General features: G+C 62.7%; 117 protein-coding genes, 2 tRNA genes and 1 pseudogene (1 of these 120 only partly in view). 23 read left to right on the plus strand and 97 right to left on the minus strand.

What is annotated here, in order from left to right; all coding sequences use genetic code 11:
- Positions 1-104 precede the first annotated feature (104 nt).
- Positions 105-223 (minus strand) — tRNA-Arg (locus tag ABIB90_RS13450).
- 113 nt (positions 224-336) lie between these two features.
- Between ABIB90_RS13450 and ABIB90_RS13455 the strand changes: the two genes are divergently transcribed.
- The gene (locus ABIB90_RS13455) at positions 337-1578 is read left to right on the plus strand and encodes a tyrosine-type recombinase/integrase (protein ID WP_354200849.1); all 1242 of its coding nucleotides are present in this window, start codon (positions 337-339) and stop codon (positions 1576-1578) included.
- 115 nt (positions 1579-1693) lie between these two features.
- Positions 1694-2245, plus strand: coding sequence for a YfbU family protein (locus tag ABIB90_RS13460; RefSeq protein ID WP_354200850.1), 552 nt, complete (start codon positions 1694-1696; stop codon positions 2243-2245).
- Between the two features lie 225 nt (positions 2246-2470).
- Here the strand turns inward: ABIB90_RS13460 and ABIB90_RS13465 are convergent, their stop codons facing one another.
- The 3 genes from ABIB90_RS13465 to ABIB90_RS13475 form a co-directional block, all read right to left on the minus strand.
- Positions 2471-3439 carry a hypothetical protein gene (locus ABIB90_RS13465; RefSeq protein ID WP_354200851.1) on the minus strand — a complete coding sequence of 323 codons (969 nt, stop codon included), beginning with the start codon at positions 3437-3439 and terminating at the stop codon, positions 2471-2473.
- 68 nt (positions 3440-3507) lie between these two features.
- Positions 3508-4041 (minus strand): thermonuclease family protein, encoded by a 534-nt coding sequence (locus ABIB90_RS13470; protein WP_502918234.1) that lies wholly within the window; start codon positions 4039-4041, stop codon positions 3508-3510.
- A gap of 7 nt (positions 4042-4048) precedes the next feature.
- Complete coding sequence (locus ABIB90_RS13475) at positions 4049-4687, minus strand: hypothetical protein (RefSeq protein WP_354200852.1); 639 nt, start codon at positions 4685-4687, stop codon at positions 4049-4051.
- Positions 4688-5040: 353 nt separating this feature from the next.
- Between ABIB90_RS13475 and ABIB90_RS13480 the strand changes: the two genes are divergently transcribed.
- The 3 genes from ABIB90_RS13480 to ABIB90_RS13490 all read left to right on the plus strand — a co-directional run bounded on the left by ABIB90_RS13480 (position 5041) and on the right by ABIB90_RS13490 (position 6992).
- Positions 5041-5256 carry a hypothetical protein gene (locus ABIB90_RS13480; RefSeq protein WP_354200853.1) on the plus strand — a complete coding sequence of 72 codons (216 nt, stop codon included), beginning with the start codon at positions 5041-5043 and terminating at the stop codon, positions 5254-5256.
- Complete coding sequence (locus ABIB90_RS13485; RefSeq protein ID WP_354200854.1) at positions 5253-6167, plus strand: DUF2971 domain-containing protein; 915 nt, start codon at positions 5253-5255, stop codon at positions 6165-6167. The genes ABIB90_RS13480 and ABIB90_RS13485 overlap by 4 nt, the downstream gene beginning before the upstream one ends.
- A 522-nt stretch (positions 6168-6689) precedes the next feature.
- Positions 6690-6992 carry a hypothetical protein gene (locus ABIB90_RS13490; RefSeq protein WP_354200855.1) on the plus strand — a complete coding sequence of 101 codons (303 nt, stop codon included), beginning with the start codon at positions 6690-6692 and terminating at the stop codon, positions 6990-6992.
- A gap of 395 nt (positions 6993-7387) precedes the next feature.
- Here the strand turns inward: ABIB90_RS13490 and ABIB90_RS13495 are convergent, their stop codons facing one another.
- The 8 genes from ABIB90_RS13495 to ABIB90_RS13535 form a co-directional block, all read right to left on the minus strand.
- A complete protein-coding gene (locus ABIB90_RS13495; RefSeq protein WP_354200856.1) occupies positions 7388-7810 on the minus strand; it encodes a hypothetical protein in 423 nt (140 codons plus the stop codon).
- Positions 7807-10080, minus strand: a complete 2274-nt coding sequence (locus tag ABIB90_RS13500) for a phage tail tape measure protein (protein ID WP_354200857.1) — start codon at positions 10078-10080, stop codon at positions 7807-7809. Before ABIB90_RS13500 ends, ABIB90_RS13495 begins: the two co-directional genes overlap by 4 nt.
- Before the next feature lie 133 nt (positions 10081-10213).
- Complete coding sequence (locus ABIB90_RS13505; RefSeq protein WP_354200858.1) at positions 10214-10564, minus strand: hypothetical protein; 351 nt, start codon at positions 10562-10564, stop codon at positions 10214-10216.
- 12 nt (positions 10565-10576) lie between these two features.
- A complete protein-coding gene (locus tag ABIB90_RS13510; RefSeq protein WP_354200859.1) occupies positions 10577-11326 on the minus strand; it encodes a hypothetical protein in 750 nt (249 codons plus the stop codon).
- Positions 11327-11637: 311 nt separating this feature from the next.
- A complete protein-coding gene (locus ABIB90_RS13520) occupies positions 11638-13371 on the minus strand; it encodes a phage portal protein (RefSeq protein WP_354200861.1) in 1734 nt (577 codons plus the stop codon).
- A 5-nt stretch (positions 13372-13376) separates the two neighbouring features.
- Complete coding sequence (locus ABIB90_RS13525; protein WP_354200862.1) at positions 13377-13739, minus strand: hypothetical protein; 363 nt, start codon at positions 13737-13739, stop codon at positions 13377-13379.
- 5 nt (positions 13740-13744) lie between these two features.
- Entirely contained in the window at positions 13745-15553 is a 1809-nt protein-coding gene (locus ABIB90_RS13530; RefSeq protein ID WP_354200863.1) for a phage terminase large subunit family protein, read from the minus strand.
- Positions 15550-16056 (minus strand): hypothetical protein, encoded by a 507-nt coding sequence (locus ABIB90_RS13535; RefSeq protein ID WP_354200864.1) that lies wholly within the window; start codon positions 16054-16056, stop codon positions 15550-15552. The genes ABIB90_RS13530 and ABIB90_RS13535 overlap by 4 nt, the downstream gene beginning before the upstream one ends.
- Positions 16057-16195: 139 nt before the next feature.
- Here ABIB90_RS13535 and ABIB90_RS13540 point away from each other — a divergent pair, with 139 nt between their 5' ends.
- Positions 16196-16702 carry a hypothetical protein gene (locus ABIB90_RS13540; RefSeq protein WP_354200865.1) on the plus strand — a complete coding sequence of 169 codons (507 nt, stop codon included), beginning with the start codon at positions 16196-16198 and terminating at the stop codon, positions 16700-16702.
- A gap of 401 nt (positions 16703-17103) precedes the next feature.
- Here ABIB90_RS13540 and ABIB90_RS13545 read toward each other — a convergent pair whose 3' ends face one another.
- From ABIB90_RS13545 to ABIB90_RS13555, 3 genes are all read right to left on the minus strand, one after another.
- A complete protein-coding gene (locus ABIB90_RS13545; RefSeq protein ID WP_354200866.1) occupies positions 17104-17706 on the minus strand; it encodes a phage tail protein in 603 nt (200 codons plus the stop codon).
- Positions 17707-17965: 259 nt separating this feature from the next.
- The gene (locus ABIB90_RS13550) at positions 17966-18148 is read right to left on the minus strand and encodes a hypothetical protein (protein WP_354200867.1); all 183 of its coding nucleotides are present in this window, start codon (positions 18146-18148) and stop codon (positions 17966-17968) included.
- Entirely contained in the window at positions 18141-18533 is a 393-nt protein-coding gene (locus ABIB90_RS13555) for a hypothetical protein (RefSeq protein WP_354200868.1), read from the minus strand. The genes ABIB90_RS13550 and ABIB90_RS13555 overlap by 8 nt, the downstream gene beginning before the upstream one ends.
- An 893-nt stretch (positions 18534-19426) precedes the next feature.
- On the opposite strand from ABIB90_RS13555, the gene ABIB90_RS13560 reads away from it, so the two are divergent.
- The gene (locus ABIB90_RS13560) at positions 19427-20302 is read left to right on the plus strand and encodes a hypothetical protein (protein ID WP_354200869.1); all 876 of its coding nucleotides are present in this window, start codon (positions 19427-19429) and stop codon (positions 20300-20302) included.
- Here ABIB90_RS13560 and ABIB90_RS13565 read toward each other — a convergent pair.
- The 8 genes from ABIB90_RS13565 to ABIB90_RS13600 form a co-directional block, all read right to left on the minus strand.
- Positions 20294-22555: an AAA family ATPase gene (locus ABIB90_RS13565; RefSeq protein ID WP_354200870.1), complete on the minus strand. Its 2262-nt coding sequence runs from the start codon at positions 22553-22555 to the stop codon at positions 20294-20296. The genes ABIB90_RS13560 and ABIB90_RS13565 overlap by 9 nt on opposite strands.
- Positions 22556-22756: a hypothetical protein gene (locus tag ABIB90_RS13570; RefSeq protein WP_354200871.1), complete on the minus strand. Its 201-nt coding sequence runs from the start codon at positions 22754-22756 to the stop codon at positions 22556-22558.
- A gap of 10 nt (positions 22757-22766) precedes the next feature.
- Positions 22767-23318, minus strand: a complete 552-nt coding sequence (locus tag ABIB90_RS13575) for an RNA polymerase sigma factor (RefSeq protein ID WP_354200872.1) — start codon at positions 23316-23318, stop codon at positions 22767-22769.
- Positions 23319-23399: 81 nt separating this feature from the next.
- Entirely contained in the window at positions 23400-23636 is a 237-nt protein-coding gene (locus ABIB90_RS13580; protein ID WP_354200873.1) for a hypothetical protein, read from the minus strand.
- Entirely contained in the window at positions 23633-23887 is a 255-nt protein-coding gene (locus ABIB90_RS13585; RefSeq protein ID WP_354200874.1) for a helix-turn-helix domain-containing protein, read from the minus strand. The genes ABIB90_RS13580 and ABIB90_RS13585 overlap by 4 nt, the downstream gene beginning before the upstream one ends.
- Before the next feature lie 308 nt (positions 23888-24195).
- Positions 24196-24272: transfer RNA gene (locus ABIB90_RS13590), tRNA-Arg, on the minus strand.
- Positions 24273-24423: 151 nt separating this feature from the next.
- Entirely contained in the window at positions 24424-24969 is a 546-nt protein-coding gene (locus ABIB90_RS13595; protein WP_354200875.1) for a hypothetical protein, read from the minus strand.
- 161 nt (positions 24970-25130) lie between these two features.
- Positions 25131-25700 (minus strand): hypothetical protein, encoded by a 570-nt coding sequence (locus ABIB90_RS13600; RefSeq protein ID WP_354129514.1) that lies wholly within the window; start codon positions 25698-25700, stop codon positions 25131-25133.
- 178 nt (positions 25701-25878) lie between these two features.
- Here ABIB90_RS13600 and ABIB90_RS13605 point away from each other — a divergent pair, with 178 nt between their 5' ends.
- Positions 25879-26262: a VOC family protein gene (locus ABIB90_RS13605; RefSeq protein ID WP_354200877.1), complete on the plus strand. Its 384-nt coding sequence runs from the start codon at positions 25879-25881 to the stop codon at positions 26260-26262.
- A 49-nt stretch (positions 26263-26311) separates the two neighbouring features.
- Here ABIB90_RS13605 and ABIB90_RS13610 read toward each other — a convergent pair whose 3' ends face one another.
- Positions 26312-26809, minus strand: coding sequence for a hypothetical protein (locus tag ABIB90_RS13610; RefSeq protein WP_354200878.1), 498 nt, complete (start codon positions 26807-26809; stop codon positions 26312-26314).
- 256 nt (positions 26810-27065) lie between these two features.
- Between ABIB90_RS13610 and ABIB90_RS13615 the strand changes: the two genes are divergently transcribed.
- Positions 27066-27416: a GrlR family regulatory protein gene (locus ABIB90_RS13615; RefSeq protein WP_354200879.1), complete on the plus strand. Its 351-nt coding sequence runs from the start codon at positions 27066-27068 to the stop codon at positions 27414-27416.
- 97 nt (positions 27417-27513) lie between these two features.
- Here the strand turns inward: ABIB90_RS13615 and ABIB90_RS13620 are convergent, their stop codons facing one another.
- The 9 genes from ABIB90_RS13620 to ABIB90_RS13660 all read right to left on the minus strand — a co-directional run bounded on the left by ABIB90_RS13620 (position 27514) and on the right by ABIB90_RS13660 (position 40690).
- A complete protein-coding gene (locus ABIB90_RS13620; protein WP_219684073.1) occupies positions 27514-30201 on the minus strand; it encodes a PAS domain S-box protein in 2688 nt (895 codons plus the stop codon).
- Between the two features lie 125 nt (positions 30202-30326).
- The gene (locus ABIB90_RS13625; protein ID WP_354200880.1) at positions 30327-31241 is read right to left on the minus strand and encodes a DMT family transporter; all 915 of its coding nucleotides are present in this window, start codon (positions 31239-31241) and stop codon (positions 30327-30329) included.
- An 80-nt stretch (positions 31242-31321) separates the two neighbouring features.
- Entirely contained in the window at positions 31322-32137 is an 816-nt protein-coding gene (locus tag ABIB90_RS13630) for an NUDIX hydrolase (protein ID WP_354200881.1), read from the minus strand.
- 4 nt (positions 32138-32141) lie between these two features.
- Positions 32142-33095 carry a dihydrodipicolinate synthase family protein gene (locus tag ABIB90_RS13635; protein WP_007603087.1) on the minus strand — a complete coding sequence of 318 codons (954 nt, stop codon included), beginning with the start codon at positions 33093-33095 and terminating at the stop codon, positions 32142-32144.
- Between the two features lie 28 nt (positions 33096-33123).
- Positions 33124-34002, minus strand: a complete 879-nt coding sequence (locus ABIB90_RS13640) for an SDR family oxidoreductase (RefSeq protein WP_007603086.1) — start codon at positions 34000-34002, stop codon at positions 33124-33126.
- A gap of 182 nt (positions 34003-34184) precedes the next feature.
- Positions 34185-35045 carry a MaoC family dehydratase gene (locus tag ABIB90_RS13645; RefSeq protein WP_007603085.1) on the minus strand — a complete coding sequence of 287 codons (861 nt, stop codon included), beginning with the start codon at positions 35043-35045 and terminating at the stop codon, positions 34185-34187.
- Between the two features lie 214 nt (positions 35046-35259).
- On the minus strand, positions 35260-35649 hold the full coding sequence (locus tag ABIB90_RS13650) for a Zn-ribbon domain-containing OB-fold protein (RefSeq protein ID WP_007603084.1): 390 nt from the start codon (positions 35647-35649) through the stop codon (positions 35260-35262).
- Positions 35649-36806 (minus strand): thiolase family protein, encoded by a 1158-nt coding sequence (locus ABIB90_RS13655; RefSeq protein ID WP_007603083.1) that lies wholly within the window; start codon positions 36804-36806, stop codon positions 35649-35651. The genes ABIB90_RS13650 and ABIB90_RS13655 overlap by 1 nt, the downstream gene beginning before the upstream one ends.
- Before the next feature lie 392 nt (positions 36807-37198).
- Positions 37199-40690 carry an indolepyruvate ferredoxin oxidoreductase family protein gene (locus tag ABIB90_RS13660; RefSeq protein ID WP_354200882.1) on the minus strand — a complete coding sequence of 1164 codons (3492 nt, stop codon included), beginning with the start codon at positions 40688-40690 and terminating at the stop codon, positions 37199-37201.
- 280 nt (positions 40691-40970) lie between these two features.
- Here ABIB90_RS13660 and ABIB90_RS13665 point away from each other — a divergent pair, with 280 nt between their 5' ends.
- Positions 40971-42197 carry a c-type cytochrome gene (locus ABIB90_RS13665; RefSeq protein ID WP_354200883.1) on the plus strand — a complete coding sequence of 409 codons (1227 nt, stop codon included), beginning with the start codon at positions 40971-40973 and terminating at the stop codon, positions 42195-42197.
- A gap of 182 nt (positions 42198-42379) precedes the next feature.
- On the opposite strand, the gene ABIB90_RS13670 is transcribed toward ABIB90_RS13665, so the two are convergent.
- Positions 42380-43024 carry a trimeric intracellular cation channel family protein gene (locus ABIB90_RS13670; RefSeq protein WP_354200885.1) on the minus strand — a complete coding sequence of 215 codons (645 nt, stop codon included), beginning with the start codon at positions 43022-43024 and terminating at the stop codon, positions 42380-42382.
- Between the two features lie 164 nt (positions 43025-43188).
- Between ABIB90_RS13670 and ABIB90_RS13675 the strand changes: the two genes are divergently transcribed.
- Complete coding sequence (locus ABIB90_RS13675) at positions 43189-43581, plus strand: hypothetical protein (protein ID WP_354200886.1); 393 nt, start codon at positions 43189-43191, stop codon at positions 43579-43581.
- A 59-nt stretch (positions 43582-43640) separates the two neighbouring features.
- Here the strand turns inward: ABIB90_RS13675 and ABIB90_RS13680 are convergent, their stop codons facing one another.
- From ABIB90_RS13680 to ABIB90_RS13690, 3 genes are read right to left on the minus strand one after another with little or no spacing between them, the layout of a single operon-like run.
- A complete protein-coding gene (locus ABIB90_RS13680) occupies positions 43641-44450 on the minus strand; it encodes an isocitrate lyase/PEP mutase family protein (RefSeq protein ID WP_354200887.1) in 810 nt (269 codons plus the stop codon).
- Positions 44451-44501: 51 nt separating this feature from the next.
- Positions 44502-44852 carry an antibiotic biosynthesis monooxygenase family protein gene (locus ABIB90_RS13685; protein ID WP_354200888.1) on the minus strand — a complete coding sequence of 117 codons (351 nt, stop codon included), beginning with the start codon at positions 44850-44852 and terminating at the stop codon, positions 44502-44504.
- Between the two features lie 37 nt (positions 44853-44889).
- A complete protein-coding gene (locus tag ABIB90_RS13690; protein ID WP_007603076.1) occupies positions 44890-45198 on the minus strand; it encodes an NIPSNAP family protein in 309 nt (102 codons plus the stop codon).
- Positions 45199-45392: 194 nt separating this feature from the next.
- Here ABIB90_RS13690 and ABIB90_RS13695 point away from each other — a divergent pair, with 194 nt between their 5' ends.
- The 3 genes from ABIB90_RS13695 to ABIB90_RS13705 all read left to right on the plus strand — a co-directional run bounded on the left by ABIB90_RS13695 (position 45393) and on the right by ABIB90_RS13705 (position 47657).
- A complete protein-coding gene (locus ABIB90_RS13695; protein ID WP_035994716.1) occupies positions 45393-46091 on the plus strand; it encodes a winged helix-turn-helix domain-containing protein in 699 nt (232 codons plus the stop codon).
- Positions 46092-46192: 101 nt separating this feature from the next.
- Positions 46193-47203, plus strand: a complete 1011-nt coding sequence (locus tag ABIB90_RS13700; protein WP_354200889.1) for an alpha/beta fold hydrolase — start codon at positions 46193-46195, stop codon at positions 47201-47203.
- 202 nt (positions 47204-47405) lie between these two features.
- The gene (locus ABIB90_RS13705) at positions 47406-47657 is read left to right on the plus strand and encodes a GCG_CRPN prefix-to-repeats domain-containing protein (RefSeq protein WP_007603074.1); all 252 of its coding nucleotides are present in this window, start codon (positions 47406-47408) and stop codon (positions 47655-47657) included.
- A gap of 147 nt (positions 47658-47804) precedes the next feature.
- On the opposite strand, the gene ABIB90_RS13710 is transcribed toward ABIB90_RS13705, so the two are convergent.
- Together ABIB90_RS13710 and ABIB90_RS13715 are read right to left on the minus strand one after the other, a co-directional pair.
- A complete protein-coding gene (locus ABIB90_RS13710; protein WP_354200890.1) occupies positions 47805-48083 on the minus strand; it encodes a twin-arginine translocation signal domain-containing protein in 279 nt (92 codons plus the stop codon).
- A gap of 136 nt (positions 48084-48219) precedes the next feature.
- Complete coding sequence (locus tag ABIB90_RS13715; protein WP_354200891.1) at positions 48220-48534, minus strand: hypothetical protein; 315 nt, start codon at positions 48532-48534, stop codon at positions 48220-48222.
- Between the two features lie 130 nt (positions 48535-48664).
- Between ABIB90_RS13715 and ABIB90_RS13720 the strand changes: the two genes are divergently transcribed.
- Complete coding sequence (locus ABIB90_RS13720) at positions 48665-49312, plus strand: glutathione S-transferase family protein (RefSeq protein ID WP_354200892.1); 648 nt, start codon at positions 48665-48667, stop codon at positions 49310-49312.
- A gap of 90 nt (positions 49313-49402) precedes the next feature.
- Entirely contained in the window at positions 49403-49555 is a 153-nt protein-coding gene (locus ABIB90_RS13725; RefSeq protein ID WP_018456483.1) for a hypothetical protein, read from the plus strand.
- Positions 49556-49579: 24 nt separating this feature from the next.
- Here the strand turns inward: ABIB90_RS13725 and ABIB90_RS13730 are convergent, their stop codons facing one another.
- Both ABIB90_RS13730 and ABIB90_RS13735 read right to left on the minus strand, forming a co-directional pair.
- Positions 49580-49927 carry a hypothetical protein gene (locus ABIB90_RS13730; protein ID WP_354200893.1) on the minus strand — a complete coding sequence of 116 codons (348 nt, stop codon included), beginning with the start codon at positions 49925-49927 and terminating at the stop codon, positions 49580-49582.
- A 122-nt stretch (positions 49928-50049) separates the two neighbouring features.
- Entirely contained in the window at positions 50050-51582 is a 1533-nt protein-coding gene (locus ABIB90_RS13735; protein ID WP_007603066.1) for an acyl-CoA carboxylase subunit beta, read from the minus strand.
- Between the two features lie 148 nt (positions 51583-51730).
- On the opposite strand from ABIB90_RS13735, the pseudogene ABIB90_RS13740 reads away from it, so the two are divergent.
- From ABIB90_RS13740 to ABIB90_RS13750, 3 genes and pseudogenes are all read left to right on the plus strand, one after another.
- Positions 51731-52134: pseudogene (locus tag ABIB90_RS13740) on the plus strand (DUF4260 domain-containing protein).
- Between the two features lie 150 nt (positions 52135-52284).
- The gene (locus ABIB90_RS13745; protein ID WP_354201006.1) at positions 52285-52878 is read left to right on the plus strand and encodes a hypothetical protein; all 594 of its coding nucleotides are present in this window, start codon (positions 52285-52287) and stop codon (positions 52876-52878) included.
- A gap of 79 nt (positions 52879-52957) precedes the next feature.
- On the plus strand, positions 52958-53953 hold the full coding sequence (locus ABIB90_RS13750) for a dienelactone hydrolase family protein (RefSeq protein WP_354200894.1): 996 nt from the start codon (positions 52958-52960) through the stop codon (positions 53951-53953).
- A gap of 108 nt (positions 53954-54061) precedes the next feature.
- On the opposite strand, the gene ABIB90_RS13755 is transcribed toward ABIB90_RS13750, so the two are convergent.
- From ABIB90_RS13755 to ABIB90_RS13795, 9 genes are all read right to left on the minus strand, one after another.
- Entirely contained in the window at positions 54062-54718 is a 657-nt protein-coding gene (locus ABIB90_RS13755) for a carboxymuconolactone decarboxylase family protein (RefSeq protein WP_354200895.1), read from the minus strand.
- A gap of 65 nt (positions 54719-54783) precedes the next feature.
- Positions 54784-55602: a class D beta-lactamase gene (gene blaOXA / locus ABIB90_RS13760; RefSeq protein ID WP_354200896.1), complete on the minus strand. Its 819-nt coding sequence runs from the start codon at positions 55600-55602 to the stop codon at positions 54784-54786.
- A 68-nt stretch (positions 55603-55670) separates the two neighbouring features.
- A complete protein-coding gene (locus tag ABIB90_RS13765) occupies positions 55671-55931 on the minus strand; it encodes an EscU/YscU/HrcU family type III secretion system export apparatus switch protein (protein ID WP_354200897.1) in 261 nt (86 codons plus the stop codon).
- A complete protein-coding gene (gene fliK, locus ABIB90_RS13770; protein ID WP_354200898.1) occupies positions 55928-57532 on the minus strand; it encodes a flagellar hook-length control protein FliK in 1605 nt (534 codons plus the stop codon). The genes ABIB90_RS13765 and fliK overlap by 4 nt, the downstream gene beginning before the upstream one ends.
- Positions 57533-57586: 54 nt before the next feature.
- Positions 57587-58381: an ATP12 family chaperone protein gene (locus tag ABIB90_RS13775; protein ID WP_007603057.1), complete on the minus strand. Its 795-nt coding sequence runs from the start codon at positions 58379-58381 to the stop codon at positions 57587-57589.
- Positions 58382-58431: 50 nt separating this feature from the next.
- A complete protein-coding gene (locus ABIB90_RS13780) occupies positions 58432-59649 on the minus strand; it encodes an RluA family pseudouridine synthase (protein WP_007603056.1) in 1218 nt (405 codons plus the stop codon).
- Complete coding sequence (locus ABIB90_RS13785) at positions 59646-59963, minus strand: HigA family addiction module antitoxin (RefSeq protein WP_007603055.1); 318 nt, start codon at positions 59961-59963, stop codon at positions 59646-59648. The genes ABIB90_RS13780 and ABIB90_RS13785 overlap by 4 nt, the downstream gene beginning before the upstream one ends.
- Positions 59964-60041: 78 nt before the next feature.
- A complete protein-coding gene (locus ABIB90_RS13790) occupies positions 60042-61376 on the minus strand; it encodes a replication-associated recombination protein A (RefSeq protein ID WP_007603054.1) in 1335 nt (444 codons plus the stop codon).
- The gene (locus ABIB90_RS13795) at positions 61373-62779 is read right to left on the minus strand and encodes a DegQ family serine endoprotease (RefSeq protein WP_354200899.1); all 1407 of its coding nucleotides are present in this window, start codon (positions 62777-62779) and stop codon (positions 61373-61375) included. The genes ABIB90_RS13790 and ABIB90_RS13795 overlap by 4 nt, the downstream gene beginning before the upstream one ends.
- A 311-nt stretch (positions 62780-63090) precedes the next feature.
- Here ABIB90_RS13795 and ABIB90_RS13800 point away from each other — a divergent pair, with 311 nt between their 5' ends.
- Together ABIB90_RS13800 and ABIB90_RS13805 are read left to right on the plus strand one after the other, a co-directional pair.
- Entirely contained in the window at positions 63091-64704 is a 1614-nt protein-coding gene (locus ABIB90_RS13800; protein WP_354200900.1) for an OprO/OprP family phosphate-selective porin, read from the plus strand.
- A 78-nt stretch (positions 64705-64782) separates the two neighbouring features.
- Positions 64783-65796, plus strand: a complete 1014-nt coding sequence (locus ABIB90_RS13805) for a zinc-binding alcohol dehydrogenase family protein (protein WP_354200901.1) — start codon at positions 64783-64785, stop codon at positions 65794-65796.
- A 3-nt stretch (positions 65797-65799) separates the two neighbouring features.
- On the opposite strand, the gene ABIB90_RS13810 is transcribed toward ABIB90_RS13805, so the two are convergent.
- From ABIB90_RS13810 to rpsL, 34 genes are all read right to left on the minus strand, one after another.
- Complete coding sequence (locus ABIB90_RS13810; RefSeq protein WP_007603050.1) at positions 65800-67128, minus strand: chloride channel protein; 1329 nt, start codon at positions 67126-67128, stop codon at positions 65800-65802.
- Positions 67129-67181: 53 nt separating this feature from the next.
- Complete coding sequence (locus tag ABIB90_RS13815) at positions 67182-67478, minus strand: DUF1330 domain-containing protein (RefSeq protein ID WP_007603049.1); 297 nt, start codon at positions 67476-67478, stop codon at positions 67182-67184.
- A gap of 9 nt (positions 67479-67487) precedes the next feature.
- On the minus strand, positions 67488-68276 hold the full coding sequence (locus ABIB90_RS13820; protein WP_007603048.1) for an SDR family NAD(P)-dependent oxidoreductase: 789 nt from the start codon (positions 68274-68276) through the stop codon (positions 67488-67490).
- Positions 68277-68436: 160 nt separating this feature from the next.
- Positions 68437-68853, minus strand: coding sequence for a 50S ribosomal protein L17 (gene rplQ, locus ABIB90_RS13825; RefSeq protein WP_007603047.1), 417 nt, complete (start codon positions 68851-68853; stop codon positions 68437-68439).
- A 120-nt stretch (positions 68854-68973) separates the two neighbouring features.
- Complete coding sequence (locus tag ABIB90_RS13830; protein WP_007603046.1) at positions 68974-70005, minus strand: DNA-directed RNA polymerase subunit alpha; 1032 nt, start codon at positions 70003-70005, stop codon at positions 68974-68976.
- A 111-nt stretch (positions 70006-70116) separates the two neighbouring features.
- Entirely contained in the window at positions 70117-70506 is a 390-nt protein-coding gene (gene rpsK, locus ABIB90_RS13835; protein ID WP_007603045.1) for a 30S ribosomal protein S11, read from the minus strand.
- Between the two features lie 123 nt (positions 70507-70629).
- Positions 70630-70998: a 30S ribosomal protein S13 gene (gene rpsM, locus ABIB90_RS13840; RefSeq protein WP_007611599.1), complete on the minus strand. Its 369-nt coding sequence runs from the start codon at positions 70996-70998 to the stop codon at positions 70630-70632.
- A 187-nt stretch (positions 70999-71185) separates the two neighbouring features.
- Positions 71186-72067, minus strand: a complete 882-nt coding sequence (locus tag ABIB90_RS13845) for an adenylate kinase (protein ID WP_354158579.1) — start codon at positions 72065-72067, stop codon at positions 71186-71188.
- 280 nt (positions 72068-72347) lie between these two features.
- Entirely contained in the window at positions 72348-73679 is a 1332-nt protein-coding gene (secY, locus tag ABIB90_RS13850; RefSeq protein ID WP_007603040.1) for a preprotein translocase subunit SecY, read from the minus strand.
- Positions 73680-73831: 152 nt separating this feature from the next.
- The gene (gene rplO / locus ABIB90_RS13855; RefSeq protein WP_007603039.1) at positions 73832-74317 is read right to left on the minus strand and encodes a 50S ribosomal protein L15; all 486 of its coding nucleotides are present in this window, start codon (positions 74315-74317) and stop codon (positions 73832-73834) included.
- Positions 74318-74390: 73 nt separating this feature from the next.
- Positions 74391-74597 (minus strand): 50S ribosomal protein L30, encoded by a 207-nt coding sequence (rpmD, locus tag ABIB90_RS13860; protein WP_007603038.1) that lies wholly within the window; start codon positions 74595-74597, stop codon positions 74391-74393.
- 25 nt (positions 74598-74622) lie between these two features.
- Positions 74623-75210 (minus strand): 30S ribosomal protein S5, encoded by a 588-nt coding sequence (gene rpsE / locus ABIB90_RS13865; RefSeq protein ID WP_007603037.1) that lies wholly within the window; start codon positions 75208-75210, stop codon positions 74623-74625.
- A gap of 47 nt (positions 75211-75257) precedes the next feature.
- The gene (gene rplR / locus ABIB90_RS13870; RefSeq protein ID WP_007603036.1) at positions 75258-75620 is read right to left on the minus strand and encodes a 50S ribosomal protein L18; all 363 of its coding nucleotides are present in this window, start codon (positions 75618-75620) and stop codon (positions 75258-75260) included.
- Between the two features lie 11 nt (positions 75621-75631).
- A complete protein-coding gene (rplF, locus tag ABIB90_RS13875; protein WP_007603035.1) occupies positions 75632-76165 on the minus strand; it encodes a 50S ribosomal protein L6 in 534 nt (177 codons plus the stop codon).
- Between the two features lie 16 nt (positions 76166-76181).
- Positions 76182-76580, minus strand: a complete 399-nt coding sequence (rpsH, locus tag ABIB90_RS13880; RefSeq protein WP_007603034.1) for a 30S ribosomal protein S8 — start codon at positions 76578-76580, stop codon at positions 76182-76184.
- A gap of 14 nt (positions 76581-76594) precedes the next feature.
- A complete protein-coding gene (rpsN, locus tag ABIB90_RS13885) occupies positions 76595-76900 on the minus strand; it encodes a 30S ribosomal protein S14 (protein ID WP_007603033.1) in 306 nt (101 codons plus the stop codon).
- A gap of 46 nt (positions 76901-76946) precedes the next feature.
- Entirely contained in the window at positions 76947-77504 is a 558-nt protein-coding gene (gene rplE / locus ABIB90_RS13890; RefSeq protein WP_007603032.1) for a 50S ribosomal protein L5, read from the minus strand.
- Positions 77497-77811, minus strand: coding sequence for a 50S ribosomal protein L24 (rplX, locus tag ABIB90_RS13895; protein WP_007603031.1), 315 nt, complete (start codon positions 77809-77811; stop codon positions 77497-77499). Before rplX ends, rplE begins: the two co-directional genes overlap by 8 nt.
- Complete coding sequence (rplN, locus tag ABIB90_RS13900; protein ID WP_007603030.1) at positions 77811-78179, minus strand: 50S ribosomal protein L14; 369 nt, start codon at positions 78177-78179, stop codon at positions 77811-77813. Before rplN ends, rplX begins: the two co-directional genes overlap by 1 nt.
- An 83-nt stretch (positions 78180-78262) precedes the next feature.
- Positions 78263-78511, minus strand: coding sequence for a 30S ribosomal protein S17 (rpsQ, locus tag ABIB90_RS13905; RefSeq protein ID WP_007603028.1), 249 nt, complete (start codon positions 78509-78511; stop codon positions 78263-78265).
- A gap of 13 nt (positions 78512-78524) precedes the next feature.
- A complete protein-coding gene (gene rpmC, locus ABIB90_RS13910) occupies positions 78525-78731 on the minus strand; it encodes a 50S ribosomal protein L29 (RefSeq protein WP_007603026.1) in 207 nt (68 codons plus the stop codon).
- Positions 78732-78736: 5 nt separating this feature from the next.
- Positions 78737-79150 carry a 50S ribosomal protein L16 gene (rplP, locus tag ABIB90_RS13915; protein ID WP_007603024.1) on the minus strand — a complete coding sequence of 138 codons (414 nt, stop codon included), beginning with the start codon at positions 79148-79150 and terminating at the stop codon, positions 78737-78739.
- Positions 79151-79182: 32 nt separating this feature from the next.
- Positions 79183-79908, minus strand: coding sequence for a 30S ribosomal protein S3 (gene rpsC, locus ABIB90_RS13920; RefSeq protein ID WP_007603023.1), 726 nt, complete (start codon positions 79906-79908; stop codon positions 79183-79185).
- A gap of 18 nt (positions 79909-79926) precedes the next feature.
- Positions 79927-80313, minus strand: a complete 387-nt coding sequence (gene rplV / locus ABIB90_RS13925; protein ID WP_007603022.1) for a 50S ribosomal protein L22 — start codon at positions 80311-80313, stop codon at positions 79927-79929.
- A 10-nt stretch (positions 80314-80323) separates the two neighbouring features.
- On the minus strand, positions 80324-80602 hold the full coding sequence (gene rpsS / locus ABIB90_RS13930) for a 30S ribosomal protein S19 (protein WP_007603021.1): 279 nt from the start codon (positions 80600-80602) through the stop codon (positions 80324-80326).
- Positions 80603-80614: 12 nt separating this feature from the next.
- The gene (gene rplB, locus ABIB90_RS13935; protein WP_007603020.1) at positions 80615-81448 is read right to left on the minus strand and encodes a 50S ribosomal protein L2; all 834 of its coding nucleotides are present in this window, start codon (positions 81446-81448) and stop codon (positions 80615-80617) included.
- A 12-nt stretch (positions 81449-81460) separates the two neighbouring features.
- Positions 81461-81763 (minus strand): 50S ribosomal protein L23, encoded by a 303-nt coding sequence (locus tag ABIB90_RS13940; protein ID WP_007603019.1) that lies wholly within the window; start codon positions 81761-81763, stop codon positions 81461-81463.
- On the minus strand, positions 81760-82380 hold the full coding sequence (gene rplD / locus ABIB90_RS13945) for a 50S ribosomal protein L4 (protein WP_007603018.1): 621 nt from the start codon (positions 82378-82380) through the stop codon (positions 81760-81762). The genes ABIB90_RS13940 and rplD overlap by 4 nt, the downstream gene beginning before the upstream one ends.
- 1 nt (position 82381) lies before the next feature.
- Positions 82382-83095: a 50S ribosomal protein L3 gene (rplC, locus tag ABIB90_RS13950; protein WP_007603016.1), complete on the minus strand. Its 714-nt coding sequence runs from the start codon at positions 83093-83095 to the stop codon at positions 82382-82384.
- Between the two features lie 53 nt (positions 83096-83148).
- Positions 83149-83457, minus strand: coding sequence for a 30S ribosomal protein S10 (gene rpsJ / locus ABIB90_RS13955; protein ID WP_002712302.1), 309 nt, complete (start codon positions 83455-83457; stop codon positions 83149-83151).
- 82 nt (positions 83458-83539) lie between these two features.
- Positions 83540-84730, minus strand: a complete 1191-nt coding sequence (gene tuf / locus ABIB90_RS13960) for an elongation factor Tu (protein WP_007603012.1) — start codon at positions 84728-84730, stop codon at positions 83540-83542.
- Between the two features lie 40 nt (positions 84731-84770).
- On the minus strand, positions 84771-86843 hold the full coding sequence (fusA, locus tag ABIB90_RS13965; RefSeq protein WP_007603010.1) for an elongation factor G: 2073 nt from the start codon (positions 86841-86843) through the stop codon (positions 84771-84773).
- A gap of 30 nt (positions 86844-86873) precedes the next feature.
- The gene (gene rpsG / locus ABIB90_RS13970) at positions 86874-87344 is read right to left on the minus strand and encodes a 30S ribosomal protein S7 (protein ID WP_007603009.1); all 471 of its coding nucleotides are present in this window, start codon (positions 87342-87344) and stop codon (positions 86874-86876) included.
- A gap of 15 nt (positions 87345-87359) precedes the next feature.
- On the minus strand, positions 87360-87731 hold the full coding sequence (gene rpsL / locus ABIB90_RS13975; protein ID WP_007603006.1) for a 30S ribosomal protein S12: 372 nt from the start codon (positions 87729-87731) through the stop codon (positions 87360-87362).
- Positions 87732-88371: 640 nt separating this feature from the next.
- Here rpsL and ABIB90_RS13980 point away from each other — a divergent pair.
- Positions 88372-89610 carry an FAD-dependent oxidoreductase gene (locus ABIB90_RS13980; RefSeq protein ID WP_354200902.1) on the plus strand — a complete coding sequence of 413 codons (1239 nt, stop codon included), beginning with the start codon at positions 88372-88374 and terminating at the stop codon, positions 89608-89610.
- On the opposite strand, the gene ABIB90_RS13985 is transcribed toward ABIB90_RS13980, so the two are convergent.
- The 13 genes from ABIB90_RS13985 to ABIB90_RS14045 form a co-directional block, all read right to left on the minus strand.
- Entirely contained in the window at positions 89538-91559 is a 2022-nt protein-coding gene (locus ABIB90_RS13985; RefSeq protein ID WP_354200903.1) for an ABC transporter ATP-binding protein, read from the minus strand. The two genes, ABIB90_RS13980 and ABIB90_RS13985, sit on opposite strands and share 73 nt — an antisense overlap.
- Positions 91560-91691: 132 nt before the next feature.
- Complete coding sequence (locus tag ABIB90_RS13990; RefSeq protein WP_354200904.1) at positions 91692-93752, minus strand: FAD-dependent oxidoreductase; 2061 nt, start codon at positions 93750-93752, stop codon at positions 91692-91694.
- A 191-nt stretch (positions 93753-93943) separates the two neighbouring features.
- On the minus strand, positions 93944-98140 hold the full coding sequence (rpoC, locus tag ABIB90_RS13995) for a DNA-directed RNA polymerase subunit beta' (RefSeq protein ID WP_007602997.1): 4197 nt from the start codon (positions 98138-98140) through the stop codon (positions 93944-93946).
- Positions 98141-98268: 128 nt separating this feature from the next.
- Positions 98269-102384, minus strand: a complete 4116-nt coding sequence (rpoB, locus tag ABIB90_RS14000; protein ID WP_007602996.1) for a DNA-directed RNA polymerase subunit beta — start codon at positions 102382-102384, stop codon at positions 98269-98271.
- A 482-nt stretch (positions 102385-102866) separates the two neighbouring features.
- Positions 102867-103244, minus strand: a complete 378-nt coding sequence (gene rplL, locus ABIB90_RS14005) for a 50S ribosomal protein L7/L12 (protein WP_007602994.1) — start codon at positions 103242-103244, stop codon at positions 102867-102869.
- 54 nt (positions 103245-103298) lie between these two features.
- Positions 103299-103817, minus strand: coding sequence for a 50S ribosomal protein L10 (gene rplJ, locus ABIB90_RS14010; RefSeq protein ID WP_035995742.1), 519 nt, complete (start codon positions 103815-103817; stop codon positions 103299-103301).
- A gap of 577 nt (positions 103818-104394) precedes the next feature.
- Complete coding sequence (locus ABIB90_RS14015) at positions 104395-105342, minus strand: 2-hydroxyacid dehydrogenase (protein ID WP_354200905.1); 948 nt, start codon at positions 105340-105342, stop codon at positions 104395-104397.
- A gap of 90 nt (positions 105343-105432) precedes the next feature.
- Positions 105433-106125, minus strand: coding sequence for a 50S ribosomal protein L1 (rplA, locus tag ABIB90_RS14020; protein WP_007602988.1), 693 nt, complete (start codon positions 106123-106125; stop codon positions 105433-105435).
- Between the two features lie 6 nt (positions 106126-106131).
- Entirely contained in the window at positions 106132-106560 is a 429-nt protein-coding gene (gene rplK / locus ABIB90_RS14025; protein WP_007602986.1) for a 50S ribosomal protein L11, read from the minus strand.
- A 130-nt stretch (positions 106561-106690) separates the two neighbouring features.
- Complete coding sequence (nusG, locus tag ABIB90_RS14030; RefSeq protein ID WP_007602985.1) at positions 106691-107245, minus strand: transcription termination/antitermination protein NusG; 555 nt, start codon at positions 107243-107245, stop codon at positions 106691-106693.
- Positions 107245-107436 carry a preprotein translocase subunit SecE gene (gene secE, locus ABIB90_RS14035; protein WP_007602984.1) on the minus strand — a complete coding sequence of 64 codons (192 nt, stop codon included), beginning with the start codon at positions 107434-107436 and terminating at the stop codon, positions 107245-107247. The genes nusG and secE overlap by 1 nt, the downstream gene beginning before the upstream one ends.
- Before the next feature lie 376 nt (positions 107437-107812).
- On the minus strand, positions 107813-109105 hold the full coding sequence (locus ABIB90_RS14040; protein ID WP_311985920.1) for a methyltransferase domain-containing protein: 1293 nt from the start codon (positions 109103-109105) through the stop codon (positions 107813-107815).
- A 52-nt stretch (positions 109106-109157) separates the two neighbouring features.
- Positions 109158-109745: an SIS domain-containing protein gene (locus ABIB90_RS14045; protein ID WP_354200906.1), complete on the minus strand. Its 588-nt coding sequence runs from the start codon at positions 109743-109745 to the stop codon at positions 109158-109160.
- A gap of 162 nt (positions 109746-109907) precedes the next feature.
- On the opposite strand from ABIB90_RS14045, the gene ABIB90_RS14050 reads away from it, so the two are divergent.
- Positions 109908-110430, plus strand: partial view of an SDR family oxidoreductase gene (locus ABIB90_RS14050; RefSeq protein WP_354200907.1) — the 5' portion only. 506 nt of this gene lie beyond the right edge of the window; 523 of the gene's 1029 nt are visible here — the first part of the coding sequence; its start codon is at positions 109908-109910; its stop codon lies beyond the right edge, outside the window.

The raw sequence follows: 110430 nt of genomic DNA on the forward strand, positions 1-110430 counted from the left end.
GTAAACGACTTTGATACCCCTCGACAACCCGTTCGGCACGAGGTTGTCACCCATGTCTTAGGTACGACCTGTTACCTATGTCTCCGGTCTGGACAATCCGGAATTGGCGCGCTCGGAGAGATTCGAACTCCCGACCCTCGGAATCGAAATCCAAAAAATTTAGAATCTAAGGATGTCTTGGCCTGTCCAAAGCAGTCCACTTAACACCTTGAGATTACAGCGCTTTAATTGACGCCGCCTCCAGGCTTGTCTTAAACAGAACAGGAACGAACACACCGATCTTGGTGCAAAAGTTTCCCGGGGAAACCGCGCGCCGAACCCCGGAGCCCGAATCCGATGCCCCGTTTTACCGACCGATTTGTCGCCTCACTCAAGGCTCAAGGAGCTGAGCGTTTCGAGGTCAAGGATGACGCCTGTAAGGGACTGGCGATTCGGGTAACCGCCGCCCGGAAGACCTTCTGCTTCCGCTTCAAGCGCCAAGGGCGAATGCAGCGAATCACCCTCGGGGAATACCCCCTTATGACGCTGGCGCAGGCGGTGATCGCAGCTAACCGCCGTTACGCGGACCTTCATGAAGGCCGCAACCCTATCGCGGAAGCCCAGCGCGAGGCGGCAGAAGCCTCAGTGGGAGCCGACGAACTGACCTTCAATCGGCTGGCTGACCGCTACGTCAACGAATACGCGAAGCCCCGCAAGAAGTCGTGGAAGGATGATGAGTGGGTCCTGAAGCGGGCCAAGGCTGAGTTCGGCCCCCGAATCGTTTCGACGATCACCAGAAAGGAGCTGGTCGTCTTCCTTCGCGGGCTCGCCGCGACCTCCGTGCGCAACGCCAACAAAACACAGGCGTCCATCTGCACAATGTACAATTGGGCCAACCTCGAAGACGAGACCATCATCAACCCCCTCGCCCGCATCCCCAAGGTTGGCGGAAAGGAGCGCGAGGAAGACCGAGTTCTGAGCGACGATGAACTGAGAGCCGTTTGGCCTGCGTTCGTGACGCCGCCCGACGCCGTGTTCTCCGTCGCAGTGGGTATCGCCGTTCGCCTGATCTTCCTGACTGCACAACGGCCGTTGCAGGTATCGGGCATGCGCCTTGACGAGCTGATCGACCTTGACGGCCCCGCGCCGCGTTGGGACCTGCCCGCGTCCCGAATGAAGCGCCCTAAGCCCCACTCAGTCCCGCTGAGCGCTGAGGCCGTGCAGCTCATCAAGCAGGCGCTGGCTGAGAGACTGTATGAACATAGCCCGTACGTCTTCCCGTCTACTCGCGGCAAAGGGGACAAGCCGATTGATCGGCATGCACTTTCGCAAGCTGTCCGCCGGCTTCGGCTGAAACTGAAAATGGCCGAGTGGTCTCCCCACGATGCGCGCCGATCAGCCACGACTTGGGCGCGGGCCATGGGTATTCACCGTGATACTACGGAGGCGCTCACGCACCATGCGATTGTCGGCAGCGGCAAGACTTACGACCGCTACGACATGCAGGTCGAGAAGCGGCAGGCTGTGGATGCCATTGCGGAGTACGTTGCCCGTGCCTTGAGCCAGCGCAGCGCGGGTACAGCACAAGAGGCAGCTTAGAGGCGTTAAGCCGACCCAACCGGACTGTTGCTAACTCGCGCCTCTTCATACGTATCCGCTGTACTGCACGTCTCACTTGTGCAAAATCGGCGGCTCCATAACCCGGGAGTGGCCGATGAAGTTGTCAGATGGTGAGAAGCTAATCCTTCTCATGCTTGCCGACATTTACAAGGCGATGAAGATCAAGGGCGAATTCGACCCTGAGTTCATCTCCAATACAATCTTCAAGGATAAGCTCTGGGGGTTCAATTGGGAGCTTCACGGTATTCCGTTCGAGCCTTCTGATGATCCGCCAGAGGTGCGAGAAACGACAGATTTTCTCGACATGTGGCGATTCGTGGAGGAAGGCTATGAGGCTTTGACCCCGGCCGAAAAAGCACAGCTAGAGAAAGATGCGGAGCCTTTCGGAACCGACGTCAAATTCCCGGGCTTTGATGGAAATAACGAGCCGCATTACCACATCGCAAATTACATGCTGGAGGACATGCGGCATCGCTTCGTCTCCTTCAAGGGACGCGATCTGAATTCGCACAGTCATTCGGTCGACTCCTACAGGCGCATGTACCGCGTCTTCGAGCCGATCCGTCCGAACCTGCACAATCGGCGGCTGAATCTGGCTGAATTGACCGAGATACTAAAGGCCCAGATGCATCCAAGCCATCGCTAGGCGTTGACGCAATCCGCTCGCGGGGTACTCGTATTTAATGGGCGAAAGCGTCCGTTGCGATCACTGCGAAGAAGAGTTCGAGCCGGGGGAGCTGATTGTTCTTGCGCCTTCGGCCGGGCACGACGAGCTTATCTGCGGGCGGTGCGTAGAGATCATGCTGCGTCGAGAGACGGCGAAGCTACCGGACGACAACTGACGCCTGTGCGCAATATGCTGCGCGGCGCCTCACTTTTTAGATGTTCGCGCCGCATTTTCCTTTTTAATCGTTTCGATCTGCGGGGCTATGGCTTGCCGCTGCTTAAACCAATCGCTGGGATACTTCTCTGCGATTTTCTCAAGCATACCGAAGCCCATTTTCGCGCGCGCATCGAGATTGAGCGCGGCCACAGATTGACCCACCGAATCGATGTCTCCGCCCGAGTCCGTCGCATCCTTCTTACCCAGCTCGAACTTCATCGCGGATGTGCGGGCTAGTAGCTTCAGCGATTCAAGGTTGGTGATGAACAGCTTCTCCCGTTGGGCTGGGACGTATGCCGTGCGCTGCAATCGGTCAAAGATCGCGCGGTCGCTCGCGTTGAGCTTGTCCCGGTCGATCTTGCCTCCACCCATGCGCCCTTGCATTGCCTCAAGCTCCCTGCTCGCCTGCGCGAGCGGTAGACGTCCCAACCTTCCTAGGCTCTCAAGCTCAATCTCATGCAGCGCGTTTTCAAGATTGCAGCTCTTTGTTGCAGGCTCTGTGACGAGTTTATCTTGAATAGTCTTGTCTTCTGAAGCGACCATCATGACCGCCAGAAAGGCGTAAGGTAGATAGTTCTTGTCACCTTCTTTGGGTGTTGGCGCGCCGAGATAGTCTGCCTGAGCCACTTGGTAAAAGTCGCGGATTACGCGCGCGTCTCGCGCATAGTTGGATTCAAGAAGTTGCTGCACCTCAATCGCCTGATGGCGCTGTTGGACCTGTGCGAATTCTGCGAGGTCTTGTTGTGAGAGCTGCTGATTTAGAGGTTTGTTCGGGTCCTTCGCCCGATTGCCGATGGCTCTGAACCGTTCCAAGAGCCCAAGCTCCTGTTTTGAAAGCTCGCCTGCTCGGGTAATCGCGTTGAAGTAAATATCGCTTGCTACCTGCTCTATGTCGCAGGCCTTCCCAGGCGCGACGGTAGCCAATGCCAGCGCGATACCGGTCACATAACGTTTCATAAAATGCCCCTTCGTCCTATGACCCTAACGCACCCACCCCGCGTTGCAAAGATCGATTACGGTAGTTATCACGGGTGTGCATTTGCATCGTCCGAACAGCCACCCGGCATGCCGCCCTGTCTAGTGCAAGCGCGATACAGCCAAGGCACAACGTAGCTGCCTGCCCATACTCCCCGCCCCGCGCGATCAGCTTCGCGCTGCACCCTATCGTACTTGCCTTTTGAGTACTGGGGCCAATCGAACGCGAGCCCTTCACGCACGAGCCATTCCGCAAGATCAACGCCACTCACTGAGCACGCTGCGACTCTCCGCCCATACCTGTCAGTACTGACAGGCTCACAGTCAACGGGCCTTCCGGCTATGAACCTGTCCAGCTCATTCGCGGCCTTTGCTCCGCAACGATAAGGCAAGCTGTCCCCGCCCCGGCAGAGCTGCGAGCTTTCTGGCGCATCGATGCCCCATAGCCGAATGCGCGTGCCGTGAATTTCGAGGGTGTCGCCGTCAATGACGCTGGCCTGTCCGATTAGATCACTCGGCATTGCCGCGACGCTGAATGCCACAAGCAGCAACCCAGCGAAGGCAGGACGAACAAACTCAAACATCAGTCTCTTAGCCATCGTCTCTCTGTGCGGACGCACTATCCGTATAGTCACTGAACGCGTCCCGACCGAACATCTCGACATCTCGTTGCATCGCGCGAAATAAGCCCGACTGAAAATAGCGTTCAGGGTCGGCTCGAAACGTCGCGGCGATCTTTTGTTGTTGAGCAGGAGATATCGTTTCCATCACGCGTTTGACGTGCAAAGCTCTGTCGTTCAAATAGTCCCATAGCTGCTTCGGTAAAGTGACATTGTGGGGCTGAAACCAGCCTGCGCCATTAGGGATTTTCGTCCCCCTCCACTGCCCGGGATGCGATTGCACAAAGCCAAAGATCGCGAAGGGGCCGAGTTTAGAGTAGCTAAAACATGTCGAACTGTTTGCCGCTAGGTCCATATCAATTGCGCGCGTAAGATACCGATTGATGTTTGGCGTGGTCATTGAGAAAGACGCGCTTTCGATTTCACCGAACGTCAGTACGTGCAATTCGAATTCGCCTGTGTGCTTATAGCGTCCCAATAAAAAGCGCGACCAAGTCTCAAGCGCTCTCTCACCCAAAGCGGCTTGTTTTTCGGTCAGATGCTGGAATTTGCCATCTTCTCGCAAAGCAGAAAGAGACCGCCACGCAACGGAAGCGCAAAATTTCGCCATCCACTCGCCGTGACGGGCCTTAACTGATCGATCAAGATCATACGGGTGAAATATCTTCGTTGCGAAGGGCGTTTCGAACGAATTGAAAAGCTGCTCGCAGTCCCAACAGAGCCATACCCTCTTTTCCCCGTCCTGTGATCGCCGATTCGGCAAGCCGGACTTTCGGATATGTCCCGCTTGCTTCATCCATTTGAAGGCGAACGAGGGCAACACGTGACTCAGTTGTAAGTCCCGCGTCTCGCCGCAAAGCTTGCACTTTCCTTCCACCCACCAGCCCCTAAGCTGCTTTGGCAACCTTGACTTGTCTAGAACGAAATGCGAACATTGCCTAGCCCAACCGTTCGGTTTTCCCCATGCCTGAAGCTGCCGCTCCCAAGCTGCAATCAGACGCGCGTGCCCTGGAAGCGGCTGCCGATCAGGCCATAACCGCTTGCGGCGGTGACGCACGCGAAGCCGTGAAGGCCCTGTTGATAGCGAACGAGTTCTTAGAGCGCGAGATGGCAGAGCGCGTGTCGCGCGGGTACATTCGTGGCCTGAAGCACGGCAGGTTCAATACGTATTCAGGATGATGATGATTACGGACGATGAATTTGAGGCGGTCAAGACCGCAGCTGTGTACGCTGCGACGAACACTGGACTAGTTCCACAAGCGAGGACTTCTCTCTTCAGGTATGTCAGCATGCGTGGAAGCGCATGGGATATGCTGGAAAAGACACTGCTAACGAACACCTTGCCGCTCTCTCGCAGCGTAACGCTCAATGATCCTTTCGACAGCAACCCGGTTATCGTCAATGACACGATACCGTCAGACATATCCAAGTTTGCGAACGACCTGCTTAGCATTGGTGGCAAACCAATGAATTTTGACGTGCTTAAAGTCGTTCACCCAAACGGACAACAAATGTCACCGGCGCAATTGCAGGAAGCTACTAAAGCTCTCTTGCAATCGATGATGAGGACGCAGAGCCAACAATGCCACATCGCGTCGTTTTCGAGGCGCATCTCATCCGAATTGCAATGGAGTCACTATGCCGAAGGGTACAAAGGTCTCGCCTACCATTTCGTTACCCAACCCGAAGACGATAGCGGCTTTAGGTTCCTTCGGCCCGTTCGGTACTCCAGCCAACGCCCGATAATTTTATTAAGCGAGTTTATGGATCATTTAAAGAGAGTGGACACGGGTCGCTTTCCACAAGAATGGTTCTCGTTCGAACAGCGCTCTTTTCTAACTAAATCTCTGGCTTGGGCCTATGAAGAGGAAGAGCGGCTCGTAAAGCAAAACGTATCTGAAGTTCAGTTTCTAGAAAACGAGCTGGTTTCGATAATCCTCGGGCCACGCTTTCCTGACGCGGACATCGACAGACTGAGAGCGATCACTAAAAATCGCAAGCGTCCATTGAAGATCTTCCGAGCTCAATCGTCGCCGACTAGCTACGCCATCGAAGTCGAATGGGAACACGATCTTTATTCCGGCGCGTGAGTCGCGATGCAAGCACGCTAGGAGGGCCGTAACTTTGCTCGGGAAGCCTGCCAGGCTGCCAGCGGATCGCTCGATACGGTCTCCCCGGTAGGCAGGCCCGAAGCACGGTCCAGATACCAGTCAATCGCCTTGCGATCCCAACGCTGAGTGCCGGGGATCGCCCCCGGGACCAGGCCCTTCTTGACCCAAGTGTCGAAGGCGTCCTCGGAGCAGCCGCAATAGGCGGCTGCGTCGGCCTTTGTTAGGCCCCGAGGTGCGATCTGCCCCGGCGGGTGCATCAGCTTGGTCGGTTTGTGGGGGCGCCCCTAGAGGCCTCTACGAACGCCCTTCCCACATCCCCCAGCTCGGGACTGAACTCAATCTCCAACCGTCCACCCTGTCCTTCGCGAACATTGACCAAGTGACGGCGGCCCTTATCAAGAGCAGATGCAAGCTTCTCCCTCATCTGCTCCGCGTCCAAGCCCCTGCCCCACACATGCCGCGTGACTACCAGCTCCATCAAGCGCTCTAGATCGGCGCGCAATGGCCCGCTCCGCTCGCGATAACAGCCCGTTCGATTTGCCACGGGCATTCTTGAAGCCAAGAGAACCCATTCTCAAGACTGTACGACTTTTCGACTTCAGGCTCTCCCGGTCGCTCAGGCCCTTCGATCAATACGAAGGACCCGCACGGCTTGCGGACCATACGGTCAACAAGTTGCTGTTCGATGCCGATGCAAAAGTAGCGGCGGATAGCGATGGTGATATCTTGCATTGCCCCTGCCTTTGGGTGGAGAGCCTGTTTGGCGCAAGCTCTCCCGGTGATGACGATCCCTTCGGCAAGTGAGACGGTGACAGAATGCTTGTAAGGCCGCAATAGGATATGCGTCAGGCGAAATGGCTGACAGTCCTGACAGTCTTACAGCGATGCGAACGGCTCGCTGATCGGATAACGTGCTTTCAGCATTCGCAAGCGATGACGCCCTAGCGTTCGCTCCAAGAGCAGCTCTCCGCAGCACTTCATCAAGATACGAACAGAGCGAGCCGGAACGTCTCGCCTGCGTGACGCCGTCCAGGCCAGATAGGGCAACACGACCTCAGGAAGCTCGTCAGTTAGCCGGAGCACATTGATTGCGTCGTCCCCGCACCTCCTGAGCTTCGCGAGCGCATGGGCGAGAACGTCGGGAGTGTCAGTCTCGACGGTCGCAGTGCGCGGCGAGAACTGAAGTTTGACAACTCCCATCACTCTAAGCCTCTACCGAGTCGCACGACTTTAACCTCGATACGCGCGACACTGTCGTCTTTGATGTCGGTCACCTCATAGATGGCGCCCGTGCGGCAAAGCTTGATGCGGTATCCCTGTTTCAGCGGCCACGGCAGCGACTTGTGGTCGAAGCTGAACACGGGAACGCTAGTCGAGATGAGCGGGCTCATGGAATGGCCGCGCGCATGTACTTTGTTGTCACCCATCACGACCGTTTCAGGCTTAGCCGTGAAAACCGCCGTGACGCTGATTGACCGCTCGGGCTCGGGGATGGTCGGGAAGTTCACACCCCCCGACCGCGCCGGAGTTACAATCACGGCTTCGCCCATCGTGTCGTCGATTGCGGCGGACACGTCCTGCATACCCGCACGCCAAACGTTTGCCCCCGGAAACAATGTCATTCTTGCGCTCCTGTCGGCGGCCCCTGCACGGGCTTAACCGAATTGTCACCCGGCCCCTGCAAGCCTGTCCCGAGCTGACCGTTCAAGTGCATGTTTGCTACCGCCTCCATCCGCTTGACCAGCGACTCGAAGTAGGTGGACGGCTTGACCTCGATTTGAATATTGTTGTGCAGCTCGGCTTCGCCGGTCACGGTGCCAGTGACGGCAACGTCCTTGAAGCCAGACGACTGACCGACTGAACGAATTGAGTCCTGCCAACCGAACCGGCTGCCATCCCCATCGTCCGATGCGCCAAGCTGCCGAAGGTACTCGCTAGTCGCACCGCGCCGACGCTTCCACGGGTTGGCGGGCTGATAGCGATCAAACGGGCTGGATTCGTCACCAACCAAGTCCTCAAACTCGCTGCCACGCATCGCGCGAAGTCGAGCCAGGTTTCGCCGGTAGTTGGCAGCCCCGCCTCCTTTTGCGTCATCGGTCCCCGCCGCCTCTTTGCCTATCTCATCCCAAAGCGTAGGGCCGAACAACGCACCGAGGGACAGCCATCCGAGCCCCTTGGAAGCGCCGCCCAGGATAGACGCCGCTCGCGAGCCCGCCGCCCCCGCAGCGACGCCTCCGGCCGCGCTAGCGGCCGTTCCGAGCGCGCTGCCGCCTGCCATCCGGGTCAGGGCCGCAGACGCTACGTTGGCGCTCGCCGCCAAGCCCGTGAAGCTAGATATGACCGAGGCGATGGTAGCACCGGCAGCCGCTAAGCCGGACAGCGAGGCGAGCCCCGCTGAGACGCTGAGCGCCTGTTTCTGAGCGTCCGACAGACCAGCGGCAAACCCTGCTAGCTTTGCACCGGCATCGGCGAGCGGCGTCAGCCATCCTTCGTTCGCCTTCACGATCTGCTTTTCAGCGCTGTCGATTGATGCTGAGAGCCTGTCGACGGCCGCCGCCAAGCCCTGCATGCGCTCTTCGGCGATCTTCTGCGCAAACCCTTCCCCGTGGTTCAGCTTCTCAAGGTACTCGCCGTACTGGTCGCGAGCACCAAGAAGAAGGGCCGCCCGTCCGCCCTGCTTGTCGCCAAGGATGGCTTGAATATCCCGAGCGGTCGCCCTTTTGAGGATAGCTTCGAACAGTGCACCGCCGTTCAGAGAGCCCTTGGCAAGATCGTACTGGCGAAGCGTCGTATCGACCAAATGCTTTTGGTCCATCTTGGACAGCTTTTCGCCGCTTGCCTCGACTGCCTCGCGCACGGCGGCCGTGAAGTCCTCCCGGTTACCGAGCACGTTCCGACTCTCATCGCCAAACGCAGCGGCTAGACTGGCCTTACCTGCGTCAGAGAGACCTTTGCCGTATCTGCGGCGCAAGCTGGCGTCAATTGCGTCGGGGCTGACATTGCCCTGGGGGGCATAGTCGGAATAATTGATGCCCATATGGGCGAAGGCTTCGAACGCCTGTTTCGTCGGTGCGAGCAGGCGGGCGGAGAACTGGCGCATGAATACGCCCGACTCGTCACCACCCACATTCGCCCGCTTCAGCGTCATTGCCGCCGCAAAGGCCTGCTCTGCGCTGATGCCTGCGGCGGTCGACATGCCAATGCCAAATTTGCCGAACGCCTGAATGTCTTCCGGGGACATGGCACCGGCCTTAGCCGCGATGGCGGCAAGGTCTGATGATCTTGCAATCTCACGCGCTGCCTGTGCTGGATTGTGCAGGTGGATACCCTGCCCGAACGTGAGGCCCTCGACGATCTTAGCGGCTTCAGCCGTTTGGACGTTCAGCGCCTTGGCGAGCACGATGGCCTGATTGGTTGCGGCCTCAGTAATCGGCGCCGAGAAGTTTCGGGTCACGAAGGCTTGCTGGGCGTGCAGGGTATCTTGCGGCTTCAGCCCGTAGACTGTCGCGGCACTAATGCGTTGTCGCTCCAATAGCTCCATGTCAGCATTGCTGTAATGCTGAATGGCCCGCTGATAGCGAACGTCACGCTCATACGGGATGTAATTGCTGACGGCTGACCGGGCCATCTGGAACGCCTTCGCGCCCGCTACACCCGCCACGGTCGCACCAATGGCTATTTGGACCTTGTGAATTCGTTCAAGCACTGAGAGGTGCTGAACGGCCGCCGACGTCGCCTGCCGGAAGCTATTCGCGTATTTGCCGCCAGTGCTTTCGCTGAAAGCAGCTTTAGCGGTTTGCGATAATCGTTGCGTCAACTCGACAAGCTCCCGAAGTTTCGGGCTGGCCTTGTCGTCCGCTGTGATCGTCGCCGTAACTGAAGGATTAGACATTCGTCCTACCTTGCGCCCTTCTCGCGCACCTTCCTAAGGTCCGCGAACATATCGACGTATTGCATGAACCGTCCGAGACGCATGGACTCAACGTCAGAAACGCTGAGCCCATGGTCACCGATCATGACCGCGATCAGTCGGCGGACGGAGCGGTAAAATTTTTGTCCGACACTCCCAGTAAAATGATGTTTGTCGCGATGCCACGAAGCCGCTGAAAGTCGCTCGCGCTGAGGCTTTTCAAAACGAGGTCGTCGACGCCCTTCTCGGCGATCATGTCGACCAAGAAGCGCATGAATGCCTTGTTGTTGTCGTACACGAACGTCACGCCGTCCGGCTCGCCGTTCTCGCCCTTGCGGGGCTTCAGAGTGAACGGCTCGCCGTAATCGACGAACGCCCCAGCCGTGGGCTCTTGCAGCGTGAGCGTGAGCACTTCGCCATTATGGGTCTTGAGGGGGCGTGACAGGGTGAAAGTCTCGGTGATCATGAATGCAATCCTTTACGTGCTAGGAATCATCTTGGAGGTGTCGACGCCAAGCTGGGCGAGCGCGTGAGCGAGCGGCGTTCCGATTTTGTCGTGCGTGTCGAGCGCGAGCCTGATGAGCTTCGCCTCCTGGGTCATGCCCTTCCCGCTCGCGTGCAACGCGCTGTACTTGATCTCGGCAAGCCGTTTGAGCTTTGCGGGCTCGATGTCCTTCGCGTCGGTGCGGATCGCCTTGACCGCGTGCCCATTGGATTTGTTGAAGGCGTTCATGGATTGCCGAATCTCGGCGAGCCGCGCGGCGCGCGGATCGTCATTGGTCGTCATGGTGGTTTCTTCCGTGGTGTCAATGTGTTCTGTCGGGAGGCCGCGTAAGAAGGCGCGTGCCTGTTCAACTGTCAGGGTTTCGGGCGTGCGCGACGTTATCAGCTCAACCGTCGCTGAAGGGCGATCCATCGCTTCCGCTAGCGCCATAATGGCGCTGCGCCAGCCTCTCGGGCTGACTGGATCACGGGCAGCAATGTGCTCGCCGATAGCGAAGCCAGCCTCTCGCGCTGTCTCACGCCCTACAACAGTTCCGCGCGCCAGGATCACTGCGTCTTTGTCATACGGATGCGGCGAGGCCAGCCTTTCATCTTGCGGCCATGGCAGCACCGCAAAGCCTAGTGCTTCAGCTTCACAGCGCTCCGTCTGGAAGCCATCAGGCAAAACGACGAAGCCCTTTAAGAGTGGATTCGGGTGTACCCAAGCCACCTTGTTCGAAGTCATGGTCGTGTCCTCAGTATCGATAGCGATGAGGCCGATGCGAGAGAACGTATGGCCCGACGCGAACGGCACGCCCCACGTTGACCCCCGCCTCGCAGATGCTCTCTAAGCGGCGGATTTCATGCTGCAACGTCTTCACGTCTGACCTGTGCCAAGTCAGCCATTGATCGCCGTTGCGCACCTGCGCCCTCGCCTGCCCGGTAAGTAGTTGGTAGTAAGCCGCGCGCAACGCGGAGAGCAGCGCGCACGGGTTATCGACAACGGGAGCGGAGCCCCCGTCGGGGGTGAAACCTGTCATGATCGTTTAGTCCCTATTAGGTCGTTGACGGCGTATCGTCTTCGGGCTTCCAATCGTCCCGGTTCTTCGGGACGGGGTAGCGGAGTCCCGCTGCTTCCAGTTGCTCGCGCTCGCTCTTGCGCTGCGCTAGAACTTCCTCGAAGTCCAAACCACGCTCACCAAGCTTTGCTTCGATGGTCGACAGGCCGTTTTCGATTTCGAGGATATCGGCCTGCGCGGCTTTCAGCGGGTCGGCAATCGGCTTACCTTCGCCGCGCCAAACTGAATTGCTGTAAGCCTCCGGCGCCTGCCAGAACGCGGGCGCGCCGTCCGGAAGACGAATGCGTCCTGTCTCACAAGCCTCTTCAAGCCAAGCCGCGAAAACTGCCTGATAGAACGGCTCGACAATGGCAGAGCGCCTGCGCTTATTGATCCGCCAAGGCAGCTCTTGCGCGAGTCGCGAAGCGCTGAACGATGTCTGCGAGTAGTCGCCTGATACGTCCTCCGCTGATGAGCCTGCGGCCTTCGCGGCCTCCCGCGACAGGCTCTTGTCGAGCGCATCATGGACGGTGTTTGGACTCTGCGGCCGATGAAGGACGAGGCGGTCTCCCTTCATCATGTGCGTGACTACGCCCGGCTGAAGGTTGACCTTCACAGTTTCATAGTATGCCGCGCCCGCTTCAGCCCACGCTTCGGGCGATATCCCCGGAGGAGCGGGCATGTCCATAACGTCGGCCGTCGCAAGCGACCTCAGTGCGGAATCGCGGGGCAAGTCGGATTCCACCGTCGCGGCAACCATGGACTGCACAAGGGCGGCGGCTAGACCGAACTCACGCAAGGTCGACTTTGAATGAGCCGGTGTGAGGGCGGCAGCCAGCGGTGAGATGCCACGAATTTGACCCGGCTGGATTAAGTCGAACAGATGCCCGACGCGCGTCCGGCCCCACAATGTGCGAGCCCGAACGAATACCGGTTGCGGTGCTGAGTTGACGTTGCCGAGCACAAAGGGCCTGATCCAATAGCCCTCAACTCTGCCGTTCTTATCGAACTGAACGCCCTGTAAGATGCTGCCCCCGTTGTTGCCTTCGGCAACGCGGGTAATACTCTGGTCAAGCTGTCGGACATCAAGCATGTTCACTTTCGTCCGCGTAGCCGCACCGGCCGCCCGCTGCCAGTCAATAACGAACAGTGTCTCGCCAGTGAGTAGAAAGCTCTTGTATGCCGCGACCGCTAGCTGAGGCAGCGAGTGACGGCCGGAAGCATCGCACTCGGCACCGTTCTTGGCCCACGCTTGCCAGGCCGTTTCGATCTGGTGCGACAGCTCGCGCGCGGCTTCCTTGGAGATACCAAGGGCGCCGTAGTTGAGCTGCGACGATAGGGTCAGCCCATTTCCCACCGCGTAAGTGGCAAAACCCTCGACTAACGCGGCAATGACCGGATTGGACATTAACAGGTCGAGAGTGACTGAGGATATTAGGGAACGCTCGCGACTGATCTCCGAGCCCGGGGTCCCCCAATAGGGCTGCCAGCCGCCAAGGTGACCGGCTGTGAACGGTGCGCCGTTGTACCGCGCCCAAACGAGCGATGGCCTACCGTCCGTTCCGTCCATAATTCCGGCTCGACCCGGTGTTCCCGCTTGAATGGGAGCGAGCGTCGGTTTCAGCGCGCCTTTTGCCAAAGCGACAAGCCCCTTAGCTCCGGCACTCGACCGGGGCGACCGCCTGCCCCCCACAGAGCGCGAAGCCGCCGCGTGTCTTTTCATCTTGGACATACTGCTCAGCTCTTGTCCGGAAGTCCGTGCGCCCGCCGGTTCCTGTTGTTGTACGCCTTCATGCTGCCTTCGATCTCTTTCAGCCGGGCAGTTTTCGGGTCGTTCGTGATGTCGACCGTGACGGCGGTCAAGCCAATCGGTCCCTGACTGTCCATCGCAGCAATGTAAGGATTGGCCGCAGGCGCTTCGGCGAGAATGCTGCGCGCGGTCTCTGCGTCGAGAGCTGAGCCGAGCGCAAGCTTTTGCGCCATGCCTGGATTGCGCTTGCCTTCCGGGCTTTCCAAAATCGCTGCAATACGCAATCGCTCGCTGGCAATTGCAGCGTTCGCCTCGCCAGTGACTGCGGGCGGCTTCCTAGGTTCACGCATGGTAGTTACCTCATCGGTTGCGAGAGTGCAGCCAACCTTTTGGCCGACTCTACGAAAGATGGTTTGGGTTGGATGGATGTTGGCGGCTTGCTAATCGCCGCCTGCACGTATGGGTGCCTAGCAATGGCTGTTGCATAAACGAGGCAGTCGAGCGGCTCATTCCGCCGCACAGTTCGGTGAAACTCATAGCGCGGTGCGCCCTTGACCACGCGAGCGCGCAACTGTTCGGAAGCGAGGCCCGCGAAGTAGTCGTCGTCGAGATGGTCCGGCAACCGAATAAATCCGGGCGAAAGGTCGTCTATGTTGAGCGCCTTTTGTACCGCCAGCTTGACAGCGTCGACGCCAACGAGAAGCAACTTAAGTTGACCTTTTAGGCGTCCGCCTTGTGCCAGCGGCATCCTATCGAAACCCTCCTTGCCCTTTACGGCATGCGCGGCGCGTGATCGCTTGCGCTGCCCCACTACAAACTTCACGACCTGATCGGCATTGAAGCCTGAGTCGATGGCTTGGATTAAGACCGGAAGCATCCGCCCGTCAGTTGTCGAGAACGTCGAGCCCATCGCTTCGTCGAGCCGTTGCCATACAGCATCGCCGCTTGTATCCCCCATCAGTTTGAGATGGTTCAAGACGCTGAACGTCTGATCGGCGTGGTGGCCTAAAAACGTGCACTCAAGCCGATTACTCTGAACATCTACGCCTGCCGAGACAAAGACGATATTAGCCGCATAGGGTGCCGCGATCTTCTCGGCACGTTGTTGCAGCTCGGACGAAGACAGCTCGACCTCGGTGCCCGCGTCGTACACTTGCGCAAGGGTCGTATTGTAGAAGGCTTGCTTTTGCTCCGGTGTTGTAGCCGCCTCGTACTGTTGTGCGACCGACGCCATAGTACTGAAGAGCGAGGACAGCTCCGTTAGATGGTAAGAGCGGATGCCCTTCTCGCCGACTGCGGTCGCTTGCCATCCGCCGCCTTCGATCATTGACCGGCGCGCGCGTTCGTCGTGCACGACGCCGCACGCCTCGCAAACGAGGTGCGCCGTCTCAGGTTTTCCCGGCTCCCACTTCAGATTTTCGAAGGCGAGCGGTGCGGAATGCTCACAGTCAGAACATTTGACAAAGAACTTCCGACAATCGCCCCTGTTGTGCCACTCATTGATCCGCGAGCCGACGCGAGTCGTTGGCGTGCTAACGATGACAATCTTACGTCCCTTGCCTTCAAACGTCTTCGTTCGCTTGACTGCCAAGCCGATGGGATCACCCTCCACGCCTGCCGATGCAGCGAACCTGTCGATCTCGTCGAGGAACAGGAACTTGATTGCGCGGGCGGCTAGCTCGTCCGCTTTGAATGATGATGCGAAGCTGAGCTGGCCTCCGGGAAATGATTTTGCCGCAAGCGAGTTTGTGCCCCCGCTGCTTCCCTTCCGAGTATCTTGGCCCTTGCCGATTAGCTCTCTAAGGGCAGGCGAGGAAGAAACAAGCGGATCGAACCGCTCCCGCACAAACTCTTCTGAACGCGCTCCGGTTGGCGAGACATGAAGCATCGGTCCCGGATCGCCGGCAATGCAGTGCCCCATAATAGCGTTGATGGTGGTCGACTTGCCGGTCTGAGACGCCAGCATAAGGACGATTACTTCGACGTCGTCGTCTGCAACAGCGTCGATTGGCTCGCGCTGATAGGATGTCAGTCTTAGCGGTCCCGGCATTGCGTTGGCCGAGCCCGGCAGGATGATTTGCGTTTCCGCGAATGTAGTAGGCGCGACGATAGGCGGCGGAGCAAGCGCGCGCAGCCAGCCGCGCGCAAGCTGCTCATCAATCATGAAAGGGCTTCGGCCTCCAACTCTGCAAAGAATCTGTCGTCGTTCGCAAGCGCGCCGAGCACGTCACGAACTTCGCTTTCGACAATGCGGGCGATCTCACGCGTATCCGTCTTGCCCGCCACTCTTGGAGCGATGCGATGGCCTAGCGACAGAAGCGCGGTACGCGCCTCCGACAAGATGCGAGCGCCTGTAGTCGTCACGGCTTCCCGGGGTATGAGCGAGCCTTCGAGCTTAGCGTTCAGAAGCTCAATCTTTCGGGCTCTCAGTCGCTCAGCGTGCGCGCGAGCGTCCGCGAGGGTTTCTGTTGCCGTGTGCGCGCCCTCGCCTCTCCCGTTCGTGGCATGCCCAAGAACTCGGGCTGGATCGGCTATTGACTTCGCGAGTTGCGACGCCTCCGCGAACGTGATCGTTTTTGGATTAAATCCGGCTGCCGCAACGGCACGCCGTACCGTCGCCTGATCCAGCCCTGCGACGTCGGCAACAGTGCGAATTGTGCCTTTCAAATTTCCTCCCTCCCAGGGCGATGTGATTGCATTTTTCGTTGATCTAGTCCGCTTTCGGTGCCATGCGGATGCGAGGTAGCAAAAGGGAAGACTCCCTTCCTAGATCGCCTACCTGACCCACTCAAAATGGGAATAAGGAATGAATGCGCCGCATCGAACGATTTTGGGTTCCGCCGTTGCCTTAACTTTCGTGATGTTTGCTGCTCACGCCTCCGCTCAATCACCCCCAACGGCGACCGAGGCATTCAATCTGAGAATTCAGTGCAAGAAGCTTTCAGATGAGAAAGCGCAACAACTTTCAGAACTAAACAGCATGCTTAAATGGGAAATCGTGGGCGCCTGGAATACGGGGAAATATGATCCAGTGAGCAATCGTTGTTACGGCCGTATCTATGTGCACATTGTTAAGCCGAGCCATCGTCTTGACCATGAATCGGACCAAGTCTTTGATTTACAAACAGACGATCTCTTGGCGACGGCTTCGGTCGAAGAAGGGAAAAAGCATGGAAATATCTTCGATCCCGACTACAAGAAGCCGTGGGTTCCAACGTGTAGTGCAACGGGTTGCGGGCCGGATTTCGGCGAGAAAACTTGGCAGGCTACCGAGGACTACATGAATGAGTTTATGGCTGACCCGCGCAGATGACGCTGCGGTGTTCTGCTATCGAATTCTGATGCGTTTTGAGCAAAAATACTGCGGCGGCGCACCGCTCGGCCCAGTAGAGGGGTACCCGGAGGGGACCCAAGAGAGCCGGAATGGCGCATGGCGTGCCGCTTGGGCACTACCTTTGATCGCCCGCGTGCATGCGCGGCTGCGTCTTCCGAGCACAGCACGCGGGACGATGCGAAGAGGCTTGCATCGCGAGCGTCGTGCGCTCGGCTGCCGCCTTGGTATTGGTGCACGCCAACGCTCAGCACGGGCCATGTCCTGCAAACCCGTGAGAGGCGTTGGCGTGCGGGCCGCCCGCGCAGCGACGACATGGCGATGTCAACGGCAAGCCCGTCATGTCGCTCCCGCGCGCTGGGGCGGTATCGGTATTGTGTGGGTTAGTCGCCCGTATCGGCTGGTGGTGAATACGGCAGGCCCTCTGCCAGTAGCTGCTTCTGAATCTCCTGCGGCAGACGCTGAGCTAGTTGCGCGTTGGCTTCCTTCTGCCACGCGACCCGAGCTGCGGCATTGTCTTGGCCCATCGCGGTTGACGGCATTTCGGCATAGATGCCCTTGATGGGCAGCCGATCTTTGCCACGCCGGAAGGCCACGAACGTGCCTCCGTTGGCGTGGACAAGGAAAGCATTCTTGATTTGCAGCGACGCTGAGCCGCCGCCCGTCAGCCGGAAAGTGCTCGCCCGCAAGCCGCCAGCGCCCACATTCGCGCCCTTGGTATTCAGAATGCCGACTCGCAGCTTGTTCGCAGTGAAAGACGCGCTCAGGTCTGTTTGCGTGGTGCGCCGCAGCTTCGTGACGCCGGGCTTGATGCGCGCGACAGAAACGCCCGCGTCCTTCGCGATGATATCGAGCGCTACTTTGCGGGCGGCCGACGCGGATTTGTCGACAGCGCGTCGAATGGCGTTTCGGAACCCGCGTGCGCTCAGCACTTCGGCCCACGCTTCCATTTTGCTAGTATCTAAATTGACGTTTAGGAGCGACATTTAGCGTTATCCCCGATGTCCAAATTGTTAGTTGCGGGCGCTGCTCACCATTGCTAACAGCGGCGGTTCAAACAACTACGGAGCTTACAAGTTGAAATCAGCGAAGAAGGCGAAACCTCAACGCCGTGAATGGACTGCGGCCGATGTTCGAACACTAAAGAAGCACTCGAAAGGCCGCACGCCAATTGTGAAGGTTTCCAAAGAACTGAAGCGGACTATTCCCGCACTGCGGATGAAAGCGTCTCAGCTCGGGATTGGCTTAGGTCATCAGCGCTGATCGTCGGCGTGCAGCGCGCTCAATTTCTAGATCGCTCAGCACCAGATTTTCGCGTGCGTTCCACATGACCTCAAAGCCGGTGGTCGCGAGCTGCATCATGGTCAAAGCGACGGCGGGTGTGTTGGCAGCAAGCACGGCTTGCGCCCATGCTGCCGTGTCAATCATCGTCCGACTCGCTCGACCTTTCGCAGCCAAAGCTCTTAGTCCCGTCGCCAGCGCGCAGGTAGTTCACGTCTGAAACGACCCAGGAGCCCGGAACGCTTTCGGGTGCGCAGCTTGAACGGCCCCACCCGATGCAGCTGGCGAACAGGGCTACAAGCGTCTCTAGCGCATCGGCTTGACGCTCTGCGGCGCTCGCGACGCGTTGCTTCACGGCCAAGCTCAGTTCGGCTTGCTCGGCTTGTCGCTCGACAGCTCGCACTATTCGAATGCGCTCTTCGGCCGCGAGCATCTCGGTGTCGATTGTGACCGTGTCGCTCGGTTCGGAGTCGACGCCGCGCGGACGCAAGCCTTCTGCCAGTCCGGCAAAGGCCGGGTTGGGTCGGTTCATTGGACAGTCCTTCAGGAGATGGTTTGACGGATAGGGGCGGATCGCCGCGCGGCCCCGAAAGGACTAAAATCGGACCGCGCGGCTTCCGAAAGGTGCACGCGCCCGCCCGCGCTTGCCCCTCAAGGGTGCGCCCCTCACTCTGCGGGGCGTGAGGCGGACAGCGCCTAGCGCCAGTTCCGCCTATTGAATGATGACCTCAATCCTTACCGCTTCACTGCCCCTAACGTACCCTGGGGTTCGGGTTCGGCAGCCCTCACGGACTTTTCTCGCTCTGCCGTTCCGGCAAGCTGCGTGGAATCAGCGTGCTCGGGCCACGGTGCGGCGGCCTGCCCTGGGGAGCTATCAAACTGTAGCTCGGGTTCAGAGGCGGGCTCCCCATGCGATGGGAAGCATTGCGGGTGCTCTTTAACGCCGTTGCCCGCGCGGCTTGGAAGCGGTGAGGATTGCGGTCCCCATACTGTATAAACGCCGCAGCGAGGCGCTTTGTGACAGACGGGACCGAAAAAGTTTGACTACCGACTGCCCGACCGACTGACAGTCTGAAAGATTGTTCGCCGAGCGGAACACCCGGCTCGCAGTCCGTTCGCCGAAAAGCCCCAGGGGAGAACAGGGAGCCGCGCTTCCCATCGCATCAGCCTTGAGACTCTTAACGGCCCTTCGTGCCGTCTCCCTTCTAGGGAAGGGAGAGACGTGCACGGTCGATGGGAAATTCAGTGCACGGTTGATGCACGGTCCTTGCACGGTCTGGCTAAGTGTCTGATAGTCTTATAGAACAACCGTGCATCCGACCGTGCACGAACCGTGCAGCATGACCGTGCGCCGAACCGTGCATCAACCGTGCACGGTGCAGGGCTGCACGGTGGGCTGCACGGTTACTAAGCGAGAAGCTCAAAATGACTGACGAACAGACAGCGCCGCCTTCCGATCCGGACACGATGCCGTTTGCCGAGTTCCTCCAAACCGTTCCGCCCGGACAAACGCGACTTGTTACGGGCGTCGGAGCGCCGGGGTTCAGCAAGGCGTCAAAGGGCTTGGAGTTCTATGTCCAGCTCAAGGCGCCCCCGCTGCTGATCCATTGCGAGCAGTGCGGCGGCGAACGAACGTTTCGAGGGGAAGAAGAAGAAATACAGCTACGAGACGTGGCTAGCGTTTTTCTCGGCTACGAATGTTCGAATTGCCGGTGGTTCCGAAAAACCTTTTCTCTGCATCTTCGGATGCTTCCGGCGCCCGCTAAAGCGGCGGAGGTGTACAAATATGGCGAGATGCCTCCCTTCGGAGTCCCGGTCCCAAATCGCCTCTTGAAGATGCTCGGAAAGCAGCGAGCTAATTTCCTGAAGGGGCGACGCTGTGAGAACCAAGGACTTGGCATTGGTGCGTTCGCGTACTATCGCCGAGTCGTGGAGAGCCAGAAGAATGAAATTCTTGATGAAATGATTGCGGTCTCGCGAAAGCAGGGAGCATTGGCTGAAACGATTGCTGCCCTGGAGGAAGCGAAGAGCGAGATTCAATTCAGCAAGGCAGTATCGTCCGTGAAACTCGGCCTACCTGACTCAATCTTGATCAATACCCATAATCCACTCACTCTGCTCCACTCAGCTCTAAGTGCTGGCGTGCACGAACATACGGACGAACGATGCCTCGAACTCGCGCAAGCCGTTCGGCTCGTTCTTGTCGAACTCGCCGAACGTCTTAGCCAAGCGCTAAAGAATGAAGCGGAACTGAACTCCGCCGTTTCACGATTACTCAAAGCAAGGGAGGCGTCAGACTAAGCGGTACTCTGTCCGCCTGTTGTCTCCCGACTTAACGACCTCACCGCTATCAACCAGTTTGCTCAACAACCGCGTAACTACCGTAGGGTCTTTAATCTCGCCTAGCCCCCGACGTTTGCGGTCTACGTTGAGCGCACAAAGAACCGCCTTCTTTGACAGGCCGATCTCCCCGGCCCGCTCGCCCGTGTCGGCCGCAATGGCTTCAACATGCTCGGTGAAAACACGCAGCGTCGCCGCGAGCTTATCGGCCGGGGTGTCAGTCGACGGCGGCACCTGAGCTTCCTCGGTGTCGTCGACAGCCAGGTCTAGGACCGGTAAATCGTCGGCCAGGACCACGCTGATCTCGTCCCCATCCTCATCAACTCCGACCGTATGCGACTGAAGCCGGTATCTGAAGTTCACCTTGGCCGGATTGCCGATACGATATTTCGACCCGGCTTTGATCGTACCGAGCCCCCTGCTGTCCTTCGCAATCTCAATCACCGTGTCGACGTTTGCTTGAAGTGCACCGCTCCCCCGTACGCCCTCTCCCGATTTGGTGGGATGCGCGAGCGCAGTCACGTTAGCGCCAGTCGCAGCGACAATCCGCTGCATGGCAGCCGTGTAGATGCCGGCGTCTTTCGCATCGTTATCGTTACCGGGCATAATGCTTTGCGCCAGGGTGTCGATAACGATCATGGCAACGGGCAATCCGTAGTGAGCTGCGGCCATGTTGGCGACCTTAATTAGGTCTCGCTCGTCTTGCGTAGGCTTGCCAGAAGGATCATAAAGACGGCACGGCCCCCGGTAGACAACGAATGCGCCGTCAGACAGATCGCGCCCGGCCTTTTCCATCCTGTCGCACCAAGTAGCAACACGTCGTTCAACGTCCTGCGAATTTTCGAGCGCGACATAGATCACAACACCTTTCGCGACCTTTCGACCACGCCAATCAAAACCGTGCCCGACGTGCAAGCCGATGTCCGAAAAGACAGCCGTCTTTCCGGTGCCCCACAAGCCCGTAGCTACAGAGGTCGTTCCGCGCGCCACGAAGTATTTGACGCACCAATCGAGTGCATCAAGGACAATGCCTCTCAGGCTCTCAATATAGGTGAAGCGCGATCCAAGTCGGCTTACCTTGCTGTCAGACTGAACGTCTTCATGGCTATCGTCTTCGTCGACGACAGCGCCGAACGCCTCGCCGGTTGACGACTTGCTGAGGCCCTGATTCTTCAGCCACTCGCGCGCGGTCTGCCGGTTGTCGTACTCGCCTGATCGCGGTTTGCCGTCGACGAGAGCGCCAGCGCCGTCCCACCCCGAAAAGAAGGACGCGAGATGCTCCACCGGCATTTCAGGCCATTCGCGCATAACGTGACGGGCAGCTTTGAAGCGGTTGTCCGAACAGTCGGCGCTCGGATCGGCGTAGAGCGACTTGAACTCGCTATTCTCGGCTTGCAGCTTGTCAAAGTCGTACTCCCCGAGCGGCGTGCACAGTTCTTCCCAATCAGGGACGTTCGCCTGGTCAAGCTGTTTGACGACCTCGCGCTCTTTGGAGGGCGCGATATCGTCGCTAAGCTCGGAGGACGGAGAGCCGATCAACTCAACGATGTAATCAGGCAACGGCGGTATGCTGCCGTTTGTGTACGCGTCGACGAACGCCCGGAGCGCGGCCTGATCGCCATAGCGCTTGCCATCCTCACGGACGGACCCAGGCGCAATGAACTGGCCGCCGCGCCCGCGCACGTCGCAGCCGTACTGCTTCTTGAGCGCGCCAGCGCTGTTCGTGAAGGCGTTGTCGGGATCGCTGAAGATGTAGTGCTTGCCACCTGACTGCGTCGTGATGACTTGCACACCTTCAGGCACACCGCCGTGTCCCTCGAATAGCTTTGCGATCAGCTCGGGGCCATTGAACTTGATATCGGCGTCAATCACGACCAGGCGTGCAGGCCCGCATGCGATTGACGGGACCGCGTCCCAATTGGGGGCACGCCACATACGCTTGACGATGTCGGGATCGGTCGTCGCACCGACGAACACAGTGAGCGACTTGTTTCCCTCTTCGCGCGCTTGTTCGATGGCGGCTTCGCGATCCTCGGGGCTGATCTCGGTATCGCGGCGATTGTACAGCTTTACGAGCGGAACCTTGCCGCTCGAAGGGAATACGGGGATGCCGTTGCGCGCGAGAAATATCGCGTTGTGCTTGTTCTGCACGCGTCTAGCGTCATCCCGGTTGGCCGGGAAGGCAACGATTTTTGATGCGGACGAGTCGGTCACCTAAACCTCTTCCAACTCAGAAAATTCCAGTTCTGCGTCTTCGACACCAGCGGCATGCATCGTGACGCGTAGCGTCGACATGTTGTCGGCGCTGATAAATAGCTGATCGCCGTGAAGAACTGCGGGGACAATCACTGTCAGCTCTTCGCCGTCGCGCCCGGTGAACCTCGCCGTCGCAACACCTCTTTTCGGTGATGACATGATTAAACCCTTATCTGACTAGCGGACATCCGAGCGTGAGCCTTAGTGTAAGTCGACCGCGCTCCAACAGTTTGCGCGCGTGGGCCTCAGTCAACCCTAGCGATGCCGCGATCTCCGAGCTTGTCGCCCCTTTGCCCGCCTCAAATAGTGCGCTCTTCGTTCGATCAGGCATGCGGTCTATTGTTCTGACGATCTGGCTCATTTCCAACGTTGCGTGAGGGTCCTGCGTGTCAGGGAATGCGTCGTATTCGGCAACGTCGTCGCGATCTTGGACGCGCGGCAGGTCGGCCTGAAGCACCTCCCGCTTACGGGCGCGCCCGAGCTTGCGGGTGGAGTCGTGAAACAGGTTGCGCATTAGCGCGTAAAGCCAACCGACGACGGAGCCACCGCAAAATTGCTCGTGCCGTTCAATCGCGTGCACACATGTGGCCTGTAGAAGGTCCTGCGCGGTGTCGTCAGCGTTCGGCTGTCGGGCGCACAGCCCGCGAGCTGCGGTGCGGAGTATCGGTTGACAGCGGACTAGCTCGGAGTCGAAATGCTGTCGGGTCATGGGTGATGACATGGAATCTGTCCCGTGATTGCATATGGTCGGACCGCTCCGCGTGCCCGCAACGTAGCTGCGAGCGACGCGGTCGACGGGCTGCTAGGCTTGGGGCACGGTCAGGCGACCGAGAAGCGTCACGGCGACTTGGTGAAGGCTCGCCCCCTCAGACGGACGGTCAAGCAGGGCCGCAATGGTCGCGGGCGCTTGGCGCCGATCATTCCGGAAGGTCTCCAACCAATCACGCAGCGGGACAGCCCCGATCTTGGCGGGCATCGGCAGAAAGCCTGCATCCAGGCGAAGCAGCTCTTCGAGCTTGGCGATACGTGCGGCACTCATTGGGCGCACCCTTCACTGGCGAGGACGGCGGCAATCGTGCTGGAACGGTAGCGGCGCGAACCACCCAGCTTGAAGCCACTTCCGACGACGGCGCGCCCGGCCGGCGAATAGAGCCAGGCTCGGCTTACTCTGAGTGCGGTGCAGACCTCATCGATGGTCAGGGCGGCCTCACCCGCGAGGGCGGCGGGGCTACGCTTATCGACGTGGCGCTCGGAAAAGGACGGCCGGACGGCGGCCGGTGAAGACGACATGGCACAAGTCTCCTGCCCTCGCAGCGCAGCGCGTTGCGAGTTGTTCGGGTTGATGGGTCGTAAAAAAGGAGCGCCGCTGTACCCCCTACCCCCTCAGAGGCTGGTTGGTGGGCGCCTACAGATCGTTAAAGCTCAAGACGGGCTGTTCCGTCGATTTTTTCGCCAAGCCATTTGGAAATTATTTTTGGTGGACGAAGATGGCTGTAGACGGCGCCGGACGCCGCTGAGCAAGGCGTCACAAAGTTTCCCCACGGTTTCCCGGAGATAATTTCAGAAGTCAGCGGTAGCCATTAAGTGATTGATTTTATTGGCGCGCTCGGAGAGATTCGAACTCCCGACCCTCGGAATCGAAATCCGATGCTCTATCCAGCTGAGCTACGAGCGCCCTGGCCCAGGCAATGGGCCGCAACCGAGACGCCCCAGATCGCTGCTGGCGAGCCAGCAGGCCGGACGACGTTCGGATGGGTTCGAATTAGCAGAGAGGCCGGCCAATAAAAAGCCCTTCCCGCCGGATTCGAGAAGGGTCGGACCCGCTCTTACCAAGTGCTGTTGAAGAAGCCGAAATGCGGCTGCTGCGCCATCACCATCATCGGCCCACCTTGCTGCGGCATCGGACGCGTTCTGGCGACCTTGCGCTTGGGCTGCTGCGCCGGGGTCCGAGGGGGCTGGGCCTGAGGAAGCTGGGCCTGCGCCTGAACTTGCGGCTGAATTTGCGTCTTGGCTTCGGTCCTCTTGGCGGCAGCGGTATTGGCCTTCGCGGCCGGCGTGAATTGGGCGAACGTCTCGCGGACCCGTGCCTTGGCTGATATCTCGGCCAAAGCCGGAGACATGCTCTCCACGGGCGGCTGGGGAGCCGCGACGGCGGCGATCTTCACCGCAGGGGCGGCAAGCGTCGGCTGACTGGTGTCGAGAACGACGAGCTCCGGCAGGTGGCGATCGGACCGGATCCGGATCAAAGGCTGTTCGTTGCTTGCGGTTGCGACAGCCTGCGTCACAGGCGAAGTCGGCAGAACGGAGTTCGCCGCGAACAGCAGTGCGAGCAAGGCTCCACCGACAAAGAAGAAATACCGAAAAATGGGCATTTGGCCACGCTCCGCCCGTCGCATCCCCGCGTGGGCTCTCCGCCTTAACGGGCGATCATTTAATTGGTTCCTGGCCCAGCCGTTCGGTTCAAATGGCGACGCCAAGTTTTTTGCCCAAGCCCCCAGGACAGTAACTTTTCCGCTACCGGAAAATGCCGGCCTTAGGTCCGGCGTGCTGCCACAAGCGAACACTTCGCCTGATCGGCATTCACGTTGACGAAGCCGACAGGAATGCGCGCAAAAGTCTTGCGGCTCTTCATGCCGACCGTATCAGCCAGAACGCGGCTGCGGTCGGTGAGATGACTGCCATCGCGCCGCGCAAAAGCGCAGACGATCTCGACATCCTTTACGGCATAGTCATTGTCGTTGCGGAGCGTGAGCGTCACCAGCGCCTTCGAGCCAAGGCCGCCGCGGCGCCAGGTCTGAGATGAAATCCTGATCCGACCGAGTTCTGCCATTGTCGGAATCTGAGCTTCGGAAGGCGACGACGGGGCGGCCGCATCGCCCAAAGGCGCCGTCTCGACCGCTGCCACGTCAGACCTCACCGGTTCGGCACTGTTGCCTCTGGAAACAGGGAGCAGCATCCAGACGCCGCAACCGACGATGATGGCCGCCAACAGCCACAGCAGGCCTCGCCCAACTGAAACGCTCGCGATCGTCACCGCCCGCGCCAGTCGTTCGCCGGTCCCGGCGAAACGCCCTAACCCGATGCGGTCAAACCCAGCGTTCATGGTTGCCTCACCGTTCGCGGCGGAAGCACGTTAGACAACGGATTCCGCCACTGCTTACCTTAATCCGGAAGACGAACTAAGGTTCCCGCGCACTGGCGAGTCGGCAAGAGCGGTGGCGGTCACCGGCCGAGGCCGCTAACATGCGCTGCAACATCAAGACCCGTCGGGAGAACATGAAATGCCAGTCGTCACTTGGGATCACGTCCATCTGCGCAGCCCCGATCCGGAGGCCACGGCGGCCTGGCTGCGGGACATCCTTGGTGGCGAGATCGTGCAAGCGCCCGGACGGATCGACGTGAATCTTGGAGGCGCAAGGATCTTCATTGCGCCACTCGAGGGCGACAACGCGCTCAACCCGCCGCCGCCGCACCCGCATCAGGGGCTCGACCATTTCGGTCTCACGGTGAAGGACATCGACGCCGTCGCCGCCGAGATCAAGGCCAAGGGCGTCACCTTCACGCGCGAACCGACCACGATCCGCCCCGGCGTGCGCATCTGCTTCATCCGCGGCCCCGAAGGCATCTCCATCGAGCTGCTCGAGCGCGACAAGAAATATACCTGACACGGCGCGCGCCGCATCGGCGCACCGGGCGACGTGCGGCCCCGCGCGCCTAAGTCATGCTGCCGGGCATGAAGCAGCGGATGGCGACGCCCATGTAGCCGTAGATCGGCCAGACCATGGTGCGTCCCACCCGGTTCGGCTCCGAGATCACGGCCTCCTCTGGCACCTCGACCCAGACGAGCTCCTGCGGTCGGCCGTCGATCACGTAGCCATAGCGCGGGACGCGGACCCGATAGTGCCCGTCCTTGCTGTCCCAGTCGGTGTCCGAGAGTGCCGAGCCGTCTGCATCGGAGCAGCAAGGCCCCTTGCCGCTTCGCAGTCCGTCGAACCAGGCCTTCAATTCGGCATTGGTGTTGACGAACTGGCCGCGGTCGCGCGCGTGCCCGAAGGGGGCTGCGAGTGCGATCAGGGCCAGGGCGCAAGCGAGGCTCGCCACGGTTCGCCAGCGTACCGCGCCGCCAATCCGCTGTTGTCGTGTTTCGCAAATCGTGGGACGCACACTGTACAGACGCGGCTCCTCGCCGCCGGAATCGATCCAGTTGCTCACGTTTGTCTTGCTCCAGCACCCCGCGGCCAGTGCAACAATGGTTATGCATTTCGCGGGCCAACTTGATTCGCAACGACTGGCCTCGCTTCATGATCAGACCGTCATGGCGGTGTCATAGACAAGCCGGGACAACTACGGCTCACGGACAGGCTCGCAAGGCCGGCGGCCAAACTCCCGCGTTGCGCGGCCGCATGCGCTTTGGCATAAATGCCTACCGGTTACGCCATTGGGCGATGGCGGCCGGCCTCGGGACGTTATGAAGAACGGCCTCTATTCGATTCACGTGAACCTGCTCGATGGTCGGGTCGGCAAGGGCAGCGGCGTGATTCTTTTTCGCGACGGCAAGATTCTTGGCGGCGATGCCTACCTCTATTACACCGGCAGCTACACGGTGAAGGACAACACCTTCAAGGGTGAGGTGCTGGTCCAGCGTCACACCTCGCCGCGGGGCGACGACAATCCGCTGTTCGGCGGGCCTGCCGCGGTCGGCATCGGCGTCAGCGGCACCTTCACGGACACGCGCGGGGACATGACGGGCACCGCGCTGGTCGGCAAGGCCAGCCAGATTTTCGGCGCAACGCTGCACAAGCTTGCAGAGGCCGACTAGAACTTCGGGTTTTAATTGAATCGACCGAAGCTCTGATTGTTGTTTCGACGCGCTTTCTTCACGCGAACCGGCATCTACTTCGCTCGAAATGCTCGAGCTATTCCGCGGCCTGCTCGAGCGGCGCCACGCGCGGCAGGATGATCTGGATGCGTGTGCCGCTGCCCGGTTCGGAATCCAGATCGAGCCGTCCACCGAGCCTGTTCGTGACGATGCTGTAGACGATGTGCAGCCCGAGGCCGGTGCCGCCCTGGTCGCGCCGCGTCGTGAAGAACGGATCGAAGGCACGGCGGCGGACGTCGAGCGACATGCCGCAGCCATTGTCGGAGAAGATGATTTCGACATTGTCCTTGCCGGACTCGCGCACCTGGATGTCGATGGTCCCCGGCCGACCGTCCGGGAAGGCGTGCGCCACCGCGTTGAGAAACAGATTGGTGAGCACCTGCCCGTACGGTCCAGGATAGCTGTTCATGGTCAGATCAGGCTGGCACTCGACGTTGAGCGTCAGATTGTGCTTGCGCAGGCCCGGCCGCAGACTCATCACCACCTGCTCGGTGAGGTCACCGAGATCGAAGCTGCGCTGGTCCGAATAGTTGCGGTCGGCGGCAACCTGCTTGAACGACTGGATCAGCTCGGCGGCGCGGTTGAGATTGGAGACGAGCTGCGAGGACGCGTCGCGGCTGGTATGGAGAAAGTCGTTGAGCGTGGAGCGGCGCAGCTCGCCACGCTCGACCTCGGCGGTGAACATCGCGGTCTTGCGCTCCAGCGCGGAGGCGACCGTGAGGCTGATGCCGACGGGATTGTTGACTTCGTGGGCGACGCCGGCGACGAGGCGCCCGAGCGCCGCCAGCTTCTCCGCCTCGATCAGCGAGGCCTGGGTCTCGCGCAGATTGCGCAGCGCGGTCTCGGCGGATTCTTTGGCTTTCCGCATCTCCTGCTCGCCGCGCTTGCGCTCGCCGATGTCGAGCGCCACGGTCACGATCCGCTCGATCTCGCCTTCGGCATCGAGCAGCGGCAGCTTGTTGACGAGCCATTGCCGCATGTGGCCGGAAGCATCGATGTACTCCTCTTCGTAGAAGCCGAGGCCTTTCCGCAGCGTCAGCACGCGCTTGTCGCTCTCGTCGGACTTGGCCGCGCCGTAGCGCGACATCAGGTCGGCCGTAGTGCGGCCGAGCGCATCGCCAGGCTCGATTCCGAAGATGCCGGCCATGTAGCGGTTCATCAGCACGTAGCGCAGGTCGCGGTCCTTGACGTTGATCACCGCGGGCACGGTGTCGATGACCTGCTGGAGCAGGCGCCGTCCTTCGGCGATGGCGTCTTCCGCGCGCTTCTGGTCGGTGATGTCGCGCAGCGTGCCCTCGTAGCGGACGATGTTGCCCGCCTCGTCGCGGACGCCGGTGGCACTGTCGGACAGCCACAGGATGTCGCCGCCGCGCTGGCGCACCTGGTACTCAAACTCGCGCACCATGCCGTCGCGTGCCATCAGCCGCTGATATTCGACGCGCGCCTCGGGATTGACGTAGATTGTGTGGGCGATGTCGTTGATGCTGTCGATCAGCTGCTGCGGGCTGTCGTAGCCCATCATCCGCGCCAGCGCCGGATTGGCATTGAGGAGGTCGCCGGCCGGCGTCGTGACATAGATGCCATCGACCGAGCCCTCGAACAGTTTCCGGTAGCTCTCTTCGGCGAGGCGCTGCTCGGTCAGTGCGCGCACCGCCGCCTCGCGCGCCGTGTCGGCCTCCTCCAGCGCGCGGCGGAACACTTCGGCCGCCCGCGCGATGTCGCCAATCTCATTGTCGAGATCGGCGGACGGGATCGAGGTGTTCTTCTCGCCGGCTGCGAGCGCGCGGATCGACCGCGCGATCTGGGCGAGCGGACGGACTGTCCGCCGCACCACGAAGCCGGCCGCGAGAATACCGATCAGCACACCGATGGTACCGAGCACGATGCTCTGCCAGCGCGCCTCCGTCAGCGTACGGGCAAAGTCGCGCGACAGCACGTGACCGCGCCGGGCGCTGACCTCGCGCAGCAATTCGGTGACGCGGCCGATCAGCCGGCCCTCGGTTCCCAGCACCTCGCGATCGATGTCGGCGATCTGCCGTTCACGGACAGCGACCGCGATGATCGCCTCGGCGTAGTCGTTGACGGCCGATCTGAGCTTGGGATCAGTGACGCCCATCGCTCGCATGCTCTGCGCCGCCTGCTCAGCCGCAGACGGGTTGCGCGCAAGCAACCCGAGCGCGATCCGGCTCTGCGCTTCCGACAAGCGGGACGCCAGCTCTCGGTCCGCAGTGCCAGAGACAGCCGCGTCGAACTGGTCACGGAGCGGCGGCAGGCCGGCAAGCAGCTGGGCGCGGCGGTCGATCAGCGTCGAGATCCGCTCCAGCCCGCTGCGATAGGTCGCAAGCCGCTCGCTGACGCCGTCGATCATGTCCTGCTGCTCGGGCACGAGCTCGATGCGGGTCTTCTTCAGGATGTCGCTGAGCGTCGAGGCCGCCTCGCCCACCTGCTTGAACTGGATGCCGGCGCCGGGATCGGTGACGAAGTCGCGCGCGGCGAGCCGCAGCTCGTTCATGCGGCGGTCGATGTCCTCGGCGAGGTCGCCGACGCTCTGCAGCCGCTGCAGCTCGGCAAAGGTCGTGTCGATGTGCCGGATCGCGATCACGCTCGCGGTCGAGGTGACGATGATCACCGCCAGCACCAGAAGGAAGCTGCCGAACGTGAGCTGGCCGATGGAGAGCGAGAATGTTCGCTTTTTCTCAGGGGTCGGCGTCAATTCGGCGGACATTGGTGATGTGAGGACCCGGCTATTGGAGCTCCAATATACGACGTATTGCGGTCCCGGGGGAACATGCGTCTCGCCGCCGAATATCCTTAATATTGCAGCCCTGCCGGACCCCCGCCGCCTCGGCTTTATGACGTTTTGACGTCGGCCGGCCGCCGGGCCGGGATGGTCATGGCGGCGACGCCGAGAACGACGCAGGCAAGGCCGATCCAGGCGGTCCGGCTCAGGCTCTCGCCGAGGAAGGCGACGCTGATGGCAACCCCGATGGGCATGCGGAGATAAGCCTGCGCCGTGGTGCCGACCGAGCCCAGGGTCTGGATCAGGCGGAAATAGATCACGAAGGCCGCGGCGGTCGAGAATGTCGCCAGCGCGAGCAGCGCCAGCACGGAACTCAGCGAGGGCGACAGTGTCCAGGGCTGCTCGACGATGAGCGAGGCCGGGACCAGCGCCGCCGCCCCCGCCAGCAGCGAGCCGGCCGCGGGCGCCATGGGATCGAGGCCCTTGAAGCTGCGGCCGAAGATCGCGGCGCAGGCGTAGCAGATGGTGGCGGCAACGATAGCGGCCTCCGCGACGAGGCCGCTTCCGACATCATGGACGGCGTCGACGCCGACGATCAGCAGGATGCCGGCCATGCCGGCAACCACGCCAACCAGCTTTCGCGGTGTCGTCGCCTCGTGACGCGTCACTAGGGCCGTGAGCAGGAAGGTGAAGATCGGGCCGGCCGAGTTGAGGATGGTCGCGAGCGCGGCATCGACGTGCCGCTCGCCCCAGGCGATCAACGTCCAGGGGATCACGCTGTTGAGCACGGCCTGGAAGGCGAAGCGTTGCCAGGTCGCGGCATCCGTCGGCACCCTGATGCCTCGCGCCCACATGATCGCGAGCAGCAGGAGGCCCGCAATCGTGGTGCGCGCCGCGATCAGCGTGATCGGCGGAATGGTGGCGACGCCGAGCTTGATGAAGGTGTAGGAGCCGCCCCACAGCGTCGCCAGCGCGAGCAGCAACGCCAGCTCGACGGCAATGTTGTTGTCCTGTCGGTTGTCCATGTCGCGCGCTCGATCCCGTTGTCAGGGACGGAACCTAGCGCGTCTGCCCTCGCCGATACTTCGTTGTGTGTCGAAGTGTTCTAGCCGAGCGCCCCGACCTCGAACACCTCGCCGTCATAGCCGGCCTCGCGGGGAATGCGGAGCTGACGGCCGGTTTCGGTCTTGGTCATGACAGGCATCACCGTCACGACGGACATGCCGCGGGCGTGCTCCAGCGCCGCGCTCACGCTTCCCTGCTTGGCGAGCCGGATCAGATTGCGCGTGGTCGGGAACGGCAGCTTGAAGCGGCCGCTCTCGCCTCCCTCCACCGCCTCGCGCGGCGAGACCCAGATCGAATCGGTCGACTCCCGGCCGTCATGCGCGCCGAGCTGGTCGGGCGGCGCTGCCGCAAGGAAGAACCAGGTGTCGAAACGTTTTGGCATCCCCTCGGGCGTGATCCAGTGCGCGTAAGGCACCAGCGTATCGAGCGCGAGCTGGAGCCCGTTATCGGCCAGAATGCTCAGGAAGCTGATCTTGTGCTCGTTGAGCGCGACGCGATGCGCATCGGCGATCTCACCGGCTCGCCAGGCATCCACCGGCGTGCCGGAATCCTTCGACCGCGCCAGCAGGATCCCGCTTTCCTCAAAGGTCTCGCGGATCGCGGCGATCCGAAATCCGCGGTCCGCTTCACTCAGTCCCTCGCCGCCCGAATACAGATCGGAGCGGGCGACGATCTCCTGATCGCCGGCATCGACGCTGCCGCCGGGAAACACCAGCGCGCCCGAATTGAACTCGATCTGATGATGGCGGACCATCATGAAGACTTCAATTTCGTCGCGGCTCTTGCCGTCGACCTTCGCGCCGTCGCGCAGCAGGAGGATCGTCGACGCAGGGCGTGATGCTGATGCCTCGGCCATTCGATTAACCTGCCGCGCTGGATTGCGAGCCGAGATTTGCGCGCTTGTCGACGCGGGCGACTCGCGACAGCAGGTACTCGACCTCTGCCTTCGCCGTCGGCGTGATGGTGGCGCCGGGCTTGCGCTGGGCGCTGGAGGCGATGATGCCGCGTTTCTGCAGCACGTATTTGCGCACGGCAAGGCCCGCGCCGGGCTGCTGTTCATAGCGGATCAGCGGCAGATGCGCGTCGAACAGATCATGCGCGGCGTCGCGCTTGCCTTCCTTCGAAAGTCGCACGACGTCGATCAGAAGCTCGGGGAAGGCATAGCCGGTCATGGCGCCGTCGGCGCCGCGCTCCATCTCGAAGTCCAGAAAGAGCCCGCCATTGCCGCAGAGGATCGAGAGCGGCCGCAGCGAGCCGTCCTTCTGGAAATTGCGCAGCGTCGAGATCTTTTCCAGCCCCGGCCAGTCCTCGTGCTTGAGCATGACGCAGTTCGGATTGTCGGTGACGATCTTGCGGATCACGGCGGGGGTGAACACCACCGACAAGGTCAGCGGATAGTCCTGGAGCACCCAGGGCACGTCGGGGCCGATGGCATCGGCCGCCTGCTTGTAATAGCCGATGATCTGGTCGTCGGTCCGCAACGACGGCGGCGGCGCGATCATCACACCGGCTGCACCGGCCTCCATCGAGGCCTTCGCCAGCGAGCGCATGGTGGCAAAACCCGGCGCGGAGACGCCGACGATCACCTGCATCTTCTTGGCGCGCTTGACGAAGCGTACCGCCACCTGCTCGGCCTCGGCGGCATCGAGCTTCGGCGCCTCACCGAGGATCCCCAGCACCGTGACGCCGTCGCAGCCGACCTCCTCGTAGAAATCGGTCAGGCGGTCGATCGAGCGCTCGTCGATCCGGCCGTCATCGTGGAACGGCGTCGGCGCGATTGCGAAGGTGCCCTTGGCGTCGGCGGTGAGCTTCATCGTTGTCCTTGTTTCTCTCTGTCGATGGCTAAAACCGCCGCGCCCCCATCTTGATCTGCTCTTCGGAGAAGAAGATCTCCTTGGCATGATCGGCGATGTCCTGGGCGTTCCAGCCCGTGTGCGGCGGCTTCCAGCCGTCCATTTCCATCATCCGCATTTCGCGCACGCCGCGGGGCCCGGACACGCCCAACACCTTGCCGGTCTGGTCGCCCGACAAATCGCTGACCATGTATAGCACGGCCGGCGCGATGCCGTCCGGCCCCAGCGCCGCACCGGGGTTCTCCTTATAGCGGGGCAGGTCTGCGGTCATGCGGGTCAGCGCGCCCGGCGCAAGCGTCCAGATCCGGATGTTGTATTTGCGCCCCTCGATCGCCAGCACGTTGGACAGGCCCCAGATGCCCCCTTTGGCCGCGCCGTAATTGCTCTGGCCGAAATTGCCGATCAGGCCCGAGGTCGAGGAGGTGTTGACGATGACGCCGCCGCCGTTTTCCCGCATCCAGCGAAACACCGGCATGGTGCAACAAAAGGTGCCCTTCAGATGCACCTTAATGACCTTGTCCCAGTCGGACTCAGAGGCCTTGGCGAAGGTCTGGTCGCGCAGAATGCCGGCATTGTTGACGAGGATGTCGGCGCGGCCGAAATGCTTGATGGCGTCGTCGAACACCGACTGGCCGCCTTCCATCGTGGAGATGTCGGCGCGATTGGCAACGGCCTTGCCGCCTTCGGCCTTGATCGCATCCACCACGAGCTGCGCCATCGATGTGTCGGCGCCGGAGCCGTCACGGGGCCCGCCGAGGTCGTTGACGACGACGGAGGCCCCTTCCCGCGCGAACAGCTTCGCGTAGGCCTCACCGAGCCCCCCGCCCGCGCCGGTGATCAGCGCAACCTTCCCGTCGAGTAGTCCCATGGTGGCTCTCCCTGGTTTTGTTTTTCTTACCTCGCCCCGCTTGCGGGGAGAGGTCGGATCGCCCTTGCGATCCGGGTGAGGGGGTACAGGTCTCAATACCGTCTCGGCTCGTGGTGAGAGCCCCTCACCCCGCCCTCTCCCCGCAAGTGCGGGGCGAGGGAGACGACGGCCGTCGCGTGTTGCTAACCCAACACCGTCTTGCCGTTCTTGATCACGGTGACGCCGCGCGACTTCACCTTGGCTTCGAACGAGATCACGCTGCCGTCCTTCCAGAGGTCCATGGTCACGGTCTCGCCGGGATAGACCGGCGAGGAGAACCGCGCGACGTGCTGGCGGAAGGCGGAGGCATCGTAGTCGGCATAGGTCTGGAGCACGCCGCGGCAGGTGATGCCGTAGGTGCACATGCCGTGCAGGATCGGACGCGGGAAGCCGGCTTTCTTCGCGAACTCAGGGTCGGAGTGCAGCGGGTTGCGGTCGCCGCAGAGGCGATAGACCAGCGCCTGGTCGGGACGCGTCACGATGTCGATGGTCGTGTCGGGTGCGCGCGACGGGATCTTGTGCGGATCCGGCTGGGTCAGGTTCGGCCCGCCAAAGCCGCCGTCGCCGCGGGCGAAGCGCGAGGCGACCAGCGTTGCCAGCTTCTCGCCCTTCTCGTTCTTGAGCACGGTCTGGTGGCTGATGACGACGCCCTTGTCCTTGCCTTTATCGTAGACTTCGACAACGGAGGAATCGGCGGTGATGTGCGCGGCGACCGGCAGCGGCTGGTGGAAGGTGATGTCGCGCTCGCCGTCGACCACCATCACGCGGTTGAGGTTCATCTCGCCCGGACCCGCGCCCCACGCCGCAACGGACGCAAAGGTCGGCACCACCTTGAGCGGTCGCGGTGTCAGCGTGCCCTCGTTGACGAAGGCGAGCTCGTTTTCGTCCATCGGATCGGCGCCGAGGCCGATACCGTAGGCATAGAGCATCACTTCGCGGTCGGTGTAGGCATATTTCTGGCCGAGGTTCTTGAGGCCTTTGAGTTCGTCGTATCTGGCGGACATTTTTGTTGTTTCCTCCCGGCAGCTTCAGCTGAGCGGCGCCCATTGTTGCGCCCTCTCCCCTTGTGGGAGAGGGCTACAAGGTGCCCGCAACAAACTCGTTTGGGTGAGGGGTTCGCTCCTCATCGAACAATCTCTCTGTGGAGAGATACCCCTCATCCGGCGCTTCGCGCCACCTTCCCCCACAAGGGGAGAAGGGAAGAACTCGCCGCGCCTACTACGCCGGCGTGAAGAACGGCAGCGGCGCCCCGTCCGTCGGCTTGAACACCACCTTCACCTTCTGGCCGATCTTCAACGTCGTCAGATCGCAATCGACGAAATTGGTCTGGAGCGACGGCCCCTCCTTCAGCGTGACGTAGCCGATCGCGTAAGGACCGGTCGGCGACTTCCGCATCAAGCTGTAAGTGTAGATCGTGCCTTCGCCCGAAGACTCCTCCCACACCGTCTTGTCGGAGTAGCAGAACGGGCAGATCGCGCGGGGGAAGTAATGCGCTTCGCCGCAGGCGGTGCAGCGCTTGATCATGAACTTGCCCTCTTTGGCCGCGTCCCAGAACGCCGCTGTCTCAGGGTTCGTCACCGGGGCCGGATATTTCTTGGCTTCGCTCATCACACGCGCTCCAGAATCGCAGTCGAGGCGGCGTGGCGGACACCGAGAAGCCCGCCGGTGCCGTGGGCGATGGCGAGATCGCAATTCTTGACCTGCACCTTCGGATGCGCCTCGCCGCGCAGCTGCCGCACGGCCTCGAGGATCTTGGTCATGCCGCCGCGGTTGACGGGATGGTTGCTGCAGAGGCCACCGCCGTCGGTGTTGAACGGCAGCTTGCCGACGCCCGAGATCAGATTGCCGTCGGCGACGAACTTGCCGCCCTCGCCTTTCTTGCAGAAGCCGAGGTCTTCGAGCTGCATCAAGACGGTGATGGTGAAGCTGTCGTAGATCGAGGCGTATTTGATGTCCTTCGGCGTGATGCCGGCTTCCTCGAAGGCACGCGGGCCGGACCAGATGCCGGCGGAGTAAGTGAGGTCGAGATCCTTGCCGCCGCGCGGGCCCTTCATCGCCTCGCCGTGGCCAATCAGTCTGACCAGCGGCTTCTTCAGACTTTTTGCGATCTCGGGCGTGGTCACGATCAGCGCGCCACCGCCGTCGGAGACGACGCAGCAATCCATGCGATGCAAGGGATCGGAGATCATCGGCGAGTTCAGGACGTCCTCGACGGTGACGACGTCCTTGAGCATCGCATGCGGATTGTATTGCGCGTGGTGCGAGGCCGCGACCTTGATCCAGGCGAGCTGCTCGCTGGTGGTGCCGTAGTCGTGCATGTGACGCATGGCACACATGCCGTAGGCATTGTGCGTGGTCGCGCCGTAAGCCGTCTCGAAATCGGCCTCGGCGCCGGCCGCGCGCGGCGGCATCGCGCCGGTACGCGGCTTGCCGGCCAGCGTGATCAGCGCGACCGAGCACTTGCCCGCGGCGATCGCTTCGGCGGCGTGGCCGAGATGGATGATGTAGGAGCAGCCGCCGGTCTCGGTGGAATCGACATGGCGGAGTTTCTTGGTGTTCAGGCCGAGATAATCGACCATCGGCCAGGCGCCGCCCGGGGCGTCGCCCGCGCAGAAATAGCCGTCGACATCGTCCTTGCTGAGCCCGGCATCCTCGATCGCGCCCTTGGCGACCTCGGCATGGAGCTGGGCGGTGGATTTGTCCGGCGCATGCCGGGTCGGGTGTTCGTAGATCCCGGCAATGTAGGCTTTGCCCTTGATGGTCAAATAAGGTCTCCGCTGGCGTTTCTCACTTCCAGTTTTTTCTGAACCGCTGCTGCCCTGTTGGCAAGCGCGGAAATATTCCGCCGGGCGAGAGAGCAGCGGGTTCGCGCAAATGGCCGAGGTGCGGTGGGAGGGCCTCTGCTTCCGGAATCGTCACGCGAGCGCAGCGAAGCAATCCAGGAATCTTTCCGCGGACGCATTTCTGGATTGCTTCGCTACGCTCGCAATGACGGGAACGACGGGCAGAACCCTAAAGGTGTTTTGCCCGACGGCACAAGCGGTTTCGTTTTATCGGAACACACTTTTCTGCGAAAACAACCCCATGCACAGTAGACCCGTGGTTGATTTCAAACAGGAATTTGGTGGGTGGATTAGCCAGTCCACCCACGAAAATTCTACTCCGCCGCGATCTGCCGCGGAGCCGGCGGCGGGTTCGCGAGGTCGGCGGCGAGCTGGGCGTAGCGGGCCTTGGCATCCGCTACGGCCTTCTCCTTCACCGGGCCGTAGCCGCGGATGCGGTCGGGCAACGACAGCAGCTCCACCGCGGTGTCGATCGTGAGCGGCGACAGCAGGCCGAGCACGGTGGCGACGTCCTTCTCGTAGCCGGTGATCAGATCGCGTTCGAGCTTGCGGTCGGCGCTGCGACCGAAGATGTCGAGCGGCGTACCGCGCAGGAACTTGAATTTTGCCAGCACACGAAACACCGGAAGCATCCACGGGCCGAAGGCGCGCTTTTTCGGGCGGCCGAGCGCATCGACGCCCCTGCTGAGAATAGGTGGTGCCAGGTTGAAGTTGAACTTGAAGTCGCCCTCGAACTGGTCGCGGAGCTGCTTTTCGAACGCGCCATCGGTGTAGAGGCGCGCAACCTCGTATTCGTCCTTGTAGGCCAGCAGTTTCGCGTAGTTGACCGCAACGGCGCGCGTCAGCGCCTCGTCATAGCCGCCCTGCCTGGCGGCGTCGCTGACCTGGTCCACCAGCTTGCGGTAGCGCTTGGCCAGCCGGCCGTTCTGATAGGCGGTGAGATGCTTGGCGCGGTGCTCGACGAGTTCGTCGAGCGTCATGGCGTCCAGGGTCCTGGGCGCAACGGCCTCGTCCGTTCCCTTCAGCATATCGGCGAGGCGCTGGGGGTCGGCGACCGCGAGGCGGCCGAGGCGGAAGGCCTCCTTGTTCATCTTGATCGAGACGCCGTTGACCTCGATCGCCTGCTCGATCGAGTCCGCCGACAACGGCAAGAGGCCCTTCTGATAGGCGTAGCCCATCATCATCATGTTGGTGGCGATGCTGTCGCCGAGCAACTGTTCGGCTGGCTTGGTGAAGTCGAAGAATACCGAGTCCTTGTGCAGCGCGGTCTCCAGCAACCCGTTCAGCTTGCGGGTCTGGAAGTTGAAATCGCGGTTGAGGACGAAGTCGGCGGTGGGAATGACGTGGCTGTTGATGATGCCGCGGGTGCGGCTGCTCTCGCAGAGCGAGATGGTGTCCTTGGCAACCGCGACCACCTCGTCGGCTGCGAGCACGACATCGGCCGTGCCGGTGACGATGCGCGAGCAGGTCACCTCGGCCGGATGATCAGACAGGCGGACGTGGCTCAGCACCGCCCCACCCTTTTGCGCAAGACCCGACATGTCGAGGATCATCGAGGCCTTGCCCTCGATATGGGCGGCCATGCCGAGCAGCGCGCCGATGGTCAGCACGCCGGTCCCGCCGACGCCGCCGACGGCGATGTTGTAGGGCTTGTCCAGGTTCGGGCGCGATGCCGGCTCGGGCAGCGCGCCAATATCGCCGACGCCCGCCGGCGCGCGCTTGCGCATCTTGCCGCCGTCGACGGTGACGAAGGACGGGCAAAAGCCTTTGACGCAGGAATAATCCTTGTTGCAGGTCGACTGGTTGATCGCGCGCTTGCGGCCGAACTCGGTCTCCAGCGGCTCGACCGAAATGCAGTTCGATTGCACCGAGCAATCGCCGCAGCCTTCACACACCGCGGGATTGATGAGCACACGGCGCGCAGGATCCTCCATCGTGCCACGCTTGCGGCGGCGGCGCTTCTCGGCGGCGCAAGTCTGCACGAAGACGATGGCAGACGCGCCCTTGACCTTGCGCAGGGTTTTCTGGACCGCATCGAGCTCGTCACGATGCGCGGTCTTGACGCCGGGCGCGATCTCGTTCGCCGGATAGGCGTCGGGGTTTTCCGAGACCAGATAGATCTCGCGGATGCCTTCGCTGTGAAGCTGGAAGGTGATCTGCTGCGGCGACAATTCGCCGTCGACATGCTGGCCGCCGGTCATCGCGGTCGCGTCGTTATAGAGGATCTTGTAGGTGATGTTGGCGCCGGAGGCGATCGCCTGGCGGATCGCGAGGCTGCCGGAGTGGAAATACGTACCGTCGCCGAGATTGGCGAACACGTGCTCTTCCTTGGTGAAGGGGGCAACGCCGACCCACGGCACACCCTCGCCGCCCATGTGTGTGAAGGTCTCGGTCGAGCGATCCATCCACAGGGCCATGAAGTGGCAACCGATGCCGGCAAAGGCGCGACTACCTTCGGGTACCTTGGTCGATGTGTTGTGCGGGCAGCCGGAGCAGAAATACGGGGTGCGGGCGACAGGCGCGATCGCCTGCATTTGCGACGCCTGGCGGCCGTTGAACCAATCGGCCTTGGCGCGCAGCATCGTTGCAATTTCGGGATTGAGATCAAGTCGAAGCAGACGCTCGGTGAGCGAGCTGGCCAGTGAGGCGACGCTGAGTTCTTCGGCAAAGGGGAGGAAGCGCTTGTCGTGGTCGTCCATCTTTCCGATGATCCGGGGACGGACATCGTCGCGCCAGTTGAACAGCTCCTGCTTCACTTGATTTTCGACGATCTCGCGGCGCTCTTCGATGATGAAGATTTCCTCGAGGCCCACGGCGAATTGCCTGACGCCTTCCGGCTCCAGAGGCCAGGGCATGCCGATCTTGTACAATCGAAGTCCGATCTTGGCGGCGACCTCGGGCGTGATACCGAGCTCGCGCAGCGCCTGACGGATATCCTCGTAGCTCTTGCCGGACGCCATGATGCCGTAGCGGGCATTCGGCGAATCCATCGTGACACGATTGACCTTGTTGGCGCGCGCAAAGGCGATCGCGGCAAAGCCCTTGTAATCCTGCAAGCGGCGGTCCTGGGCGAAGCGGTCGTCGGGCCAGCGCAGATTGAGGCCGCCTTCGGGCATCTCGAAATCGGTCGGGATCACGAACGGCGTCATCTCGTCGGTAAGGTCGATCTCGGCGGTGGTCTCCACCGTCTCCGTGATCACCTTCATGCCGACCCAGCAGCCCGAATAGCGCGACATCGCGATACCGAGAAGACCCATCTCGATCATCTCGTGGACGCTCGAGGGATAGAGATAGGGCATCAGCGCCGACATGAAGGCGTGGTCGGACTGATGCGGGACCGTCGAGGATTTTGCGCCGTGGTCGTCGCCGGCGAGACACAAGACGCCGCCGTTCTTGGCCGAGCCCGCGGCATTGCCGTGGCGGAAGACGTCGCCGCAGCGATCGACGCCGGGGCCCTTGCCGTACCAGATGCCGACCACGCCGTCATACTTGGCGCCGGGCGAAAGGTTGAGCTGCTGCGAGCCCCAGACCGCGGTCGCGGCCAGATCTTCGTTCACGCCGGGCTGGAACTTGATGTTGTACTGCTCGAGATGCTTGCGCGCGGCGAAGAGCTGCTGGTCGTAGCCGCCGAGCGGCGAGCCGCGATAGCCGGAGATGAAGCCCGCGGTGTTCAGCCCCGCGGCACGGTCGCGCCGGATCTGGGCCATCGGCAGGCGGACCAGGGCCTGAATGCCGGTCGTGAAAATATGTCCGGTGTCCTGGGTGTATTTCTGATCGAGACTGATCGGACCCTGGTTGATGCCCATTATGTCCTCTTCCGCCCTTTTGAGCGCTTGGCTGCTTAAGCCGTTGCCTGCCCGTTGTTTTTAGCTAGGGCGCGCCGACCATTTCCGCCACTCTATGTCGGATATTTCACGCTCCGCATCACAATTCTGGACCAAAGGCAGCGCCGGGTAAAAATCGCAATTTCGTGGCTGCATTGGCATCCGCGATTTTCATTTTGTGTCACCATACCCCCGCCGTCGCGCAACGAATTGACGCCCGGTCATCCGGGACGGCGTCGATGGGGCGCAGGAGAGGCTTTCGATGCGGACGATTCTGCCTGGCCTGGCTCTCGTGGGTCTGGCGTTGTGCAGTGCGGTTGCGAGCGCGGCCGTCGCTGCCGAGCCTTCACCGGAGCTGATCGCCACCGGCAAGGCGCTGGTGGAGGCCGGCGACTGTGCCGGCTGCCACACCGCCGATCCCGCCAAACCGTTCGCGGGCGGAAAGCGCATCGACACGCCGTTCGGCGCGATCTACGCGCCGAACCTGACGCCGGACCGCGACACCGGCATCGGCGGCTGGACCGACGCCGACTTCACCCGCGCCGTGCGCACCGGCGTCGCGCCCGACGGCTCGAACTATTACCCGGCGTTCCCCTACCCCTATTTCACGCGGATGACGAAAGACGACACACTAGCGATCCGCGCCTATCTCGGAACGCTCGCGGCCGTCACGAGCCGCAACAAGCCGCCGGAGCTACGCTGGCCGTTTAGCCATCGCGGCCTGATGCGGATCTGGAACATGGTGTATTTCAAGCCCGGGCTGTTCGAGCCGGACCAGAGCCAGAGCGCGGTGTGGAATCGGGGCGGCTATCTCGTCACCGGGCTCGGCCATTGCGGCGCCTGCCACACGCCGAAGAACTATTTTGGCGCGGACAAGCAGGCGCAGGCCCTCGCGGGCAACGAGGTCGGCGGCTGGTACGCGCCACGGCTCGATGGCGCCGCCCGCACCGGGCTGAAATCGTGGAGCGTCGAGGACGTCACGGAATATCTTCAGAGCGGGCGCAACGCCAGGAGCCATGCCAGCGGGCTGATGGCAGAGGTGGTCGTCAACTCGACCTCGAAGATGAGCGATGCCGACGTGCGCGCGATCGCGGTTTACCTCAAGGACCTGCCGCCGGCGCGGCGTGAGACGATTGTGACGCCGCCTGACGTTGCCGAGATGAAGGCCGGCCAAGCCGTCTACGCCAAGCTCTGCATCGCCTGCCATGAGGCCGACGGATCCGGCGCACCGCGCATCTATCCGCCGCTGCCCGCCAACGCGCTGCTGCAATCGGTCAATCCGTCCTCGACCTTGCGGATCATCCTCGACGGCGCCCACACCGTCACGACGCCGCGCGCGCCCAACACCGGCGAGATGCCGGCCTATTCCAACCAGCTCTCCGACCAAGAGGTCGCGGCGGTGACGAACTACATCCGCAACTCCTGGGGCAACGCCGCTCCGCTGGTGACGCCGGCGCAGGTGGCAAGGGCGCGGAAGCAGGAGCCGTAAAGAACGAACCTCGCGCGGCCGCGACGGTACGCTCCCTCGCCCCGTTCTTACGGGGAGAGGGTTGGGGTGAGGGGCTGCTTCGGCGACAATCGTGACACTTGGACTCGCGGAGAGCCCCCCTCACCCGCCACGCTTCGCGCGTCGACCTCTCCCCGCAAGCGGGGCGAGGTAAGAAAGAAGACCTACCGCTCCTCCTCTTCCGTGAACACGAACTTCGGCATCTCCCATTTGTAGCGCACCGCGAGCAGGCGGAAGCTGATGCCGAGGGCGAACGTCAAAATGGTCCAGAGCTCGGCGTTCAGCTTGAGACCAAAGGCGGTCGCATAGAACAGTCCCGTCACCACCGAGACACTGGCATAGAGCTCGGAGCGGAACAGCAACGGCACGTCATTGCAGAGCACGTCCCGCAAGACGCCGCCGGCGCAACCGGTCACCATGCCGGAGACGATGACGATCGGCAGCGTGGCGTCCATCTGCCATGCGATGTCGCAGCCGGTCATGGTGAATACGACGAGGCCGATGGCATCGAGCACGATGAAGGCCAGTTTCAGCCGGTGCACCAGCCGCGCCATCAGAATGGTGAGGAAGGCGGCGCCGCCGGCCAGTGCGAGGTAGATGGGATTTTGCACCCAGGCCAGCGGATAATGACCGAGAAAGAGATCGCGCAAGGTGCCGCCGCCGAGCGCCGTGATGCAGCCGAGGAAGCAGACGCCGAGCCAATCCATGCTGCGGCGGCCGGCAGCGAGCGCGGCCGTCATGCCTTGCGCCGCGACCGCGACCAGCGACAACAGATGCAGCACGCTATCGCTCGGCGGCAAGCTCCACATCGCTTTGTTCCCTTCCGTCAGCGGAGCTTACGCTTCAGGTTCCCCAGCGAACAGGTTCCCGATTCCCGCCGCGGGCGCAACATGCGACGAAAGCATTAAGGAGGGCGGAACAGAATCTCGCATCCACGGGTTGTCCCGCCGCAATAATCGAGGAGAACCAATCGATGGCTGACGACCGTTTTATCAACGATCCGTACCGCCCGAATCTCGCCGATGATGAGTATCGCAATGCGGCGCGACGGGATGCCCAGCTCCAGGTCGACCCGGAGCTTGGCGAAGGCCCCGCCTCCAGCGGCAAAGTAGCCCTGTTCGCCGTGGCCATCGCCTTGGTGCTGGGTGCCGTGTTCTACGGCCTGAACAACACCGGCACCAGCAACCAGGCGAGCACCACGCCGGCGACGCAGACCGCCCAGCAGGCGCCGGCTACCAATCCGGCCGCACCTCCCGGCATGCGCGACGTGACGCCGCGCACCAACACCGGGCCGGGCGTGACCACGGGCGCCGCACCGAGCAGGCCGGCACCGGATACGCCGGCACCGGCTGATGGCGCGAAGTAACGATTTGCAACAATATGCGACAGCGGCGGGATTTCAGATCCTGCCGCTTTCGTTTGTCTTTAGCTGAACATCTTGTTGAGCTCGCCGCCGGGATAGCCGCTCGCGAGCTCCGCGAAGGTGCCCTTCTCCGCCATTTCTTTCGCGGCCCGCATGAAGCCGCCCCAGGCGGCGCGAGCGAGCGAACCGCCGACGCTGATCCGGCGCACGCCGAGATCGGCAGCTTCCTGCAATGACAGCCCAGAGCCGCCGATCAGCAGGTTGAATGGTTTGGGTGCGACAGCCTTCACCACCGCGGCGATGTCCTCGCGGCTCTTCAGGCCCGGCGCGTAGAGGCAATCGGCGCCGGCATCGGCGTAAGCGGTGAGCCGGTCGATGACGAGCTTGAGGTCGGTCACGCCCCACAGATAAGCCTCGCAGCGACCAACCAGCAGCGCGCCGCTATCGCCGATCGCCTTGCGCGACGCCTTGATGCGCTCGACTGCGAGCGCGCGCTCGTAGATCGGCTTGTCCTTGTCGCCGGTGGAATCCTCGATCGACAGGCCGGCAACGCCGGTGCGCACACAGCGCTCGACATTGTCCGCGACATTGTCCGGCTCGACTGCAAAGCCGCCTTCGAAATCCGCGTTCACCGGGATGTCGACGGACGTGCTCAATGCCGCCAGATGCTGACATACGTCCTCGACGGAGACGTGGTTGTCGGCCTTGCCGATGGTCCAGGCAAAGCCCGCACTCGACGACGCGAGTGCCTTGAAACCGAGGTGCTGCAACGCTTTCGCGCTGCCGACGTCGACCGGATTGGGCAGGATGAAGCAGCCGCTCTCGTGCATCTTCCTGAAGGTCGCGCGCTTGTCAGCAGTTGTCACGTGCATGTTTCTCTCCCTTGTTGGCCGCGCAGAGATGGGGACGTGCCGCGGCGCGCGCTAGTGCGCATCGTGCACCGCGCGGCTATCCTTCGGCGCCTGCTCGCGATCATTCATGCTGTAGTCGCGGATGACGCTGGCGATACGCAAATGATAATCGGCGAAGATTTTCGCGCGGCCCTTGGCCTGGGTGCGGCGGTGCTCCATCGTGTTGCGCCAGGCTTGCACGGCCGCCTCGTCCCGCCAGAACGACACCGACAAGATTTTGCCCTTGTCGGTCAGGCTCTCGAAACGCTCGACCGAGATGAAGCCGTCGACGGTTTGCAGGATCGGCTTGAGGTCGGCCGCGAGGTCGAAATAATCCTGGCGGTGTTCCGGCTTCGGCCAGACCTCGAAGATCACGGCGATCATGGGCGTCTCTCCTGTCGTTGATGGCCTACAATATCACTTACAAGACCACTTGGCGCAGAAACGTGCGCTCTTCCGCGAGGATGAATTTGTGCTCCTCGGCGAAGTGGAAGTTCGCCATGCCTTCCGTATCCTGACGCAGCCGGGCGCGATAAGCCTCATACGCAGCGAGACTCTCGAAGGTGATCAGTGCAAACGCGATATTGTTGGTGCCCTCGTGCGGCATGAAATAGCCGATCAGATCGCCGCCGCATTTCGGAATGATGGTGAGCCAGCGCTTCGAATACTCCTCGAACTGCGCACGCTTGAAGGGATCGAGCTGGTAACGGATGAAGACGGTGACGGACATGATGGGCTCCTCTGGTTCCAAACCGTCATTGCGAGCGCAGCGAAGCAATCCAGGAATCCCTCTGCGGAGGCAGCCTGGATTGTTTCGTCGCCAGTGCAAAATTGCTTCGCAATTTTGTCACGGGCTCCTCGCAATGACGAGCAACCCCAAGCTACGCGCTTGCCCGACCGCGATGCTTCGGCTACCATCGAAGCATGAAATCAGGTCCAGACATCGCCATGATCGCCTCGCTCGTCGGCGATCCCGCACGCGCCAACATGCTCACGGCGCTGATGAACGGCCGCGCGCTCACGGCGAGCGAGCTGGCGCAGGAGGCCGGCATCACGCCGCAGACCGCGAGTTCGCATCTTTCCAAGCTCGAGGCCGGCGGCCTGATCGAGCCGGAGAAGCAAGGCCGCCACCGCTACTATCGCCTCACCGACGACGACGTCGCCGGCGTGCTGGAGGGCCTTGCGGGCCTTGCCGCACGGACCGGCCATATGCGCGTGCGCACCGGGCCGAAGGATCCGGCGTTGCGGCGAGCGCGGATCTGCTACGACCATCTCGCCGGCGATCTCGGCGTGCAAATGCTCGACACCCTGCGCGCGAAAAACCTGGTCAAGCAGAGGAAGCAGGAGATCGAGCTGACGGCGGATGGCGAGCGCTTCCTGGCGAAGCATCTGCAGATCTCGCCCGACATGCTCACCCATCCCCGCCGCCCCGTGTGCAAGGCCTGTCTCGACTGGAGCGAGCGGCGCCACCATCTCGCCGGCACGCTGGGCGCCGCCATGATGCAGCGTTTTGCCGAGCTGAAATGGGCCGCGCGCGACGCTACGCCCGGCAGCCGCGTGGTGAATTTCACCCGAACCGGCGAGAAGCAGTTTGCCGCGTTGTTCGGTGACGGGCGGGACTAGACACAACTCCGTGTGAACGACGTCTCTCGCCGCGGCCGGGCTTGACCCGCGGCCGTCCACGTCATTATGCGAACCATCGTTCCATGACCCTCAGAGACTCCATGAACCGCTTCGCTTGGGCCGCGCTCGTCGCCGCCCTCATCGCCTCTCCGCTCACCTCCACCCGCGCCGCCGACACCGCCCCGCGCGAGCCTTACGGCATCGCGCTCGAAGGCTTTGCCTATCCCTATCCCGTGCACCTGCTGCCTCTTGTCAATGACGGCGAGCAGCTCAGCATGGCTTATATGGACGTGCCGCCGGCGCAGCCGAACGGCCGCACCGTCGTGCTGCTGCACGGGCGCAACTTCCCGTCGAGCTACTGGGCGCCTGTTATCAAGATGCTGAGCGAGGCCGGTTACCGCGTCGTGGTGCCGGACCAAATCGGCTTCGGCAAATCCTCCAAGCCGACGGGCGAGCTGCATTTCGACAATCTGGCGCGCAACACCATCGCGCTGCTCGATCACCTCAAGATCGACAAGGCCGAGATCGTCGCCCATTCGCTCGGCGGCATGCTGGGCGTCCGCATCGCGCGCGCCTATCCCGACCGCGTCGCTCACCTTGTTCTGACGGCGCCGATCGGGCTTGAAGACTACCGCCTCTATGTGCCGCCGACGCCGACCGAGAAGATCATCGAGGCCGAGGACAAGCTCACGGCCGATGGCTATCGCAAGCAGCTCCAGACCAATTATGCGATCAAGCTGCCGCCGGACGCAATCACGCCGTTCATCGACGCCCGCTTCAACATCAAGGGCAGCCCGGAGTATCCGCGCTGGTTGCGCGCCTTCGTCAGTTCCGGCCAGATGATCTATCGCGAGCCGGTGGCGCACGAGATCGCACTGATCACCGAGCCGACGCTGTTCATCATGGGCGCCGACGACCACAACGCACCGGGCCGACTGAGCGCGCCGGAGGCGCTGCGCGCGAAAATGGGAGAGAACGCCGAGCTCGCGAAGGCACTCGCCGCGAAGATGCCCAATGCGCGAGCCGAGGTGATCCCGGACACCGGCCATCTCGTCTTCCTGGAATCACCGGAGAAGTACAAGGAGCTGGTCCTGGGCTTTCTCGGCCGCTAGCGACATTGCTGTCGTCCGGAGCCGCGTGCGGGGAATGTTCATGCCGCATTCAGGTCATGATTGGCAGATTTGGCTCGCGTCGTGTCGGCATGTTGTGATTTTAACGTGTCGAATCGTGTCTTTTGATTCATGGTGCGCCGAAAGTGCCAAGCCCTCCTACCTGCCCCCAAAACCTGCACCCAAGGACGAGAAGGAAGATCAAATGAAATACCTGTTTGCCGCCGTGATGCTCGCCAGCGCGGTCGTTGGTTTCAGCGAGGCGGCCAGCGCCGCCGGCGGTTGCGGCCCCGGCTGGTATCGCGGCGCCTATGGCGGCTGCCGCCCGATGCGCGGTCCGGTCGTTGTCCGCCCAGGTCCGATCGTGGTTGCGCCAGCCCCTGTCGTGGTCGTACCGCGCGCGCGCGTGTGCCCCTACGGCTTCCGCTGGTACGCCGGCCGCTGCCGCCCGTTCTGATCTCGTTCTTCGCATAGCGAAATGGCCGCGCGGCGAAAGCCTGCGCGGCCATTTTCTTTTTGAGCGCCTGACGTCGCACCGGGATGTTTCGAATCAGAACGGGGACCGTGATCGCGGTCCCCGTTCGAGCCTCGCTTAGCGCGAAGCTTACCAATGGCGGCGGTGCCAGCGCCGGCGATGCCAGCCCCAGTGACGGCGGCGCCAACCCCAATGACGGTGATGGCCGTGCCAGTGCACCTGCTCCGGCTTCAACTGCGCGGCCTCTTCGCTGCTGGTGACTGCGGGACGAGCGTCGGGATTACCTTGCGGCATCCTGCCATCACCGAGCGGCTGCGGCGCCAGCGGCGCGGCCTGTGCGGCAGTGGTGAACGCGGCAGCTCCGGCCGCGACACCGATTGCAAATTTCAAAAAATTCCGGCGCTCCATGACTTCTTTCCTCTTGGATGGTCGTGCCAGTGATGCAGAGGAAGTGTCGCGGCGACGACATGAACCGAAGCTGAATCGCGCGTTCAGCTTCGTTGCGCAGGTGACAGGAGAATTCGCAGCGCCGTAGCCCGGTGCTCTATTTCCCAAACTCCTGCGCCAGCACCAGCAACTCGCGCGTGCGCGTCACGTCGGGCCAATCGCGGTTGAAATCGGCCACCAGCTGCGTCAGCGCATCGCCCTTCAACATGGCGTGCAGCGCAGCCTCGCTCTCGAACTGAAACATCCCCTGATGCAGTGACGGATCGTCGAGGCTCCAGAACCGCCAGGCCTTAGCCACACCGAACGCCTTCACCGCGTCGGGCAGATGTTCCGTCTGGTACCATCTGTCGAACGCGGCGCGCCTGCCGGCATCGGCGACGATGGCGCGGACGACGAAGAAGGCTGACGGCATCGGATTTGCTTCTGTTGTTTGGGGTGAGACTAGCCGGTGACGTCGCGGACGACAAAAAAGAGTGGCACCGGTGTCGGAATGTGCGCCCTTCGCTCGTCCTTTGCTTCGAACCAGGACACGGAGACAGCAAATGGCCGACCTCACCCTGACCACTTTCAATTGGGTTCCCGAACCACCGCGAGGCTGGGTGCGCGATCTTCGCGTGCGCTGGGCCCTGGAAGAAGCCGCCCTGCCCTATCGCGTCGCCAGCGTGCCGTTCGACGACCGCGGCGCTGCGCATCTCGCGCACCAGCCGTTCGGCCAGGTGCCATGGCTGACCGACGGCGACATCTCCATCTTCGAGACCGGCGCGATTCTGTTGCATCTTGGCGACCGCAGCGAGAAGCTGATGCCCAAAGACCCGCGCGGCCGCGCCGAGACGACGAAATGGCTGTTCGCCGCACTCAATTCGGTGGAGATGGCAAGCCTGCCCTGGGGGATGTCGAAGTTCATGGGACATCCGACCGATACGGCGGCGTGGAAATTCGTGGACGACTTCCTCAAACTCCGCCTCAAGCACATGGAGGCGGTGCTGGCCAACCGCGAATGGCTGGCAGGCACGTTCTCCGTCGCCGACATCCTGATGTCCGACGTGCTGCGCGTCGTCGATCAGTTCGATGGGCTCGCGGACGGTCCCGCCTGCCGCGCCTATGTCGCGCGCGCTACGGCCCGCCCGGCGTTCGCCAAGGCTCACGCGGACCAAATGGCGCATTTCGCTGCGGCGGATGCGGCGCGCTGACCCGGCGTAGAATGTGACACGCCTCACATAATTAATCCGGCAGTAGCCATACGCTCACAGCCACCAAATCAACCCTGCGGAAGGTGACACATGGCCCGCATCGCATATCTCAGAGACCAGCTTGCCCGCGCCGAACGGCTGGCAAAGGCGATTCTCGACCGGCAAACCGCGGAACAGCTTCAGGCGTTCGCAGCCGAATGCCGAGAGGAGCTGCAGGTGCTGTCGCGCAGAGCGGCGGCGTGACGTTGGTGCCCGATAAGTGCCGCGTCACACCAGCTTCATCGGCGCATCTGCGACCACGCGAAGGTCGATGCGGCTGATCAGTTGAGACCGAAGCGCCTCCGCATCACCGATCGCGCTCTCCGTCTGCCGCAACGTGCTGATATTCGAGCCAAGCGAGACGATCCCGCCAAGCACCAGAGCGATCGATCCGAGCGCGGCGGTCTGACCCATCCCGAACAAGCCGAGGATCGTGATCAGCAACAGCGCAGCCCCGCCACCGATCGCGAGCTTGGATGCCAGGATGTACTTCCGGCAGCGCTCGGCAATCTCGGCCAAAGCCTCGATACGCGCTTCGATGTCGGAAATGGCGTCGGTCGGATCGCTGTCGGTCATTGGATTTGGATCGAGGATGCCAACTCAGAAACAGAATCAGTAGCCCGCATGAGCGAAGCGACATGCGGGACTTGGATAGAAAACCCGGATGTCGCTACGCTCATCCGGGCTACAAGTGCGCTCTACAACGGCAAATTGTCGTGCTTCTTCGCCGGCGTTTCCACCTTCTTGTCCTTCAGCATCGACAGCGCCCGCGCGATCCGCTTTCGCGTCGAGTGCGGCATGATGACGTCGTCGATGTAGCCGCGCTCGGCGGCGATGAAGGGGGAGAGGAAGCGGTCTTCGTATTCCTTGGTGCGCGCGGCGATCTTGTCGGGGTCGCCGATGTCGGCGCGGAAGATGATCTCGACCGCGCCCTTGGCGCCCATCACCGCGATCTGGGCGGTCGGCCAGGCATAGTTCATGTCGGCGCCGATCTCCTTGGAGGCCATGACGTCGAAGGCGCCGCCATAGGCCTTGCGGGTGATGATGGTGACCAGCGGCACGGTGCACTGCGAGTACGCGAACAAGAGCTTGGCGCCATGCTTGATCAGGCCGCCATATTCCTGCGCGGTGCCCGGCAGGAAGCCCGGGACGTCGACGAAGGTGACGATCGGGATGTTGAAGGCATCGCAGAAGCGAACGAAGCGCGCGGCCTTCCGAGAAGCGTCGCTGTCGAGCACGCCGGCCAGCACCATCGGCTGGTTGGCGACGAAGCCCACCGTGCGGCCGGCGATGCGGCCGAAGCCGGTGACGATGTTCTTGGCAAAGGCATCCGCAATCTCGAAGAAGTCGCCCTCGTCCACGACCTTCAGGATCAGCTCCTTCATGTCGTAGGGCTTGTTCGGATTGTCGGGGATCAGCGTGTCGAGCGACATGTCGACCCGGCCGATGTCGTCGAAGCTCGGCCATTCCGGCACGCCGTCGGTGTTGTTGGACGGCAGGAAGTCGATCAGGCGCCGCATCTGCAACAGCGTCTCGACGTCGTTCTCGAAGGCGCCATCGGCGATCGAGGAGCGCGTGGCATGCACCGAGGCGCCGCCGAGTTCTTCGGCCGTGACGACCTCGTTGGTCACGGTCTTCACGACGTCGGGGCCGGTGACGAACATGTAGCTGGTGTTCTTCACCATGAAGATGAAGTCGGTCATCGCCGGCGAATAGACATCGCCGCCGGCGCAGGGGCCCATGATGACGGAGATCTGCGGGATCACGCCGGAGGCAAGCACGTTGCGGCGGAACACGTAGGAATAGCCGGCGAGCGCTGCGACGCCCTCCTGGATGCGGGCACCGCCCGCGTCATAGAGGCCGATGATTGGCGCCCGCGCCTTCATCGCCATGTCCTGGAGCTTTGTGATCTTCAGCGCGTGCGTTTCCGACAGCGAGCCGCCGAACACGGTAAAGTCCTTGGCGAAGACAAACGTCTTGCGGCCGTTGACGGTGCCCCAGCCGGTGACGACGCCGTCGCCGGGCACCTTGTTCTTCTCCATGCCGAATTCGGTGGAGCGGTGCTCGACGAACATGTCGAATTCCTCGAACGATCCCTTGTCGAGCAAGAGCTCGATGCGCTCACGTGCGGTCAGCTTGCCGCGGGCGTGCTGCGCCTCGATGCGCTTCTCCCCGCCGCCGAGCTTTGCGCCGGCGCGACGGTCTTCAAGGGCGTCCAGGATATTCTTCATTTGCTCCCGCCAGTTCTTAGCCTAAATGCGATTGCCGGGGTTCTAACACGGCATTTTGCGGGCCGGGAAGCGGCTTTCCGCGCCGCAGGGCTGCCTTGCCGCAGCGGGAAAGCGCAAGGAATTTCAGAGTTTTGCCGGGGAGACGAGCATGACCGAAGGAACGGCCGAGACTGGCGCTGCGACGGGCGGCGTCAACATCCTGCTGCGGCTGGAGGGCCTGACCCTGTTTGTGGGGATGGTGATGCTCTACTGGGCCTGGGACGGCTCATGGCTGGTGTTCGCACTGCTGTTCTTCGTCCCCGATCTCAGCTTCCTGGCATACCTGTCGGACGCCAAACTCGGCGCGATGGTCTACAACGCCGCCCACAGCTACATGGCGCCGGTCGCGCTGCTGACGTTAGGTTTCGGCCTCGCCTCACCGCTCACCCTGTCCATCGCCTTGATCTGGCTCGCCCATATCGGCCTCGACCGGGCACTGGGCTATGGCCTGAAATATTCGGCCGGGTTCGGCTTCACCATCTCGGCCGGATCGGCCGGCAGAAGGATACCTGACCCCACGCGCTGCCCGTAAATTTGGCGGCCCGCTCCGGTTGACCGGACCTGCCGATTCAGGCTTGCTCACGTTTACGATCAGGCGCCGAATGTTGCGTGAGCTCAGTCGGTACGGCGGCGGTCATCATTTCCGGCTGCAAGCATCACCCCATGTCCGCGACGGTCGTTCCCCTGCCGCCGAACCCATCGTCCGAAACCACCGACTTCCTGCGGCGCATGGCCAGCATGGTGTCGGGGCGGAACGGCGAAATGCTGCTGCGTGCGGCCGCGCTGATCGAGTCGCTGACGCAGCGGGCGATGTCGGCGGAACGCCTCTATCACCGGGAGCACGAAGAGAACACGCGCAACAGCGAGTTGCGCGAGGCCGGTGAGATGGCGTCGGACGCCATGGTCAAGCAAATCGACGGGCTGCGCAGCCAGCTTGCCGAAATCACCGCGGCCGCCGCGGCCGAGCGCGCGGCATTCGATGCCGAGCGCGGCAAGCTGCTCGGCCTGATGCAGCACGCCGAGAGCCATATCGGCCAGCTCACAAGCGAGCTGGAAACGCTGCACGCCTCGGTCGACAGCTTCAACGAAACCGCAATCTCCGTGCCGATCGAGGTGCTGCGGCTGGCGCGCACCCAGTTCGATTTCCTCTCCGCCGGCTTTGCCCGCAAGGGCGACGTCATCTCGCAGGCGATGAGCGAGATTGGCGGTTTTGCGATCGACCAGGCGCTGACGGTGAAGAAGGTCGATCCCGCCTGAAGCGAACCGCCGGCTTGCGTCAATTTGACAGCGCGCAGGCCTGTTGTTCTACTCACTGAAAATCACGGGGGAGGATCCGATGCCGACGGCATTCCGCGTCGCCATGGCGCTCTGCATTTCAACGCTGTTCGTCGGCATTTGCGCCAACGCGCAATCGCTTCCCAGGGAAGTCGCCACCCGCGCCGAGATCTACCCGATCCCCTCGCTCACCCTCTCCGACCAGCAATTCCTGAGCGGCGACGCCGCGGCCGGCAAGCCGGTGACGGTCGCAGGCGAACTCCGCGTGGCGCAAGGCAGCGGAAAACTCCCCGTCGTGGTGCTGATGCACGGCTCGAGCGGCGTCGGCACCACCACCGAAGCCTGGGTGCACGCGTTCAACGCCATGGGCATCTCGACCTTCGTGATCGACGGCTTTAGCGGCCGCGGGCTGACGGTGGTGGGGCCGAACCAGGCTCTGCTCGGCCGGCTCAACCTCGTCATCGACATCTACCGCTCGCTGGAGATCCTCGCAAAACATCCCCGCGTCGATCCTGATCGCATCGTGCTGATGGGCTTTTCACGCGGCGGACAGGCGACGCTCTATGCGAGCCTCGAGCGCTTCCACAAGCTCTGGAACAAGTCCGGCATCCAGTTCGCCGCCTACATTCCGTTCTACCCCGACTGCTCGACGACCTATCAGAACGACACGGACGTCGCCGTGCGCCCGATCCGCATCTTTCACGGCACGCCCGACGACTACAATCCCGTCAAGAGCTGCAAGGCTTTCGTTGAGCGGCTCAAGACGGCCGGCCGCGACGTGGTGCTGACCGAATACCCCGACAGCGCGCATGGTTTTGACAGTGGGCTGCTCGGCGTCAATACGGTTGCCGTGTCCACGGGCGCGCAGACGGTACGCAACTGCCAGATCAAGGAAGGCGATGGCGGCGTGCTGATGAACGCCGATACGAAAGCGCCATTCACGTACAAGGATTCCTGCGTCGAGCTCAATCCGCATGTCGGCGGCAATCCCGCGACTGCCGCCGAGTCGCGCAAGGCCGTGGTGGAGTTTTTGCAGGCGCTGTTCAAGCTGGGTTAGGCCAGCGCGACATACTCCGTCATTGCGAGCGCAGCGAAGCAATCCAGAATCTTTCCGCAGCGGCAGTCTGGATTGCTTCGTCGCTTCGCTCCTCGCAATGACGCGCTCCTACGGCTCGCCCGGCTTGAACGGCTCCTGCTTGTCCGGCGGCACGGTCTCCTCCGCCATTGCCAGCAGCATCGCGACCATCACGTAATTGCCGGCGACCGCGGTAAGGTCGACGATCTGCTGGTCATCGAACACCTTCTTCGCGCGCGCAAAGGTTTCGTCGCCGATCTTCTTCGTCGTGGTGAGCTCAGTGACGAAATCGTAGACCACGGCCTCGTCCTCGGCCATGTTCGCAGGCCGCTTATTGGCCATCAGCTCCGCGATGACGTCGGGCGACAGGCCCGCCTTCGCCGCGAGCGGCGCATGGGCGTACCATTCGACCTGCGAGCGCCATTGCCGCCCGATGATCAGGATCGCGAACTCGTTGAGTTTTGTCGGGACCGAGGTCTCCCAGCGCAGATAGTGGAACAGGTCAAACAGACGCTGGCCGAGCACCGGGCTGCGGATCATCGGATTGTAGGGCCCGCCGATGCCCACGCTCGAGACCTTCATGATCTGCTCGCCGAGCGGCTTCTGCTTGGCGTCGAGCTGGTCCACCGTGAGCTGCGGAAAGCGCGGCTCCCTGCTGGTGGCGGGAGCGGCAAACATCGTAGCGGCGAGCCAGCCGCCCGCGGCAGCAAGCGTCAGCGACGACAGCCAGAGCGGCGTTGAGTTCATGTTGTGTCCTCCCGGTTTTTTCTTGACCCGGAGGATGCTAGTCGAGCGGCGCTCGCGCGGTAGCGCTAGATCGCGCCGATCTCGGCAAGGCAGGCTTGCGTCAGCGGCATGCGCTCACCGACCAGACGCGGCTCCTTGCAGTCCATATTGAGCGCGAACACGGTGTGCGCTTCGCCCTTCTCGGCCCAGCCCACCATCCAGCCAAGCGACGGCTCGCCGCGCTCTGCACCAAGCAGCCCGGACTTGGCGCGAATGACGCTATCGCCGACCTTGGTCACCGGCAGGATGTCAGCGACGAGATCCTGGCTGCGTTTCGAGATCGGCAGCGCGCGACGGCGCAGCCGGTCGACGAAATCGACCTGCTCGACCGGATCGATGCGCAAGGCGCCGGTGAGCCAGAATTGGTCGATGCCGCCGCCGATGTCGCGATTGCCGTAGTCGAACAGATCGACGTATTTCTGCATGCGCTCTTGCCCGATCCGGCGCGCGATCTCCTGATAGACCGGCACCGCGCTCACGAGAATCGCGCTGCGCAGCGTGTGGTCCTTGTTCCAGGCCTCGATCGGACGCTTCACGCCATCCCAGGGAAATACGTGCTTATCGGGGTCAGTGACGACGCCAGTTTCGAGCGCGATCAGCGAGTTCGGAATCTTGAAGGTCGAAGCCGGCAGCTTCGCCTCGCCCGAACGTTCCTTGTCGCTGGCGACGATCAGATAGTCCTCGACCTTGTAGCCGACGAACGTCCCGGCCGTGTTGAGGTCGGTGAAGCGCTTTGCGAGACTGTCACGGATTTCATTTCGCGGTGGCGCGACGTGAGCGAGTGCGCGCGATGGCAGGATCGCGGTTGCGGCGAGAAGACCGAGAGTCGAACGGCGGGTGAGCAAGAGCGATGTCCGTTGAACGATAAAATGGACCCGACCATGAAGCCGTTATCGTGGTGAAACGATGACAGCTACCGCCTGCCCGACAGCCGCAGCACGAACACCAGTACTTCGGCGACGGCCTTGTAGAGGTCGGGCGGGATCTCCTCGCCCAGTTCGACCTTGGAGAGCGCGCCGGCCAGGATCTCGTTCTCCTCGATCGGGATGTCGTTGGCCTTGGCGATCTCGACGATCCTTTCGCCGATCGAACCCTTGCCCTTTGCAACGACGACCGGCGCGTTGCTGCCCTTCTCGTAGTGAAGCGCAATCGCAAGCTTCGACGGATCGCTCATGTGGCGCGATCCAGAAAGTGGCCAGCGCGGGTCGGAGCGGGCTGTGGCGGGGTGCCATCGCGGACCAGGATGTCGCCGGGCTTGAGCTCGGCCCTGGTCAGGGCCTGGTTGAGCTCACCGATTCCGGCGCGGAGCTGCTGTGCGGTCGTCGGCCGCTCCGCCCACATCCGCACGAAGGTCTTGTCACCGTTCAGAGTAATCAAAGCGTGCACGGGGCCGGCCGGCTCGACGTTGAGTGTGAAGCGCGCGCGCCAGGCGCGCTTGGCGGGATCGGCGGATTCATTGCCGCCGTCGCGCGAGATTTCGAACTGCGCCATTGCCGTGCCCTGCTGCGTTGCGAATGGAATCTCGAAATTCCACTGCGGCACGGTCGGGTCGATCCTGTGACCACTGGCGTCAGTGCGATCGGGGAGCGAAGCGACCTGGAGCAAGGTCTGGCGCGCGAGCGCGGCATCGGTATCGTCGAGCAGGCGATGCACGGTCGCGGCGAGCGGCGTATCCGGTGCGAGTGACGGCGAGGCGACGGATTGCGGCGACGGCAACGCGCCGCGAACCGGTGGTGGCGTCGCGCGCGCGGCGGCTTCGAAAATATGTCCGTCGGGCACGGCCTTGTTCGAGCCCGGCACGTTCCCCATCATGCGCGGCAGGTTTTGCGTGATCTCTTGCAGGAGACTGGCGGCAAGGCCTGCGGTCATGGTCCGCGGCATCGAGGCCTGCGGCGCACCGCCAGCGATGTCCGCCAACACAGAGGCTACGAGATTGGCGCTGCGCGGCATTTGCGGTGATTGGGCGATCTCAGGTTCGGTTGCGGTCAATGCGGCCTGTGCAGCCTGCGTCTGCGCGACAGCGACCTGCGGTGCCGCCACGGTATCAGCTGGAAGGGCGGCACCTTGCGCCTGTGGCGCCGTCTCGAGCGTTGTCAGAGTCTGCCGCAGCACCAGCAGCGCGGCTTTCAAATCCGGCATCGTTCCGGAGGACGGCGTCACGCCTGCGGCGAGCGAGGCCTCGAGGAGCAGCCCGGACTTCTGGAAGGCGGATTCGATATCGCCGCCATCGAGCCCGGTGTTGAGCGGCGTCTGCTGCGCCAGCACGCCCAGCATCGCCTGCTTCAGCCCCGCCGGAAGGTCGCTGCCGGTGACGACCGCGGCCAGATTGGCGAACAGCGGCGCCTGGCTGCCCTGCTTTGTGACCGCCTCGGCCGAAGCTGCGGTAACGGCGACCTGCTCCGATGGCGTCAGCACGTTGCGTCCCGCGCTCGCCGACGGAGCAAGCGAGGGGCTGTCAACCAGCGAGGCCGCAGCCGGCGTCAGCGTGACCTGATCGGCGGTCGCCTCGCCGGCGCCGCCCATGACGGCGAGCCGGATGGTGCCGCCGTTCTGCGACACCGCAAGCTGGAGATTTTGTCCCGGTGTCAGCGACACCTCGGACATCACATCCATCGAGAGGTTGGCGATCGCGATCCGCACCAGATTATCGGCGAGCACGCTGACCACTCTGGCGTCGACCACGCTGCCGGCCTGCAGCACAAGATCGGGCGTCGCCGCGTCAGCAACAGGGCTGGCGGCACTGACGGGAAGAATCGAGCTTATCGGCGTCGGCATCGCGAGGGGCCCTGGAGCACGGGCCACCCTAACGCCTGCGTCGTAAACCTCTCGTTAAGGACCTTTGGCCGCAGGCGGCTTCACAGCGGCCAAAACCGCCACGGCAGCCTCGAAATCCCGCAGGCGGGCTGCGCGGCGGCCCGCCGCCTCCTCGTCCACGCCCCATTTCTCGGCATTCCAGTCCTCGTCGACATAAGCCGCCGCCCAGACCTGATCGGCGTCGCGTACGCCATGGGCTAGTGCCAGCGCCAGCAGGGCCGAGCCGGTGAGCGTGGTGATCACGTGGAGCGCGGCGACCGACCAGGCATCCCCCGGCAGCGCCGCACGCGCGGCCTGGAGCGCCTCCTCCGGCTGCGTCACATGCATGACGCCTTCGGACAGGATGAAATGCGCGCCGAGCGTCTCCGCGGCCCAGAACAGCACGGGGTCCCAATGCGCGGCCTCCCGGGCGACAAGTCCCTCGGGATGGCCGGCGCGATAAAACAGCAGATCGGACTGGAGGTATTTTGCGAGGTCGTCCGTGACGAGATCGACGCGGTCGACGACGCCCTCGACCACGCTGTTGGCGATCCGCGTCAGCGGCATGGTCATGGGCTTGATCGTCTCGTTCTGATCCGCCCACTCGGCAGCCACTGCGTCGGCCAGCGCGCGCGAGGGGATCACCACCTGGCGCCCGGAGGGCGTTCGGATCGCCTTGCCATCGAGGGTGATGGCGAAGCCGTCCTCGGCCTCGGTTACCCCTGCCTCCTTGTAGAAACGCTTGCGCAACGGCACGCGCGTGGCCTGGCGGACCAACTCCTGCGGATCGAGCGGGGATCGCCCCGCAGCTTCATCGAACAATTCGCGCATCGTGTTTCGGTCCCTGCCCAGTCACCAACCCTTCAACCGCCCCCGTTCAACTACTCTTCAGGCGCGTTCTCGATCGGATCAAACCGGCTTGCGTCGAGTCCGAGCAGGTTCCACGACTGCTGCATGTGCTGCGGCAGCGGCGCGGTGGCATCGATGAAGCCGCCGCGCGGATGCGGGATGACGATGCGGCGTGCCAGCAGGTGCAGCCGGTTTTGCAGGCCGCCCGGCAGCTGCCAGTTCTCGATGTTGAAATATTTGGGATCGCCGACGATGGGGTGGCCGATATGTTCCATGTGGGCGCGCAGCTGGTGGGTGCGCCCCGTCACCGGCTTCAGCGACACCCAGGTCAGCTTGTTGCCGGCGGTCTCGACCACCGCATAGTATGTCACAGCGTGGCTTGCGCCCTCGTCGCCATGCTGGGCGATGCGCATGATGGTGTCGTCCTCGCTCTCTTCCTTGGCAAGGAATGTCGAGATGCGGCCCTGCTTCGGCTTCGGTAGCCCCGGCACCAGCGCCCAATAGGTTTTTCGCGCCGACCGCGAACGGAACGCGCCGGTCAGATGCGAGGCGGCAAAGCGCGTCTTGGCGACCAGGAGACAGCCCGACGTCTCCCTGTCGATGCGATGCACGAGGCGCGGCTTCTGGCCCTTGGAATCGCGCATCACCTCCAGCATCTGGTCGATGTGTCGCGTCATGCCCGAGCCGCCCTGCACGGCGAGACCGGCCGGTTTGTTCAGGACGAGAACGTCGTCGTCCTCATAGATCGTCATCTCCTTCAGCGCGGCAAGCGTCTTTTGCGCCGCCTCCGACTGCGGGTTGGGTGCCTTCGGCGTGTCGAGCTTCAGCGGCGGAATGCGGACGCTCTGACCCTCCTCCAGGCGGTCCTTGCTGTCGACGCGCTTGCCGTCGACGCGCAGCTCGCCTTTGCGAACGACGCGCTGGATGTGGGAGAATGACAGGCCGGGAAAGTGCGCTTCAAGGAAGCGATCGACGCGCATGTTGTTCTCGTCGGCTGTCACCTTGACGGTCTGCACCTTGGTCGGCAGCAATGCCTCGACGGGCTTTGCAGCAACCGGCGTTTCCTGCACAACAGCTTTGGGCGCGCGCCGTTCGTTGCGCTCGGCCGCAAATCGCGGCGGCTTCCCGCCTGGCTTCGCCCCAGGCCGCGGCCCCGCCGCCTTGGCGCTGCGCGCCTTGAACGGACGCGCCTCCTTGCGCTCGTCGCGCTCGCGAGGTTTCGGGTTCATTCTCTTGATGCGGCGGCTCATGCGGTTTTTCCAAGCTTTCGTGTCGACTGCACCGTCGCGCGGCGCGGCAGCGACGCAACCTGCGCCCCCACCTCTTCTTCCGCGAGGCGCAGCTCATATTGCTGCTGCAGGTCCATCCAGAACTGCGGGCTGGTGTCGAACCAGTGACCAAGACGCAACGCCGTATCGGCCGTGATTCCGCGCTGTCCATTGATGATGCCGGTGATCCGGTTCACGGGTACATCGACCTGACGCGCGAGTTCTGCGGCGGAGATGCCGAGTTGTCGCAGTTCTTCGGCAAGGTGTTCACCGGGATGTATGGGCGTGCGGGGCATGGCGATTTCTTGGCCGGACTAGCGTGAATTACGCGTTACGTAAACCGTAAATCGAACCCTGCAGCAAGCCCGAAAGGGTTAGGCCCCACCCCGCTCCTTCCGCAACTTGGCCCAATAATCCAGCCGCTTCCTGATCTCCCGCTCGAACCCGCGGTCGGGCGGGTCGTAGAAGGTCTGGCGGCCCAGCGCATCCGGGAAGTAATCCTGGCCGGAGAAGGCGTCGGGGGCGTCATGGTCGTATTCGTAAGATGCGCCGTAGCCTTCCGACTTCATCAGCTTGGTCGGCGAGTTGAGGATGTGTTTCGGCGGCAGCAGCGAGCCGGCCTGCTTTGCGACCTGCATCGCCTTGCCGAAGGCGGTGTAGACGGCATTCGATTTCGGTGCGGTGGCGAGATAGACCACCGCCTGCGCGATCGCGAGCTCGCCCTCGGGATGACCGAGGAAGTCGAAGGCATCCTTGGCGGCGTTGGCGATGACCAGCGCCTGCGGATCGGCAAGCCCGATATCCTCGACAGCCATGCGCACGACGCGGCGGGCCAGAAACAGCGGATCCTCGCCGGCATCGAGCATGCGCGCGAGATAATACAGCGCGGCATCGGGATCGGAGCCCCGCACCGACTTATGCAGCGCCGAGATCAAATTGTAATGGCCGTCGGCCGACTTGTCGTAGATCGGCGCGCGGCGCTGCAAAATCTCCTGCAACTGCGCGGCGTCGAAAATCTCGTCCTTGCGCGCGGCGCGCCAGACTTCCTCGACGAGCGTCAGCGACGCGCGGCCGTCGCCATCGGCCATGCGCACCAGCACGGCGCGCGCTTCCTCGTCGAGGGGCAGCTTGCGGCCCTCGACCTCCTCGGCATGCGCAAACAGCTTTTCGATCGCGGCCGCGTCGAGCGAGCGAAACACCAGCACGCGCGCCCGGGACAGAAGCGCCGCGTTGAGCTCGAAGGACGGATTTTCGGTGGTGGCGCCGACCATCACTACCGTGCCGTCTTCCATGACCGGCAGAAACGAATCCTGCTGGGCGCGGTTGAAGCGATGCACCTCGTCGACGAACAGCAGCGTGCCCTTGCCCATCTCGCGGCGTGCACGCGCGGCCTCAAAGGCCTTCTTCAAATCGGCGACGCCGGAGAACACCGCGGAGATCTGCTCGAAATGCAGATCGGTGGCGTCCGCGAGAAGCCGCGCCACCGTGGTCTTGCCGGTGCCGGGCGGGCCCCAGAACACCAGCGAGCCCAGCGTGCGCGTCTCCAGCATGCGCGTCAGCGCGCCGTCGGGACCCAGGATGTGATCCTGGCCGACGACCTCCGAGAGCGCGCGCGGCCGCAGCCGATCCGGCAGCGGATGCGGAGCCTCGTGATCGAGCCCCGCCGCGGCGAAGAGAGTTGGCGTCTCCTGTGGTCGTTTCGGACTCATCCGCCCAGCGTGACGTTGATCTGCTGGCCGCCGCGCACCAGCGTGATGCGCCAGATGCGCTGGCGCTCGGCCGCCGCCTTTTCTAGATCGCTGGTCTTGCTGATCTTTTGGTTGTTGACCGCCAGGATGACGTCGCCCTTCTGGAAGCCGACATTTGCGGCCGCGCTGTCGCCGCCGAGATCGGTGACCACGACGCCTTCGGTGTCGGCGTCCAGATGCAGCTCGTCGGCGAGCGCCGGGGTGATGGTCGAGACCTTCGCACCTTGGAGAGGCGAGCGCGCGGTGATGACGAGCTCGTTGCGGCCGGTATCGGGCGCGGCGTCCAGCGCCACTGTCAGCTTGACCGGCTTGCCACCGCGCTGCACGTCGATCTGCGCCGCGCCGCCGAGCGGCCGTGTGGCGAAACGATAGTCGAAGGCGTTGGGATCATCCACAGTCTGGCCGTCGATCGAGACGATCAGGTCGGACGATTTCAGCCCGGCCTTGGCCGCCGGGCCGTTCGGAACGACGCTTGCGACCAGCGCACCGGTCGGCGAACGCAGGCCGAGACTCTCGGCGATCTCCGGCGTCACCGCCTGCAATTTCGCCCCTAGCCATGGCCGTTTTACCGCCTTGCCACCGCCCTTGGCGGAGGCGACGACGACGCGCACCATGTTGGCGGGGATCGCGAAGCCGATGCCCTGCGAGCCGCCGGAGCGCGAATAGATCGCGGTGTTGATGCCCGCGAGCCTGCCGCTCATGTCGACCAACGCGCCGCCGGAATTGCCGGGATTGATCGCCGCGTCGGTCTGGATGAAGAACTGGTAGTCGGTGATACCGACCTGCGTGCGCGCCAAGGCCGAGATGATGCCGTGAGTCACGGTCTGGCCGACGCCGAAAGGATTGCCGATCGCCATGACGACGTCGCCTACCATCAGCTCGTCCGAATTGGTGAATTCGAGGGCCGGAAACTTCTCTTTGGTGTCCTTCAGACGCAGCACGGCGAGATCGCTGCGAGAGTCCTTCAGCACGATCTCGGCCTCGAACTCACGCTTGTCCGACAGCGACACCTTGACCTGGTCGGCGCCTTCGATGACGTGGACGTTGGTGACAACGAGCCCCGACGCATCGACGATCACGCCCGAACCGAGCGAGCGCTGCACCTGCTCCTGCTGCTGGCCGGGCACGCCGAAGAAGCGGCGGAAGATCGGGTCGTCGAGCAGCGGGTTGCGGTTCTGCACCACCTTGGCAGCATAGACGTTGACGACCGCCGGCTGCACCCGCTGCACGATCGGCGCATAGGACAGCCGCAGTTCGGCGGGCGAGGACGGCACACGGCGGTCCTGCGCGGCGGCCGGATTGAAGTTGGCCGAAAAGGCTATGCACAGTGCCGTGACGACGGCGGTCCAGGTCGATCGAAACATTCCTACCTCTTGGAAAAGACGCCGGAATATAGGCGCGTTCGCCCCCCAATAGAAGGGCGCCCGGCGGCATATTCGCCCCCCTTTTGGTGTGTCCGGCCTGCAAGCTGTGCGTGCGAAATAGCAATTTGCCGGGGCTGTGGATTGGCATGATGTGCGTCATCTTGCATGGTGGTGCAAGGCGGATTCGGTTGCGGCGAATTTACACCAGTGGGAACCGCGCAACCGGGCGCAGCGTCGCGGGGCAGTCATCGATCACACCTAGGCTCTCCGCCAGCGATTTGGGGAAGTTCGTCAAACGATGGAGTCATGACGTGAGCAGGACAAGAATTGCAGCCACGGCGATTGGTCTCGCCGCCGCACTGGCAGCTTCGCAGGCCCAGGCCCAATCGGCGAGCAGCAGCGACCAGGAGATCGCGCTCCTGAAGCAGCAGTTGAAGATGCTGGAGCAGAAGCTCGACAAGCTCCAGAGCCAGACCGCCGCGAATACCGCGGCGACGGCGAAGGCCAGGCTTGAGGCGAAGGCGGAGGCGAAAGCCGAAGCGTGGTCCGAAGCGAAGGCCGTCGTCGCCAACGCCAACGCGGCGATCCCGCTCAAGGGACCGGCGCCCGCATCCGGCGTCGTCGTGACGATGCCGAACAACCGGCCCACCATCTGCACTGCCGATGGAGCAAACTGCGTCGGAATCACAGGCCGCGTGCACTACGATGTCGGCGGCTATGACTATCGGCCCAACACAGCGGCTACCGTGCCACAAAAGCTCGACAGCGGCGAGAACGTCCGCCGCGCGCGCATCGGTCTCGCCGGCAAGTTCTTCAATGACTGGAATTTCGCGCTGATCTACGACTTCGGCGGCTCCTCCGACGGATTTGGCGGCGCAGCTCCGGGTTCGCTGCCCGGCGGCGGCGTCTCCGGCGTCGAGAACGCCTATCTCAGCTACACCGGCTTGAAGCCATTCGGCGGCAAGATGGCCATCGAAGGCGGCATCATGGACCTGCCCTACACGCTCGATGAAGCCACGAGCTCTAACGACATCATGTTCATGGAGCGCGCCTCGGCGGGCATCGTTGCCACCAGCATCGCCGCAGGCGACTTCCGCTCGGCTGTCGGCACGCGCTGGTACAACGACGTGTTCTGGGCGGGCGGCTATGTTACCGGTCCCGCTACCGGTGCGATCCACTCAGCCTCGAGCGTTGCGCCGAACGGCACCACGGAACAATACGGCGCGGTCGCCCGTGTCGCCGGCCAGGTCCTCAGCGGCAAAGACTACTCAGTCCATCTCGGCGGCAATGCCGAATGGCTGATCCAGCCGACGCGCAATCTGGTGACGGGTGCGCAGACGGTGACGCTGAGCGACCGCCCGGAACTGCGCATCGATCCCACCGCACTGGCTACGACCGGCGCAATCGCCAATGCCTCCGGCGCGCAGGTCTACAGCGTCGAAGCGGCCGCCACTTATGGACCGCTGATCCTGCAAGGCGAATATTTCTGGTACAACATCGATCGCAGCGCCAATACCGGCCTGCCGCCGCTGGCTGCGCCGAGCCTCAAATTCCAGGGCGGCTACGCGCAGGCCGGCTACGTGCTGACGGGCGAGAGCCGCAGTTACAATGCGGCGAATGCGGCCTATGGCGGCGTTAAGCCGACGCACCCGTTCTCGCTCGAGGGCGGTGGCTGGGGCGCGTGGGAAATCGCGGGACGGTTCTCCACGGTCGACCTCAACGATCAGCTCGGAACCGCCACCGGTATCGCAGGCGGCCGGCAGACCGTCTACACGGCGGCGCTGAACTGGTATGTCAACGGCAACGTCCGTTTCATGCTGGACTATCTGCATGGCACGGTGTCGAGGCAGGCCTCGCCGGTCTCGACCGCCGATGTCGGCTCGAAATTCGATGCGGTCGCGATGCGGACGCAGTTCGCGTTCTAGCTCTCGCCTGTCGTCCCGGGGCGCCAAAATGCGAACCCGGGACCCAGCATCTGCAACGCTATCTGAAGGAGACACGCCATGAAGGCCGTCGGCTACAGGAAGTCGCTTCCGATCGAGGATCAGGACGCGCTGATCGATTTCGAGGCCGCAAAGCCCGAGCCCGGCGGCCGCGACATCCGCGTGGCCGTGAAGGCGATCTCGGCCAATCCGGTCGATTACAAGGTGCGCAAGCGCGCCGCTCCGCCCGAGGGCGAGACGAAGATTCTGGGCTATGACGCGGCCGGCGTGGTCGACGCCGTCGGTCCCGACGTCACGCTGTTCAAGCCGGGCGACGAGGTGTTTTACGCCGGCTCGATCCTGCGCCAGGGTACCAATTCCGAATTCCATCTCGTCGACGAGCGCATCGTCGGCAACAAGCCGAAGAGCCTGTCGTTTGCGCAGGCCGCCGCCCTACCCCTCACCTCCATCACCGCCTGGGAGCTGTTATTCGATCGGCTCGGTGCGGTGCCCGGCAAGAGTGTTGATCCGCGTACGCTCTTGATCACGGGCGGCGCCGGCGGTGTCGGCTCCATCCTGATCCAGCTTGCACGCCGCCTCACCGGCCTTACGGTTGTCGCGACCGCAACGCGACCGGAGTCGCAAAAATGGTGCCTCGATCTCGGCGCGCATGCGGTGATCGACCACGGCAAGCCGATGAAGGAGCAGATCGAGAAGCTCAAGCTGCCGCCGGTCGCGCTGGTGGCGAGCCTCACCTTCACCGACCAGCACTACAAGAGCATCGCCGAATTCATGGCACCGCAAGGCAAGTTCGGCCTGATCGACGATCCCCCGGAATTCACTGTGAGCGCGTTCAAGGGCAAGGCGATCTCGGTGCATTGGGAATCGATGTTCACGCGCTCCTCGTTCCAGACCGCCGACATGATCGCGCAGCATCATCTGCTCAACGATGTCGCCGACCTCATCGACAAGGGCGTGCTGCGCACGACGCTCGACCAGACCTTTGGCACGATCAACGCGATCAATCTCAAGCGCGCGCATGCACTGCTCGAGAGTGGCAAGTCGCGCGGCAAGATCGTGCTGGAGGGGTGGTAGGTCCTAGCTCGAACCGGGCGCCGCATTCGTCTCCGGCGGACGCGTCGCCCGCTCGATAAAGCCCTTGGCGAGCGCGTGGTAGATCCCTTCCTCGCAGATCATCCGCGATGTGGCATGTGCAATCAGGGCGGCGGCCATCAACGGCACCACCATGGCGTGGTTGTCGGTCATCTCGGTCACGATGACAAAAGCGGTGATCGGCGCCTGCACTACACCTGCAAAATACGACACCATGCCAAGCAGCATGATCGCGCCGACCGGAGCGTCGTGGAAGAAGGACGCGATATTGCTGCCGAGGCCGGCTCCAACGGCGAGTGACGGCGAAAAAATTCCGCCGGGTATGCCACTGATTGCCGCGAAGGTGGTGGCGAGAAGCTTGAGGATGCCGAAGTCCTGCGGCAGCGGTCCGCCCTGCTCCAGGGCCGTCTTTACCTGCTGGTAGCCTGTGCCATAGATCGTATCGCCGGAGACAAGGCCGCAGATCGCGACCGCCAATCCGCACGCAAGCGCGAACCACAGAGGGTGGCCCTTCACCGCGCGTCCGAACGGATGGGCCAAGCCGCGCGCCATAATGATGACGATACGGCTGAAGATGCCGCCAGCCAAACCGCCGACCACGCCGCACACCGGAACCGCCAGCCAGTCGACGCCGGGGGCCAGCGACATCGCACTGCTGCCGAAATAGGCGTAGTTGCCCATCAGCGCGAGCGAGGTCAGGCCGGCCGCGATCACCGCCGCAATGATGAGGCTGCTGGTACGTGTCTCGAAAGCACGGCTCATCTCCTCGATGCCGAAGACGATTCCCGCCAGCGGTGTGTTGAAGGCGGCCGCGACGCCGGCGGCCGCGCCGGCCAGGATCAATCCGGGCTGGCGGCGTGGCGAGACGCGGCCGAGGGCGAACATGATGGAAGCGCCGACTTGAACGCTCGGTCCTTCCCGGCCGACGGAGCCGCCGCATAGCAGGCCGAACAAGGTGAGGATCACTTTTCCGATCGCGATCCGGATCGAGACCAGGCTCTCGCGCGCCGCCTGGTCGGTCAGATGCCGCGCGGCGATCGCCTGGGGAATGCCGCTGCCCTGTGCGTTCGGGAACAGCCGGGTGGTCAGATAGGCCGAGAGCATGAAGCCGAGAGGTGTCACCGCGAGTACGACGTAGCGCGACTGAGCCAACAGCAGCGCAAAGGCGTGCTGGGCGAGATCGGCGAGCTGGGCCAGCACCACCGCCGCGGCGCCAACCCCGATCCCACCGAGCACGAAGATCGCCCGCCGCTGCCATCGCGCGGATGTCAGCCTGAACAGGCGTTTATGGCGGGTCGACAGGGGCCAGAGCATGAGCCGTTTTAGCCGGTCACGTCGCGAATTGAAGGGGCAAGCGAGCAGACCAGCTAGACTGGAACCACGCCTTCGACGAACATCAACCGTCGCTCCAGCGCCGTTTGCCGCAGCTTTAGCGCTTCGGCATATTCCACTGACGCGTACCATTCCTGCGCCCGCGCCATCGATGGGAACTCCACGATGATGATGGTCTTGGGCGGCGGGCCGCCCTCCACCACCTCAGTGGCGCCGCCACGCACGAGATAGCGGCCGCCATATTGCGCGATGGTTGCCGCGGCCAACGTGCGATAGGCCTCCATCGCGGCTCTGTCGCGCACCTCGACCTCGGAGATCACGTAGGCCGGCATGCGCAGGCCTCAGGCAATCGTGTTGACGATGCCGCCCTCGGCACGCAGCGCCGCACCGTTGGTCGCGGACGCTTCCTTCGAGGCGACATAGACCACCATGTTGGCGATCTCGTCGACGCTGGCGAAGCGCTGGATCAGCGAGCTCGGGCGATGCTGCTTGACGAAATTGGCCGCGGCCTCATCGACCGACTGGCCGTTCTGCTTGGCAAGATCCTTCACGAACGTCTCGACGCCCTCCGACATTGTCGGGCCCGGCAGCACGGAATTGACGGTGACGCCGGTGCCGCGGGTGAGCTGCGCCAGGCCCCGCGCGACCGAGAGCTGCGCCGTCTTGCTCATTCCATAGTGGATCATCTCGACGGGAATGTTGAGCCCGGACTCCGAGGAGATGAAGACGATGCGGCCCCAGTTGCGCTTGAGCATGCCCTTCATATACGCGCGCGAGAGACGCACGCCGCTCATGACGTTGACCTCGAAGAAGCGGCTCCAGTCCTCGTCCGGAATGTCGAAAAAGTCCTTCGGCTCGAAGATGCCGGCATTGTTGATGAGGATATCGACGTCTGGCAGCGCCGCGGCCAGCGCCTTGCAGCCGGCAGCGGTCGAGACATCGGCAGCGATGCCGCGGACCTTCCCGCCCACGCCTTCCAGCTTGCGCACGGCGGCATCGACCTTGTCCTGGCCGCGTCCGTTGATCACGACGCTCGCACCCGAGCCGGCAAGGCCCTTGGCGATGGCGTGGCCGATACCAGCGGTCGAGCCGGTCACGAGGGCGGTCTTTCCGGAAAGGTCGATGTTCATGCGTGATCTCCGTTGATGCTGGCGGAGATATTGGGCGCTGCCGGCACGATAGCAATCGGCACTCACCGACGCGTGAGGAGCAGGACGCAACCAACGAGGACGGCCAATAAAAAAGCGGCGCCCGAAGGCGCCGCTTTCTGAAAACTCTCTGCCGGTCGGCTTACGCCGCCTCGGCTTCCTTCTCCTGCACCGGACCGGAGTCCTGGCCCTTGGCATCGACGTCGCGGTCGACGAACTCGATCACGGCCATCGGGGCGTTGTCGCCGTAGCGGAAGCCGGCCTTGATGATGCGGGTGTAGCCACCCTGGCGATCCTTGTAGCGGGGCGCGAGCGTGTCAAACAGCTTCCTGACCTGATCCTTGTCGCGCATTTCGGAGATGGCCTGGCGGCGCATGGCCAGCCCGCCCTTCTTGCCGAGGGTAATCAGCTTCTCGACGATCGGACGCAATTCCTTCGCCTTCGGCAGCGTGGTGACGATCTGCTCGTGCTTGATCAGCGCGGCGCACATGTTGGCGAACATCGCGCGGCGATGCTCGGCGGTGCGGTTGAGCTTACGATGAACCTTGCCGTGACGCATTTATCTATTCCTTGAATTTCATTCGTCGCGACGGTTCGTCGGACCAGTTGCTCAGGTGGGCTGCCTGCGTTCGCCCGCTAAGGCGCGATGAATTCGCGCCTCAGCCTGTCGTCGTTCGGATCAGTAGTGATCTTCGAAGCGCTTGGCGAGCTCGTCGATGTTCTCCGGCGGCCAGCCCGGCACTTCCATGCCGAGGTGCAGACCCATCTGGGCCAGCACTTCCTTGATCTCGTTCAGCGACTTGCGGCCGAAGTTCGGAGTGCGGAGCATTTCCGCTTCGCTCTTCTGCACGAGGTCGCCGATGTAGACGATGTTGTCGTTCTTCAAGCAGTTGGCCGAACGCACCGACAGCTCGAGCTCGTCCACCTTCTTGAGGAAGGCCGGGTTGAAGGCGAGGTCCGGGATGATCTCCTGGGCGACTTCCTTGCGCGGCTCTTCGAAGTTGACGAACACGTTGAGCTGATCCTGCAGGATGCGCGCAGCGTAGGCCACGGAATCATCCGGCGTCAGCGCGCCGTTGGTCTCGATCGTCATGGTCAGCTTGTCGTAGTCGAGGATCTGGCCCTCGCGGGTGTTCTCGACCTTGTAGGAGACCTTGCGGACCGGCGAGTACAGGCTGTCGACCGGGATCAGGCCGATCGGCGCATCCTCGGGGCGGTTGCGCTCGGCGGGAACGTAGCCCTTGCCGGTTGCGACCGTGAACTCCATGCGGATCTCGGCGCCCTCGTCGAGCGTGCAGATCTGCAGGTCGGGATTGAGCACGACGACGTCGCCCACGGTCTGGATGTCGCCGGCGGTGACGACGCCCGGGCCGGACTTCTTGACGACCATGCGCTTGGGGCCTTCGCCCTGCATCTTGATCGAGATGTCCTTGATGTTGAGCACGATGTCGGTGACGTCCTCACGGACGCCCGCGATCGAGGAGAACTCGTGCAGCACGCCGTCGATGTGCACCGACTGCACTGCCGCGCCCTGGAGCGAGGACAGCAGGATGCGGCGCAGCGCGTTGCCGAGCGTCTGGCCGAAGCCGCGCTCGAGCGGTTCGGCGACGATGGTCGCGAAACGGGTCGGATCGCTGCCGGGCTGTACCTGCAGCTTGTTCGGCCGAATCAGTTCTTGCCAATTTTTCTGGATCGTCACTGTTTCACCCATACAGGCCAGTCAGACTGCTGTTGCAGGCACTGGCGTTGGAGAAAGGCCGCAGATCATTTCCACGGCTTTGCAAAAAGTCATCGCGGGCGCCGATGCGCCCGCAATCTGGTATCAAACGCGCCGACGCTTACGGGGACGGCAACCGTTGTGCGGGATCGTGGTCACGTCGCGGATCGAGGTGACGGTGAAGCCCGCGGCCTGCAGCGCCCGGAGCGCCGATTCGCGGCCCGAACCGGGACCGGCGACTTCGACTTCCAGCGTGCGCATGCCGTGCTCTTGCGCCTTCTTCGACACGTCCTCGGCGGCAACCTGTGCGGCATACGGGGTCGACTTGCGCGAGCCCTTGAAGCCCATCGTGCCGGCGGAGGACCAGGCAATCGTGTTGCCCTGCGCGTCGGTGATGGTGATGGTCGTGTTGTTGAACGACGAGTTCACGTGCGCGACGCCGGAGGCGATGTTCTTGCGCTCACGACGACGAACGCGGGTGGCTTCCTTGCCCATAGACTACCTTTCCTGAAGATCTCAAACGCCGCCGTAATGCCAGCGGCTACACCTGTGGAACGAAAGGCGCGTGGCGAACGGGTCATCCCCGGGTCGCCACACGCCGTGATTGGATGCGAAAACTTACTTCTTCTTGCCGGCGATCGCCTTGGCCGGACCCTTGCGCGTACGCGCATTGGTGTGGGTACGCTGGCCACGCACCGGCAGACCGCGACGATGGCGCAGGCCGCGGTAGCAGCCGAGATCCATCAGACGCTTGATGTTGATGCCGACCTCACGACGCAAATCGCCCTCGACGAGATAGTCGCGGTCGATCACTTCGCGGATCTGAAGCACTTCGGCGTCGCTGAGCTGATTGACCCGACGATCGTCTGGGATCTTCACCTTCTCCATGATCTCACCGGCGATCTTCTGACCGATGCCATGGATGTACTGGAGCGCGATCAGCACGCGCTTGTTGGTCGGGATGTTCACGCCGGCAATACGGGCCACGGCCTTCTCTCCTGTCGCCAATCCCTCGTCAGGAATCGGGCTTTAAGTGCTTGGTTTCTCGGGCAGGTGTTCACAAACGCGAACACGACGCCCACCCCTGGTCTTCCTGGGGCCCGGCATCGTTTGAAACTATCCGACTTGGATGCGGGGCTTATTAGGGGATTCAGGGGGCTTTCGTCAACCGCTGCTAGCGCTTAGCTCGCCTTTTCGTGACCTTTTTTGCGGCCTTTTTGGCACCTTTCTTGACAGCCTTCCTGGCGGTCTTTTTGGCTGCCTTCTTCTTTCCTACCTTCTTGGCGGCTTTCTTGACGATTCTCTTGCCTGCCTTCGTCGCCTTCTTGGCCGCCTTCTTGGATTTCGCAGCCTTTTTGGCCGCTTTCACGGGCTTTTTGGCCGATTTCTTAGCAGTCTTGGCCTTTCTGGCCGGGGCCGCCTTGGCCGCGCTCCGGGCGCGGGTCTTGCCATGTGTCTTGGGCTCGACCGCCCCGAGCGCCAGGAGCTGGCGATGGATGGCGCGGGTGACCTCGTCGATGGCCATCATGCCGTCGATGGTCGAGAGCTTCCGCCGCTCGGAATAGTAGTGAATCAGCGGCTCCGTCTGGTTGCGGTAGCTGGCGAGTCGCTTGGTGAGGACTTCCGGAGTATCGTCGAGCCGGACCTCCTCCCCGCGCTCGCGCATCTGGGCGACGCGAGTCTCGACACGGTTCAGGAGCGCGCTCTCGTTGACGCGGAGCTCGATCACGGCATCGAGCTTGAGGTGCTTGTGCTTGAGCAGCTCATCCAGCGCCTCGGCCTGCGGCACGGTCCGCGGGAAACCGTCGAGGATAAAACCGTTCTTGGCATCCGGCTGATCGATCCGATCGGAGATGATTCCGACCACGACATCGTCTGGCACGAGGCCGCCGCTGGCCATGATCTCCTTGGCCTTGAGACCGACCGGCGTTCCGGCCGCCACCGCTGCACGCAACATCTCGCCGGTCGAGAGCTGGACGATGCCATAGCGCTGCACCAGCAGCTGCGCCTGGGTGCCCTTGCCCGATCCCGGCGGCCCCAGAAGTATAATTCTCATCGGCGTACGCCCCCCGATTGGTGCGCGATACGTCGTGCACCTGTGTTTTGAAGTCCAGTTACAGTGCAAATCATAATCAGCGCCGCACCGCTACCCATATCATAGGGGAGCAAATGGCCGGACGCCAAGAAGCCTTTGAGACCAGTGCTTGGAGATAAGTGCTTGCACGACAGTAAGAGCGGCTTTGCCGAGGCGACCGAATGGCCGGCTCGCCGTCCGCGCGCGTTGCACGCGCGGCGAATCGGCGGCGGCAATTGCGCCGCCCGAGAGGACGCCGCGCTTAACGGCGGCGGCCGCGCAGCTTCGACTTCCGGATCAGGCCTTCGTACTGATGCGCCAGGAGATAGCCCTGCACCTGTGCCACCGTGTCCATGGTGACGCTGACGACGATCAGCAGCGAAGTGCCGCCAAAGTAGAACGGCACCGACGCGTAGGAGATCAGGATTTCTGGAATCAAGCAGACGATCGCGAGATAGACCGCGCCGAGCACGGTGATGCGCGACAGCACGTAGTCGATATATTCCGCGGTACGCTCGCCCGGGCGGATACCCGGAATGAAGCCGCCGTGCTTCTTCAGATTGTCCGCAGTCTCGGTCGGATTGAACACGATCGCGGTGTAAAAGAAGGCGAAGAACACGATCAGCGCCAGATACATGATCAGGAACAGCGGACGGCCGTGGCCGAGCTGGGTGGTGATCCACTGGAACCATTCCGGTCCGCTGCCCGCATTGAAGTTCGCAACCGTGGTCGGCAGCAGCAGCAGTGAGGACGCGAAGATCGGCGGGATCACGCCCGAGGTGTTGAGCTTGAGCGGCAGATGCGAGGACTGCCCCTCGAACATCTTGTTGCCGACTTGGCGCTTCGGATACTGGATCAAGAGCCGGCGCTGGGCGCGCTCCACGAACACGATGAAGGCGATCACGGCCACCGCCATGACGATGACGACCAGAATCAGGCCGGTCGACATCGCACCCTGACGGCCGAGTTCGAGCATGTTGGCGAGCGCCGCGGGCAGCTCGGCGACGATGCCGGAGAGAATGATCAGAGAAATGCCGTTGCCGATGCCGCGCGAGGTGATCTGCTCGCCCAGCCACATCAGGAACATGGTGCCGCCGGTCAGCGTGATCGCCGTCGACAGGCGGAAGAACATGCCGGGGTCACTGACGACGTTGCCGGCGCCTTCGAGGCCCACCGCAATGCCGTAGGACTGGAACGCGGCCAGGATCACCGTGAGATAACGGGTGTACTGGTTCAGCAGCTTGCGGCCGGACTCGCCTTCCTTCTTCAGCGCCTCGAGCTGCGGCGAGACGGTGGTCAGGAGCTGGATGATGATGGAGGCCGAGATGTACGGCATGATGTTCAGCGCAAAGATCGCCATGCGGTGAATGCCGCCGCCGGCGAACATGTTGAACATGCCGAGGATGCCGCCCGCCTGGGAGCGGAACACCTGCTCCCAGATGTTGGGATCGATGCCGGGGAGCGGGATGTAGGTCCCGAGCCGATAAACGAGCAGCGCACCCAGGGTAAACCAGATGCGCTTCTTCAGTTCGTCGGCCTTGGCAAACGCACCGAAATTGAGATTGGCTGCCAGTTGTTCCGCTGCAGAGGCCATCTTGGACTTTCTCCCGCCGCTTATTGCGCCGTTATGCCCGCGGCCGGGCTACATTATACCGGACACCGGACATTATCTGGGGCTACGGCTTCGATAAGTCCATCGTCCCGCATGCGCAAAGGCCCGCGAGCCGCGGGCCGATGACGCAGTTGTTACGCCGCCTCGCCTTCTTCCTTGGCAGGCGCGAGGATCTTCACCGAACCGCCGGCCTTCTCGACTGCCGCAATCGCGGTCTTCGAGGCGCCGTGCACTTCGATGTTGAGCTTGGCCTTGAACTCGCCACGGCCGAGCAGCCGCAGGCCACCCTTGGCGCGGCGCAGCACGCCGGCCTTGACCAGGGATTCGACGTTCACGACGCTGCCGGTGTCGATCTTCTTGGCATCGACCGCGTCCTGGAGCCGGTCGAGATTGATCTCGGCGAACTCGACGCGGAAGATGTTGTTGAAGCCGCGCTTGGGCAGACGACGATGCAAGGGCATCTGGCCGCCTTCGAAACCCTTGATGCGCACACCCGAACGCGCGGTCTGGCCCTTGCCCCCGCGGCCGGCCTGCTTGCCCTTGCCCGAACCAATGCCGCGGCCGACGCGCATACGCTTCTTGCGCGAGCCGGCATTGTCGGCGATATCGCTGAGCTTCATCGCCCTGCTCCTTGTTTCTTGCGCATGACCTTCACCGAAAACGGGTCCCCGCTCCGGGATCGTGCGCCTTTGCTTACTTCTCGTCGACGATGCGAACGAGATGGTGAACTTTCAAGATCATGCCACGGACCGCCGGGGTGTCCGGCAGTTCGCTGGTGCGGCCGATCTTGTTGAGCTTGAGCCCGATCAGCGTCGAGCGCTGCGAGTGATGGCGGCGGATCGCGCTGCCGGTCTGCTCGATCTTGATCGTCTTTGCGGTCGTAACGGCACTCTTGGCCATGGGCGTCTACTCCGAAAAGCTTGCGTTATTCGGCAACCGCCTCGGCGTCACCACCGATACGGCGGGACTGGAGGGTGGACACCTTGATATTGCGGCGGGCAGCGACCGAGCGCGGCGAATCCTGATGCTTCAGCGCATCGAAGGTCGCGCGAACCATGTTGTACGGGTTCGACGAGCCGATCGACTTCGCAACCACGTCCTGGACGCCGAGCGTCTCGAACACGGCGCGCATCGGGCCGCCGGCGATGATGCCGGTACCGGCCGGAGCTGCGCGCAGGTAAACACGGCCCGCGCCATGACGGCCGGCGATGTCGTGATGCAGCGTGCGGCCCTCGCGCAACGACACGCGGGTCAGGTTGCGCTTGGCGGATTCGGTTGCCTTGCGGATCGCCTCGGGCACTTCGCGCGCCTTGCCGTGACCGAAGCCGGCGCGGCCCTTCTGGTCGCCGATCACGACCAGCGCTGCGAAACCGAAGCGCTTGCCGCCCTTGACGACCTTGGCGACGCGATTGATGTGGACGAGCTTGTCGACGAACTCGCTGTCGCGCTCTTCCCTGCGTTCACGTCCGCCGCCGCGTTGATCGCGTCCACCACGTTGTTCGCGTTCTGCCATGGTTTTTCCAGTCCTTCAGAGGCTTACGCCTCAATCCTCAAATTCTGTTAGAAGCTCAGCCCGCTCTCACGCGCCGCGTCGGCAAGAGCCTTGACGCGCCCGTGATAGAGATAGCTGCCGCGATCGAACACGACTTCCTTGACACCCTTCTCGGCGGCGCGCTCGGCCAGGAGCTTGCCGACCGCCTTCGCCGCATCGATATCGGCGCCGGTCTTGCCGCCATCGCGCATCGACTTCTCGAGCGACGAGGCAGAGGCCAGCGTCTCGCCCTTCAGGTCGTCGATGACCTGGGCGTAGATGTGCTTGGACGAGCGGAACACCGACAGGCGCGGACGGCCGCCACCCGAGCGGCGCAGCTTCAGACGTACACTGCGCTTGCGCCGGGCATTCGTAACCTTGGCTTTCGACATGACCGGCTCCGTTACTTCTTCTTGCCTTCCTTGCGGAAGATGAATTCGCCAACATACTTCACGCCCTTGCCCTTGTAGGGCTCCGGCGGACGATAGGAGCGAATCTCGGCGGCGACCTGGCCGACGCGCTGAATGTCGCTGCCGGTCACCGTGATCTCGGTCGGCTTCGGCACGGTGATCGTGATCCCTTCCGGGATCGCGTAGACCACATCGTGGCTGTAGCCGAGCGCGAGCTGCAGGTTCTTGCCCTGCAGCGCGGCGCGGTAACCGACGCCGGTGATTTCGAGCTTCTTCTCGAAACCCTTGGTGACGCCTTCGACCAGATTCGCGACCTGGGCGCGAGCGGTCCCGTACAGGGCCCGCGCGCGGTTGGTCTCGACCCGGGGGTTCACCTTGACCTGCCCGTTGTCGAGCTTCACCTCGACGTCGTTATGGACGACGAACTGAAGCTGGCCCTTCGGCCCCTTCATCTTGACGGTCTGCCCGTCGACGGTCGCGGTCACACCCGACGGTACCGCTACCGGCCTTTTGCCAACACGTGACATGGATCAAAAATCCTTCTCAGAACACCGTGAAGAGAACTTCACCGCCCACGTTCGCTTCACGCGCACTGTGGTCAGCCATGATTCCCTTCGGCGTCGACAACACCGAAATGCCGAGTCCGTTATTGACCCGCGGCAGGTTCTTCACCGAGGCGTAAACGCGACGCCCGGGCTTGGAGACACGCTCGATCTCGCGGATAACGGGCTCGCCGTCGAAATACTTCAGCTCGATCTCGATCTCGCTGCGGCCCGAGGAGTGCTCGAGCGTGGCGTAACCGCGGATGTAGCCCTCGCTCTTGAGCACCTCGAGGACGTTCTCACGCATCTTCGAGCCAGGCGTGGAGACCTTGTTCTTGGAACGCATCTGCGCGTTACGGATGCGGGTGATCAGATCGCTGATTGGATCGTGCGTAGACATCTAAACGACCCTCCTTACCAGCTGGACTTTACGAGGCCCGGGACCATGCCCCTGGAGCCAAGATCCCGCATTGCGATGCGGGACAGTTTGGTCAAGCGATAGTTCGAGCGCGAACGGCCCGACAGCTCGCAACGCAGACGGATGCGGGTCGTCGACGAGTTACGCGGCATTTCCGCCAGCTTCAGGGTCGCGGCGAACCGCTCCTCCATCGGCAGCGACTTGTCGGCGATGATCGCCTTCAACCGCTCGCGCTTCGGAGCGGCGTTCTTCGCCATCCGCTTGCGCCGGTTGTTCTTCTCGACTGAACTCTTCTTTGCCATGCTTGGCTCCTGGGTATCCGCGTTTGAGAGGCTTTAGGTCAGCGTCTCACTGCCGGAACGGGAAATTGAAAGCGGTCAACAAGGCCCTCGCCTCGTCGTCGGTCTTGGCCGTGGTGCAGACGGTGATGTCCATACCACGGGATTCCGTGACCTTGTCGAAGTCGATCTCGGGGAAAATGATGTGTTCCTTGAGGCCGAGCGAGTAGTTGCCGCGGCCGTCGAAGCTCTTCGGGTTCAAGCCGCGGAAGTCGCGGACGCGCGGCAGCGCGACCGTCACCAGGCGATCGATGAACTCGTACATGCGGGCCTTGCGCAGCGTGACCTTGCAGCCGATCGGCTGGTTCTCACGCAACTTGAAGGTCGCGATTGCGATGCGCGAATAGGTCACGATCGCCTTCTGGCCGGCGATCTGGGTCAATTCCGCAGCGGCGTTCTCGGCCTTCTTGCGGTCGTTGACGGAATCGCCAACGCCCATGTTCAGCACGACCTTGTCCAGCCGCGGAACCTGCATGACGTTCTCATAACCGAACTTCTCGGTCATTTCCGTCCGGATCTTCGCGTCGTATTCCGCGCGCAGGCGCGGCGTGTAAGCGGCCTCAGCCATCGATCTCAGCTCCCGAGCTCTTGGCGATGCGGACCTTCTTGCCGTCCGCCAGAATCTTGAATCCGACGCGGGTCGGCTTCCCGTCCTTGCCGACATACGCGATGTTGGACAGTTGGATCGGCGACTCTTTCGAGATGATGCCGCCCTCCTGGGCCTGCGTCTGCTTCTGGTGACGCTTGACCATGTTGATGCCGCGCACCAGCGCCGTACCGGCGTCGGGACGCACTTCGAACACCTCGCCGGTGCGGCCCTTGTCGCGGCCGGTCAGCACGACGACCTTGTCGCCCTTGCGGATCTTCGCAGCCATCACAGCACCTCCGGCGCGAGCGAGATGATCTTCATGTGGTTCTTGGCGCGCAGCTCGCGCGGCACGGGCCCGAAGATACGGGTACCGACCGGCTCGGACTGATTGTTGATCAGAACGGCGGCGTTGCGGTCGAAGCGGATGACCGAACCGTCGGCGCGGCGGATGTCCTTGCGGACGCGCACCACGACGGCCTTCATCACGTCGCCCTTCTTCACCTTGCCACGCGGAATCGCTTCCTTGATCGAGACAACGATGATGTCGCCGATCGTGGCGTAGCGGCGCTTGGAGCCCCCGAGCACCTTGATACACATGACACGGCGTGCGCCAGAATTATCGGCCACGTCGAGGTTGGTCTGCATCTGAATCATTGATGCACCTCGTCCTCTTCTCTTTGCGCCAGCCCAGCCGGCGCTCAACATTTACCTGAAGTCAGTCGGCTAAAGCCAACAGATCAGGCGCTTTTCTTGTGTTCGCCCCGGATCACGACCCAGCGCTTCAACTTCGAAATCGGCTTCGATTCCTCGATCCACACCATGTCGCCCGGCTTGAACTCGTTGCTCTCGTCGTGCGCGTGGTAGTTCTTCGAACGGCGGATCGTCTTCTTGTAGATCGGGTGCGTAAAGCGGCGATCGACGCGCACCACGATGGTCTTGGCTTGCTTGTCGCTGACGACCACGCCCTGCAAAGTACGTTTCGGCATCTTCGTAAGCCTCTTACTTCTTCTTCGCGCGCGTCTGCGCGGCGACGGTCTTGATCCGGGCGATGTCACGGCGGGCCTCGCGCAGGCGCGAGGTGTTCTCGAGCTGCCCGGTGGCGCGCTGGAAGCGCAGGTTGAAGCGCTCCTTCTTCAGGTTCAGGATGGCGTCATCCTGCTGATCGGGGCTCAACGCGCGGATGTCTTCGATTTTCATCTGGGCCATGGCCATTACTCCGCAATGCGCTCGACGAAGCGCGTCTTGATCGGCAGCTTGGCTGCCGCCAGGGTCAGCGCTTCCCGCGCTGTCTGGGTGTTGACGCCGTCGATCTCGAACAGCACCCGGCCCGGCTTGACACGCGCGACCCACAATTCCGGCGCGCCCTTGCCGGAGCCCATGCGGACTTCGGCAGGCTTCTTCGACACGGGAACGTCGGGGAAAATGCGGATCCAGACGCGGCCGGCGCGCTTCATGTGACGGGTCAGCGCGCGGCGAGCGGCTTCGATCTGGCGCGCGGTGACGCGCTCAGGCTCGGTCGCCTTCAGGCCGAACTGGCCGAACGCCAACGTCGCGCCCGAAGACGCAACGCCGTGGATACGGCCCTTATGCGCCTTCCGGAACTTCGTTTTCTTAGGTTGCATCATGGCTTCAAGCCCTCAAATTCTCTGTGCTGGCGTCAGGCTGCAGCGTTGTCCCGGCGCTGCCGGCCGCCGCGATCGCCGCCGCCACCAGTCTCACCTTCGGCCATTCTCTTGTCCTGGGCCATCGGATCGTGCTCGAGGATCTCGCCTTTGAAGATCCAGACCTTGACACCGCAGGTGCCGAAGGTCGTGAACGCGGTCGCAACGCCGTAGTCGATGTCTGCGCGCAGCGTGTGCAGCGGCACGCGACCTTCGCGGTACCACTCCATGCGCGCGATTTCCGCACCGCCCAGACGTCCCGAGCAGTTGATGCGGATGCCTTCCGCGCCGAGACGCATCGCCGACTGGACGGCGCGCTTCATGGCGCGGCGGAACGCCACGCGGCGCTCCAGCTGCTGCGCGATCGACTCGGCCACCAGCGTCGCATCGAGCTCCGGCTTGCGGATTTCGACGATGTTGATGACGACGTCGGACGCGGTGATGTCCGCGACCTTCTTGCGCAGCTTGTCGATGTCGGCGCCCTTCTTGCCGATCACCACGCCCGGACGAGCCGAGTGGATGGTGACGCGGCACTTCTTGTGCGGACGCTCGATCACGATGCGGGCGACGGCCGCCTGCTTGAGCTCCTTGTGCAGGATCTCGCGGATCTTGACGTCCTCGTGCAGCAGCTTGCCGTATTCCTGCTTGCCGGCGTACCAGCGGGAATCCCAGGTCCGGTTGATGCCGAGACGCAGACCGATCGGATTGATCTTTTGACCCATCGTGTTCTCCTGCGTCCCTTAAGCCGCTGCTGCGGCTTCGACCTGACGAACGATGATCGTCAGCTGTGAAAATGGTTTGTAGACACGGCCCGAGCGGCCACGGCCGCGGGCGGCAAAGCGCTTCATCACGAGGCCATTGCCGACGAAGGCCTGCGCCACGACGAGATCGTCGACGTCGAGGTCGTGGTTGTTCTCGGCGTTGGCAATAGCCGATTCCAGGCACTTCTTCACGTCAACCGCGATCCGCTTGCGCGAAAACTGCAGGTCGGCGAGCGCAGCAGCCGCCTTCCGGCCGCGAATGAGCTGGGCGACCAGGTTGAGCTTCTGCGGGCTCACCCGCAGCATCCGGGCGACCGCCTTGGCCTCGTTCTCGGCGAGGCTCCGTTCGCGCTTAGGTTTGCTCATCGTTTAATCCTCAAGCCTTCTTGGCTTTCTTGTCCCCGGAGTGGCCATGGAAGGTACGGGTCGGCGAGAACTCGCCGAACTTGTGACCGACCATTTCCTCGTTGACGGCCACCGGCACGTGCTTCTGACCGTTGTAGACGCCGAAGGTCAGGCCGACGAATTGCGGCAGGATCGTCGAGCGACGGCTCCAGATCTTGATGACGTCGTGACGGCCGGACGAGCGCGCGGCATCTGCCTTCTTGAGCAGAGAACCCTCGACGAACGGGCCTTTCCAGACTGAACGAACCATGTCCGGCGTTCCTTACTTCTTCCGCTTGTGGCGGCTTAGGAGAATGAATTTGTTGGTCGACTTGTTCGAGCGGGTCTTCTTGCCCTTGGTCGGCTTGCCCCACGGAGTAACCGGGTGGCGACCGCCCGAGGTACGACCTTCACCACCGCCGTGCGGATGGTCGATCGGGTTCATGGAAACGCCGCGGTTGTGCGGCTTGCGGCCCAGCCAACGGTTGCGGCCGGCCTTGCCGATCGACGTGTTCATGTGATCCGGGTTCGACACCGCGCCAATCGTGGCGCGGCAACGGCCGTGCACCAGGCGCTGTTCGCCCGAGTTCAGGCGGACGATCACGTAGTCCTGGTCGCGACCGACGAGCTGGGCGTAGGTGCCCGCGGAACGGGCGAGCTGGCCGCCCTTCCCGATCTTGACCTCGATGTTGTGGATGATCGTGCCGACCGGCATGTTGCCGAGCGGCATGACATTGCCCGGCTTCACGTCGACATAGTTGCCGGCGACGACGGAATCACCGACGGCCAAACGCTGCGGCGCCAGGATATAGGCCTGGGTGCCGTCTTCGTACTTGACCAGCGCGATGAAGGCGGTGCGGTTCGGATCGTATTCCAGCCGCTCGACCGTCGCGGGCGCATCGACCTTGTCACGCTTGAAATCGACCGTACGCAACGTCCGCTTATGACCGCCGCCGCGGAAGCGCACGGTGATGCGACCGGTGTTGTTGCGGCCGCCAGAGGAGTGCTTGCCTTCGGTGAGCGCCTTGACCGGCTTGCCCTTGTAGAGGGCCGAACGATCGACCATGACCAGCTGGCGCTGGCCCGGCGTCGTGGGATTGAATGTCTTCAGTGCCATCGTCGTACGACCTTACAGACCGGTGGTCACGTCGATCCGGTGACCCTCTTCGAGAGTCACGATCGCGCGCTTGGAGTTCGACTGCGAGCCGAGATTGCCGCGGAAGATCTTGGTCTTGCCCTTGCGGACCAGCGTGTTGACACTCTTGACCTTGACGTCGAACAGCTTCTCGATCGCTTCCTTGATCTGCGGCTTGGTCGCCTTTGCGGCCACCTTGAACAGCACCTTGTTGTGCTCCGAGGCGATCGTGGCCTTTTCGGTCACGACCGGCGACAGGATCACGTCGTAGTGGCGAGGCTCGATGTTCTTCGTCATTTGAAGCGCGCCTCCAGCGCATCGATGGCGGCCTTGGTCAGAACAAGCTTCCGACGGCGCAGGATGTCATAGACGTTGATGCCCTGGATCGGCAGCACGTCCATGTTCGGGATGTTGCGGGCTGCAGCGGCGAAGCCGTTGTTGAGCTCGGCGCCGTCGATGATCAGCGCGTTGGTCAAACCCAGACCGGAGAAATGACCGAGCAGCGCCTTGGTCTTGGCAGCTTCCAGCGCGGCCTTGTCGATCACGATGAGATCGCCGTCCTTGGCCTTTGCCGAGAGCGCATGCTTGAGGGCGAGCGCACGGACCTTCTTCGGCAGGTCGGTGGCGTGCGAACGCACCACCGGACCGAAGGCACGGCCACCGCCACGGAACTGCGGCACGCGAGCCGAGCCGTGACGAGCACCACCGGTGCCCTTCTGCTTGTACATCTTCTTGCCGGTGCGCCAGATCTCGGCGCGGCCCTTGGCCTTGTGCGTACCGGCCTGGCGCTTGTTGAGCTGCCACTGCACGCAACGTGCAATGATGTCCTGGCGCGGCTCGAGGCCGAAAATGGTGTCGGAAAGCTGGACCGAGCCGGCTTCCTTACCTTCGAGGGTCGTGACCTTCAATTCCATCTCACGCCTCCTGCGCAGCCGGAGCAGCGTCCGCTTCGCCAGCAACCTTGAACTTGCCGGGCTTCGGAGCTTCCTTCGGCAGCGGCTTCTTGACGGCGTCGCGCACGCGGATCCAGCCGCCCTTGGAACCGGGAACGGCGCCTTCGACGAGGATCAGACCGCGCTCGACATCGAGCTGAACGACCCGAAGGTTGAGCGTGGTGATGCGGTCGACGCCCATGTGACCGGGCATCTTCTTGTTCTTCCAGGTCTTGCCCGGATCCTGACGGCCACCGGTCGAACCGATCGAACGGTGCGAGACCGAGACGCCGTGAGTGGCGCGCAGACCGCCGAAGTTCCAGCGCTTCATACCGCCGGCAAAACCCTTACCGACCGAAGTACCGGTGACGTCGACGAACTGACCGACGACAAAGTGGTCGGCCAGGATCTCGGCACCGACGGGGATCATCTGATCCGCGGAGACGCGGAATTCCTCGACCTGCCGCTTCGGCTCGACCTTGGCGACCGCGAACTGGCCGCGCTCCGCCTTGGGCATGTACACGGTCTTGCGGCTGCCAGAACCAAGCTGGAGCGCGACATAACCGTTTTTCTCTTCGGTGCGGTGGCCTACGACCTGGCAATTGCCGAGCTTCAGCACGGTCACGGGGATATGTTCGCCGGCCTCTGTAAAGACCCGCGTCATCCCGACCTTTTGTGCGATCACTCCGGAGCGCATCGGCGTGCTTCCTGTTCTTTCTGTCCGCTAGTGGCGAACGTGATCCAAAAATCTTAGAGCTTGATCTCGACGTCGACACCGGCGGCCAGGTCGAGCTTCATCAAAGCATCGACGGTCTGCGGGGTCGGGTCGACGATGTCGAGCAGGCGCTTGTGAGTGCGCATCTCGAACTGCTCGCGGCTCTTCTTGTCGACGTGCGGCGAACGGTTGACGGTGAACTTCTCGATGCGGGTGGGCAGCGGAATGGGTCCGCGGACCTGCGCGCCGGTGCGCTTCGCCGTGTTCACGATCTCGCGGGTCGACGTATCGAGGATACGATGGTCGAACGCCTTGAGACGGATGCGAATATTTTGGCCGTTCATTGCCGTGGTCTTTCTTCAGTGGGGTGGCGAATAGCGAATAGCGAATGTCACAATCGCTATTCGCCGATCCCTATTCTCGTAATTACTCGATGATCGAGGCGACGACGCCGGCGCCGACGGTGCGGCCGCCTTCGCGGATCGCGAAGCGGAGCTTCTCTTCCATCGCGATCGGCACGATCAGGTGCACTTCCATCGCGATGTTGTCGCCCGGCATCACCATCTCGGTACCCTCCGGCAGATGCACGACACCGGTCACGTCGGTGGTGCGGAAGTAGAACTGCGGACGGTAGTTGGTGAAGAACGGGGTGTGGCGGCCGCCCTCTTCCTTGGTGAGGATGTAGGCCTCAGCCTTGAACTTGGTGTGCGGCTTGACCGAACCCGGCTTGCACAGCACCTGGCCGCGCTCGACGTCCTCGCGCTTGGTACCACGAAGCAGCGCACCGATGTTGTCGCCGGCCTGGCCCTGATCGAGCAGCTTGCGGAACATTTCGACGCCGGTAACCGTGGTCTTCTGCGTGGCGCGCAGACCGACGATCTCGATTTCCTCGCCGACCTTGACGATACCGCGCTCGACACGGCCGGTCACGACGGTGCCGCGGCCCGAGATCGAGAACACGTCTTCAACCGGCATCAGGAACGGAAGGTCGACCGGACGCTCCGGCTGCGGAATGTAAGCGTCGACCTGCTTCATCAGCTCGAGGATGGCCTCATGGCCGAGCGTCTTGTCGGAATCTTCGAGGGCGGCGAGCGCCGAGCCCTTGATGATCGGGATGGTGTCGCCCGGGAATTCGTACTTCGAGAGCAGCTCGCGAACCTCGAGCTCGACCAGCTCGAGCAGTTCCGGATCGTCGACCATGTCGCACTTGTTGAGGAACACGACCAGCGCGGGAACGCCGACCTGGCGGGCGAGCAGGATGTGCTCGCGGGTCTGCGGCATCGGACCGTCAGCGGCCGACACGACCAGGATCGCACCGTCCATCTGGGCAGCGCCGGTGATCATGTTCTTCACGTAGTCGGCGTGGCCGGGGCAGTCGACGTGCGCGTAGTGGCGGTTCTTGGTCTCGTATTCGACGTGCGCCGTCGAGATCGTGATGCCGCGCGCCTTCTCTTCCGGCGCCTTGTCGATCTGGTCGTACGCCGTGAACGTCGCACCGCCGGCTTCGGCGAGGACCTTGGTGATCGCCGCGGTCAGCGACGTCTTGCCATGGTCGACGTGACCGATGGTGCCGATATTGCAGTGCGGCTTGTTACGTTCAAACTTTGCTTTGGCCATTTGACTCTCCGTTCAATCGTCAGTTCGAGACCGACGACAATCAGGCAAACTTCTTCTGGACTTCTGCCGACACGTTGGCCGGCGCTTCTGCGTAGTGGTCGAACTGCATGGTGAAGGTTGCGCGACCCTGGCTCATCGAGCGCAGGTTATTCACGTAACCGAACATGTTCATGAGCGGCACCATCGCGTTGATGACGTTGGCGTTGCCGCGCATGTCCTGACCCTGGATCTGACCGCGCCGGGAATTCAGGTCGCCGATGACGGAGCCGGTGTAATCTTCCGGGGTCACCACTTCGACCTTCATGATCGGCTCGAGCAGGACGGACTTGCCCTTCTGCAAGGCTTCGCGGAATGCAGCACGCGATGCGATTTCGAAGGCGAGCGCCGACGAGTCGACGTCGTGATACTTGCCGTCGACGAGCTGAACCTTGACGTCGACCACGGGGAAGCCCGCGACGACACCAGAGCCCATCACGCTGTTGAGGCCCTTTTCGACGCCGGGGATGTATTCCTTCGGAACCGCACCGCCGACGATCTTGGACTCGAACTCGTAACCCTTGCCGGGCTCGTTCGGCTCGACCACGATCGACACTTCCGCGAACTGACCGGTACCGCCGGTCTGTTTCTTGTGGGTGTACTTGACCTCGGCCCTCTTGGTGACGCGCTCACGGAACGCCACCTGCGGCGCGCCGATATTGGCATCGACCTTGTAGGTGCGGCGGAGAATGTCGACCTTGATGTCGAGATGGAGCTCGCCCATTCCCTTGAGGATGGTCTGGCCGGACTCCTGGTCGGTCGACACGCGGAAGGACGGATCCTCCGCAGCGAGCTTCGCCAGCGCCACGCCGAGCTTTTCCTGGTCGGCCTTGGACTTGGGCTCGATCGCGATCTCGATGACCGGCTCGGGGAATTCCATCTTTTCGAGGATCACCGCCTTGTCGGGATCGCACAGCGTGTCACCGGTGCGCGCTTCCTTCAGGCCAGCCAGCGCAACGATGTCGCCGGCATAGGCTTCCTTGATGTCTTCGCGGTTGTTCGCATGCATCAGCAACATGCGGCCGATGCGCTCCTTGCGGTCGCGCGTCGAATTGATGACGCCGGTGCCCGACAGCAGCGTGCCGGAATAGATGCGGCAGAAGGTGATGGTGCCGACGAACGGGTCGTCCATGATCTTGAAGGCCAACAGAGCCAGCGGCTCCTTGTCGTCCGGCAGGCGAACGACCTCGTTGCCGTCTTCATCGACGCCCTTGATGGCGGGCACGTCAACCGGCGACGGCAGATAATCCACGACCGCGTCGAGCAAAGGCTGCACGCCCTTGTTCTTGAACGCCGAGCCGCACAACACCGGGAAGAACGCGCCAGTCAGCACGGCCTTGCGGATCAAGCGCTTCAACGTCGCCTCATCGGGCTCCTTGCCGTCGAGGTAAGCGGCGAGAACTTCGTCGTCGAGCTCGACGGCGGCTTCCAGCAGCTTCTCGCGATATTCCTTGGCCTTCTCGACCATGTCCTCGGGAATATCGATGTCCACGAACTTGGCGTCGAGCTTCTCTTCTTCCCAGATCACGCCCTTCATGCGAACGAGATCGACCAGACCCTTGAAGTTGTTCTCGGAACCGATCGGAAGTTGGATCGCGATCGGCTTTGCGCCGAGACGATCGATAATGTCCTGCATGCACTTGTAGAAGTCGGCGCCGGTCTTATCCATCTTGTTGGCGAAGACAATGCGCGGAACTTTGTACTTGTCGCCCTGGCGCCAGACCGTCTCGGTCTGGGGCTCGACGCCCTGGTTCGAGTCGAGCACGCACACGGCGCCGTCGAGCACGCGCAGGCTGCGCTCGACTTCGATGGTGAAGTCGACGTGGCCGGGAGTGTCGATGATGTTGAGACGCTTGCCTTCCCAGAACGCGGTGGTCGCGGCCGACGTAATCGTAATGCCGCGCTCCTGCTCCTGCTCCATCCAGTCCATCGTCGCGGCACCTTCGTGCACTTCGCCGATTTTGTGGCTCTTGCCGGTATAATAGAGGATGCGCTCGGTGGTCGTGGTCTTGCCGGCATCGATATGCGCCATGATACCGAAGTTACGGTAGTTCTCTATGGCATGAACGCGGGGCATGGAGTGTTCCTTAGATTCCGTGTGTCGCCGTTACCAGCGATAGTGCGAGAAGGCGCGGTTGGCTTCCGCCATCCGGTGCACGTCTTCGCGCTTCTTGACGGCGTTACCCCGGTTGTTCGACGCGTCCAGGAGCTCCGCAGAAAGCCGCTCGGTCATCGTCTTCTCGTTGCGATCGCGCGCAGCCGAGATCAGCCAACGAATACCCAGCGCCTGACGGCGCACCGAGCGAACTTCGACCGGAACCTGATAGGTCGCGCCGCCGACGCGGCGGGAGCGCACTTCGATCGTCGGCATGACGTTCTCGAGTGCCTGCTCGAACACGCCGAGCGGGTTCTGCTTGGTCTTGCTTTCGATGAGGCCGAACGCGCCGTAGACGATGCCTTCGGCGACCGACTTCTTTCCGGCGTACATCACCGAATTCATGAACTTCGTGACGATGATATTCCCGAACTTCGGATCGGGAAGGACTTCGCGCTTTTCGGCAGAATGGCGACGAGACATGGACCTGGTTCCCGCTTACTTCGGACGCTTGGCGCCGTACTTCGAACGGCGCTGCTTACGGTTCTTGACGCCCTGGGTATCCAGGACGCCGCGGAGGATGTGGTAGCGCACGCCGGGCAAGTCCTTGACGCGACCGCCGCGGATCATGACCACCGAGTGCTCCTGGAGGTTATGGCCCTCACCGGGGATGTAGCCGATCACCTCGAAGCCGTTGGTCAGGCGCACCTTGGCAACCTTACGAAGCGCCGAGTTCGGCTTCTTCGGGGTCGTGGTGTAAACGCGCGTGCAAACACCGCGCTTCTGCGGCGACTGCTGCAGCGCCGGCACCTTCTTGCGCGACTTCTGCACTTCCCGCGGTTGAGCGATCAGCTGGTTGATCGTCGGCATCCTGGCATTACCCTTTGTGTTCTGCCGCGGCCCGTCACCGGGTCCGCAAATTCTTTCGAGCTACCCGCCCGACGAGGCCACCTTGCGCGGAACAATCCGCACAAAGCGAAATCGCGCCAACCACCCATTAACGGGCGGAAAGCGCTTCGACGCCACAGAGGACCGCAGTAGTTGAACCGGTCAGCTTGAAGCTGCGGCCCGCGCACCGAGGTCATGCATCCGAGTTCGATCTCGAGAGAACATGCTCACGAGACCTAAAATCGCACCGGCATTGCCTAGCTATGATCGACAGCGTTTGAGCGGCATTCGTCGAGGTTGGTGCCTGTCTTGATGATCCCAGGGGATCAAACAGGTGGCCCGTTCCGACGTTGGCGATGCTCACCGCCTGTCGTTAAGTGAGGGGGTTCTATAAGTGGGAGTCGGTCAAGTCAAGGCGAAACGTCAGTCAGAAGCGCTTCCCGCGCCTGCCGAAATCGCTTCCTGGGCCGCTCGCTGCGCCTTCGCGACATGGAAATGAAGAGCGCGTACCGCCACCTCGAATCCAATTTATACCCGGGTTAAATATACTTTTATGACCTTTGGCTAAGGCTTTCTTTCCTGTTGGGGCGCCAATGTACCGCCTTGGGCAGGGATTGGCACCATGCGGTACACCGACATTGCCATTATCGGCGGGGGATTGTCCGGCTCGACCGCCGCCGCGATGCTCGGCCGTAGCGGCATTTCGACCATCCTGATCGATCCGCATGAGAGCTATTCTGCGGACTTTCGAGTCGAAAAACTCAGCGGCCACGTGCAGGTCGGGCGATTCTTGCAGACGGGAATCGCCGAATCGGTGCTGCGCCGCGCGACCTTTGTGGGTGAGAACTGGATCGCGCGCTTTGGCCGCCTTCTCGACAAGGCGCCAAGCCGGCAGTTCAACATCCTCTACGATTCCCTCGTCAACGCTGTCCGCGACGAAATTCCTGCCGGTGTCGAGCGCGTCTGCGCCAAGGCCGTCTCGGTCGAGACAAGTACGGAGCGGCAGAAGGTCACTCTGTCCAACGACGAGATGGTCTCCGCCCGACTGGTCGTGCTCGCCAACGGACTCAATGTCGGCCTGCGCCACCAGCTGGGAATCGCCCGAAAAGTCGTCAGTGCCTGCCATTCGATTTCGATCGGGTTCGACGTGGTGCCCGCGGGACGGGACTCGTTCGACTTCCCGGCGCTGACCTATTTCTCGGAACGGCCGAGCGACCGCATCCCCTATCTCACGCTTTTTCCGATCGGGACGCGGATGCGCGCCAATCTGTTCGTCTACCGCAGCTTCGACGATCCCTGGCTGGTTGAGCTGCGCCGCGCGCCCGCCCAGACGTTGAACGCCGCGCTGCCACGGCTCAAGCGCATCACCGGACGATTCGACATTCCCGGTGAGCTGAAAATCCGCCCGGTCGATCTCTATGTGAACGATGCCAGCGGCCAACCCGGCCTCGTGCTGGTGGGCGATGCCTTCTCGACCTCCTGCCCTGCCGCCGGCACCGGCTGCGACAAGGTCTTCACCGACGTCGAGCGGCTCTGCAACCTCTACATCCCGCAGTGGCTGGCCTCCGACGGCATGGACACAAGCAAGATCGCCACCTTCTACGCAGATCCGGTCAAGCGGGCGTGCGACGATTGGTCGGCGGCGAAGGCGTTCGACTTCCGCTCGGTCTCGATTGCGACGAGCCCCTATTGGACGGCGCAGCGCTGGGCACGCTTCATTGCCTGGTCGGTTCAGGGGCTATTGCGGCCGCTTGGAGGAGCCTTCGATCTGGAGCCGAACTTCCTCGGTCACTCCTCCTCATCGTCCTCGTCGAGGTCGTCTTCATCCTCGTCGTCATCGTCGCTGTCCTCGTCGACGTGAGCCGGCGCGCCATGCGGTTGATGGATCTGGTCGTTCCACAGCTTGCGATAGGTGCCGTTCTTGGCGAGCAGCTCGGCATGCGAGCCGCGCTCGATCGCCCTGCCCCCTGAAATCACGATGATCTCGTCCATCTCGACCACCGAGGTCAGGCGGTGGGTCGACCAGATCATGGTGCGGCCCTTGGCAACCTTCAGCAGCGTGCGGTTGATTGCGGCTTCCGTAGTCTGGTCGAGCGCCGAAGTGGCTTCGTCCAGCAGCAGCACGGAAGGATTACGGATGACCGCCCGCGCGATCGCAATGCGCTGGCGCTGGCCGCCCGACAAGGTATCGCCGCGCTCGCCCACCGGCGTGTCATATCGCTGCGGCAGGCTCATGATGTAGCGGTGGATCTCGGCCTTCTTGGCCGCCTCCTCCACCTCCTCGTCGGTCGCGCCCTCCTTGCCGAGCCGTATGTTCTCCCGGATCGACATGTTGAACAGCATGTTCTCCTGGAACACCACCGCCATGCTCCGGCGCAGCGAATCCAGCGTTACCTTGCGGACGTCGACGCCGTCGATGGTGACGCGCCCCTCGTCCGGCACATAGAGCCGCAGGATCAGATTCAGCAGCGTGCTCTTGCCGGAGCCCGAGGGACCGACGATGGCAATGCGCTTGCCGACATTGAGCTTGAGGCTGAGATTGTCCAGCACCGGCGTCTGGCTGCCTTCGTACTGGAACGTCACGTGGTCGAAGGTGATGTCGTTGGTGATGCGGGGCAGATCGGGCGCGCCGGCACGATCGGCGCTGCGCGTGGGCTCGTCGAGCAGCTCCTGCATATGACGAATCGCGGCTGCCGAGGAGATCGACACGGGGATGAAGTGCATCACATGGGCGATGTTGTAGGACACCTCCCAGAACGCGCTCTCGAAGGTGACGAAGGTGCCGATGGTGATCTGACCCTTTGTCGCCAGATATGCGCCGATCGCGAGCACGACGAGATGCAAGAGCAGCACCGAGATGGTGACCGTCCGCTCTACCATGGTCGACAGGAACGCCGCCGAGGCCATCCTGTTTCGCGTCTCGTCGTTGCGAAAGGTGAAGAAGCCGAACATCCGGCGTTGCAGGCTGAACGCCTTGATCACGGCCTGCGCCGCCACGTTCTCCTGCACCATGCCGAGCAGCGCGGACTCATTGAGCTTCTGCTCGTAATTCGCTTGAACGGCCTTCGGCGTCAGCATGCGGGGACCGATCAGCGTGATCGGAAACACCAGCAGCGCAACCGCCGCGAGCTGCCAGTTCAGGAACACCATGAGGATGATTCCCGCGATCAACTCCAGGAACGGCAATGCCGCGCTGTTGGCGAAGGTCTTGACCGAGCCCTCGAAGGCCGCGAGGTCAACGGAGAAGCGCGACAGGATCTCGCCGCGCTTGGTGCGGCCGAAATAGGCCGCCGGCAGGTCCTGGACGTGCTCGAACAGCCGTTTGCGGACGTCGGAGATGATGCACGCCGCGAGCCGCGCATCCCAGCGCTCGTACCAGACCGCGACGATCGAGGTGAAGATGCCCGCGACCGCGAGCACGCCGAGGATCTTGTACAGCGCCTGGAAATCCTCCTCGCCGAGCGCGTCGTCGATCAGGTACTTCAGGCTGAGCGGCATGATGACGTTGAATAGCGTCTCGACGAAGACGCCAAACGCCACGAAGGACAGCATCTGCTTGTAATTGACCAGGAAGGGTTTGACGAAGCCCAGGATGGTCGCGAGCGCGCCGGCGGCCTCGCGCGCGGTAAAGACGACGAGGTCCTCGTCCTCATCGTCGTCATCGAGCTCCAGCCCGTCATCCTCCTCGTCTTCATCGTCCTCGTCGTCTTCGAGGTCCGGCTTGACGGTAGGGACAAGCTTGTCGTCGAGCTCGGCCGCCTCTTCCGTGGCGAGCTTCTGTTTGTCGGGCGGGAGGGGCTTGGACGCCATGAAACCAACCGATGCTGACGGCCGGCATGACCGCAGAGAAAGAAGGAAATAGCGGAAACCGCTATTGCATCGATTCTATGCGATCAGGATGAATTCGGCAAAACAATTGGCGAAGGCGTCCGCTTCAGGCGGCTAGTCGTCTTCCTCGTCCTCGACCTTGTCGAAAAAGGAATAGCGCAACGAATCGGCGTCGGCGTACCACTGGCCCGGGCCCTTGTTGGCGGCGAGCGTCGTCTCCCAGAGCGCGTCGGTGCAGTCATTGCGGTGCATCGACAGCTCGAAGCCGTTGCCGAAGAACAGCTCGGACCATTCCCACCAGGTGCCGAGCTTCTTGACTCCGCGCAGAAGGTCGTAGCGGTCGATCAGTGCCGGCGCCATGTCTGAGGTGATCGAGCCGAACACGAGCCCGGTCTTGACCACACGGTTCAGCTCCCTGATCGCACGGACCACCTGCTTCGGGGAAACATGGCAGAGGCTGGTCTCGAACACGAAGTCGAACGCACCGTCTTTGAACGGCATGGCGGTGATCGAACCGAGCTTGTTGTACTTCTTCAGCGCCTTCGGCGTTCTGGCGTGAATGGTGCGGTTGTTCTCGATGCCGAAGGCATCGATACCGCGGTCGCGCAGCGCGCCGACAAGCTCGCCGCTGGCCGAGCCCGCGATCAAGAGCTTCGTGCCTTTGGTTTTGCCCCAGACGATGCCGATCAGTTTTGTGAGATAGTCGGGATCGGTGAAGTGTTGCCACACTTCGCTGTAAGGACCCTGGCCGCGATAATTGTCAAAATAATCGCGATCGATCTTGTCCGAGAGCGGCTTGTCGTCCTGCGAACGCTCGCGGCGCAGGCGCATCATCTCGGTCAAGATGATGTCGGTCGCCGCGTCCGAGGAATCGAGCAGGCCGTTCAGCGTCGAGTCGAACAGATAGTCGCCGACCACCACGATTCCGGGATGTTCCTTCGGCTCGGGGCGGTGATTGGTCACGACGTCGCGCACGGGCAAGCCGCCCGGAATCGCGTTCACCGACGACAACCAGCGGTGGATCTTGCCTTCCATGAAATGCGCGCGTGCATCGCCGAGCGATGCCGGCAGCGATTTCAGCGCGGCATCGATCAGCTCCTGGTCGGAGAGATTCGCGAACGCCAGCGCGTCGGAGCCCGGAATCAGCCAGTTCAGCACGCCGTGCTTGCCCACATCATGGCGCGCGCCCTCGTTATAGACGCAGCAACCGCCAAAGGCCTCCGACATGAACCAGGCGCCGGCGATCTTGTCGCCCCAGAACGGCTTGTCGAACAGAATCGAGACCCGCAAATAGTGCGCAGGACGGTCGAAGTACGAGACGTGCTTGACCATCGACTTGCGGAGCTGTTCGCCCTCCCAGCCGACGGTTCCGAGCCAGGAATGCGGCAGACAGACCAGCACAAGGTCGAAGTCGCGCGTCTCTGGCCCCTTGCCGTTCATCATCTTGAGTTGATAGCGACCGGTCGGCGCCTTGCCGACCGTGAGGATTCGGTGATTGAGCTGGATGTCGGCATTGACCTCCGACTGGAGGCACTCGATGAGCTGCTCGTTACCGTTCTGGATGGAATAGAGGCCGATATAGCCGTCGACATCCATCAGGTAGTTCTTGAGCGCGTTGAGACCGTTGGTGTTGTGGCTCTCGGTCGCGAGGTCCGAACGCGCCATCACCTTGAAGAATCGTTTTGCGGTCTCGTCCTCGACCTCCTCGTCGAGCACCTGTTCGGCGGTCTTGTAGGCCCAGGGATTCTCGTTGTCGTGCGCGCCGACGCCCTCGTAATACTCGATCGGCGTCATCGCCTCGGCGCAGCGCTTACGGAACGCCTCAATCGCAGCCGCGGTCTTGGCACCATATTTGCGACGCATGCCCGCGACGTCGTTGAGGAGCTCGCCGCCGAACTGCACCTGCTCGGCATCCATCGGAATGGTCTGCAAGCCGAAATGCTGGATCAACTCGCGCAACGGATCCGGCCCGGTCATCGAGTAGTCGTAGATCTCGGCAACGCCGGCCTCGTACATCGCGGGCGCGGAATCGAATTTGCGCGTGACGATCTTGCCGCCGAGCCGGTCGGATGCCTCGTAGATGGTGACGCGGCAGAGGTCGCCGAGCTTGCGCTTCAAATGCCAAGCGCTCATCAGCCCACCGGGGCCGCCGCCTACGATTGCGAGATCAAGCATGAGAATTCCGTGGTCTCCGGCCCGCCCCCTTCACGGGACCACCGGTCTAAGCTCTCCTAGCAGAAGCGCTTTTGCGCCTGAAGGAAAGATGAACAAAGGTTGATCCTGCACCGCAACAGGGAAACAAAGCAGCAAAAAGGCCGGCTTGCGCCGGCCTTTTCAGTGTCCTCGGTATTCCTACGGATGAATGATCATTCCGCAGGTGGCAGCGCCATCGGCTCCACTTCCGGCGCCGGCGGCACGACGGCCGCCTGCTTCTCGCGCTCGTCGAGGATCATCTTGTCGCGCTTCACCGCGACTTCGCGGATCTTCGCCATGGAGGCGCCGGTGCCTGCCGGAATCAGCCGACCGACGATGACGTTCTCCTTGAGGCCTTCGAGCGGATCGACCTTGCCGTTGACCGCCGCTTCCGTGAGGACGCGGGTGGTCTCCTGGAACGAGGCCGCCGAGAAGAAGGAGCGGGTCTGAAGGCTGGCCTTGGTGATGCCGAGCAGAACCGGCGTCCCCGTGGCGATCTTCTTGCCCTCTTCCTTGGCCTTCGCGTTGATCTGGTCGAACTCGATCTTGTCGATCTGCTCACCCGAGATCATGTCCGTGTCGCCCTGGTCGGTGACTTCCACCTTCTGGAGCATCTGCCGGACGATCACCTCGATGTGCTTGTCGTTGATGAGCACGCCCTGGAGCCGGTAGACCTCCTGGATCTCGTTGACCAGATAGGCCGCGAGTTCCTCGATGCCCTTGACCGCCAGAATGTCGTGCGGCGCCGGGTTGCCTTCCACGATGAAGTCGCCCTTTTCGACGACGTCGCCGTCCTGAAGGTGGATGTGCTTGCCCTTCGGGATCAGGTACTCGCGCGCCTCGTCGGTCTTGTCCATCGGCTCGATCGAGATGCGACGCTTGTTCTTGTAGTCGCGCCCAAACCGGATGGTGCCCGCGATTTCGGCGATGATCGCCGCATCCTTCGGACGCCGAGCCTCGAACAGTTCCGCCACCCGCGGCAGACCGCCGGTGATGTCGCGCGTCTTGGCGCTTTCGGTCGAGACACGGGCGAGAATGTCGCCCGCCTGGACCTTGGCTCCGACATCGACCGACAGAATGCCGTCGACCGACAGCATGTAGCGAGCATCGCCGCCACGGGCGAGCTTGAGCACCTTGCCGTCCTTGCCCTTGATCACGATGGCGGGACGCAGGTCCCCGCCGCCGCGCATCGAGCGCCAGTCGATGACCACGCGCTTGGCAATACCGGTGGCCTCGTCGAGCGTTTCCGAGATCGACTGTCCCTCGACCAGATCCTCGAAGCCGATGGTGCCTTCGACCTCGGTGAGGAGCGGACGGGTGTAGGGATCCCATTCGACGATACGCTGGCCGCGCTTGACCATGTCGCCCTCGTCGACGTGCAGGCGCGAACCGTACTGAATACGGTGCGTCGCACGCTCGGTGCCGTCGGCATCGACGATCGCGATCACCATGTTGCGAACCATCGCAACCAGGTGGCCGTCGCTGTTGCGGGCGATGGCCTTATTCCTGATCACGATCTTGCCGTCGAAGTTGGATTCGACGAAAGATTGCTCGTTCAGCTGCGCCGCACCGCCGATGTGGAAGGTACGCATGGTGAGCTGGGTGCCCGGCTCGCCGATCGACTGGGCCGCGATGACCCCGACCGCTTCGCCGTGGTTGACCGGCGTGCCGCGAGCGAGATCGCGGCCGTAGCACTTGCCGCAGATGCCGTTGACGAGCTCGCAGGTCAGCGCCGAGCGGATCTTCACCTCCTGGACGCCGCCCTGATGAATGGCATCCAGATGGCTCTCTTCCATCAGCGTACCGCGCTTGAAGATCACCTTGCCCGTGCTGTCACGCACGTCTTCGCAGGCCGTGCGTCCGAGGATGCGCGAGCCGAGCGAAGCGACCACGGTGCCGGCATCGACGATGGCGCGCATCTTGATGCCGAGCTTGGTGCCGCAATCGTCCTGCGTGATGATGCAATCCTGCGCGACGTCGACGAGACGACGGGTCAGGTAGCCGGAGTTCGCAGTCTTCAACGCGGTGTCCGCGAGGCCCTTGCGGGCGCCGTGGGTCGAGTTGAAGTACTCGAGCACCGAGAGGCCTTCCTTGAAGTTCGAGATGATCGGCGTCTCGATGATCTCGCCAGACGGCTTGGCCATCAGGCCGCGCATGCCGGCGAGCTGGCGCATCTGGGCCGGCGAACCGCGGGCACCGGAGTGAGCCATCATGTAGATCGAGTTGATGTCGGCATCCGCCCCGCTCGCCGTCTTCTTGGTCGAGGAAATCTCCTTCATCATCGCCTTGGCGATTTCTTCCGTGGCCTTCGACCAGGCGTCGACGACCTTGTTGTACTTCTCGCCATGGGTGATCAGACCGTCGTTGTACTGCTGCTCGAAATCCTTCGCCAGCGTACGTGTGGTGTCGACGATCTTCCACTTGGAGTGCGGCACGACCATGTCGTCCTTGCCGAACGAGATGCCGGCCTTGAACGCGTTGTAGAAGCCGAGCGCCATGATGCGGTCGCAGAAGATCACCGTCTCCTTCTGACCGCAGTGGCGGTAGACCTGGTCGATGACGCCGGAGATCTCGCGCTTGGTCATCAGCTTGTTGATGATCTCGTACGGAACGCGCGGGTTCTTCGGCAGCAAATTGCCCAGCATGACGCGGCCAGCGGTGGTCTCGATCCAGCGCTTGGAGATCTTGCCGGTCTCGTCGATGCCTTCCCACCGGTACTTGATCTTGGTGTGGAGGTGGATGACCTTCGCGTGCAGCGCGTGCTCGAGCTCCGCCATCTCGCCGAAGATCTTGCCCTCGCCGGGCAGGCCTTCGCGCATGATGGAGACGTAGTAGAGACCGAGCACGATGTCCTGCGACGGCACGATGATCGGCTGGCCGTTCGCCGGATGCAGGATGTTGTTGGTCGACATCATCAGGACGCGCGCTTCCAGCTGCGCTTCGAGCGACAGCGGGACGTGCACGGCCATCTGGTCGCCGTCGAAGTCGGCGTTGAACGCGGCGCAGACCAGCGGGTGGAGCTGGATCGCCTTGCCCTCGATCAGCACGGGCTCGAACGCCTGGATGCCGAGGCGATGGAGCGTCGGTGCGCGGTTGAGCAGCACGGGATGCTCGCGGATGACCTCGTCCAGGATGTCCCAGACCTCGGGCCGCTCCTTCTCGACCAGCTTCTTGGCCTGTTTCACGGTGGTGGACAGACCCTTGGCGTCAAGCCGCGAGTAGATGAACGGCTTGAACAGCTCGAGCGCCATCTTCTTCGGCAGGCCGCACTGATGCAGGCGCAGCTCGGGACCGACCACGATCACCGAACGGCCCGAATAGTCGACGCGCTTGCCGAGCAGGTTCTGACGGAACCGGCCCTGCTTGCCCTTGAGCATGTCGGCGAGCGACTTCAGCGGACGCTTGTTGGCACCCGTGATGACGCGGCCACGGCGGCCGTTGTCGAACAGAGCGTCGACGGCCTCCTGAAGCATGCGCTTCTCGTTGCGGATGATGATGTCCGGCGCGCGCAGCTCCATCAGCCGCTTCAAGCGGTTGTTGCGGTTGATGACGCGGCGGTAGAGGTCGTTGAGGTCCGAGGTCGCGAAGCGGCCGCCGTCCAGCGGCACCAGCGGACGCAGGTCCGGCGGAATCACCGGGACCACGGTCATGATCATCCATTCCGGCTTGTTGCCGGAGTGGCGGAACGCTTCCACGATCTTCAGGCGCTTGGCGAGCTTCTTGTGCTTGATGTCGGAGTCGGTCTCCTGCATCTCCGCGCGCAAGGTCAGCTCGAGCTTCTCGAGGTCCATGCCCTTGAGCAGCTCGCGGATCGCTTCCGCGCCGATCATGGCGGTGAAGGAATCCTGGCCGTATTCGTCCTGCGCCTTCAGATACTCGTCTTCCGACAAGAGCTGACGGTCCTTCAGCGCGGTGAGGCCCGGCTCGAGCACGACGTAATATTCGAAATAGAGGATCCGCTCGAGATCCTTCAACGTCATGTCGAGCAGGAGGCCGATGCGCGAGGGCAGCGACTTCAGGAACCAGATGTGGGCGACGGGGGCTGCGAGCTCGATATGGCCCATGCGCTCGCGCCGGACGCGCGACAGCGTGACCTCGACCGAGCACTTCTCGCAGATGATGCCCTTGTACTTCATGCGCTTGTACTTGCCGCACAAGCACTCGTAATCCTTGATCGGCCCGAAGATGCGGGCGCAGAACAGGCCGTCGCGCTCGGGCTTGAAGGTACGGTAGTTGATGGTTTCCGGCTTCTTGATCTCGCCGTACGACCAGGACAGAATCTTCTCGGGGCTCGCGATCGAGATCCGGATCTGGTCGAAGACCTGAGCCGGCGTCGTCGGATTAAAGAGATTCATAATTTCTTGGTTCATCGTCTTCTCCTCGCGTGCCGGTCGCCTCCGGCAGCAAATTCGAAAATCACTATGCGGGGCGCCCTGCCCTCGCGACTCCAGGACTGGGCACCGATGCCCGGCCGTTCAGGCCGGGCATGAGGGTCGTCTTACTCGGCCGCTTCCGCCGTCCCCGGTCCGACCTTGGAATTGTGCAGGTCGACGTTGAGGCCGAGCGAGCGCATTTCCTTGACCAGCACGTTGAACGATTCCGGAATACCGGCCTCGAAGGTGTCGTCGCCACGCACGATCGCCTCGTACACCTTGGTACGGCCAGCGACGTCGTCCGACTTCACGGTCAGCATCTCCTGGAGCGTGTACGCCGCGCCGTAAGCCTCGAGCGCCCACACTTCCATTTCGCCGAAGCGCTGGCCGCCGAACTGCGCCTTGCCGCCCAGCGGCTGCTGGGTAACGAGCGAGTACGGACCGATCGAACGCGCGTGGATCTTGTCGTCGACGAGATGGTGCAGCTTGAGCATGTAGATGTAGCCCACCGTCACCTTGCGGTCGAAGGCATCGCCGGTGCGGCCGTCATAGACGGTCGACTGGCCCGAAGCGTCGAGACCGGCAAGCTTCAGCATCTCCTCGATGTCGGCTTCCTTGGCGCCGTCGAACACCGGCGTCGCGATCGGAACGCCGCGGCTCAGATTGTGGCCGAGCTCGATCAACTCGTTGTCGTTGAGCGACTTGATCGTCTCGTCCTCGCCGTAGACCTTCTTCAAGGTTTCCTTCAGCGGCCTGATGTCCTGCTTCGACAAATAGGCATCGACCGTCTGGCCGATACGCTTGCCGAGGCCGGCACATGCCCAGCCGAGATGGGTCTCGAGGATCTGTCCGACGTTCATGCGCGAGGGCACGCCGAGCGGATTGAGCACGATGTCGGCATGCGTACCGTCTTCGAGGAACGGCATGTCCTCGATCGGCACGATCTTCGACACCACGCCCTTGTTGCCGTGGCGGCCGGCCATCTTGTCGCCGGGCTGGATCTTGCGCTTCACCGCGACGAAGACCTTGACCATCTTCATCACACCGGGCGGCAATTCGTCACCGCGCTGAAGCTTTTCGACCTTGTCGAGGAAGCGCTGTTCAAGCCCCTTCTTCGACTCGTCGTACTGCTTCCGCATGGCCTCGATCTCGGCCATCAGCTTGTCGTTCGGCGAAGCGAACAGCCACCACTGCGACTTCGGGTACTCCTCGAGCACCGCACGGGTGATCTTGGTGTCCTTCTTGAAGCCCTTCGGACCGGCGATGCCCTGCCGTCCTTCGAGCAGCTCGGCAAGACGGTTGTAGACGTTGCGGTCCAGGATCGCCTGCTCGTCGTCGCGATCCTTGGCCAGACGCTCGATCTCTTCCCGCTCGATCGCCAGCGCACGCTCGTCCTTGTCGACGCCGTGCCGGTTGAACACGCGCACTTCGACGATGGTGCCCTGCACGCCCGGAGGAACGCGCAGCGAGGTGTCGCGGACGTCGGAAGCCTTCTCGCCGAAGATGGCGCGCAGGAGCTTTTCTTCCGGCGTCATCGGGCTTTCGCCCTTCGGCGTGATCTTGCCGACCAGGATGTCGCCGGCGCGCACTTCCGCGCCGATGTACACGATGCCGGCTTCGTCGAGGTTCTTCAGCGCTTCTTCCGAGACGTTTGGAATGTCGCGGGTGATTTCCTCGGGTCCGAGCTTGGTGTCGCGGGCCATCACCTCGAATTCTTCGATATGAATTGAGGTAAACACGTCTTCCTTCACGATCCGCTCGGAGAGCAGGATCGAGTCCTCGAAGTTGTAGCCGTTCCACGGCATGAACGCGACGAGCACGTTCCGGCCGAGCGCGAGCTCGCCGAGATCGGTCGACGGACCGTCGGCGATGATGTCGCCCTTCTTGACGATGTCGCCGACCTTCACCAGCGGACGCTGGTTGATGCAGGTCGACTGGTTGGAGCGCTGGTACTTCATCAGCCGGTAGATATCGACGCCCGACTTGGTCGGATCGAGATCTTCGGTGGCGCGGATGACGACGCGGGTCGCGTCGATCTGGTCGATCACGCCCGAACGGCGCGCCGCGATCGCAGCACCCGAGTCACGCGCAACCACGCCTTCCATGCCGGTGCCGACGAACGGCGCCTCGGCGCGAACCAGCGGCACCGCCTGGCGCTGCATGTTCGAGCCCATCAGCGCGCGGTTGGCGTCGTCGTTCTCGAGGAACGGGATCAGCGCGGCTGCGACCGAAACGAGCTGCTTCGGCGACACGTCCATGTAGTCGACCTTGTCCGGGGTCACCGGCAAGACTTCGCCGGCGTGACGGCAGACCACGAGGTCTTCGGTGAAGCGGCCCTTCGGATCGAGCGGCACGTTGGCCTGCGCGACCGTGTAGCGGCCCTCTTCCATTGCTGAGAGGTACACGACCTCGTCGGTGACGCGGCCGTCCTTGACCTTGCGATACGGGGTCTCAACGAAGCCGTACTTGTTCACGCGCGCGAAGGTCGCGAGCGAGTTGATCAGGCCGATGTTCGGACCTTCCGGCGTCTCGATCGGGCAGATGCGGCCGTAATGCGTCGGATGCACGTCGCGCACCTCGAAGCCGGCGCGCTCGCGGGTCAGACCGCCCGGTCCAAGCGCCGACAGGCGGCGCTTGTGGGTGATCTCCGACAGAGGGTTGGTCTGGTCCATGAACTGCGAGAGCTGCGAGGAGCCGAAGAACTCGCGCACGGCAGCGGCCGCCGGCTTCGCGTTGATCAGGTCCTGCGGCATGACCGTGTCGATGTCGACCGAAGACATGCGCTCCTTGATCGCGCGCTCCATGCGGAGCAAGCCGATGCGGTACTGGTTCTCCATGAGCTCGCCGACCGAGCGCACACGGCGGTTGCCGAGATGGTCAATGTCGTCGATCTCGCCCTTGCCGTCGCGCAAATCCACCAGCGTCTTGATGACGGAGAGGATGTCTTCCTTGCGCAGCGTGCGCTGGGTGTCGGGCGCATCGAGGTCGAGGCGCATGTTCATCTTGACGCGGCCGACCGCCGAGAGGTCGTAGCGCTCGGCGTCGAAGAACAGCGACTGGAACATCGCCTGCGCCGAATCCAGCGTCGGCGGCTCGCCGGGACGCATGACGCGGTAGATGTCGAACAGCGCGTCCTCACGCGTCATGTTCTTGTCGGCCGAGAGCGTGTTGCGGATATAGGCGCCGACATTGACGTGGTCGATGTCGAGCAGCGGCAGTTCCTTGTAACCCTGCTCGTTGAGAGCCTTCATCGACTTGTCGGTGATCTCTTCACCGGCTTCCGCGTGGATCTCGCCGGTCTTGGGATTGACGAGGTCCTCGGCGATGTAGTTGCCGACGAGCTCCGCATCCGACAGGCGCAGCGCCTTCAGACCCTTCTCCTGCATCTGACGCGCACCGCGCACGGTGAGCTTCTTGCCGGCTTCGAGCACGACCTTGCCGGTATCGGCGTCGATCAGGTCGTTGATGGTCGAGTAGCCGCGGAAACGATTGGCGTCGAACGGAACGCGCCAGCCTTCCTTGATCCGCTTGTACTGGATCTTCTTGTAGAAGGTGCTGAGGATCGCCTCGCCGTCGAGACCGAGCGCGAACATCAGCGACGTCACCGGAAGCTTGCGGCGACGGTCGATACGCGCATAGACGATGTCCTTGGCGTCGAACTCGATGTCGAGCCAGGAGCCGCGATACGGGATCACGCGGGCGGCGAACAGCAGCTTGCCCGACGAATGGGTCTTGCCCTTGTCGTGGTCGAAGAACACGCCCGGCGAACGGTGCATCTGCGAGACGATGACGCGCTCGGTGCCGTTGACGATGAAGGTGCCGTTCATCGTCATGAGCGGGATATCGCCCATGTAGACGTCCTGCTCCTTGATGTCCTTGACCGACTTCGCGCCGGTTTCCTCGTCGATATCGAACACGATGAGGCGCAGCGTCACCTTGAGGGGAGCCGCGAAGGTCATGCCGCGCTGGCGGCACTCGTCGACGTCGTATTTCGGCGGCTCGAACTCGTAGCGGACGAATTCCAGCATCGAGGTGCCCGAGAAGTCGGAGATCGGGAACACCGAGCGGAACACCGCCTGCAAGCCCTCGTCCGACCGTCCGCCCTGGGGCTCGTCGACCATCAGGAACTGGTCATAGGACGCCTTCTGAACCTCGATGAGGTTCGGCATCTCGGCCACTTCCTTGATGTGTCCGAAGAACTTGCGAACGCGTTTGCGACCGGTGAATGTCTGCTGCGCCATCGTGGCCTCTCATTTTCGTCGCCCGATTTGGGCGCGCCCTCCGGAACGCGGCGACCGCCGCTCCCCGGGTTGAATTTTTCGAACCCGTCTTGGGGGCCGGAGACTCAGTTTCAGGCAGGAATGTCCTGAATCTGTTCTTCAGACCTTCAAAACGCAAAACGACGCGCGGGGCGCAGGAGCGCGCCCGCCCGTCACAACCATCCTCTTCACGGACTGCAAAAGCCCGAAATAGCTTGCTCTCCCAACGGCTTACAGGGAATGCGGCATCCCTGCCCACCGCGCTTTCGTGCTGCCGACCCGATATGGGGCGACATTAGTGCAGATTCGAGGGACAAACCCTCAAATCCCCACACTTTTTCGTGTTCGGCCTGCGTCGGGTCGTTCCGTCGCACGCCTTTTGCATCCAGCCCACCCTTTCGGGGAGTGGACCGAGACCCCGGTTGCGATGATGCGCACCGGGATCTCGTGCCAGTAAGCGTTGCTTACTTGAGCTCGACCTTCGCGCCAGCCTTCTCGAGCTGGGCCTTGAGCTTCTCGGCTTCGTCCTTGTTCACGCCTTCCTTGACAGGCTTCGGCGCGCCCTCGACGAGGTCCTTTGCTTCCTTCAGGCCCAGGCCGGTGATGGCGCGGACTTCCTTGATGACCTCGATCTTCTTGTCGCCGGCGGCGGCAAGAACGACCGTGAACTCGGTCTTCTCTTCGGCCGGAGCGGCGGCAGCGCCACCACCAGCCGGGCCGGCCACGGCGACAGCCGCGGCAGCCGAAACGCCCCACTTCTCTTCGAGGAGCTTCGCGAGTTCGGCAGCTTCGAGCACGGTGAGGCTCGAGAGGTCGTCAACGATCTTCTGCAGGTCAGCCATTGTTCAGTTTCCTTGAATGTAAGTCTGGTTCGGGTTTGAGTTTTGCGAAGGGCGTCAGGCCGCTTCGCCCTTTGAGGCATAAGCCTGGATGACGCGCGCGAGCTTGCCCGCGGGCGCGTTGGCGAGCTGAGCGATCTTGGTCGCCGGGGCCACAAGCAGGCCGACGATCTTGGCGCGCAGTTCGTCAAGCGACGGCAGCGAGGCAAGTGCCTTCACGCCGTCGACATTCAGGACGGTCTTTCCCATCGAGCCGCCAATGATGACGAACTTTTCGTTCGCCTTGGCGAATTCGACGGCGACCTTTGGCGCCGCTACCGGATCGTCCGAGGTGGCGATCACGGTCGGTCCCTTCAGCATGGGGCCGATGGCAACGACGTCAGTGCCTTCAAGAGCAATTTTAGCGAGACGGTTCTTCGAGACCTTCACCGAGGCGCCAGCCTGCTTCATCTGCATGCGCAGCTTCTGCATCTGGGCAACGGTCAGGCCGGAATATTGGGCAACGACCGCGACGCTCGTGGTCTTGAAGACCCCATTGAGCTGTTCGACCGCTTCCTTTTTTGCCGCTCGTTCCACAGCAAGCTCTTTCCGGTTGGCGGTCATCGCGAAAGCGGGACCGCCGGGTTGCACCCATCGTCCCGCCCAAACCTGAACCTCAGGGCCAAACCCATCGGACACGCCGGGCAAGACGACAATTCAAAGCCTGCCCTCCGGGAGCCCGTTAGGGCCCACGGCGTGTCGAGGTCCGAACCAAACCCATTCCGCAACCGACCCTAAGGTGGCCACGAAGTGAAATCCGGTCTTCACCCGTCTATGCAGGCCATGCGATTAAGCCGTTGAGAAATCGAAATTCCCCGCGGGCGCCTGCAGTCTTGGACAGGACAAGGTCAGCCGGCGAACCGCCCGACCTCTGCCCGCATCCCACACCCGACGAATTTCCCTCCTTTTCCAGCCAATCCTCACGGACGTCCTGAAAAGGAATGATCTCCATCGCTTGTTTTCGGAATGCGTGCACGAACGCGCCAGCCGAGGCCGGCACGTCCGGAAGCGGTTCTTTAACCGCTCGGGGCCTGCTTGCCAAGAGCAAAATTCACACCAGTTCCAATCCGTTGCCGCTCGCGCTTAACCATGGCCGACAAGGGCCGGTTTCCGCTCATTTGACCTCATAAGGCAGCGGCCTGCCTTCGAAAAACGCGGTCAGGTTCGCCAGCACGCAGTTCTGCATGGCTACGTGCGATTCGAGGGTGTGGCCGCCGATATGGGGGGCGAACACGACATTTGGGAGCGCCGTCAGCGCGTCCGGGGCGTGCGGTTCCTGGTCGTAGACGTCGAGACCGGCGCCGGCGATGGTCTTTTCGGTGAGCGCCACCACCAGGGCTTTCTCGTCGATCACCGAGCCGCGGGAGATGTTGACGACATAGCCGTCCGCCCCGAGGCGCTTGAGGATATCGGCGCTGACGGCATGCTGGGTCTCGGCCCCTGCCCGGACCGCGATCATCAGCACGCTGCACCAGTCGGCGAGCGCCTCCAGCGTCGGGAAATATTGATAGGGCAGATCGTACCTACTGCGGCTGAAATAGCCGATTTCGCTCTCGAAGGATGCGCAGCGCGCTGCGATCTTGCGGCCGATCTCACCCATGCCGTAGACGCCGATGCGGCGGCCCGGCATCCCGGCCTGCGGGCGCATCATCGGCGAGGGCTTTGACGCGGCCCAATCGCCGCTGCGGACGTACTGGTCGGCAACCAGGATTCGCCGCGTCGTCGCGAGCATCAGGGTCATCGCGATGTCGGCGACCGAGGCCGCATTGGCGCCCGGGCTATGTCCGACCGCAATGTTGCGGGCAACAGCGGCCTTCAGGTCAACACCGTCATAGCCAGTGCCGTAGCAGACGATGGCGCCGAGCTTCGGAAACAGGTCCATCGCCTCCGCACCCAGTGGCGTGCCACCCGCGGTGAGCACCGCGCGGATGCCGCCGAGTTCGTCGGCGGAAAACACCTCGCGCGCAGGCTTGCCGCCGGTGTCGAGCAGCTCGAACCGCTCGGCGAAGCGCGCCATCATCGTCTTGGGAAAGCGCGAGTAGATCAGGGCCTTGTCAGTCATTGTTCTTGTTTCCGGTGAACGCCGTCACAAACGACGAGGGGCGGAATCGGTTGCCCAATTCCGCCCCTCGCCTCATGTCATTTCCAAACCTTAGCCGAGAATGGTGCCCGGCTCGACCTTCACGCCGGGACCCATCGACGAGGACACTGCAACGCGCTGGATGTAGGTGCCCTTGGAACCCGCCGGCTTGGCCTTGGAGACAGCGTCAGCCAGAGCCTTGATGTTCTCGACCAGCTTTTCCTCGGTGAACGAGGCCTTGCCGACGCCAGCCTGCAGGATGCCGGCCTTCTCGACGCGGAACTCGACCGAGCCGCCCTTGGCGCCCTTCACGGCGCCGGTGACGTCCATGGTCACGGTGCCGATCTTCGGGTTCGGCATCAGGCCGCGCGGGCCGAGCACCTTACCAAGGCGGCCGACCAGCGGCATCATGTCGGGGGTTGCGATACAGCGGTCGAAATCGATCGTGCCGTTCTGCACCTTCTCGACCAGGTCCTCGGCGCCAACGACGTCGGCCCCCGCCGCCTTGGCCTCGTCGGCCTTGGCGCCGCGGGCGAACACGCCGACGCGGAGCGTACGGCCGGTGCCGTTCGGCAGGGTCACGACACCGCGGACCATCTGGTCGGCGTGACGCGGATCGACTCCGAGATTGATCGCGACCTCGATGGTCTCGTCGAACTTCGCTTTCGCGCGTTCCTTGACCATCTTGATGGCGTCCGCGAGCGGGTAAAGCTTTTCGCGATCAATACCTTCACGGGCTTTGTTCAAACGTTTTCCGATTGCCATGAGCCCTTACCCCGCCACTTCCAGACCCATCGAGCGGGCAGAGCCCTCGACCATCTTCATGGCCGATTCGATGGAATCGCAATTGAGATCCTTCATCTTCTTCTCGGCGATCTCGCGCACCTGCGCCTTGGTCACCGCGCCGGCCTTGTCACGGCCCGGCGCCTTGGAGCCGGACTGGATCTTGGCAGCCTGTTTGAGGAAGAAGGACATCGGCGGGGTCTTCATCTCGAAGGTGAAGGAACGGTCCGCATAGATGGTGATGACCACCGGGATCGGGGTGTTCTTCTCTTCCTTCTGGGTCTGGGCGTTGAACGCCTTGCAGAACTCCATGATGTTGAGACCGCGCTGACCGAGCGCGGGACCGATCGGGGGCGAAGGATTCGCCGCACCGGCCGGGACCTGAAGCTTCAGGTATCCGGTCACTTTCTTTGCCATGTATCACTCCTGTTGGGCCGGCCTGGACCGGCGGTTTCAGGTTCGTGGTCTGGGTCGGATGCGGCTGGCAACCGCCCTCTCCCTCCCACGGCCTCTTGTTGCGCGAGACCGAAGTCTCGCGCCTACCCGATCAGACCTTCTCGACCTGACCGAATTCCAGTTCGACCGGCGTGGCGCGGCCGAAGATCGACACCGCGACCTTCACGCGCGAGCGCGCCTCGTCGATTTCCTCGACCACACCCGAGAACGAGGCAAACGGGCCATCGGCCACGCGCACGTTCTCGCCGATTTCGAACGACACCGACGCCTTCGGCCGCTCCACGCCCTCTTGCACCTGGTGCAGAATGCGCATGGCCTCGGCTTCCGAGATCGGCATCGGCTTGTTTTCCGCGCCGAGGAAGCCGGTCACCTTCGGCGTGTTCTTGATCAGATGGAACGCCTCATCGGTCAGCTTCATCTTCACCAGCACGTAGCCCGGGAAAAACTTGCGCTCGGCGTCGATCTTGCGGCCGCGGCGCACTTCCGTGACCTTCTCGGTCGGGACCAGCACCAGCTCGAACAGCTCCTCGAGCCCGCGCTGCTTGGCCTGCTCGCGGATCGATTCGGCGACCTTCTTCTCGAAGTTCGAATAGGCGTGGACGATGTACCAGCGCTTGTCAGACAATTGAGCCGTTGCTGTTGCCATCAGTGAATGCCCAGAAGGAAGGTGATGAGGACGCGGATGATCTGGTCGGCGGCGAAGAAGAAGATCGAGGCCACGGCGACCATCACGAACACCATGATGGTGGTGATCGTGGTCTCGCGGCGGGTCGGCCAGGTGACCTTGGCGGTCTCCGAGCGCACTTCCTGCAAGAACTTGAACGGGCTGACTGCCATCGTTTGATGTCCAACGTCCGTCGACAGACGCGAATGAATTTCAGGGATCCGAACAGCCGCCGTTGGCCCAGCCCTCTGTCTCGAAGGATGAGCCGGAATCCGGGCTCGATTGTTCGGGGATTTCAAAGCCGCGCCGGAGATCCGCGTCTAACGGGCCGGCTGCGAGTGCGCGGTATCTACTGCGGATGGGGCCAAAGGTCAAGACAGGGAGGGCTGGCGCGAGCAAAACGACCTCCACAGGCGACCGACCAGAGATCAGGCCGATCAAGGGCTTATCTGCCGCCTGCAATCCGCCGTCCCAAGGGGCGCAGCCGGTTCCTGGCAGGACGAGACCACCGGGCCCGTCATCTGCCGCCCCATTAGCGCCTCCTCAAGGTCAGTCGGCCCGGTCGATCGTCGAAATGCCCGGCAACGGCACAACGAACTTTCCGCCCTCGGCGAAATAGCCGGCATGCTTGGCCCGGATCGGGTCCACGTAGCGCCAGGCGAAGACGACGACGAACGCTGGCTTGCGCTCGTAAAGGGCGGCGGGCGGCAGGATGGGGATGTCGTATCCCGGGCCGGCCATCACGTTCGCCTTCTTGGGATCGTCGTCCACCAGGAAGTCGATCTTGTTCTCCAGGCCGAACTGCGGCAGCAGGGTCGTGGTCCCGACCGAGACGCCGTAGCCGGCCACGAGTTGACCGCGCGCATGGGCGGCATCGGCCATCGCGACCAACTCGTCGCGGATGGCGGCGATCCTCTTCGCATAGGGCACATAGTAGCCCGGCTGGTCGACGCCGAGCCGATCTTCCTCGGCGATGAAGCGCGCGACCTCAGCGGACGGCTTCTTCGCGCCGCCGGCACGCTGCACCGTCACCCGGATCGAGCCGCCCTTGGTCTCGATGTGCTGGACGTCGATCACTTCCATGCCGAGCCGCGCGAAGAAGCGCGTCAGCGGCTTGATGTTAAAATACGACAGATGCTCGTGATAGACGGTGTCGAGAAGGTTCTTCTCGGTGACGTCGAGGCCATACTGCGTTTCGAAAACGAACAGCCCGTCCGGCGCAAGCACGTCGCGAACCCCGATCACCAGCGGGTCGAGATTGTCGACATTTGCGATCATGTTGTTGGCGATCACGACGCTGGCCGCGCCGTGGCTTTGCAGGATGCGGCGACCGATGGCATCGGTGAAGAAATCGCCGATGGTCTCGATTCCTGCTTCCGTCGCACGCCGCGCGATGTCGACGGCGGGATCGACACCCAGCACCCGCATGCCGCGCTCCCTGAAGAAACCGAGCAGCGATCCGTCGTTGCTGCCGAGCTCGACGACCAGCGAGCCCGGCGCGACGGCGAACCGGCTGACGACGTCGTTGGCATAGCCTGCGAAGTGCTCCCGCAGGCCAAGCGAGAGCGAGGTGGTATAGACGTAGTTGCGGTACTGGATCTCCGGATTGCCGACGTGGAGAATCTGCAGGTGGCCGCAGTCTGCGCACAGGTGCAGCGCCATCGGCACCGCGGCCCGAAAGACAGAATCGTCGGCGCTTGCATCCGGCACCTGGAAGTTCGGGGTGCCGATGGGCATGCCCGCCATCGGGACGACAAGCTCTTGCTTGTCCGAATGACAGAGGCGGCAGGTATGGCGGACGTAAAACAGGTTTTTCATCGTAGGACCGTAAAACGGAGACATGCGAGCGGGTGAGGCAATCTCACCCCGTGGTGATCAGATCGACGGCACCGCCTCAGGACGCCGGATATTCCGCGCCACCGATGATGAGGTCGATCGCGGCCATCATCCAGAACTGATGCGTGGTCTCGACGATGTTGTAGCTGCGGCTGTCGACGTAATAATTGACGTCGCCGAGATTGCGCAGCGGATTCTCGGCGTTCATGCCCGACAGCGTGATCACATCGAGCTTCATCGCCCGCGCCTGCGCGACCGCATTGAGAATATTCTTCGAGCGTCCCGACGAGCTGATCGCGACGAGGCAATCGCCGGCGCGGGCGCTCAGCCGCACAGCATGCGCAAGCCAGTGCTCGAAACCGTAATCATTGGCAAGACACGACATCATGCTGGCATCGCTGAAGCAGAGTGCGGGCACCGATGCGTTCTTCGCCAGATCGATCGCGAGATGGGAGGCGATGCCGGCCGAGCCTCCATTGCCGATGAAGATGACTCGGCCGCCCTGCTCGCGCGCGCGCAACCAAGCCGTGCGGGTGGCGGAAATCCTGGCGAAAACCCCGTCGTCAACCGCCGTCGCGCGATGGAGGCGCCCCACATAATCGTCGAGGAAGGCCTTGTGATCGGGATTGATGGGCTCCACAGGCATGGGTTGGCAGCTCGACGGCAACATGGCGCCCCTGATACCGGCTATCACCAGCGATTGCAAAGCTATATTACCATCGAAGTCGACCAACAGCCGATTCGGTTTCCACCTTCACTCAACATTGGCGGGCCTGTTTCGCTGGGCATTCGCATCACGGATGTTCCTATGAAATGCATCGTTACCGGTGGCGCGGGCTTCATCGGCAGTCACCTCGTCGACCGCCTCCTCGACGACGACCATGAGGTCGTCGCGCTCGACAATTTCGTGATCGGACGCCCCGAAAATCTGGCCTCGCGTGTCGATTCTGGTCGACTGAAGATCGTGCGGGCCGACGTCACCGAACTCGAATCGATCAAGCCGCATTTCGACGGCATCGACTGGGTGTTTCATCTCGCCGCGCTGGCCGACATCGTCCCCTCGATCGAGTCCCCGATCCCGTATCACCGCGCCAATGTCGACGGCACGATCAACGTTCTCGAGGCTGCACGGCAGGCCGGCGTCAGCCGCTTCGTTTATGCTGCGTCGTCCTCCTGCTACGGAATTCCCGATGTCTATCCGACGCCGGAGAGCGCTGAGATCCGACCGATGTATCCTTATGCCCTCACCAAGAATCTCGGCGAGCAGTGCGTCATGCACTGGTGCCAGGTCTACAAGCTGCCCGCGGTCGCGCTGCGCCTGTTCAACGTGT

The sequence above is a fragment of the Bradyrhizobium sp. JR4.1 genome, assembly GCF_040548605.1.
In the GTDB taxonomy this organism is placed as follows: Bacteria; Pseudomonadota; Alphaproteobacteria; order Rhizobiales; family Xanthobacteraceae; genus Bradyrhizobium; species Bradyrhizobium canariense.

What these genes read in the sequence shown, in the direction of transcription:
- ABIB90_RS13815 (WP_007603049.1), bottom strand. Translation starts at nt 67,478, where the DNA reads ATGCCGGCCTACGTGATCTCCGAGGTCGAGGTGCGCGACAGAGCCGCG.
- ABIB90_RS13545 (WP_354200866.1), bottom strand. Translation starts at nt 17,706, where the DNA reads ATGTCGCTCCTAAACGTCAATTTAGATACTAGCAAAATGGAAGCGTGG.
- secY (WP_007603040.1), bottom strand. Translation starts at nt 73,679, where the DNA reads ATGGCCTCTGCAGCGGAACAACTGGCAGCCAATCTCAATTTCGGTGCG.
- ABIB90_RS13690 (WP_007603076.1), bottom strand. Translation starts at nt 45,198, where the DNA reads ATGTCCGTCACCGTCTTCATCCGTTACCAGCTCGATCCCTTCAAGCGT.
- ABIB90_RS13495 (WP_354200856.1), bottom strand. Translation starts at nt 7,810, where the DNA reads ATGACATTGTTTCCGGGGGCAAACGTTTGGCGTGCGGGTATGCAGGAC.
- rpsS (WP_007603021.1), bottom strand. Translation starts at nt 80,602, where the DNA reads ATGGTTCGTTCAGTCTGGAAAGGCCCGTTCGTCGAGGGTTCTCTGCTC.
- rpsG (WP_007603009.1), bottom strand. Translation starts at nt 87,344, where the DNA reads ATGTCTCGTCGCCATTCTGCCGAAAAGCGCGAAGTCCTTCCCGATCCG.
- rpsH (WP_007603034.1), bottom strand. Translation starts at nt 76,580, where the DNA reads ATGTCTACGCACGATCCAATCAGCGATCTGATCACCCGCATCCGTAAC.
- nusG (WP_007602985.1), bottom strand. Translation starts at nt 107,245, where the DNA reads ATGGCAACAGCAACGGCTCAATTGTCTGACAAGCGCTGGTACATCGTC.
- ABIB90_RS13665 (WP_354200883.1), top strand. Translation starts at nt 40,971, where the DNA reads ATGCGGACGATTCTGCCTGGCCTGGCTCTCGTGGGTCTGGCGTTGTGC.
- ABIB90_RS13525 (WP_354200862.1), bottom strand. Translation starts at nt 13,739, where the DNA reads ATGCGTGAACCTAGGAAGCCGCCCGCAGTCACTGGCGAGGCGAACGCT.
- rplD (WP_007603018.1), bottom strand. Translation starts at nt 82,380, where the DNA reads ATGGAATTGAAGGTCACGACCCTCGAAGGTAAGGAAGCCGGCTCGGTC.
- rplA (WP_007602988.1), bottom strand. Translation starts at nt 106,125, where the DNA reads ATGGCAATCGGAAAACGTTTGAACAAAGCCCGTGAAGGTATTGATCGC.
- fusA (WP_007603010.1), bottom strand. Translation starts at nt 86,843, where the DNA reads ATGCCCCGCGTTCATGCCATAGAGAACTACCGTAACTTCGGTATCATG.
- ABIB90_RS13680 (WP_354200887.1), bottom strand. Translation starts at nt 44,450, where the DNA reads ATGCACGTGACAACTGCTGACAAGCGCGCGACCTTCAGGAAGATGCAC.
- rpsN (WP_007603033.1), bottom strand. Translation starts at nt 76,900, where the DNA reads ATGGCAAAGAAGAGTTCAGTCGAGAAGAACAACCGGCGCAAGCGGATG.
- ABIB90_RS13660 (WP_354200882.1), bottom strand. Translation starts at nt 40,690, where the DNA reads ATGGGCATCAACCAGGGTCCGATCAGTCTCGATCAGAAATACACCCAG.
- ABIB90_RS13635 (WP_007603087.1), bottom strand. Translation starts at nt 33,095, where the DNA reads ATGAAGCTCACCGCCGACGCCAAGGGCACCTTCGCAATCGCGCCGACG.
- rpoB (WP_007602996.1), bottom strand. Translation starts at nt 102,384, where the DNA reads ATGGCGCAGCAGACATTCACCGGTCGCAAACGCGTTCGCAAGTTCTTC.
- ABIB90_RS13765 (WP_354200897.1), bottom strand. Translation starts at nt 55,931, where the DNA reads ATGAGCGATCCGTCGAAGCTTGCGATTGCGCTTCACTACGAGAAGGGC.
- ABIB90_RS13775 (WP_007603057.1), bottom strand. Translation starts at nt 58,381, where the DNA reads ATGCGCGAATTGTTCGATGAAGCTGCGGGGCGATCCCCGCTCGATCCG.
- ABIB90_RS13595 (WP_354200875.1), bottom strand. Translation starts at nt 24,969, where the DNA reads ATGCCCATTTTTCGGTATTTCTTCTTTGTCGGTGGAGCCTTGCTCGCA.
- ABIB90_RS13555 (WP_354200868.1), bottom strand. Translation starts at nt 18,533, where the DNA reads ATGAACCGACCCAACCCGGCCTTTGCCGGACTGGCAGAAGGCTTGCGT.
- rplC (WP_007603016.1), bottom strand. Translation starts at nt 83,095, where the DNA reads ATGCGCTCCGGAGTGATCGCACAAAAGGTCGGGATGACGCGGGTCTTT.
- ABIB90_RS13745 (WP_354201006.1), top strand. Translation starts at nt 52,285, where the DNA reads ATGTCCGCGACGGTCGTTCCCCTGCCGCCGAACCCATCGTCCGAAACC.
- rplP (WP_007603024.1), bottom strand. Translation starts at nt 79,150, where the DNA reads ATGATGCAACCTAAGAAAACGAAGTTCCGGAAGGCGCATAAGGGCCGT.
- ABIB90_RS13560 (WP_354200869.1), top strand. Translation starts at nt 19,427, where the DNA reads ATGACTGACGAACAGACAGCGCCGCCTTCCGATCCGGACACGATGCCG.
- ABIB90_RS13540 (WP_354200865.1), top strand. Translation starts at nt 16,196, where the DNA reads ATGAATGCGCCGCATCGAACGATTTTGGGTTCCGCCGTTGCCTTAACT.
- ABIB90_RS13630 (WP_354200881.1), bottom strand. Translation starts at nt 32,137, where the DNA reads ATGGCCGAGGCATCAGCATCACGCCCTGCGTCGACGATCCTCCTGCTG.
- ABIB90_RS13980 (WP_354200902.1), top strand. Translation starts at nt 88,372, where the DNA reads ATGCGGTACACCGACATTGCCATTATCGGCGGGGGATTGTCCGGCTCG.
- ABIB90_RS13615 (WP_354200879.1), top strand. Translation starts at nt 27,066, where the DNA reads ATGAAGAACGGCCTCTATTCGATTCACGTGAACCTGCTCGATGGTCGG.
- rplN (WP_007603030.1), bottom strand. Translation starts at nt 78,179, where the DNA reads ATGATTCAGATGCAGACCAACCTCGACGTGGCCGATAATTCTGGCGCA.
- rplE (WP_007603032.1), bottom strand. Translation starts at nt 77,504, where the DNA reads ATGGCTGAGGCCGCTTACACGCCGCGCCTGCGCGCGGAATACGACGCG.
- ABIB90_RS13810 (WP_007603050.1), bottom strand. Translation starts at nt 67,128, where the DNA reads ATGCTCTGGCCCCTGTCGACCCGCCATAAACGCCTGTTCAGGCTGACA.
- ABIB90_RS13730 (WP_354200893.1), bottom strand. Translation starts at nt 49,927, where the DNA reads ATGACCGACAGCGATCCGACCGACGCCATTTCCGACATCGAAGCGCGT.
- ABIB90_RS13585 (WP_354200874.1), bottom strand. Translation starts at nt 23,887, where the DNA reads ATGTCGTCTTCACCGGCCGCCGTCCGGCCGTCCTTTTCCGAGCGCCAC.
- ABIB90_RS13700 (WP_354200889.1), top strand. Translation starts at nt 46,193, where the DNA reads ATGAACCGCTTCGCTTGGGCCGCGCTCGTCGCCGCCCTCATCGCCTCT.
- ABIB90_RS13790 (WP_007603054.1), bottom strand. Translation starts at nt 61,376, where the DNA reads ATGAGTCCGAAACGACCACAGGAGACGCCAACTCTCTTCGCCGCGGCG.
- ABIB90_RS13685 (WP_354200888.1), bottom strand. Translation starts at nt 44,852, where the DNA reads ATGATCGCCGTGATCTTCGAGGTCTGGCCGAAGCCGGAACACCGCCAG.
- ABIB90_RS13710 (WP_354200890.1), bottom strand. Translation starts at nt 48,083, where the DNA reads ATGGAGCGCCGGAATTTTTTGAAATTTGCAATCGGTGTCGCGGCCGGA.
- ABIB90_RS13490 (WP_354200855.1), top strand. Translation starts at nt 6,690, where the DNA reads ATGGCCCGCTCCGCTCGCGATAACAGCCCGTTCGATTTGCCACGGGCA.
- ABIB90_RS13480 (WP_354200853.1), top strand. Translation starts at nt 5,041, where the DNA reads ATGCCTGAAGCTGCCGCTCCCAAGCTGCAATCAGACGCGCGTGCCCTG.
- ABIB90_RS13485 (WP_354200854.1), top strand. Translation starts at nt 5,253, where the DNA reads ATGATGATGATTACGGACGATGAATTTGAGGCGGTCAAGACCGCAGCT.
- fliK (WP_354200898.1), bottom strand. Translation starts at nt 57,532, where the DNA reads ATGCCGACGCCGATAAGCTCGATTCTTCCCGTCAGTGCCGCCAGCCCT.
- ABIB90_RS13640 (WP_007603086.1), bottom strand. Translation starts at nt 34,002, where the DNA reads ATGGGACTACTCGACGGGAAGGTTGCGCTGATCACCGGCGCGGGCGGG.
- ABIB90_RS13475 (WP_354200852.1), bottom strand. Translation starts at nt 4,687, where the DNA reads ATGGCGAAATTTTGCGCTTCCGTTGCGTGGCGGTCTCTTTCTGCTTTG.
- ABIB90_RS13625 (WP_354200880.1), bottom strand. Translation starts at nt 31,241, where the DNA reads ATGGACAACCGACAGGACAACAACATTGCCGTCGAGCTGGCGTTGCTG.
- rpmD (WP_007603038.1), bottom strand. Translation starts at nt 74,597, where the DNA reads ATGGCCAAGAGTGCCGTTACGACCGCAAAGACGATCAAGATCGAGCAG.
- ABIB90_RS13795 (WP_354200899.1), bottom strand. Translation starts at nt 62,779, where the DNA reads ATGTTTCGATCGACCTGGACCGCCGTCGTCACGGCACTGTGCATAGCC.
- rpsQ (WP_007603028.1), bottom strand. Translation starts at nt 78,511, where the DNA reads ATGCCGAAACGTACTTTGCAGGGCGTGGTCGTCAGCGACAAGCAAGCC.
- rplF (WP_007603035.1), bottom strand. Translation starts at nt 76,165, where the DNA reads ATGTCACGTGTTGGCAAAAGGCCGGTAGCGGTACCGTCGGGTGTGACC.
- rplO (WP_007603039.1), bottom strand. Translation starts at nt 74,317, where the DNA reads ATGAAGCTCAGCGATATCGCCGACAATGCCGGCTCGCGCAAGAAGCGT.
- ABIB90_RS13715 (WP_354200891.1), bottom strand. Translation starts at nt 48,534, where the DNA reads ATGCCGTCAGCCTTCTTCGTCGTCCGCGCCATCGTCGCCGATGCCGGC.
- tuf (WP_007603012.1), bottom strand. Translation starts at nt 84,730, where the DNA reads ATGGCCAAAGCAAAGTTTGAACGTAACAAGCCGCACTGCAATATCGGC.
- ABIB90_RS13990 (WP_354200904.1), bottom strand. Translation starts at nt 93,752, where the DNA reads ATGCTTGATCTCGCAATCGTAGGCGGCGGCCCCGGTGGGCTGATGAGC.
- rplR (WP_007603036.1), bottom strand. Translation starts at nt 75,620, where the DNA reads ATGTCGAAAGCCAAGGTTACGAATGCCCGGCGCAAGCGCAGTGTACGT.
- ABIB90_RS13805 (WP_354200901.1), top strand. Translation starts at nt 64,783, where the DNA reads ATGAAGGCCGTCGGCTACAGGAAGTCGCTTCCGATCGAGGATCAGGAC.
- ABIB90_RS13670 (WP_354200885.1), bottom strand. Translation starts at nt 43,024, where the DNA reads ATGTGGAGCTTGCCGCCGAGCGATAGCGTGCTGCATCTGTTGTCGCTG.
- ABIB90_RS13985 (WP_354200903.1), bottom strand. Translation starts at nt 91,559, where the DNA reads ATGGCGTCCAAGCCCCTCCCGCCCGACAAACAGAAGCTCGCCACGGAA.
- ABIB90_RS13580 (WP_354200873.1), bottom strand. Translation starts at nt 23,636, where the DNA reads ATGAGTGCCGCACGTATCGCCAAGCTCGAAGAGCTGCTTCGCCTGGAT.
- ABIB90_RS13755 (WP_354200895.1), bottom strand. Translation starts at nt 54,718, where the DNA reads ATGAACTCAACGCCGCTCTGGCTGTCGTCGCTGACGCTTGCTGCCGCG.
- ABIB90_RS13695 (WP_035994716.1), top strand. Translation starts at nt 45,393, where the DNA reads ATGAAATCAGGTCCAGACATCGCCATGATCGCCTCGCTCGTCGGCGAT.
- ABIB90_RS13455 (WP_354200849.1), top strand. Translation starts at nt 337, where the DNA reads ATGCCCCGTTTTACCGACCGATTTGTCGCCTCACTCAAGGCTCAAGGA.
- rpsJ (WP_002712302.1), bottom strand. Translation starts at nt 83,457, where the DNA reads ATGAACGGCCAAAATATTCGCATCCGTCTCAAGGCGTTCGACCATCGT.
- ABIB90_RS13830 (WP_007603046.1), bottom strand. Translation starts at nt 70,005, where the DNA reads ATGGGTGAAACAGTGACGATCCAGAAAAATTGGCAAGAACTGATTCGG.
- ABIB90_RS13605 (WP_354200877.1), top strand. Translation starts at nt 25,879, where the DNA reads ATGCCAGTCGTCACTTGGGATCACGTCCATCTGCGCAGCCCCGATCCG.
- ABIB90_RS13500 (WP_354200857.1), bottom strand. Translation starts at nt 10,080, where the DNA reads ATGTCTAATCCTTCAGTTACGGCGACGATCACAGCGGACGACAAGGCC.
- ABIB90_RS13510 (WP_354200859.1), bottom strand. Translation starts at nt 11,326, where the DNA reads ATGACTTCGAACAAGGTGGCTTGGGTACACCCGAATCCACTCTTAAAG.
- rpsK (WP_007603045.1), bottom strand. Translation starts at nt 70,506, where the DNA reads ATGGGCAAGGAAGCCACCCGCGTTCGTCGTCGTGAGCGCAAGAACATC.
- ABIB90_RS13600 (WP_354129514.1), bottom strand. Translation starts at nt 25,700, where the DNA reads ATGAACGCTGGGTTTGACCGCATCGGGTTAGGGCGTTTCGCCGGGACC.
- ABIB90_RS13705 (WP_007603074.1), top strand. Translation starts at nt 47,406, where the DNA reads ATGAAATACCTGTTTGCCGCCGTGATGCTCGCCAGCGCGGTCGTTGGT.
- ABIB90_RS13720 (WP_354200892.1), top strand. Translation starts at nt 48,665, where the DNA reads ATGGCCGACCTCACCCTGACCACTTTCAATTGGGTTCCCGAACCACCG.
- ABIB90_RS13465 (WP_354200851.1), bottom strand. Translation starts at nt 3,439, where the DNA reads ATGAAACGTTATGTGACCGGTATCGCGCTGGCATTGGCTACCGTCGCG.
- ABIB90_RS13750 (WP_354200894.1), top strand. Translation starts at nt 52,958, where the DNA reads ATGCCGACGGCATTCCGCGTCGCCATGGCGCTCTGCATTTCAACGCTG.
- secE (WP_007602984.1), bottom strand. Translation starts at nt 107,436, where the DNA reads ATGGCAGTCAGCCCGTTCAAGTTCTTGCAGGAAGTGCGCTCGGAGACC.
- ABIB90_RS13735 (WP_007603066.1), bottom strand. Translation starts at nt 51,582, where the DNA reads ATGAAGAATATCCTGGACGCCCTTGAAGACCGTCGCGCCGGCGCAAAG.
- ABIB90_RS13650 (WP_007603084.1), bottom strand. Translation starts at nt 35,649, where the DNA reads ATGAGCGAAGCCAAGAAATATCCGGCCCCGGTGACGAACCCTGAGACA.
- ABIB90_RS13940 (WP_007603019.1), bottom strand. Translation starts at nt 81,763, where the DNA reads ATGACGAAGAACATCGAGCCTCGCCACTACGACGTGATCCTGTCGCCG.
- ABIB90_RS13460 (WP_354200850.1), top strand. Translation starts at nt 1,694, where the DNA reads ATGAAGTTGTCAGATGGTGAGAAGCTAATCCTTCTCATGCTTGCCGAC.
- rplB (WP_007603020.1), bottom strand. Translation starts at nt 81,448, where the DNA reads ATGGCACTGAAGACATTCAATCCCACGACGCCGGGCCAGCGCCAGCTG.
- ABIB90_RS13785 (WP_007603055.1), bottom strand. Translation starts at nt 59,963, where the DNA reads ATGCCCCGCACGCCCATACATCCCGGTGAACACCTTGCCGAAGAACTG.
- rplX (WP_007603031.1), bottom strand. Translation starts at nt 77,811, where the DNA reads ATGGCTGCGAAGATCCGCAAGGGCGACAAGGTCGTCGTGCTGACCGGC.
- ABIB90_RS13570 (WP_354200871.1), bottom strand. Translation starts at nt 22,756, where the DNA reads ATGTCATCACCGAAAAGAGGTGTTGCGACGGCGAGGTTCACCGGGCGC.
- ABIB90_RS13620 (WP_219684073.1), bottom strand. Translation starts at nt 30,201, where the DNA reads ATGTCCGCCGAATTGACGCCGACCCCTGAGAAAAAGCGAACATTCTCG.
- ABIB90_RS14040 (WP_311985920.1), bottom strand. Translation starts at nt 109,105, where the DNA reads ATGTCTCCGTTTTACGGTCCTACGATGAAAAACCTGTTTTACGTCCGC.
- rpsC (WP_007603023.1), bottom strand. Translation starts at nt 79,908, where the DNA reads ATGGGTCAAAAGATCAATCCGATCGGTCTGCGTCTCGGCATCAACCGG.
- rplL (WP_007602994.1), bottom strand. Translation starts at nt 103,244, where the DNA reads ATGGCTGACCTGCAGAAGATCGTTGACGACCTCTCGAGCCTCACCGTG.
- ABIB90_RS13820 (WP_007603048.1), bottom strand. Translation starts at nt 68,276, where the DNA reads ATGAACATCGACCTTTCCGGAAAGACCGCCCTCGTGACCGGCTCGACC.
- rplV (WP_007603022.1), bottom strand. Translation starts at nt 80,313, where the DNA reads ATGAGCAAACCTAAGCGCGAACGGAGCCTCGCCGAGAACGAGGCCAAG.
- rpsL (WP_007603006.1), bottom strand. Translation starts at nt 87,731, where the DNA reads ATGCCGACGATCAACCAGCTGATCGCTCAACCGCGGGAAGTGCAGAAG.
- ABIB90_RS13845 (WP_354158579.1), bottom strand. Translation starts at nt 72,067, where the DNA reads ATGAGAATTATACTTCTGGGGCCGCCGGGATCGGGCAAGGGCACCCAG.
- rpsE (WP_007603037.1), bottom strand. Translation starts at nt 75,210, where the DNA reads ATGGCAGAACGCGAACAACGTGGTGGACGCGATCAACGCGGCGGCGGA.
- ABIB90_RS14015 (WP_354200905.1), bottom strand. Translation starts at nt 105,342, where the DNA reads ATGACTGACAAGGCCCTGATCTACTCGCGCTTTCCCAAGACGATGATG.
- rpoC (WP_007602997.1), bottom strand. Translation starts at nt 98,140, where the DNA reads ATGAACCAAGAAATTATGAATCTCTTTAATCCGACGACGCCGGCTCAG.
- ABIB90_RS14045 (WP_354200906.1), bottom strand. Translation starts at nt 109,745, where the DNA reads ATGCCTGTGGAGCCCATCAATCCCGATCACAAGGCCTTCCTCGACGAT.
- ABIB90_RS13675 (WP_354200886.1), top strand. Translation starts at nt 43,189, where the DNA reads ATGGCTGACGACCGTTTTATCAACGATCCGTACCGCCCGAATCTCGCC.
- ABIB90_RS13505 (WP_354200858.1), bottom strand. Translation starts at nt 10,564, where the DNA reads ATGATCACCGAGACTTTCACCCTGTCACGCCCCCTCAAGACCCATAAT.
- ABIB90_RS13725 (WP_018456483.1), top strand. Translation starts at nt 49,403, where the DNA reads ATGGCCCGCATCGCATATCTCAGAGACCAGCTTGCCCGCGCCGAACGG.
- ABIB90_RS13780 (WP_007603056.1), bottom strand. Translation starts at nt 59,649, where the DNA reads ATGAGCCGCCGCATCAAGAGAATGAACCCGAAACCTCGCGAGCGCGAC.
- ABIB90_RS13575 (WP_354200872.1), bottom strand. Translation starts at nt 23,318, where the DNA reads ATGTCATCACCCATGACCCGACAGCATTTCGACTCCGAGCTAGTCCGC.
- ABIB90_RS13550 (WP_354200867.1), bottom strand. Translation starts at nt 18,148, where the DNA reads ATGATTGACACGGCAGCATGGGCGCAAGCCGTGCTTGCTGCCAACACA.
- ABIB90_RS13470 (WP_502918234.1), bottom strand. Translation starts at nt 4,041, where the DNA reads ATGTTTGAGTTTGTTCGTCCTGCCTTCGCTGGGTTGCTGCTTGTGGCA.
- ABIB90_RS13645 (WP_007603085.1), bottom strand. Translation starts at nt 35,045, where the DNA reads ATGTCCGCCAGATACGACGAACTCAAAGGCCTCAAGAACCTCGGCCAG.
- rplK (WP_007602986.1), bottom strand. Translation starts at nt 106,560, where the DNA reads ATGGCAAAGAAAGTGACCGGATACCTGAAGCTTCAGGTCCCGGCCGGT.
- rpmC (WP_007603026.1), bottom strand. Translation starts at nt 78,731, where the DNA reads ATGGCCCAGATGAAAATCGAAGACATCCGCGCGTTGAGCCCCGATCAG.
- rplQ (WP_007603047.1), bottom strand. Translation starts at nt 68,853, where the DNA reads ATGCGTCACGGCAAGGTTCATCGTAAGCTCAACCGCACCGCCGAGCAT.
- ABIB90_RS13520 (WP_354200861.1), bottom strand. Translation starts at nt 13,371, where the DNA reads ATGTCCAAGATGAAAAGACACGCGGCGGCTTCGCGCTCTGTGGGGGGC.
- ABIB90_RS13530 (WP_354200863.1), bottom strand. Translation starts at nt 15,553, where the DNA reads ATGATTGATGAGCAGCTTGCGCGCGGCTGGCTGCGCGCGCTTGCTCCG.